Genomic DNA, 115,343 nt, shown 5'->3' on the forward strand with positions numbered 1-115,343 from the left:
TGGCCGCCGCCGACGGGCGCCCCTACATGAACCCGGTGGCGCAGACCCCGACCGTCACCTACCCGGACGGCGGCAAGCCGCGCCCGAACGTCTTCTCCTTCGCTCTGCAGAACGACGTCGAGTCGACGGTGCTCGGCCGCTACGTCGCCAAGCAGTTCAAGAAGCCGGGGCTGGTTCACGAGAGCACGGCCTACGGCGTGTCCGGCGCCGACATGATCGCCAAGGAGCTGAAGGCGGCGGGCGGTGCCGTCGTGGCGACGGAAACCTACAACCAGCGTGCCCAGGACGTGACGGCGCAGATCGCCCGCCTCCAGCGGGCCGGGGCCGACGTGGTGGTTTGCGTCGGGCTGGGCGCCGATCTGGCGGTGATCCGCCGCACCATGGCGCGGCTGAACTTCAACGTGCCGCTGGTCGCCTCCAACGGCGCCCTGTCGATCCCCTACCAGGAGGCCGCCGGCGATCTGGTGACCGGCACGCGCGGCTCCATGGTCTACGTCTTCGGCGAGGAGACGCTGAACCCGGCGGCCCAGGGCTTCGCCGACGCCTACAAGGCCAAGTACGGCACCGACCGCTGGTGGGGCAACGACCCGCAGCGCCCGCAGATCTTCATGTCGCTGTCGGTCAGCAACGCCTACGACGCCGCCGACGTGCTGTTCGAGGGCATCAAGCGCGCCAACTCCACCGATCCCAAGGCCATCGCGACGGCCATCGAGGGCATCCAGGGCCTGCGCGGGGTGAACGCGACCTATTCCTTCTCCGCCACCAAGCACCACGCCATCGCGCCGGAGGACGTGGCGATCTTCGAGTACGCGAAGACCGGCGACAAGATCGGGCTGACGATCGTCAAGAACTGATTGGGTTCCCCTCTCTCCTTCTTTCGTCTCCGGAGCGATCCCCCTCTCCCCTCTGGGGAGAGGGTCGGGGTGAGGGGGATGTCGGGGGACGGAAAGCGCAGGCGATGCGGGACCCCCTCACCCTAACCCTCTCCCCTCTGGGGAGAGGGGACTCAAAGGCGGGTGCTGCGACGGGGGAGAGGGAAGAAAAAGGACGACGCCATGCATTTCGTGCTGCAACTCATCTTCGCCGGCGTCTGCGTCGGTGCGGTCTACGCGCTCATCGCCATGGGGCTGTCGCTGACCTTCTGGACCACGCGCACGCTGAATTTCGGCCAGGGCTCGCTGCTGATGACCGCCTCGGTCGCGACGGTGGCGATGCTGGGGGCCGGGATGCCCGCGGCCCTCGCCGTGCCGCTGGGCATCCTGCTGGCCGGCGGGCTGATGGTGGTGGCGGAGCGGATCGCCATCCGCCCGCTGCTGAAATCCGGCGACAGCATGGGCTGGGTGGTGTCCACGCTGGGGCTCGGCATCTTCCTCCAGGGCTTCGTCTCCACCGTCTTCGGGTCGCAGGCCATCGCCTTCCCGTCGCTGGTCTTCGACAGCCTGGATTCGGTGGATATCGCCGGGGTCCAGGTGTCGTCGCAGTATCTCGCCGTGCTCGGCCTGTCGCTCTCCCTGATGGTGGCGATGGAGCTGTTCCTGCGCCGCTCCGCCTGGGGCCGCGCGGTGCGGGCGGTGTCGCACGACGCCGACGCGGCGGCGCTGGCCGGCATCCCGGTGCGCCGGGTGATCGTGCTGTCCTTCGTCGCCAGCGGCGTGCTGGCCGGCATCGCCGGGGTGATGGTGGCGCAGATCACCGGCACCGTCGATCCCAGCTTCGGCTTCAACCTGATGGTGCTGGGCTTCGTCGCCGCGGTCTTCGGCGGCATGGGCAACACCGCGGGCGCCCTGGTCGGCGGCATTGCGCTCGGCGTCATCGAGAAGCTGGTCGGCGGCTACGTCTCCACCGCCGCCGAACATGGCATGGCCTTTGCCATCCTGATGGTGATCCTCGCCATCCGCCCGCAGGGCCTGTTCGGCCGCAAGGAATTCACGAAGGTGTAAGGGCCAGCGATGCGGAATCTCCTCTCCTTCCTCACCCGGACCCCGGTGGTCGCGGCCCTGCTGGTGGCGCTGGGCGTCGCGGCGGAGTTCGTCAGCGGCGCCACCGTGCAGATCTGGTCCTTCCTCCTCGTCAACGTCCTGCTGGCCCAGAGCATCAACCTGCTGACCGGTGTCGCCGGCCAGATCTCGCTGGGCCACGCCGGCTTTCTCGGCATCGGCGCCTACGGCTCCGCCCTGCTGATGAAGAACTTCGGCCTTCCGCTGCCGCTGACCCTGCTGGCCGGGGCGGCGATGGGAGCGGTGAGCGGCTGGCTGCTGTCCTTCGCCGCCGGGCGGGTGCGCGAGTTCTACCTCGCCATGATGACGCTCGGCTTCGGCATGATCTTCTACGAGGTGGTGCGCGAGTGGACCTCGGTCACCGGCGGCATGATGGGGCTGAGCGGCGTGCCGTCGCCCGGCCTGCGGACGCTGACCCTGTTCGGCTGGTCCGTCGGCCCGACCGCCTATTTCCAGATCATGCTGGCTGTGGTGGCGGGCGTGGTGTGGCTGCTGCGGAACTTCGTCACCAGCCCCTTCGGCCGCGCCTTCTTCGCCATCCATGTCAGCGAGGTCGCTGCCGGCAGCATCGGCGTGCCGCGCGCACGCACCAAGCGCAACGCCTACATGCTCAGCGCCGCGCTGGCCGGGCTGGCGGGGGGCTTCTACGCCCATCTCGTCGGCTATCTCGGGCCGGAGACCTTCGGGCTGCACCGCTCGGTGGAGGTGCTGGTGATGGCGGTGGTCGGCGGGCTGGGCACGCTGGCCGGGCCGGTGCTGGGCGCCGTCGTCTTTACCTACCTGCCGGAGAAGCTCCAGATCTTCGCCGAGTACCAGTTCATGGTCTACGGCCTGATCCTGCTGCTGTCCTTCGTCCTGCTGCCGCGCGGGCTGGCTGGGCTGCTGCTGCCGCGCCCGCGCTTCGCCAAGGACGTGGCGCCGCTGCCGGCCGCGCCGCCGGCCGCGCCGAAACCATCGGGGAGCGGGCCGCTGCTGAGCGCGGAGGGGGTGTCCATCAGCTTCCTCGGGCTGCGGGCGCTCGACAACGCGTCGGTCGCCGTGGGGGCGGGGGAGATCCTCGGCCTCGTCGGGCCGAACGGGTCGGGCAAGAGCACGCTGGTCAACATCATCAGCGGCATCTACCGGCCGGGCGACGGGCGCGTGACCTTCGACGGCGCCGCCATCACCGGACTGCCCGACCACGCGGTGGCCCGGCGGGGCGCGCTGCGCACCTTCCAGGACCCGCGGCTGGTCCCCGCCTTCACGGTGCGCGAGAACGTGCTGCTCGGCGGGCACCGGCTCTACCGGCAGAACCCGCTGGCGGCGGCGCTGAACCTGCCGGGCGCCCTGCGCGAGGATGCAACGATGCTCGGCCGCGCCGACGCCATCATCGCCATGGCCGGCCTGTCGCATCTGGCCGACACGCCGGTGCGCGACCTGCCCTACGGCGACCAGCGGATGACCGAGCTGTCGCGCGTCATCCTCGCCGACCCGCGCCTCGTCATGCTCGACGAGCCGGCGGCGGGCCTGTCGGAGGTCGAACTGCAACGGCTGGGCGGGCTGGTCCGCCATCTGAAGGAACGGGGTGTCGGCGTGATCCTGATCGAGCACCACATGGATTTCCTCAACGAGCTGGTCGACCGCGTGGTCGTGCTGGACAGCGGGCGGGTCATCTACCAGGGCGGCATGGCCGGCATGTACCGCGACCCAGCGGTGGTCGCCGCCTATCTCGGCACCGAAACCCACCCGGGGGAGGCCGTCCATGCCTGAGCAGATCAATCCTGCGGGGGGCCTCGAAATCCACGGGCTGGAGGTCCGCTACGGACCGGTGGAGGCGGTGCGCGGCGTCACGCTACGGGCCGAGCCGGGGACCATCACCGCCATCCTGGGCGCTAACGGGGCCGGCAAATCCTCGCTGATGAAGGCGATTTCCGGCTTGGTCCCGGCGACGGCGGGGCGCATCACGCTGGACGGCGACGACATCACCGGGCTTCCTCCGCACGAGCGGGCGCGCCGCGGCCTGTCGCACGCGCTGGAGGGGCGCCGGCTGTTCCACCGCATGACGGTGGAGGAGAACCTGAAGGTCGCCTGGGACTTCCGCAACCGCGGCGGCAGCTTTCGGGCGGTGGCCGACCGCGTCTACGAGCAGTTCCCCATGCTGGCGCCGCGGCGGCAGACCCCGGCGGGCATGCTGTCGGGCGGCCAGCAGCAGATGGTCATCCTGTCGGCGGCGCTGATCCACGAGCCGCGCTACCTGCTGCTCGACGAGCCGTCGCTGGGGCTGGCCCCGGTGATCGTGCAGCAGATCTTCGGCTTCATCGAGTCCGTCTGCCGCGAGCGCGGCACCACCATCCTGCTGTGCGAGCAGGTGGCGGCCATCGCCTTGCGCGTCGCCCATTCCGGCTGCGTGCTGCGGCGCGGGCAGGTGGTGCGCGGCGGTCCGGCGGCGGAGCTGGCCGCCGACCCGGCGCTGTCGGCGGCGTATCTGGGCGGGTGAGGGTGCGGCAGCCGCGTGCCCCCACCCCGACCCTCCCCCGCTTTGCGGGAGAGGGTGCCTTCTGCGAAGCGGCGGCAGTCCCCTCCACCTCGTAGAGGGGGAGAGTTAGGGAGGGGGCCGTTGTGCCCCTCCCGGACCAATCGACAACGGGAGGAAACCACCATGCAATCGGGTGTCTACGAGTTCCTGGCGCAGGACCGCGTCATCTACGGCCGCCCGGCGGCGGAGGCGGTGGCGGAAACCGTCGCCAAGCTGGGAAAACAGCGCGCACTGATCGTGGCGAGCCGGACGCTAAGCCGAGCCACGGGCGTCGTCGCCGCCATCCGCGACGCGCTGGGTGCGCGTTGCGCCGGGGTCTTCGACTCCTGCGTCGAGCATGTGCCGCGCGCCTCCGTCCTGGCGCTGGTGGAGGAGGTGCGGCGGCTGGAGCCGGACCTGATCGTCACGGTCGGCGGCGGCACGCCCATGGACACGGTGAAGGTCGCCCTGGTCGCCTTGGCCGAGCGCATCACCGACACCGCCGGATTCGACGCCGTGCGCATCCGCGTCGCCGAGGACGGGACCCGCATCGTCCCGGCGGTGAAGGACCCGCCGCTGCGCCAGATCATCGTGCCGACCACCCTGTCGGGCGCCGAATTCTCCAACCTCGGCGGGGCCACCGACCCCGATCGCCGGGTCAAGGACCTCTACACCGGGCGGCACATCGGCGGGCAGGTGGTCATCCTCGACCCCGCCGTGACTGTCCACACGCCGGAGCGGCTGTGGCTGTCCACCGGCATCCGCGCCGTCGACCACGCGGTGGAGACGGTCTGTTCCCGCAAGCCCCAGGCCTTCACCGACGCGACCTGCCTGCACGGGCTGGCGATGCTGGCGCGCTCCCTCCCCGCAAACCGGGAGAGGCCGGACGATCTCGACGCCCGGCTGGACAGCCAGCTCGGCGTCTGGCTGGCCTCGACCGGGCTGGGCCGGGTGGAGTGGGGGGCCAGCCACGGCATCGGCCACCAGCTCGGCGCCGTCGCCAACGTGCCGCACGGCCATTGCTCCTGCGTCATGCTGCCCAGCGTGCTGCGCTGGAACCACCCGGTGAACGCCGACCGCCAACGGCTGGTGGCGCAGGCGCTGGGGCGGGAGGACGGCGACGCGGCGGCGGCGGTCGCCGATCTGGTGCGCGCCCTGGGGCAGCCCGACAGCCTGCGGGCGGTCGGCGTGACGCGCGACCATTTCGCCGCCATCGCCGCCGGGGCCATGCAGAACATGATGGTCCGCAGCAACCCGCGTCCGGTCACCGGTGAGGACGACGTCCGGGAGATCCTCGAACTGGCCTGGTGATCCGCAGGCGCCACCATCGTACGGCACGAACGGCCCCGCCCCTCCCGGCGGGGCCGTTTTGCGTTCGGGATGCGGAGGGGAGCAGCCGTGCAAAATGACTATGGGGGTATGCATTTCAAACAATGCAAAGGACCGATAATTCGTTTGACCAACAATATTTGCGCACTCATAATCTTTATAGAAAATAAAATTCTCAATAGAGAACGGAGAGCGCGCCATGCTCACCGACGACCAGGACCGGGAGTCCTTCACCCTTTCGACGACCTTCAACGCCGGCAAGCCGGTCGGCGCGGTGGTCAGCGCCTTCGCGATCCTGCGCCATCTGGCGGCGCAGGACGGGGCGGTGTCGAGCGCGCAGGTCGCCCGCGCGCTCGGCCTCAACCCGAGCACCTGCTTCAACATCCTGAAGACCCTGGCCGCGGAGCGGGTGGTCCAGTTCGAGGAGGTCGGCAAGGCCTACCGGCTGGGCGCCGGACTGCTGGAGCTGGCGGGCAGCGCGCTCGATCAGGTCGGCTACACCCGGCTGCTCCATCCGGAGCTGGAGCGGCTGGCCGCCGTGTGGCAGACGCCGATGACGGCGTGGCTGCGGGTCAGCGACCACCGCGTCATGCTGGTGGATCAGGCGGTGTCCAGCTCGGCCATCCAGATCCACATGCGGATCGGCCACCGGCTGCCGCTGCTGGTCGGCGCGCTCGGCCGCTGCATGGCGGCGCACGCTGGCCTGCCGGTGGAGGAGATGCGCCGCCAGTACGCCGCCGTCCGCCAGGACAACCCGCCGCCCTTCGAGCAATTCCTGGCCGAGGTGGAGGAGGCGCGGACTGCCGGCTACGCGGTGGACCGCGATGGCTTCACGCGCGGCGTGACGACGGTGTCCAGCCCGATCCTCGACGACGAGGGCCGGCCCTTTCTGGCCCTGTCCGCGGTCGGGCTGACCGCGCAGTTCTCCGACGAGCGGACCGCGGCGATGGCCGCCGACCTGCGCGACACCACGCGGCGCATCGGGCGGCTGCTCGCCGGGCCGGGCCGGGCGGCCGCCCCACTTTCCCCACGGGAGACCACGCGATGACCCCGGTGATCTCCGGAGCCGCCGACACCGCCATCGGACGGCTGGACGGCAGCGGCTGCATGGCGCTTCACGCCGAAGCGGCGTCCGCGGCGCTGGCCGACGCCGGCCTGCGGGCGGACGAGGTGGACGGCGTGCTCTGCGCCTATTCGCTGGCCGAGCCGCATCTGATGCTGTCGTCGGTCTTCAACGAGTATTTCGGCATCGCGCCGTCCTACAGCGCCGCCGTCCAAGCCGGCGGGGCGACCGCCTGCGCGCTGGTGATGCAGGCGGCGGCGCTGGTGCGGGCGGGCATCTGCCGCAACGTCCTGGCCGTCTGCGCCGACAACCGGCTGACCGGGCTGGGGCGCAGCGGCGCCGTCGCTGCATTGGCCGAGGTCGGGCATCCGCAGTTCGAACGCCCCTACGGCATGTCGATCCCCGCAGCCTACGCGCTGGTCGCCCGGCGCTGCATGTATGAACGCGGCGTCACGGCGGAGCATCTCGCCGCCATCTCCGTCACCCAGCGCGGCCACGCCCGCCGCCACCCCAAGGCCCAGGCGCGCGACCCGCTGACCATGGAGCAGGCGCTGTCCGCCCGCATGATCGCCGATCCGCTGCGGCTGTTCGATTGCTGCCTCGTCTCGGATGGTGGCGCCGCCCTGGTGATCAGCGCCGCCGACGCGGCGGCCGATCATACGGACCGCGCGGTGTCGATCCTCGGCTACGGCCAGATGAACACGCACGAACACGCCTTCGCCATGCCGTCGCTGACCGATTTCGGCTGCCGGCAATCGGCGGCGCAGGCCTTCGCCATGGCCGGGCTGACCCCGGCGGACATCGACGTGGCCGAGATCTACGACAGCTTCACCATCACCCTGCTGGCCGAGCTGGAATCCATCGGCTTCTTCGCGAAGGGGGAGGCCGGTCCGGCGATCCTCGACGGCGCGCTGGAGCTGGACGGGGTCCTGCCCTGCAACACCCACGGCGGGCTGCTGTCCTACGGCCATTCGGGGGCGGCGGGCGGCATGTTCCACATCGTCGAGGCGGTGCGGCAACTGCGCGGCGAGGCCGAGGCCCGGCAGGTGGCGGGGGCGGAAACCGCCTTCGTTCACGGCGACGGCGGCATCCTGTCGGCTCATTGCTCGCTGATCCTGGGGAGGGCCTGACGATGACTGCGACCGATCCATCCCCCATGAAGCCCGTTCCGCTGGTCACCGCCGACACCCGCGCCTTCTGGAACGCCTGCGCGGAGGGGGCGCTGACCTTTCAGCGCTGCGCCGCCTGCGGCCACGTCCAGTTTCCGCCGCGGCCCTTCTGCACCGAATGCCGGGCCGCAGGGCCGGGGACGGAGCGGTCCGCCGGGCTCGGCACCATCCACAGCTACACCATCGTCCACCGGGCGCCGACCGCGGCCTTCAAGGCGGACACGCCCTACGTCCTGGCGCTGGTCGATTTCGACGATGGCTTCCGCCTGATGGTCAATCTGCGCGGTTGCCCACCCTCGGACGCCCGCATCGGCCTGCGCGTCTGCGTCCTGTTCGAGCCGCTGGCCGGCGGCGGCGCGCTGCCGCAGGTCCGGCTTCTGGTGGAATGAACCCAACCCTTCGGGAGGGACCATCCATGCATCTGTTCGACACGCTCCGGGAGGGCGCCGCCTTCGGCGCCGAGGAGCTTCACCTGTCCGACGCGCTGATGGAGCGCTGGACCAGCCTCTACCCCGACGACCCGCCGGACGGGCGGATGCCCGCCGGGATGATCGCGGTGGCCACCATGCGGGCCTATTCCAGCCTCGTCGTGCCGCGCCCGCCAGGGAACATCCACGGCTCCCAGCGGTACGAGATGCTGCGCCGCCCGGCGGTCGGGGAGCGCTTGACCACCCGCATCGCCTGCGCCGGAAAGGAGCTGAAGCGCGACCGTCGCTGGGTCCATTTCGACACCGAGACGGTGGGGGAGGACGGCACCCCCTGCTTCCGCGGCCGCATGACCATCCTGTGGGCGGCCTGACCATGGCGGACGGGACGACCACCATCGACCGCCTGACCCCGGTCACCAAGCGGATCGATCGCGCGGCGATCCGGCTCTACGCCGAGCTGACCGACGATTTCAACCCGATCCACGTCGATCCCGACTTTGCGGCGACGACGCCGATGAAGGGCATCATCGCCCACGGCCTGCTGTCGGTGAACCTGCTCTGGCAGTCGGTCCGCCGCAGCCTGGGCGAAGCGGCGGTGTCCGGCGCGACGCTGGACATCCGCTTCCTGCGCCCGGTACGCGAGGACGACGTGGTGACCGCGGGCGGCCAGCGCCGCACCGACGGCGACGGCTACGACGTCTGGATCGACAACCAGCATGGGGAAACGGTGATCGCCGGACGCATCCTGCACCGGCCGGGGACGGTGGCGTCATGACCGGCACGCTTCTCGTCCGCGACGACGGCGATCTGCGGCGCATCACTCTGAACCGCCCTGCGAAGATCAACGCGCTCGACACCGCGACCCTGCGGGCGCTGGCCGAGGCCGTGGACGGCGCGCCCGCCGACGGCGCGGCCCTGGTGGCGATCGATGGCGCCGGACCGCGCGGCTTCTGCGCCGGCGGCGATGTCGCCGAGATGAGCCGCGGTGCCGAGGCCTTCGCCGCCCAGGAGGAGGCGCTGCGGGCGGCGATGCAGGCGCTGCATGGATCGGCGGTGCCGGTGATCAGCGTGGTCCACGGCCGGACGCTGGGCGCCGGCTGCATCGTGGCGTGCCTCAGCGACCTCGTGCTGGGCGCCGACGATGTGCAGTTCGGCTTTCCGGAGATGCGCTTCGGCCTCTACCCGGCCTTCGTCCACGCTGCCCTGACGGAACGGCTGCCGGCGGCGCTGGCCTTCCAGATCCTGGCGGGGGGTCGGATGATGGACGCGGCGCAGGCCTACGGCTTCGGCTTCCTGACGGAGATCCTGCCCGCAGACGGCTTCGCCGAGACGGCGGAGGCGCGCATCGCCTACTACCGCGACCGACTGGACGCCCTGGCTGCGGGCCGGCGCATCCTGCGGATGGAGGACCGCCCATCGATGGCGGAAAAGACCGCGCGGCTGGCCCCGCTGCTGGCCGAGAACCACGCGGCGCCGTCCGTCCGGCGGCTGCTGTCCGGGCTGTCTTTTGCCCGCTGATTTCTTTTGAAACGGCAACGAGTCCCGCCAACGGGACCGCGTCACCCCCGAACAACGGATTCCTGGGAGGGAACGATGTCGAAACGCACCCTGTTCGCCGCGCTCGTGCTGACCAGCGCGCTCACCGGCGGCGCCGCCCTGGCCGCCGATCCGGCGGTCTACAAGATCGGCGGCATCTTCGCGATGACCGGCGCCTCGCCCCACTACGGCAAGGTGATGAGCGCCGGGGCGCAGCTCGCGGTGGACGAGATCAACGCCCAGGGGGGCATCGACGGCATCAAGCTGCAGCTGGTCATCGAGGACCACAAGAGCGGCAGCGCCCAGGCGGCGGTCGCCGGCATGAACCGGCTGATCGACGTCGAGGGGGTGAAGGCGGTGCTCCCCTCCTTCTCCACGGTGACGCTGGCCACCATGCCCATCGGCGACCAGAAGAAGGTGATGATGATCAACGGCGGCGGGGTCAGCGCCCAGACGGTCGGCACCTCCCCCTACATGTTCAACATCCGCTCCATGGCGTCGGATCTGGCCGCCGGCATCGCCCACCGCGCGGCCGAGCAGGGGGCCAGGAAGCTCGCCCAGATCGCCATCAAGTCGGAGTTCGGCGACGCCACCATCGCCGCCACCACCAAGGCGTGGGAGGGCATGGGGCTGAAGATGGTCGCCGCCGAGCAGTTCCAGGCCGACGCCGCCAACATCGACACCCAGGTCGCCAAGCTGCGCGCCTCCCAGCCCGACGCCATCGCCAACTGGCCGACCACGCCGCAGGCCGGGCTGGCGGTGAAGCGCATGCGCGAGCTGGGCATGAAGCAGCCGGTCTACTGCATGGAATGGACCGCCGAGGACACCAAGGTCGCCGGCAAGCACGCCGAGGGGGTTGAGGTCGTCACCGACTACTTCGCCGCCACCGACGAGAATCCCTGGTCCAAGCGCTTCGCCGACGCCTACAAGGCGAAGTTCGGCGAGATGCCCGACTTCTACGCCGCCAACTACTACGAGGGCGTCTACGTCATCGCCGAGCTGATCCGGCGGGCGAAGGCCAAGGGCGGCGATTACTACAGCGGGGAGCGTCTGGTGCAGGCGCTGTGGGAGAATCCGACCTTCGACAGCGTCTACGGCAAGACTTCTGACCTTCCGCAAGAACGGTGTGGCGCAGAAACCGGTCGCGGTGTTCCGCCTGGAGAACGGCGAACAGAAATTCGTGAAGTTCACCACGGGCGAATGAACGCCGGTTCGAAGCATCCTCATTTTCAACCCTCTCCCCTCTGGGGAGAGGGTGGCCCGGAGGGCCGGTGAGGGGGTTGCGCTTTTGCCGGACGCTCCGACACGCGCAACCCCCTCACCCCAACCCTCTCCCCAGGGGGGAGAGGGAAAGAGACAGGAGCGCCATTCCATGGACTTGCTCATCCAACTGACCCTGAACGGTCTGTTCAACGGCGCGCATTTCGCCCTGCTGGCGATGGGCTTCGCGTTGATCTTCGGGACGACCGGCGTCGTGCATTTCGCCTACGGGCCGGTCTATGCGGTCGGCGCCTACGCCATCTGGGCGCTGGCGGCGCTGGCCGGGCTGCCCTTCTGGGCGGCGGTGCTGCTGGGGATCGCCTTCACCGCGGCGCTCGGCGTCGGCTGCTACCTGTTCATCTACCGCCCGTTCGAGATCAGCGGCAGCCCGCCCTTCGTCGTTCTGGTCGCCTCGCTCGGCCTGTTCATCGTCATGAAGAACCTGATCGGCATCGTCTTCGGCACCGGGGTCAAGACGGTCGACAGCGTCGCCTACGACGTGCATTTCGTCGGCGACGCCTTCTTCACCACCGTGCAGGTGGGGCAGGTGGCGGCGGCGCTGCTGGTCGGCTGCGGCATCGCGCTGTTCCTGCGGGCCAGCCGTTACGGCAAGGCCATCCGCGCTATGGCCGACAACCGCGAGATGGCCACCGTCATCGGCATCGACACCACGCGGCTGTCCATCCTGGTCTTCGCGCTGGGCTCGGCGGTGTCGGCGGTGGCCGGGGCGCTGGTCCTGCTGCGCGACGGGCTGAACCCCAACATGGGCTTCGGCGCGGTGTTCGTCGCCTTCGTCGCGGTGATCGTCGGCGGGGTGGGATCGCTGCGCGGGGCGGTCATCGCGGCCTTCCTGCTGGCCTTCGTGCAGAGCCTGGGCATGTGGCAGATCCCCACCGAGTGGCAGAACACCATCGTCTTCGTGGTGCTGTTCGGGTTCCTGCTCGCCCGCCCCTCCGGCATCGTCCGCCGGGCGTGAGGGGGGAGCACGGCCATGGAGTATCTCGCTCACATCCTCGTCATGGTCTGCCTGTACGGCATCCTGGCGACTTCCTTCAACCTGCTGATCGGCTTCGGCGGCATCTTCGCCCTGGCGCACGCCACCTTCTACGCCAGCGGCGCCTACGCCGCCGGCATCCTGGCGACGAAGCTCGGCATCGGCTTTCCTCTCACCCTGCTGGCCGGGGTGGTGGTCACCGCCGGCATCGGCCTGCTGGTCGCCTTTCCCGCCATGCGGGTGGGCAGCCACTATCTGGTCGTCATCACGCTGGCGCTGCAGGCCATCACCATCGACGTGCTGATGAACAGCAAGCCGCTGACCGGCGGGCCGGACGGCATCGCCGGCATTCCCCCGGTGTCGCTGTTCGGCACGGCGCTGACCAGCCCGGTGACCTTCCTGCCGCTGGCCGCGGTGATGGCGGCATTGTGCTGCGCCGTCGCCTGGAGGCTCGGCGCCTCGCCCTTCGGACGCTCGCTGCGCGCCATGCGGGAGAACGAGGCGGCGGCCCAGGCGGTCGGCAAGAACCTCGTCCGCATGAAGCTGGTGGTCTTCGCGATGTCGGCGGGGCTGGCCTCGGTCGCTGGGACGCTGGTCGCCCACTACATCGCCTTCGTCAATCCGGAATCCTTCACCATCGAGGAGACCATCCTCATCCTCGCCATGGTGATCCTGGGCGGCATGGGCAATTTGTGGGGCTCTCTGGCCGGGGCGGCGATCCTCGTGCTGCTGCCGGAGGGGCTGAAGTTCGTCCATGTGCCGGGCGACATCGCCGACATGGTGCGGCAGGTGATCTACGGCGTCGTGCTGATCGTCATCCTGCGGCTGCGCCCGGAAGGGCTGTTCCCCGAGACGGTGTTCCGCACCCCGACCGGGGCCGCGCGGTCCAGCGTTCCCGCCAATGGCCCGCTCGTGGGTGCGCTGGAGCGCGCAGGCGGCACGCCGGGGGAGGTGGTGGTCTCCGCGACCTCGCTGTCCAAGCATTTCGGCGGCATCCAGGCGGTGAAGGACCTGACCATCGACCTGAAGCGCGGCGAGATCGTCGGGCTGATCGGTCCCAACGGCGCCGGCAAGACGACCGCCTTCAACCTGCTGTCCGGTTTCCTGCGCCCGACCGGCGGCACCATCCTCTACCGGGGCCGCGACGTGACGACCCTGAAGCCGCACGAGGTGGTGGCCGCCGGGCTGGCCCGCTCCTTCCAGGACCTGAAGCTCTTCACCAAGCTGACGGTGGTGGAGAACATCCTGGTTTCGCTGCCCGCACAGCCGGGCGACCGCCCGCTGGACGTCTATTTCCGCCCCGGCCTGGTTCGCCGGGCCGACCGCGAGAACGTCGCCCGCGCGCTGGAGATCGCCTCGTTCGTCGGGCTGCTCGCCAAGGCCGACGAGACCGCCGCCAACCTCTCCTACGCCGAGGAGAAGCTGCTGGTCATCGCCCGGCTGCTGGCGACCGGGGCCGACGTGCTGCTGCTCGACGAGCCGCTGTCGGGCCTCGACACCGTGACGGTTGAGCGCATTTGCGGGGTGATCCGTGACCTCGCCCGCGCCAACAAGGCGGTCTGCATCATCGAGCACAATCTGGAGGTCATCCGTGGCGTCTGCGACGAGATCGTCTTCATCGACGAGGGCCGCGTGCTGACCAAGGGACCGCCGGACACGCTGATGCGCGACCGCGAACTGGCCGAGAGGTATTTCGGATGACCGAGATTCACACCATGCCGATCGCCGAACCCGTTCTGGAGGTGCGCGGCCTCAGCGCCGGCTACGGCAAGCGGGCGGTGGTTCACGAGGTGGACCTGACGGTGCGGGCCGGCGAAATCCGCGTGCTGCTGGGCCACAACGGGGCCGGCAAGACGACGCTGGTGCGCTCCGTCTTCGGGCTGCTGCGTCCGTCTGCCGGGACCGTGCGCTACCGGGGGGAGGACATCACCCGGCGGCGCTGCGCCGACAACGTGAAGGCGGGGATCGCGCTGGTTCCGCAGGGGCACGGCATCTTCCGCAGCCTGACCGTGCGCGAGAATCTGGAACTCGGCGCCTACACCGCGCAGGACCCGGCGGAAATCCGGGCGAACCGCGACGCGGTGATGGACCTGTTCCCGATCCTGCGCGAACGCGCCGGCCAGATCGCCGGCACCATGTCCGGCGGCCAGCAGCAGATGCTGGCGATGGGCATGGCGCTGATGCACCGGCCCGACGTGATGATCCTCGACGAACCGTCCATCGGCCTCGCCCCCAACCTCGTCCAGCGAGTCATGGAGGCCATCGCCGAGGTCAACCGGGCGCTGCGCATGGCCGTGCTGATGGTCGAGCAGAACGTCGTCCACGCCCTGCCCATCGCGCAGAGCGTCACCGTGCTGCGCACCGGCCGCAAGATTTACGAGGGCCCGCCCGAGCCGCTGGGCGACCGCCAATACCTGATGACCCTTTTCTGAAGAAATCCGCACAGAAGGATCGTGTTCATGGCCCGTCAGAAGATGCTGATCGTGGGTGCGCTGGGGACCGTCGGCCGCCCGATGCTGGAGCATTTCGAAGCCTCCCCGGAATGGGACGTCTGCGGCGTGTCGCGCCGCAGCCCGGATTTCGAGACCACCGCCGAATGGGCCGCCGTCGATCTGCGCGACCCTGACGACTGCCGCAAGCTGCGCGAGATCAAGGGCGTCACCAACATCTGCTACACCGCCGTCTACGAGAAGCCCGACGTGACGCGCGGCTGGTCGGAATGGGACCATGTCGAGACCAACCTCGCCATGCTGAAGAACGTGGTCGAGAATGTGGAGGCGGTGTCGCCCAACCTGCGCCATATCACGCTGCTGCAGGGCACCAAGGCGTACGGCGGCCATCTCGGCCCCTTCCGCCAGCCGGCGCGGGAGAGCGACCAACGCTACATGCGCCCCAACTTCTACTACGACCAGCAGGACTGGATCAGCGAACGCCAGCAGGGCAAGGAGTGGAGCTGGAGCGTGCTGCGCCCGCAGATCGTGTGCGGTCTCGCGGTGGGCAGCCCGTTGAACATCATCACCGCCATCGGCGTCTTTGCCGCGGTGTCGCGCGAATACGGCCTGCCGCTGCGCTTCCCCGGCGGGGCGTCGCGCATCGGCGAGGCGACCGACGCCCGGCTGATCGCCAAGGCCGCCGAATGGGCCGGCACCAGCCCGCAATGCGCCAACCAGGTCTTCAACATCGCCAACGGCGACGTCTATGTCTGGGAGAACGTCTTTCCCAAGGTGGCGGAGCTGTTCCGCATGGAACTGGAACCGGCGCAGCCCTTCTCGCTGGCCCGCATCATGCCGCAGAACGAGCCGATCTGGGACCGCGTCGTCGCGAAGCACGGCCTCAAGCCCTACAAATACACCGAGGTGGTTCCGTCCTGGCAGTTCGCCGACTTCCTGTTCGGCTACGGCCAGCGCCCCAACCCGCACCACATGAGCACGATCAAGGCGCGCAAGCTGGGCTTCCACGACTGCGTGGACAGCGAGGAGATGTTCGTCGATCTCCTCCAGGAACTCCAGAAGCGCCGCATCCTGCCGGAATGAATGAGGCCCACCGCATGACCATCACGCGCAGCATCCATGGCGTTCCGGTGCAGTGGGAAACCCTGCCGGCGCTGGTCGCCGCCCGCGCGGCGCAGCACGGGGACGCCCCGCGGCTGACCGTCGCCGGGCGGGCGATGAGCTACCGCGAGCTGGACGGGGAGTCCAGCCGCGTGGCCGCCAATCTGCACCGGCTGGGGGTGCGCCGAGGGGACCGGGTCGCCTGCTTCCTGCGCAACGCGCCGGAGCATCTGCTGACCTGGGTCGCCGCCGGCAAGCTGGGGGCGATCTGGGTGCCGCTGAACGCCGGTCTGGTGGGGGAGGATCTCGTCCACACCCTGACCAACGCCACGCCCGCCGTCCTGGTGGTCGACGGGGAGCTGGCGGAGCGGGTCGAGGCGGTCGCGGAGCGGTTGCCGCCGATGCGCGTCTATGCGGTGGAGGATGGCGATGGGGGAACCGGCGGTCGCTTCCGGCCCTTCGCCGACCTGCTGGAGCCGGGGCATCCGCTGCCGCAGGTGGAAGTGTCCGGCGGCGATCCGGCGGTCATCATCTACACCGGCGGCACCACCGGCCTGCCCAAGGGCGCGCTTCTGCCGCATTTCGCCTGGATCGCGGCGGGGATGCGCTATGTCGAGGCGTTCGAGACGCGGCCGGACGATGTGCATTACTCGATCCTGACGCTGTTCCACGTCGGCGGGCTGATGCTGGGCGTGATGGGGCCGATGGTCGCCGACATCCCCACGGTGATCGACCGCCGCTTCAGCGGCAGCAACTTCTGGGCGCGGGCGCGGGAAACCGGGGCGACCATCGTCGATCTCATCGGCACCATGATCACCGTGCTGACCGAACAGCCGGAGAGCCCGGCCGACCGCGGCCACCGCGTGCGCGTCTCGCTGGGGGTGACGGGGCAGATCCCGCCCGCCGTCTCCGACCGCTTCGTGGAGCGCTTCGGCATCGGCTTCGTCAACGTCTATTCGCTGACCGAGACCGGTGGCGTGCTGATCGTCAACAACCGGATGGACTCGCCCAAGCCGCGCGCCAACGGCCTGACCCACGGCTGGGCGGAGGTGACCATCCTGGACGAGGACGACCAGCCGATGCCGCCGGGCGTCACCGGCCAGATCGCCCTGCGCCCCCGCTACCCGCACATCTTCATGTCGGGCTATTTCAACGCGCCGGAGCGCACGCTGGAATGCCTGTCGAATTTGTGGCTGCACACCGGCGATCTCGGCCATCTGGACGCGGACGGCTATCTGCACTTCACGGGCCGTCAGGCCCATTGGCTGCGCCGCCGCGGCGAGAACGTCTCGGCCTATGAGGTGGAAAGCGTGCTCAGCCAGTGTCCGGGCGTGCGCGAGGTCGTGGTGGTCGGAACGCCGTCCGAAAAGGGGGAGGAGGAGGTGAAGGCCTTCGTCATCCGCGAACCGGGCAGCGGCGTGGAGCCGGCCGCCATCGCCGCGTGGTGCGAGGGCCGCATGGCCGCCTTCAAAATCCCGCGCTTCATCGCCTTCGTGGAGAGCTTCCCCCGCTCCGTGACGAAGCGCGAAGTGGAGCGTCACAAGCTGCGCGCGATGCCGAACGACGGAGTCTGGGACCGCGAAACGCTGTGATCCGGACCAAGCCGCCGGCCCGGTGGCCGCGCTCGCTGGCGATGACGAGCGCGCCAAGGTGGGAGGGCAGGCCGGCCGATGGACGCGGGTCCATGGACCGGCGCTGCGCTTCCATTTCGAACCCGACGCTGGCGACCGGGATCGCCATTGCCGCCGGGGTCTTCAACCGCAGGCTTGTGATGCCGGCGGATTGCGATCAGGGGGCGACGCCGACGCTGGTCGTCTCCATGCCCTTGATCAGGTCGGCAACCTCGCCGTAGGGGCGCTGGGCCAGATAGCCGAGGATGCCGTTGGCCAGCTCGACAGGAAGCGCGATGTGCGTTGCCGGACGGGATTCCGGAGCGGACGCGGCCGGAGCGGTGGTCGGGGCGGTGGTGGTGTCGGACATGATGGTCTTTCTTCTGATGGGTTGTGGTTGGTGGCAGAAGCGCTCGACGGGGGTCGCCCCCGTCGAGCGTCTGGACGAGGTGCCGTCCGGTGCGGCTGTGCATCGTGGCGACGGCCCTACGCTGTTTCCGTGCCCATGGAGCGGCGGCTGGACAGGCCGACGGTGCTGATCGCGGAGCCATGCACGTCGTTGACATGGCTCAAATCGGCGTCCTCGTTCTCCATGAGTAAGCGGTTACTTATTATGCGGTGAAGGCGTCGGCGCGGTCAAGCGAAAAGTGATCACCCAACGTTGCCGATGGTGCCGGCCAGCACCACGACGGGCCGCCCTGCGAGAGCGCATCATGCAAAGGTCGACGCCCGGCGGAACAAGGCGTCAATCCGGTCGTCATCAAGCCCGAGATGCGCCGCCGCCTTGGCGATGATCGCGTTGTCGCGGCGGACCTCGCTGGCATACTGCCAAGCGAGTTGCTCAGGCTTGCTCAGCGTCGCCACGAAGGCATCGGCGCCGTCGAGCAGGTCGGCTTCGAGCAGCGCCATGCGGGCTTGCAGCGGCGACACGGTCTCCGGAATCGGGCCGACCGGGACATAGGGTTCCGGGTTGGCCGACAGCGCGCCGGTGGCCGGGTCGACCAGCATGCCGATCTCGACCTCAACCGCCTCGTCCACTTCAATGTAGGCGGTGTCGGCGGGCGGCGCGAAGCCGACCATGAACTGGGTATAGCCGGTGACCACGTTGTTTTCGTCGTAATGGACGTACTTCATGACGGATGGTCCTCAGTTGGCGGGATAGAGCTTGTAGACGTTGCGAATCAACAATCCGGAGTAGCGCGCGTTGACGTAGCGCGCGTTGACGGTGTACCAGCGGGTCAGCGAGTTGTCGGAGAGGTTGGCGTTCAGGCCGTTGTCGACGTTGATGACCGTCCAGCGCCCGTTGTCGACGTCCACGACATAGATGCCCGGCCCCCAGGAATTCAGGTCGATCTCGCCTTGTGTCGCGCCGCTCCAGACGTGCCAATAGCCCATCGCCTTGGTGCCGTTGTCCATCTTGCGGGCCAGCACGTTCGACAGCCAGTCATTGCACCACTGCATCCAAAGATTGCCATCAGAGCCGATGGTCAGTCCGGTAAAGTTGGCGCCGCCGTCCGGATGCAGCGTCAGGGACGATTTGGTGCCGCCGCTGCCGTTGCGCAGTTCCAGGCGCAGTCGGTCGTCGGTGGCATAGTAGAGCAGCCCGCGGTCGTTTGCCCCGCCGCCCGTGCGCAGCCACAGGTGAGTGTTGCCCCAGCCTCCGTGGTCCACGAAGGCACTGGCGCCGGACGCTCGCAGAGTGTTGGCCGACATTTCGCCCGATACGCTGCCGTTGCCGGACACGCCGAGACCGCCCGCGGTCACGGTCAGGCCGTTCGCCGCGGAGATGCGGTTGTTGACGGTTAGGTCACCGGTGATGGTGCCACCGGTAAGCGGCAGTTTGGTGCCATCGCTGCTGGCGATGGTGATGCTCTGCGCCGACGAACCGTCGTAGACCATGCCGTTAATGGTCAGCGCGTTCGCCACCCGGTTCGCCGTGGTGGCGGTGGTGGCGGTCGCCGCGTTGCCGTTCAGCGTGCCGGTGATGGTCCCGTTGACGATCAAACCGCCGGTGGTGAAGCGGGCGATGCGGGCCTGCTTGCTGTCCTCCTGGGCGTCGTTGGTCTGATTGTTGAGATACACGTCGAGGTACTCGTTGCCCCAGGCCCCCGAAGAGAAGCCCGACCGCAGCGAGGCGACGAGGCGGGGCGCCTGATCGGCGCCGCTGGCGAAGGTGCCGCCGAAGCGCAGTTTGCCCTCCCGGCCGTTGCCGCCGGCGGTCGGCGCCAGGAACAGATGGGCACCCTGGTTGCCCGGCGTGGTGCTGACGGTCACCTGCCCATTCGCGAGAAGACCGGCGAAGCTCGGCGTGGCGGTGCTGCGGACGTCCTGCTGGTTTCCTTCGTGCCACACCAGCTTGCGCGTCGCGGCGTTGCCGACATAGACGTCGCCGCCGGGCTGCAGGTAGAGGTCGCCGCTCGGGGTCAGGGCCATGTTGTCGGAGTTCGGTCCCGGCCCGTCGTTGCTGGTGCCGATCCTCAGCAGGCCGTTCTCGCCGCTGCTACCGTCGATGGCATAGGTGTCGTCGTCGTTCGTCCAGGCGATCCACCCATAGTCCGCACCGCCGGTGTCCGTGCCGCCGAACAGTTCCTCACGCCCGAAGTAGATGGCATTGCCGGCGTTCACGCCGATGTTGCCGCCGAAATTGGTGTTCAATCTCACATCGAAACGGGCGGCCGCAATGTTGTAGCTCCACACACTACGGTTGTTGAGCCAGTCGTACAGCCCGACGCCCGCAGCGGCGCCGTAGAGCCCGGCGTTCACCCCGGTCTTGACGAATTTGACGTGCTGCTCGGCGGTTGCGTGGCTGAGCTGCACATGCCCGCTTGTGACATCCTGTCCGCCGGCCACGCCGAGCCCGTTTCCGACATACACCCCACCGGTGTCGAGGGCGATCCGGAGCGGGCGCAGGCTGTTCCATGTTCCGTTGGCATCGTTGTTGTTGGTCAGCAGCACGTAGTAGCTGTTGCCGTCGTTGCGGTGGATGATGCCGACCCCGGCAGCGCTGGCACCCTGTTTATGCCGAATGCCGTCGTTGGTCTGCGCGGCGAGCTGGCCGTTCATCGTCGCGCCGGCGAAGGTCGGCGCGCTGGTCGTCGACAGCGCCTGCTGGTTGCCATCGTGCCACACGCGCTGGCCGTCGATGGTCACGTTTCCGGAGCCGGGGACGATCACGCGGGTCGCGTTGCCGGAACCAATCGCCACGCCATAGCCGTCGCCCGCACCGCCGAACTGGACGAAAGCCTGGTCGGTCACGTCGACACGCCGCTGGATGCGCCAGCCCGCTGAAGCCCAGGCGGTGTTCGTGCCCTCGCCCCGAACGATCAGGGTGCGCAGATAATCGGTGTTTCCGGTTCCGGAAACGCTCACGCACTGATTGTGAAGAACGGAATTGCCCACCGCCGTTCCAAGCGGCGCGAGGTAGGTCTCGGTCTGCGTTTGGAACTGCGCCAGCGTCGGTTGATTGGCCGTGCGATGCACGTTCAGCCAGGAGACGGCGGAGCTGTAGGCGTCGTTGACCGTCTGGTGCCGGAGGATCTGATTGTCGGCGATCGTCCGCCACCGGCCGTTGTTCGCCGCGGCGTCCGACTCCCAGATGTTGTAGACGGGGGCCGCGCTCTTGATCTCCATGGATGTGGCAAAGAGAGCGCCCCCGGCGTCGCGCAGGGCAATCTTACCGGCGTCCGGAGTCGAGGACGTGTCGATGGTGCTCAGCACACCGTACCCGTTCAGCGACAGGCCCGCGCCCGCGGTGATCTGCAGCCCGCCGTTGCCGCTGGTCCCGTTGCCGCCGACGGCGATGAGCCGCACATCGTAGTCGGTCGCCGTCGCTCCGCTGTGAAAGTCGATGAGCGGCGTGCTGGCCGTGCCGTCGATGCGTCCAAGTTCGATGCTGGCGTTGCCCTTGCCGAGCAGATTCAGCGTCGCGGAGCCGGCGGCGGGATTGACGGTGATGGCGCCGGTGAAGGTTGCTCCAGTCAACTGCGCGCCGGTCGCCGTGGTCAGGACGGGGCTGCCGTTGAAGGTCAGGGCGCTGCCGGACAGGGCGATGTTGGAGACCGTCATCCCCGACCGCTGCACGTTCAGCCACGTCGTCCAAGCTGTGTTGCTGTCGTTTGCCAGCACGCCGAGGAAGCACCCGTTCTCGACGTCCAAAGTCCACGCTTTGGTGTCGGCGGCGGCATCGCTCTCCCGGAAGTTCACCGAGGGGTGTCCGTTGCTGACGTAGAGGTTTCCGCCGAAGGTTACGTTGCCGGTCACCTGGGCGTAGCGGCTGTCGCCCGCTGTGCGGTCGAGAATGTCGCTGGCGTTGATGGTGCCGATGCCGCGCTTGGACACGGCGTTCGCCGCCGTTTGCACCAGCACGCCGGCGTTGCCGTCGAGGCCCGCCAATGTGGTGAGCATGGCGTTGAGCGGCTGCGCGTCGGTGATGCCGTACCCGGACAGGCTGGTGGGCTTGCTGGCGTTGGTGATGTCGCCCCAGGTCGGGCTGGTGAATGTGAGCAAGCCGCCGCGCCGCGCCAGGAAGGTGTTGTCGGCGGTCGCGGCGATGTCGGCGACGTTGCCCGCGCTGTTGGCGGCCCGCCCGATCACCGAGGTCGCGGCGCCCTGGCGGAAGTGGCTGTCGCCGACCGCGTTGGGCTGGATCGAGGTAACGATAATCCCGGTGCCACTGCCGGTGATCGGCCCCGACAGGGAGATCGTCTGATCACCGGTGTTGGTGCCGCTGACCGTGGCGTCGCCGGGGATGGTCAGCGTGCGGTTTGCGTCGCCCGTGGTGATGGTCAGCGTGCGGTTGGCCGTCAGATTGGAGCCGAGGGCGATGGCGGCGCTGTGCGAGTTGTCGGTGTCCCACAGCCGGACACTGGAGAAGTAACCGGTCTGCTGGACGGCGGTGTTGAGCAGCGTGTCAGTCAGCCAGCCCGAGGCAATGGTCGGCTTGCCGGTGGTGATGTCGCTCCAGGCATGGGTGTGGCCGACCAGCGACAGCGTGCCCGAGGCGTTGGGCAGCGTATAGACGCGGGTGGTGCCAGTGCTGATGCTCGCGGCGTCGAAGCGCGCCTTGCGGGTGACGTCCGTGGTGTCCACGATGGCAAAGTTCGGCGCTCCGACCGTAAACGCCTTGTGGGTGATGTTGGAGTCATTGGCAAACCCGATGATCGGGTTGCCGCTCACCCCATCCGCGTTGAACACCGCGAGTTCCAAGGTGTTGACAGCGAGGCTGCGTGCCGCCATCCCGGCGGCAGTGCGTACGACCAGCCCATTTGCTGCCAAGTTGTTGAGGGAGCGCGTCTGCGCGTTGTAGACTGCTTCGAAGGGGATCGCCGTGGTGCCGAGCGTGCCGCCGTTGGCCGCCGTGCACTGGTAGACGAACCCAGCCTGCGTCGTGCCGCCGCGCACCAGGGCTATGCCGCTCAGCAGGTCGCTCCAAGTGTCGGCATCCGTCGAGCGGGTGAGCACCCACGGCACGCTTGCGGTGCCCACCGTCGTCACATCGTACCAGCCGTTCTGCGCGGCGATGGCCTGATCCTTGACGAGGACACGGTTCTCCGTTCCTCCGATGACGGCGACGCCATCGACGACCAATGCGCCGATGGTCTGGGCAAAGGTCAGGCTGGCCGTACCGCTCGCCGTCGCCGTCTTGGACAGCGTCACCGTGGTGCCGGACACCGCCGTTACCGTTGTCGCTGATTGGATGCCCGTACCGGTCACCGCCGCACCGACCGTGATCCTGGACGCGGCGTTCGCCACACCGGTCACACTGGCCGAACCGTTGGTCGTCGTACCGTTGGTGGTGTAGCTGGCCGTCGGGCCGGTCAGTGTGGTCGCGGTGGCGGTCACCGGGCCGAGATCGCCGGTCGTGGCATGGCGGACGGTGCGCTTGACCGGCAAGCTGTCCACCCAGCGTTTGGTCACCGCCTGGAAATCGGCGCTCGGGTCCTGGCCCAGAGTCACCACGCCGCTGAAGGTGGGATTTGCATAAGCGGCTTTGGTGGCCTCCAGGTCCACAAGGATATCCGCGATGGACGCCCCAATGGGCCCGTGCACCGGATCGACGTGTTCGATCTGATTGGAGGTGGTGCCGTGCGGGTTGCCGATGGTACCGAGATGGGCGTCGATCTGCGCGTGCGTGTTGGTCCCGGCGCCGCCGAGCGACTGGTGGGCGATGTTGGCCGGGACGAGCGACAGGAAGGTCTTGCCGGCCGTGTTGTCATCGCGCACGGCGAGGCCCGCATGCTCGGTGTCCACCGGCTTCGAGGTGGCCGAGAAGGTCAGGCGCTTGAGCGCTGCGTCGTAGTTGATGTTGATGTTCGAGCCCTGCACGAAATGCATCGTGTCGCCGGGCATCGAGGCCGTGAATTTCTGCTGGTTGCCGTCGCCGATGGCGGAGAAGCTGAAGCCGCCGACGATGGTACCGGCGGTGTCCGCATACTCCTTGGCCATCGCCGCCCAGTGCAGCGCCGAGTAGGCGCCAGACTGCACCGGGACGTTGAAGCCGTTCGACGCCCAGGCCGCCGCCAGCTCGCGCTGCGCCGACGCCTGATCGCGCATCTGCTGCGCGCTGTCGCGCGCCGACACGGCATCGACCTTGGCGTTGACGGCATCGGTCGCCGAGGTGCCGGCGGCGGCGGCGGCGGCGTTGGCGTTGGTGGCGCCGGCCGAAGCCGACTGCGCGCTGGCGTCGGCGGCCTGGGCGCTGGAGGCCGCGCTCGCCGCGCTCGCCGCGGCCTGGTCGCGCGCGCCCTCGGCGGCCGTGCGGGCGTTCGCCGCGGCGGTGGCGTTGGCCTGCACGCCCGACAGGTGGGTGGCGGCGGTGTTGGCGCTGCCTTGCGCGGCGTTGGCGCTGTTCGCGGCGGCGTTGGCGCTGGTGGAAGCGTCGCCGGCCTTGGTCGCGGCGGTGGTCGCCGAGGCCGCCGCCTGCGTTGCCGATGCCGCCGATGCCGAAGCGCTGCCCTGTCCCTGGGCGGCCGCGGTGGCGGCCGCGGTTTCCGACGCCTTGGCGGCGCCCGCGCTGGTCTGCGCGGCGGTGGCCGAACCGGCCGCGGCGGTGGCGGCGTTCGTGGCCGTGGCCGCGCTTGCCTGGGCGCCGGTCTTCGCCGTGTCGGCCGCCGTCGCCGACCCGGCCGCCGCCTGGGCGCTGGTCGCGGCGTTGGAGGCCGATCCGGCCGCCGCCGAGGCGGAGCCGGCGGCGTTGGTTTCGCTGGTCTTGGCGTTGGTCTCGCTGGCCTTGGCCGCCGTGGCGCTGGCCGCCGCCTCGCTCGCCTTGGTCGTCGCCGTCTGCGCGCTGGTCGCGGCTGCGGACGCCGACCCGGCGGCGCTGGTCGCGCTGCTCGCAGCCTGGGAGGCCGAGGTGGCGCTGGCCGTGGCGCGGGTCGTCGCCGTCTGGGCGCTCGCCGCGGCTCCGGTCTCGCTCGTCTTGGCGGCCGTTTCGCTGCCCTTCGCCGCGGTCTCGCTGGCCTTGGCGGCGGCGGACGCCCCCTCCGCCGCCGTCTTCGCCGCTTGCGCGCCGGCGTTCGCCGTTTCGGCCGCGGTCTTCGCAGCCAGGGCCGATGTCTCGGCCCGGGCCGCCGCCAGAGCCGACTGCGCCGCGGCCCCGGCGCTTGCCGATCCGGCCTGGGCGCTCGCCTGGGCAGCGGTTTCGCTGGCCTTTGCGCTGGTTTCGCTGGCCAGGGCCGCCGCCTGGCTGGCCTGTGCGGCGTTGCGCGCCGCCGCCGTGGCCACCGCCGCTTCGGACGCTTCGGTCGCCGCCAACTGGGCCGCCACGACATCGTCCTCGATCGCGTCGATCACCAGCTGGACATTGTCCATCAGGCCGCCGTCAATCATCTCCAGCAACGCCGATGGTGTCTCGACAAGGCGCACATTGCCCTGCGTGTCGGTCAGCGGATACTTGCCGTCGCCGTTCGGCCCGCCACGCGGGTCGCCGGCCATCCAGGCGACGAACTCGTCCTCGCGCAGCTGCCATTTGCGCACCAGGTCGGCCATGCGGTTGGCGACATCGGCGGCCATGGTGCCGGCGAAGTTGCGGATCACCATGTAGCCGGAACCGGCGCTGGCCGGGGCGGTCAGGCCGCTGGTCAGATTGGCCGAGACGATGACGGTGAGCGGTTGGCCCGGCGTCTTGGCGGTCAGGACGAGGGTGCCGCCCGTCGCCACGGCGGTCATCGGGCAGGTTGGCGAGGCGTTGATGCGGGCGGCCAGGCCGGCGCAGATCTCGGCCACGGTCGGCGAGGCGTCGCTGGTGAACTGGTAGACGAAGTCATTGATGGAGATCTCGTCGGTCTGCGCGGTGTTGGCGCTGACGACGCGTGGCGTGATCGTGTTGACCTGGGCAACCGGCGGGCGGCTCGTGCCGGTGTAGGGCGTGCGCAGAGTCAGCGCGGTGTTCGAGGCGACGGCCGCCACCTCGTAGAAGCGGTCGCCGTCGGGCGAGAAGACGTCGCCTGGAAACACCTGCGAGGCCCACAGCGTACCGAATCCGGTCACCGCCGTGGAGCCGTTGATCAGAGTGACGGAGCCGTCACGATACCAAGTTTGTGGCATTGCTGTCTTTCCGTCGCCGTTGGGCCAGCATGGGGTGTGGCCTCAGTACATCTAAGCGCTTACTGTATCATCGGGGCCGGCAAATTTCAATCCGGGAAGGGCAATTCGGCCTTGATGCGTGTGAAATCGATGGTCATGCGCTCCAGCTTTTCGGGGCGCCCGTTGGCCGCGTCGTGCTGGGCTTCGAGCTGGGCGTGCATCGGCCAAGCGGCGAGGTAGCGCCGTCGGCGCTCCTCGGCGATCTGCTCGGCGCTCAGGCGGATGGAGAGACGCATGTGACGACCTCCTGGAAGGGCAGATAGGGGAACGCGTCGATGACGACGGTCAGGCGGATCGGCAGCGGGCAGGACAGCGCCAGCTCGCCGCCGTCGACGGTGTGGGCGACGCCGTTGACCAGCACCGTGCAAGGGGACGGCAGGCCGCGCAGCGTTGCCGTGTCGGTGTCGTCGGCGAGGATCCGGGTTTTGTCGAACCCGAGCAGTGCTGGGCGCTCGCGGATCACCGGCTCATTGCCGGACAGGTCAACGTAATCGCGCTGCAAATCCGCCGACACCGGCAGGATGCCATGGTCCTCCGGGCGTTTCTGATGCATATAGTCGCTCACAGCGCAACCGCCGACACCAATGATGCTGCCGTCCGCCGCGTAGCGCGTGAACATAGCTCCAGTCAGCGGAGGGGTAAACGGAGCGGTTTCGTTTTCCACAAGCTTTACCCTTTATTTTCGGAGTTCAATAGCGACCATCCAGTGGGTGGAGTTGGAGGTGACGAGGCCAGCGTGATTACGTGATGAGAAGAACGACGTGCCCTTTCCCGGCCACATAACGCGCATTGAGGCGTAATTGAACACTCCATTCTGTCCACAGGCTATAAGAGCGACCGGCTTTCCAGAGGTAGTGATGCCGACCGTGCAGTCGTTATTACCGCTGGCCCATGCCATGTTGCCGGTGCTTAAGTCTTCAATTCTGTCACCGTTGACCGCCAGTTTATCGATGTTCGCCGTCTTGATAACGGCGTCGCCGATGACAGCCGATGAGATGCCGACCTTTGGGACGCCGTTTACTGTGGTGATGACGAAGGGCGCTTCCGCCCCGGTTTGGCCGGGCTTGACGACCAGGAAGTCATCGACACGGAAGATTAGGCTCGATCGCGTCCACGCACCGTCCGGACGCGCCAGCAGGTCCATGCCCGAGACGTAGCCGTTGGCGTCCACGGTGATCGAGTAGCGTCCCCGCAGGCCGTCGATGCTGCTCTGCTGGGTGCTGATCTTGGTGGTGTTGTCGTTGACCGTGGTTTGCAGCGTCGAGACGCTGCGGGCTACCGTGGACTCGGCGGTGACCCAGGTCTTGAGCGAGGTTTCCAGGCCGGCGATGTTGTTGTCGATCTGCGAGCGCTGCTGGGTGATCGTCTCGGTCAGTGCCTTGTCGAGATCGGCCCGCGCCCGGCTCTCGCTGGCGATGCCGGCCTCGGCGTCGCCGACCCGCGTGGCGAGCGCCTGGACGTCGGTGGCCGTCGCCGAGAGGCTGTCGCTGACCGCCTTGATCTCCCCGGCCACCGCCGCCTTGTTGCCGTCGAATTCCGAGGTCAGCGTGCGCAACTCGTTGGCGACGGCGGAACTCTCGTCGACCCAGGTGCGCATCTCGGTGTTCAGCGACGCGAGATCGGCGTCGAGCTGCGCCTTTTGCTGGGTGACGCGCTGGGCCAGCGCGCTGTCCTCCTTGACGCGCAGCGTCGTCTCGTCGGCCAGCGCGGCTGCAGTGTCTCCAACCCGGCCGAACAGCGTCGTGATGTCCTTGGCCTGCACCTCGTCGGTCTGCGCGAGCGTCTGCAGATCGCGCCCGATCGCCGCGACGTTGCCGTCGACGTCGCTGCGCAGCGTCCGGATGTCTTCGGCGAGCGCCTGTTCGGCGTCGGCGCGGGCGGTCTGCTCGGCGACGAAGCGCGTCCAGTTGCCGTCCACCTTGCCCTCCAGGACGGTGCGGTTGGCCGCCTCGGCGGAATCGGCGTCGGCGAGGGTGCGCCAACGCTCCTCGGCGAGCGCCCGGTTGTCGCCGACCGTTGCGGTCAGGTCGTGGATGCTTTCGGCCAGGGCGGTGTCGCCGTCGGTGCGGGCGCGGGATTCGGTCAGAACCGCCGCCGCGATGTCCTCGCCGGTCTTGACGGCGAGCAGGGTCACCTCCTCGGCGAGCGCGCCGAGGTCGTCGGCCTGGGCGGTAAGGCGGTCGGTGATGATGGCTCGGTTGTTCTCCCAGGCGGCGCCCATCTCGGTGACCGTCTCGGCGAGCGCCTGCCGGTCGGAGACCTCCTGGGTGATGCGCTGGTCGACGGCGGCGAAGCGGCGGCGGCTGTCGCCGCGCGTCTGCTGCAACGCCTCGAAGCGTTCGTAGCCGAGGCGCACCAACTCGGCCAGCGTCTCGGCCAGCGCACCGTCGAACCCCGACCGCGCCATCACCGCCTCGACGCGGGCGTCGAGGAAGGCGAAATCCTGACGCTGGATCAGGCGTTCGACATGGGTGTCGAGGAAGGAGAAGTCGATGTCCGGGACGTTGTGAACGATGTCGTCCTTGACGCGGTCCCACACCGCCTGCGCCATGTCCTCCACGCCGGCCGGGCGGGCTTCGCCGGCGGTGCCGAGGTTGGAGTTGAAGTCGCCGATGTTGCCGCCGAGATCGACCGCGCGCACCCAGTAGTAACGCACCGCGAGACCGGGGAGCCCAGCGCGGATGAAGTTGCTGCCCTTGACCTCGGCGATCTTTCCCGCGGTCGTCAGGTCGTTCGTCGCGCTTTCCCACACCTCGATGTGCGCGAGATCGGTGTCGGTCGGGTTGGACCAGCGCAGGGCGATCTGGCGGATGCCGCCGGACGCCGCCAGCCCGGTCGGCTGGCCGGGAGGCGTTCCCTTGCCGCGCACGATCAGGCCGATTTCGGTGCTGGCGCGGCGGTTGTCGTGGCCGAGCGTGGTGACGCGGATGGTGTAGCGGCCCTCGGCCGCCGGCTCGATGTCGAAGCCGCCGACGCGCGTCGTCGCCCATTCCTGCCACTGGCCGCCCGGCGTCATCACGTCGGCACGGTAGCCGGCGATCTCGGGCAGGTTGCTCGTCGTCCAGCTCACCGAGACGCGGGCCTGCGGCAGCCCGTTGACCCAGTAGACGCTTTCCACCGCCCGCAGGTTGGCCGGCGCTGGCAGCGGGGTGACGCCGCCCTGGTAGGCCGGTGCCGGCAGGTTGAGGCCCTGTTCGACCCGCGCGTACTTGGTCGGGTCGTGCAGGAGCGCCGTCACCTCGAAGACGTTGGGCTCCAACTCGCGGATGCTGCGGACACGGAAGCGGCGTGGGGTCAGGCTGGCGCTCGACAGCGACCACATCGCCCCGGCGTCGGGAGCCACCGGCAACGGGTCGACCAGCGTCAACGCGCTGTGCCCGCCGATCCCACCGGCCACCGCGCGGTCGAGGACGCGGCCGTCGGGGAGCGTCACGGACAGCGTGTAGGCGTGTCCGGCCTCAAGCGTCACCGGGGCGTCGAGCGTCACCCGGCCCACCGTCGCCGCGGCCACCCGCCCGCCCAGGCGCACCAGCGCGTAGGCCGGATCGGCGACCTGGATGATCTGTCCGGGTGTCACCTCCAGGTGGTCGAAGGAGCAGCGGTAGGTGACGGTCTCGGTCTCGTGCTGCTCGCTGTCGAGAATCCACAGGCCGAGGCGGCGGGCCTGGCTGCGGCTCGTGCAGCCGAACGCCGACACTTCGATCTCGCGGTGGCCGTGGCGCTCGATCAGCCGGGTGTTCTCGATGACCTCGATCGCGCCGCGGTACTCGTCGGCGGGGTCGTTCCACGCCACCTTGGCGACGGTGTGCCGGGCCTTCAGCGCCGTTCCCGCGTAGGAGAAGACGCCGTCGAGGACGTTGGCCGGCGCGACGATCACGCTGTCGTCGCCCGGCATGTCGGCGCTGGCGAAGACCTGGCCGGCCGCCCAATAGGCCATGCCGCGGAACGCCGAACAGATCGACTGGATGACCTTGTAGGCGTCCTCGCGGGTCTGGATGATGCCGTTGAAGGTGAAGCGCGGCTCCCAGCCGCCGGCGCCGTTGGGCACCGGTTGATCGCAGTATTGCGCGATCTGGTAGAGGCTCCATTTGTCGATCTGGCTGGCGTCGATCACCCGGCCCAGGCCGTAGCGCGTGTTGGTGATCAGGTCGTAGAGCACCCAGGCCGGGTTGTCGGTCCACGCCGTCTTGAAGCCGCCCTGCCAGATGCCGCCGTTGGCGTAGCTGTGGTTTTCCGGATCGTAGATGTCGGGCACGCTGACGCGCAGGCCCTTGACGTCGTAGGCACGCGCCGGGATCGACGAGCCGAACTGCTCGCTGTCGACGGTCAGCGCGATCAGCGCGCTGTCCGGGTAGCTGTATTTGCCGTCGACGATCTGCGTGTAGCTCGACCACCAGCTCTCATTCTGGACGGTGGCGCTGGTGCTGTCCGGGGTGAGGCGGCGCACCCGCACGTCCCACGGCGCGCCGCCTTCCGGAAGTTCGATGCGGTAGGCGCGCTCGTAGGCGGCGGTGGCCTTGCCCTCGATGGTGTCGGTGATGGTCTCGCGCCAGCCGCCGCCGTAGGGCCGCACGTCGATGGCGATCTGCACCTTCGAACCGTGCAGATCGCCGTCGTCGGCGTCCTGCTGGGTCATCATAGGGAAGCGCAGCGTGACGCGCAGCGCATCGGTGTCGGTGATGGTGCGGATCACCGGCGTGTCGGCCCGCACGCGGGTGGAGACGGCGACCTCGTTCTCGGCGGCGGCGAAGCCGGCGATGTGGTCCTGGCTCGGCAGACCGACCCGGCTCTCCCAGGTCACGCCCTTGAAATTCAACGTGCCGTCGGCGTTCTCGAGCGGCGTTCCGTCGAAGTAGACGCCCTTGGACCTGCCGACGGGCAGTTCCTCCAACTCGCCCTCGCCGATCAGGTCGACGACGCGCGCGGTCGAGCGCGACTGCAGGCTGTCGGCGTCCTCGCGGGCACCACCCGAACCGCCGCCGCCCTTCCCGCCGCCCGAGCCCGAGATGCCGCCATCGGCGACGGCGCCGTTGAAGCCGGAGCCTCCCCAGGGGTCGGTGTAGCCGCCGGCCTCGGTCTCGACGAGCGCGCCGACGAAGTTGTAGTCGTTGCCGACCCGGCGGGCCGCCTGGATCGTGAAGACGCCGCGGGTGAATTCGTCGTCGTCGGGGATGAAGCGCAAGCCGCCCGCCACCTGGGCGACGGTGAGCAGGCTGTCGGGGGCGACGGGCGTGTGGTTGGCCAGAAGCAGCGTGCCGCCCCGGACCGTGCCGACATGGAAGTGGCTGATGTCGGGATACGTCGTGGTGACGATCCACAGCGAGCCCGCCAGCACCACCGTGGTCATCTCCGACCCGTTGCCACCGGTGGGGCCGCCGGACATGATCTGTTCCGGGGCCATGCCGGCGGAGACGACAGTCGACCCGACGCGCAGGCGGCCGTAGATGAGCGGCACCGGGCCGCCCTGCTCGATGGAGTTGACCGGGCCGTTGAAGAGGAATGACTTGCGGTTCTCGACGCTCTCCAGGTCGCCCATTTTGGCCTGCGGGCTGAGCATCATCGAGACGCCGGACAGCGCCAGCGACAGGCCGAACATGGCGGCGGTGCCGTAGGCAGTCAGCGCGCCATTGGCCGCCACCAAGCCGGGTGCCGCCGCGCCTTGCGATGCGACGATCGCCACCGCCATGATGGCGACGCCGATCACCGCCTTGGCGCCGCCCTTGGATTTCTGGCTGGCCGCCGCTCCCTTCGGCACCGGGATGATGTGCAGGTCACCGCTGCCGAGCCGGAAGGTCAACTCCTGCTCGTTCAGCACCAGGCCGCTGCGCCTGTCGCCGCGCACCAGCTTGAACGCGCCGTCGCGCAAGGCCTTGAAGAAGCGGCCGGGGAAGTTGGCTTCGAGCGCGCGGGCGACTTCGGCCACCGAGTCCACGTCGAGCGTGAAGCCCTTGCCGAACTCCTTGCGCAGCGCGCCGTAGAGATGGACGCGGCGCATCATGGCGCGACACTCCCGTGACGCAGGACGTGCGTCACATAGCGCATCCACGGGCCGAGCGGCTCGCGGCGCGACAGGCGTTTTTGCAGATGGTGCAGGATCAGGCCGTTCGGCATGACGATGCCGGCGTGGTTGGGCACCTTGGAGCGGATGGCCATCAGAACCACGTCGTCGGGGCGCATCATGGCGCGGTCGACGGTGACGAAGCCGCGTTCCTGGAAGCCGTCGAGGTAGAGATTCTCGCCATGGTCCCACCATTCGTCGTCGCGCGCCTGATCGGTCACGGCGATGCCGAGGGTGTCGCGGTAGTAGTCGCGGCACAGCGCGTAGCAGTCGGTGACGCCGTGCACGAACGGCCGGCCGATCAGCGGCGGCACCGGCGCACCGGCGCCCCAGACGATCGGGGCGCCGGCGGCCTCGCCGTCGGTGGGGATGATCGCCCACGGCACGCCGGTCGCCAGTTGGCCGCGCATGTCGTCGCCCGACGGGTGCAGCGGTCCCATCGGGTGGGAATGGACCACCGCCTGAAGCCCGTCCGCGTGGGTCAGGTAATCGGCGTCGGCGATGTGGAAGTGGCGGGTCGGGTCGGGGTGCGTGTTGACGAGCGGCATGTATGCGTTGTCGACCACCATGCCGCAGCTTTCCTCGGGGAAGGCGGCGATGGCGTGGGCCTGCATGGCCGCGACGGCATCGGGCGTGAACATGGGATCAGATCCTCACTCGGGCGACGCCGGGGAAGGCGCGCGTGGGCAGCACCGCGGTCTCGCCGAAGCGCTTCTTGCAGTCGGAATCCTTGCGCCCGCAGTCATCCTCGGCGCTGTTGCCGGTGGGATCGCCGCTGGCCTTGAAACAGGCGGAGCCGGTGTAGGGGCAGGTGGCCTGGGAGTAGTCGAAGCCGGCGCCGGTCCAGCGCCGGTAGGTGTGCGTGCAGGCGTCGCGCAGCACCTGCCGGCCGGGGAGCATCTTGCCCTCCTGGTCCATCGCCGCCGACAGTTCCCACTCGATGTGCGTCTTGGTCAGCGCGACCTTGCGCTCGACGCGGTAGATGTCGAGTGGGAAATGGGCGCCGGGATCGGCGTCGGGCTCGCCGTCGAGAAAGCGCCGGAAGGTGCGGATGCGCGTCAGCGTGGCGCCGAGCAGGTCGTCGTAGGTGCCGACGAGCGCGCTCATCGCGCGGTTGGCGTTGGCGATGCGGACGCGCGGCGTCGGCAGCGTGCCCGCGCCGGTCCATTCGAAGCCGTCGGCCTCCAGATCGATCGGGGTGTACTCGACGCCGCCGTAGGTGATCGGCGCCGATTCCCGGGTCGACTGCGTGAAGCAGTAGACGTCGCCGCCGAGGACGCGGGCGTCGAGCTGGTAGAGCACGACGTAGGGGCTGGTCGCCGCCTTCTGCGCCTCGCTGGCGATCTTCGCCTGGGCGGCGCTGCGGGGTGTGGTCGCCGTGGTCATAGGTCGAAAACCTCGACGAAGGTGGCGGTGATCTGGTGATAGGAGAAGCGCACGCGCTTGCGCGCCCACTTCGTGCAGGTGAACTTGCGCGGCGCGCTCTCGCCGGGCGGCGTGTAGAGGAACGCCTCGGCGCCGAGGCGCGCCTTGAGGAAGGCGACGATGGCGTCGGCGTCGGCGGCCGGCAGGGCCTCCCAGGCGAAGGCGAAGGTGTCGCGGACATTGTTCAGGCCATCCGCGGCGCGCTGGCGGTAGCCGTCGCCGAAATCGGCGGCGAGCACCTTGACCTCCGGAGCGATTTCCGTGCCGGGGCTCGGCGGGATGGCCGGGGCGAAGATGGGGAACGCCATGTCAGTAGCCTCCCCGCAGCAGACCGCCGGGACGCATTTGCTGGCGCATCTCCTCGGTCATCAGGCCGCGCAGTTCCGCCTTCACCTGCCGGCCGATCTTGTCGGCCAGATCGGTGTTCTGTTCGCTCGTGCCGGCTCCACCGCTCACGTTCACGGTGACCTCCTGATGAATGGATGGTGACGTGTTTCCAGAAGTAAGCGCTGACGTTAAAAGGCCGTCAGCGTTGTCCATTTGCTCCGGGGTGAAGACGCCCTCGCCACGCTTGGCGATGATCGGCACCTCGCCGCGCAGCAAGCCGCCGGAGTGGAGCTTCGGCGCGCCGAAAAATAGGCCGCTCGGCACCAAGCGGGTCGGGCCAGTGCTATCGGCGATGCCGCCGTTATGTCGAACGATCGAATTCGATAGCTCGGTGACTGACATGGCGCCAAAGTCACTGGCCGAGTTCGGCATTGCCGAAACCATCGTCGTGCCACCGAAGATGTCCCCGCTGCCGGCTCCGAAGCCGAACACCTTTCCAATGCCGGTGATCGCCTTCATCAGCAGTTGCTGGGAAATCCACTTGGCAAAGAAGTCGATCATAAACGTGGTCATGCTTGCGAACATCGAGCGCGCGCCCTCGATGAGGGTCATCTGCCCACTCAGAACGCCGGTGATGACGCCGGAGAATTGCGTGGTGAAACTTTTTGCTCCTTCGGCGCGGAGGAGCTGCAGGCGTTGCTCGGCGTCCAGGCTGTAATCATAGTAGATCTTGCTCAATTCAAGATCGACGGCCGATTTCTGGAATTGGTATTTATCGTTGCGCCATTGATCGGTGTTCAACACACTGAACATCTGCTTGTTCTGAAGGGTCTGGCTTTGAAGATACGCGGGATCGTCCTTGCCCAACGGAGACGTGCCGTTCGCGGCGGACTGCCCAGCGGGGGCGGAGCCCGCGCCGGTCGGACCGCCCGCTCCACCCGGGTTGGCTTGGCCAAGCACGCCGCCCGATGCACCGGGGCCGGCGCTCCCGGGGGCGGGACCTGACGCGGAGCCTTTGGCATTCCCCGCGCCGGGGCCGAGGTCGAAGCCGAAAAGCTCGCCGACGGTGTCGATCGCCTTCATCACGAGCTTCTGGGAAGCCCACTTGGCGAAGAAATCAAGCATGTACTTGCCCATGCTCGCGAACATCGAGCGTACGCCCGTGACGATGCCCGTTTGTCCGCTCAGCACACCGGTGATCAAGCCAGAAAATTTCTCCGTGAAATTTTTGATCCCGTCGGCGCGGATGAGCTGCAGGCGCTGCTCGGCGCCCAGGCTGTATTCGTAGTAGAGCCGGGCCATCTCAAGATCGACGCTTGATTTTTGGAATTCGAACTTGTCATTGCGCCATTGATTGGTGTTCAGCACCCCAACCATCTGCTTGTTCTGAAGGGTCTGGCTTTTAAGATACGCGGGATCGTCCTGACCCAACGGAGACGACCCGTTCGCGGCGGGCTGCCCAGCGGTGGCGGAGCCCGCATTCCCTTGGCCACCGACCGCGCCCGGCTTGTCCTTGCCGGGCGACGCGAGAGCCGGGGCGCCGCCCGCCGCCGGGGCGCCGCCCGCCGCCGGGGCCGCGCCGAACGTGGTGGTGTTGGCCTTGCCGATCGGACCGGCCGCAGTCTTCATTATTTGCGGCGTGTTCTTGCCGACCACTTGACGGATGGCGCTGAAGACGCGTTGCTTGTCTCCGTTGCTGGCGCCCATGCGCTGGCCGGTCCCGATCGTGCCTTCGATCGCCCGGCGCACGTCCTCCACGGCGATGCTGGCCGAGCTGGCGGCCGAAGTGACCGCGGCGTACGACTTCGTCAGCGCGTCGAGACCCGACCCCGTGCGCAGCGCCGCTCCGCGCAGGTCGTCGACGGTCTTGCCGTAGTTTCCAGCGCGTGCCGCGCCGGCGTGAAGAGCCCTGTTCATCTCGTTGGCCGAGCCGGTGACGGCCGCCAACTTGCGCTTCAGGTCGGTCGTCTTCCCGCTGGCCTTGACCATCCGGTTGGCCATATCCCCGACGCTGGAGAAGCCCTGCGCCAGGCTGGACAGCAGCGCGTCCGTCCGGCTGGCGGCCTTCTGGAATTTTGTCATGGCCGCGGTCGCTGCCCTGAGGTCCCTGGTGAAAGACGCGGTGTCGAAATCGAGCCCGACGGTCAGAGTGTTGGCGTTCGAAGCCATGACGAATCCTTCCAGTAAGTACGCGCTTACTCAGTTCCGTGCGCACCGAAAAGGCGCCGGGCCTTCCTGATGTCCTCGTCGGACATCGTCACCTTCTCCACAATCTGCGGGCGGCCGAGGCGGCTGTGCAGACCTTTGACGATCCGCTTCACATGCTCGCCGCCCATCGCGACGCTATGCGCCGGCAGGATCTCCAGAACCTCTTCGGCGCGGACCCGGTCGATCATGTCGTTCAGCAGCCAGAAGGCCCGGATGGGCATCCGGCGCACGGCGGCGAAGCTCATGCCGTAGAAACGCATCACCCGAGCGAAGTAGAATCCAAAATCGAGTTGGACTACTTCGGCCCGGCCAGCGCGTTTCCCACCGCGCCCCCGTCCGCGTCCTCGCCAGCGTCGGTCAGCTTGGACAGGTCGGAGCCGCGGGCGAAGGCCAGCAGCGCCATCAGCTGCGTCATGTCGAGCTTGAGCAGATCGGCGTGGGTGGTGCCGTCGAGGAACTCCAGCAGCTTGCCGATCAGCAGCGTCAGCTTCTCCTTGCCCGTGGCGTTGGCGAGCCTGGCGTCGAAATCGTCGGCCTCGATGAATTGCTCCACGGTCATCGAGCGCAGCGTGCGCTCCCGGCCGTCGAGGACGACCAGACGGGTGACCTTGAGGGCGTCGAGGTTGAGAATGTCGGTCATGGGGAACGGCTTTCCTCGGAAGGAATGGATTGGGAAGGGCGCGGGTTGGACGCCCGGCAAAAAGCCGGGCGCCGGATCGTCAGGCCGCGGTCGGCTTGCCGAAGACCGCGATCTTGTTGTTGGCGGTGGTGTCCGGGTAACATTTGAAGGTCACCTCGTAGACCCGCTCCTCGCCGGTCGCGTAGCGGACGGCGAACTTCGGCACCGGCGCCGCCTTGAAGGCCAGGAAATCCTGAGTGGTGTCGGACGCCGGCAGGCCGGTCGGGTGCAGCTTCAGCTCGCCGGCGGCTTCGAGCAGGTCGGTGTTGACGCCCGAACGGATCTCGACGCCGACCTCCGAACCCGCCGCGCCGATGCCGACGGCCTGCGGCATGACCTTGAGCAGCTTGGTCAGGTTGGTTTCCAGCATCGGCACCGTGACGGTGACCGTGGTGCCGGTGATGACCTCCTTGATCGGCGTCTCGCCGGTCTGGTCGGCGGTCACCTCGTAGGTCGAGGTTTCGATCGCCACCTCGACGCCGCCCTTGGTGGCGCCCAGGTCGAGCGTCGCAAAGGTCACGTCGCAGACGCCGAGCGCGATATTTTCAGCAGCAATGGCCATACACATTCTCCTTCATCAAGTCGCGCCGCGTCGTGGCTGAGCGCAGCGTCTTACCGAAACTAAGTTAGCGCTTACTGCATGATTTTGCAAGTGGCTAATTCGGCGTCGGCGCAGGCCGGGCGGGCGGCGTCCTGATCGGGTGTGTCCTGGTTGGCTCCCCCGCGTCAGAGGGGCGGCGTCTCTTCCACGGGAGAAGGGGAGCTTTCCGCCGCGCCCTTGCCCTTGCGCGCCCGGCTGGGCATCTCGCCGAACTGGGTCTTGAAGTCGCGCGAGAAATGGGCGGCGTCGGCGAAGCCGCAGTCGAAGGCGATCTCGGTGATCGTCCGGCGCGTGTGCTCCAGCAGCCAGCGGCCGTAATCCAGCCGCAGCCGGCGTTGGAAGGCCGACGGCGAGATGCCCAGCGCCGCCTGGAAGGACCGTTCGAGCTGCCGGGCGCTGACCCCGACGTAGCGGGCGATGGCTTCGACGGAGGGCGGGGAGTCGAGCCGCTGTTCGATGAAATGCGTCGCCTGTCGGACGCGGGCGTCGGTCACGCCGTCGAGGTTCGCGTAAAAATGCGCCTGCGGCAGCGCGCCGGGGCGGATGTCCTGGAGCATCATGTGGCGGACGGCCTGCCGTGCCTTCTGCCCGCCGCAGTGCCGCCCGACGAGATAGAGGCCGAGGTCGATGGCCGCCGTCGATCCGGCGCAGGTGATCAGGTCGCCCTCGTCGATGAAGAGATGGTCCACCGAGGCGTTGGCAGCCGGGAAACGCTCGCGGAAGGTGTCCAGCACGTTCCAATGGACGCAGACGCGGCGCGTCCCGACGAGGCCTGCGCGCGCGATGGCGAAGGTGCCCGTGCAGATGCCGAGAAGCCGCACCCGCTGCGCCGCCACCGCGCGCAGATAGGCGGTGACCGGCCCCGGCACCTCGTTCCGGTAATCGTTGCCGCCGCACACCGCGACGTAATCGAAGGGCGCGGGGGTGAGCAGGTCGCTGTTGGGCGTCACCAGCACGCCGCAGCTCGACTGGCGCGGCTGCCCGCCGACGCTCATCACCGTCCAGCTCGCGTCGATCTGCCGGCTGCGCCCCCCGGGGTCGGCGGCGAGCCGGAGCGCGTCGATCAACCCGGAGAAGGCGGTCAGCGTGAACTGGTCGAGCAGCACGAAGCCGATGCGCAACCGGGGATCGGCGGGGGACGGGGCGTCGCGGTCGGGGGCGTCCGGCATGTCGGAAATATTCAAGGATTCGGCAGCATTCTTCTATCGGAAAATACGTCGGAACAATTAGCTTTCGAACGAACCACGGCTCTGACGCCCGCTGGACCGACACCACGAAGGAACCGGTCATGACCCATACGCGCGCCGCCACCCGCAACGCTTCCCGCCTCGCCGCCCTGACCGCCGTCCTGGCGGCCGGGGTGTCCCTGTACGCCCTGCCGGCCGCGGCCCAGGGCGAAATCCGCGTCGCCTGGTACGGCGGCAACTGGGGCGAGGCCTTCCGCACCTGCGTCGCGGAGCCCTTCACCAAGGCGACCGGCGTCCGCGTCGTGCCGGAGATCGGCACCTCGACCGTGACCTTCGCCAAGCTGCAGCAGCAGAAGGACGCGCCGACGCTCGACGTCGCCTACATGGACGGCGGCATCAGCGAGATGGCGCAGGCGGCGGGCGTGCTGGAGGCCATCGACCCGACGGGCGTGCCGAACCTGGCGAAGGCGTTGCCGGAGGCGATCTACAAGGCGGACGGGTCGATCTTCGCCGCCGGTTCCGGCTACTACTCACTGGGCCTGACCTACAACACCAAGGAGATCAAGACCCCGCCGACCTCGTGGAACGACCTGTGGAAGCCGGAGTTCGCGGACACGGTGACGATCCCGTCGCCGGCCAACTCCTCCGGCGTGCCCTTCGTCATGTTCCTGAACCGCATGTGGGGCAACCCGCCGGGCGACCTGTCCAAGACCTTCGAAAAGCTTAAGACGCTGAAGACCGCGCTCTACTTCGACAGCTCGGGGGCGGCGAGCAACGCCTACCAGAGCGGCGAGGCGATCATCGGCGCGCATTTCAACGTCGGCGCCTGGGATCTGGCCGACAAGGGCCTGCCCATCGGCTTCGTCGTTCCGAAGGAAGGCGTCTGGGCCACCGACGCCCGCCTGCATCTGGTCAAGAACGCCCCGCACAAGGCCGATGCCCAGCGCTTCATCGACACCGCGCTGACCCCGGAAGCGTCGGCCTGTCTGGCGGAGAAGCTCTATCTCGGCCCGGCGGTGCAGAACGTGTCGGTGTCGCCGGACGTCGAGCGCAAGCTGCCCTGGGGCGTCGGCGGGTCGGTCAAGAACCTCAAGCTCTTCAACTGGGCGGACATCAACCGGGACCGCGCGGCGATCACCGACGCCTGGAACCGCGAACTCGCCCGCCAGTGAACCGCAGCCAGCCGGGGAGCCCCTCCATGTCCGCGACGCCCAAGCCCGACGCCCTGCTCTCCATCCGCTCCATCGACAAGCATTTCGGCACATACCATGCGCTGAGGGACGTGTCGCTGGATGTGGCCCATGGCGAGTTCGTCGCCCTGCTGGGGCCGAGCGGCTGCGGCAAGACGACCCTGCTGCGCTGCATCGCCGGCTTCCTCTCCCCCGATTCCGGGACCATCCGGATCGGCGGGGAGGACGTGACGCGGCTGCCGCCGCACCGGCGCCCGCTGAACACGGTGTTCCAGCATTACGCCCTGTTCCCGCATCTGAGCATCCTCGACAACGTGGCCTACGGGCCGCGCCGTCACGGGGTGGCGCGGGGCGAGGCGCTGGAGCGCGCTCGCGAGGCGCTGGAACTGGTTGGGCTGGACTCCGCGGCGGGCCGCTACCCGCGGGAGCTGTCGGGCGGCCAGCAGCAGCGCGTCGCCCTGGCGCGGGCCTTTGTCAACCGCCCGAAGCTCCTCCTGCTCGACGAGCCGCTGAGCGCGCTCGACCTGAAGCTGCGCAAGCGGATGCAGATCGAGCTGAAGCACCTTCAGGAGAAGCTCGGTATCGCCTTCGTGTTCGTGACCCACGACCAGGAGGAGGCGATGAGCATGGCGAACCGCATCGTCGTCATGAACCGCGGGGTGATCGAGCAGGTGGGCGACGGGCGGGCCATCTACACCCGCCCGGCCAGCCGCTTCGTCGCCGACTTCATCGGCGAGGCCAACCTGCTGCCGGGAACGGCGGAGGGCGACGCCGGGGTGCGGCTATCGGTGGGATCGGCGCTGCTGCCTCATCTCGGCGCCGACACGCGGCAGCGCTACACCGCGGTGCTGCGGCCCGAGCATGTCGAGCTGCTGAAGCAGCCGGAGGCGCCGGGCCTGATCACCGACCAGGGCTTCGTCGAGGACGTCATCGACACCGGCGGGCAGACCGTGGTGACGGTGCGCGTCGGCGAGCATCTGCTGGCCAGCCGCCGGCTGGGCATGGCAGGGGAGGGGCTGAAACCGGGGGCGCCGGTCTTCGTCGGCTTCCATCCGGGGCATGTCCACATCGTCGCCGAGCCGGCCCCGCACCGGTCCGGACCATGAGCACGACCATGAGCGCCGCCATGAACCGAGCCTTGCCCCTGCTGGCGGCCCCGGTCGCCTTCTTCGTGGCCTTCTTCGCCGTCCCGATGATCGTGGTCGTGTCGTCCAGCCTGATGGCGGGCGGCGTGCCGTCCCTCGGCAACTACGCGCGGGTGCTGTTCGACCAGTATCACTGGGACGTGCTGGCGGCGACCTTCCGCATCGCCGGGCTGACCACGGTGGCCTGCGCGCTGCTCGGCTACCCGCTGGCCTATTATCTGGTGCGGGTGGTCAAGTCGCGGGCGTTGCGGCGGACCTGCGTCATTCTGCTGGTGCTGCCGCTGTTCACCAGCAACATCGTCCGCTCCTTCGGCTGGATGGTGCTGCTGGGACGCAACGGCCTCGTCAACGACGCGCTGGTCGGGGTGGGCATCCTGGACCGCCCGATGCGCTTCCTCGGCACCGAACTGGGCATCGTGATCGGGCTGGTCTACATCCTGCTGCCCTTCATCGTGCTGGCTGTCGGCAACGCGCTGGCCGCGGTGGACCCGGCGCTGGAGGATGCCTCCTCCGACCTCGGCGCCACGCCCTTTGACACCTTCCGGACGGTCACCTTTCCGCTCTGCCTGCCGGGGCTGATGTCGGGGATCATCATGGTCTTCACCCTGGCGGTCAGTGCCTACGTCACGCCGGCCCTGCTGAGCGGCGGCAAGATCACGGTCTTCCCCATGCTGATCTTCCAGCAGTACAGCACGGTCTTCGACGTGAACTACGGCGGCGCGCTCAGCATGACGCTGCTGGTCATGACGCTGGTCCTGGTCGGTCTGGCCGGCTGGATCGGCAACGCCGGGGCCAGCGCAACGGGGAGGAAAGCCCAATGATTGCCCGGCTTCTTCTGCGGGTGGTGTCCTGGTCGGTCATGGCCTACCTGATCCTGCCGCTCCTGGTCATCGTCGGCTCCTCCTTCACCGCCACCAGCTACCTCGCCTTCCCGCCGCAGGGGCTGACCCTCGACTGGTACGGGCGGATGCTCGGCGACACCTCCTATCTGGCGGCCTTCGGCACCAGCACCCTGCTGGCCCTGGTCGCCACGGCGGCGGCCCTGCTGCTCGGCGTTCCGGCGGCGCTGGCCATCGCCCGCTGCGAGTTTCCGGGCAAGAAGTTCCTGCTGTCGCTGCTGATGTCGCCGCTGGTCCTGCCGCACGTCGTGCTGGGCGCCGCCCTGCTGCAATATTGCGCGGCGCTGGGCCTGATGCGCAGCTTCACGGCGCTGCTGGTCGGGCACATCGTCATCATCATGCCCTTCGTCCTGCGCTCCGTCCTGCCGCAGCTGACGCCGGAGCAGCGGGCGCTGGAGGAGGCCTCCGCCGACCTGGGCGCCCGCCCGATGGAGACCTTCTTCCTCGTCACGCTGCCGCAGATCCGCAGTGGCTTGGCGAGCGGCGCGATCTTCGCCTTCATTTCCTCCTGGATCAACGTCGAGCTGAGCATCTTCAACACCACGGCGGAGATGACGACCATCCCGGTCAAGCTCTTCAACTACGTCCAGTACACGATCGACCCGGTCATCGCCGCGGTGTCCTCCATCACCATCGGCGTGGCGGCTCTGGCGATCATCATCCTCGACCTCACCGTCGGGCTGCACCTTCTGTCGGACCGGCGCTGACCGGTCCCGACACCCCCCGCTTCATCCCCCGATCCAACACTGAATCCGATCCACGAAAGGGTCCTTCCATGCGCATGCAAGACGCATTCGATGTCCTGTACACCCACACCGAGGGCGAGCCGCTCTGCATCATCCACAGCGGCATCCCCTATCCGGCCGGTTCCAGCATCCTGGAGAAGCGCCAGTTCCTGGAGACCCATTACGACTGGCTGCGCGAAGCCCTGATGCGCGAGCCGCGCGGCCACAAGGACATGTTCGGCGTCTTCCTGACCCCGCCGTCCGGCCCGGACTACGACGCCGGCCTGATCTACATCGACGGCACCCAGTATTCGCACATGTGCGGCCACGGCACGATCGCCGTCGCCATGGCGATGGTCGCCAACGGCCTCGTCCGCCGCGGCGAGAACGGCCGCACCATCATCCGCTTCGAGACCACCGCCGGCCTCGTCGTCGCCGAGGTGGCCCATGAGGGCGACCGGGTGCTGTGGACCAAGTTCGAGAACGTCCCGGCCTACGTCGCCGCGCAGGACGTCGAGTTCGAGCTGCCGGAGATCGGCCCGCTGAAGGCCGACATCGTGTGGGGCGGCAACTACTTCGGCATCATCGACCTGACCGGCACGTCGCTGCGCATCGGGCCGGAGAACGGCACCGCCCTGTCGCATTACGGCATCCTGGCGCGCGAGCAGCTCCGCCAGAAGGTGGCGATCCAGCACCCGGCCTCGGCGCACATCAACAACTTCAACTTCGTGACCTTCTGGCACGAGCCGACCATCGAGGGCGCCTTCTACAAGAACGTCCACGTCTTCAGCGCCGGCCAGCTCGACCGCTCGCCGGGCGGCACCGGCACCAGCGCGATGATGGCGATGTTCGAGGCGCGCGGGAAGATGGCGATCGGCGACACCATTCGTTCCGAGGGCCTGCTCGGCACCGGTACCTTCGAGGGCAGCCTGCTCGGCGAGACCCGCCTGAACGGCGTGCGCGCCGTGCGCCCGACCGTCAAGGGCACGGCCAGCATCCTCGGCACCGCCCGCTGGGTCATCGACCGCAACGATCCGGTCGGCGCCGGCTTCCTGGTCGCCTGACCGGCTCTTAGCAGCAGCGTCCTAGACTTCGTCCCGGCGTCCTCTCAGGGCGCCGGGACCTTTGTGCTGCGCCGATGGGCGATCCACCTGCCCGTATCGGCGCGCCGTCGTTGTATACAATGAAGCTCACTCGGGTTTTGGGACCGTGAAGACGGCCCGCCCGGCGCGTACATGCGCGCGCATCACCGACGACGCCCATTCCCCATCACCGGCGGTCAGGGCTTCGACGATCTCGCGGTGGTGGTTCATGCTGCGGGCGAGGTCGCGCCGGCTGTAGCGGGCGAAGGTCCGCAGAACCAGCGGCATCTCCACCACCTGCCGGATCATCTGGCCCAGGCGCCGATCCCCGGCGATGTCGATCAGCAGGCTGTGGAAGCGGTCGTTCAACGGCGTGATGCGCGAGAAATCCACCGCGTCGCCGTCCCCCACCACCGCCTCCATCGCGTCGCACAGCGCCCCCAGCTCCGTCAGATGCTGGGGCTCGGCGCGGCTGGCGGCGAGGCCGGCCACTTGGCTTTCCAGCGTCGCGCGCAGCCCGAAAATCTCGTCGAGGTCCTGGATCGTCCAGGCATTCACCTTGGCGCCCAGATTGGGGACGAGCTGCAGCAGCCCGTCGGCGGACAGCCGGCGCAGCGCCTCGCGCACCGGGGTGCGGCTGACTCCGGTCAGCTCGGCCAGTTCCTGTTCGCGCAGATGGGCACCCGGCGGCCAGCGGCTGGCCAGGATGCCTTCCCGGATGAAGCGATAGGCGCGGTCGGCGGCGCGGTTGGAGCCGCCGCTGAAGCCGTTGTCCCATTGGGGTGCCAGAGCCCCGGCGCTGTCCGACATGCTGACCTCCCTTGCCCTTCTGTCCGGCAATCCGATTTTTCGGGTTGCGTTGTATACAATGACGCACTATGTTCGTAGGCACAACAAATTAAACGCCCGGTTCCGGTGCGCTCTAGCGGAAGCCAACAGCGGAAGCGGCGACAAGGGAGGGATACAACCGGTGACGACACCCGCACAACGCCTGAAAACGGCGCTGGAGGCTCCCGGCCTTCACCTGATGCCCTGCTGCTTCGACGCGCTGTCGGCGCGGCTGATCGAGCAGGCCGGTTTCCGCGTCAGCCTGATGAGCGGCTTCGCCGTCTCGGCCACCCGGTTGGGGATGCCCGACACCGGGCTGATTTCCTTCGCCGAGATGCTCGACCAGCTCCGCAACGTCTGTCAGGCGGCCCCCGGCCTGCTGGTGATCGGCGACGGCGACACCGGCTACGGCAACGCCATGAACGTGCAGCGCACCGTGCGCGACTACGCCCGCGCCGGGGCCGCCGCCGTCCTGATCGAGGATCAGGTCAGCCCCAAGCGCTGTGGCCACACCAAGGGCAAGCAGGTCGTCGGGCGGGCCGAGGCGCGCATGAAGATCCGCGCCGCCGTCGACGCCGCGCGGTCGGGTTCCGACGACATCCTGATCCTGGCGCGGACCGACGCGCGCGCCACGCACGGCTTCGACGCGGCGCTGGAGCGCTGCCAGGATTTCGTGGAGGAGGGCGCCGACATCATCTTCATGGAGGCTCCGCACAACGAGACGGAAATGGCCGCCTTCTGCGCCGGGATCGACCGGCCGGCCATGGCGAACATGGTGCGCGGCGGCCAGACGCCGATTCTGCCGCCGCGCGAGTTGGAGGCGCTGGGCTTCAAGCTCGCCGCCTATCCGCTGACCCTGATGTCGGCGGCCATCGACGCCATGCGCACCGCCCTGGCCGCGGTGGCGGACGGGCGGGAGGGCCACGTGGCCCAGGCCGATTTCGAGGCGCTGAAGTCCCTTGTCGGCTTCCCCGACTATTACGAGCGGGAACAGGCCTACCGGGCCGCCGAATGACGGGCCGAATGACGGGAGGCAACGCCATGACCACGCCGCGTTCCATCATCGACAAGATCTGGGATCAGCACGTCGTCGCCGATCTGGGCGACGGGCGGGTGCTGCTCCACATCGACCGCCATATGCTGCACGAGGTCACCAGCCCGCAGGCCTACGCCGGGCTGGCCGCCGCCGGGCGCCGGTTGCGCCGCCCCGACCTGACCTTCGCGACGGCGGACCACATCGTCTCCACCGAGAACGGCCGCACCGACGACACGGTGCCCGGCGGGCCGGAGATGATCCGCGCCCTGCGCGCCAACGCCGAATCCACCGGCGTCGCTCTGTTCGACCTGGGCGACGTGCGCCAGGGCATCGTGCATGTGATCGCGCCGGAGCTGGGGATCGCCCTGCCGGGCGCCACCCTGGTCTGCGGCGACAGCCACACCAGCACGGTCGGCGCCCTGGGCGCCATGGCCTGGGGCATCGGCACGTCGGAGGTCGAGCATGTCATGGCGACGCAGACCGCCATCCTGCGCCGCCCGCCGACCATGCGCATCACCTTCAGCGGCACCCGCCCGGCGGGCGTGTCGGCCAAGGACATGGTGCTCAAGCTGATCGCCACCATCGGCACCGCCGGGGCGACCGGCTACGGCGTCGAATACGCCGGTCCGGCCATCCGCGCGCTTTCCATGGAAGAGCGGATGACCGTCTGCAACATGTCGGTGGAGCTGGGCGCGCGCTTCGGCCTGATCGCCCCGGACGAGGTGACCTTCGCCTATCTCCAGGGGCGGCCCTTCGCCCCGTCGGGCGACCTGTGGGAACAGGCGGTTGAGGCGTGGTGCGCCCTGGCGAGCGATCCCGGCGCCCGTTTCGACGCCGAGATCGAACTGGACGTCTCCAGCCTCACGCCGCAGGTGTCCTGGGGCACCAGCCCGCAGGACTGCATCGGCGTCGGCGAGACCATTCCCGATCCGGAGCGCGAGGCCGACCCCAAGCGCCGGCAGGCGATGCGCCGGGCGTTGGACTACATCGGTCTGGAGCCGGGAACGCCGATCCGCGACCTGCCGGTGGACATGGTCTTCATCGGCTCCTGCACCAACAGCCGCATCGAGGATCTGCGGGCCGCCGCCGCCGTTTTGAAGGGCCGTCGGGTCGCCGCCGGCTTGCGCGCGCTGGTCGTGCCGGGCTCGGGCCAGGTGCGCCGGCAGGCCGAGGCGGAGGGGCTGGACCGCGTGTTCACCGCCGCCGGCTTTGAATGGCGGGAGCCGGGCTGTTCCATGTGCGCCGGAATGAACGCCGACCGGGTGCCGCCGGGCAAGCGCTGCGTCGCCACCTCGAACCGCAACTTCGAAGGTCGCCAGGGGCCGGGGGCGCGCACCCATCTTGCCAGCCCGGCCACCGCGGCGGCGGCGGCCGTGGCCGGCCGCATCGTCGATGTCCGCAGCCTGGAGGGGAGCGCCTGACATGCCGGAACCGATCGACCGCATCACCGGGATCGCAGCACCGCTGCCGCGGGCCAACGTCGACACCGACGCGATCATCCCCAAGGCGCATCTGCTGACCATCCACCGCAGCGGGCTGGGCGCCGGCCTCTTCTCCGAATGGCGGTTCGACGACGACGGCCGGGAACGGCCGGACTTCGTCCTGAACCAGGCGCCCTGGCGGGAGGCCAAGATCCTGCTGGCCGGTGAGAATTTCGGCTGCGGCTCGTCGCGCGAGCACGCGGTGTGGAGCCTGATGGACTTCGGCATCCGCTGCGTGATCGCGCCGAGCTTCGCCAGCATCTTCCACGAGAATTGCCAGAAGAACGGTCTGGCCGCGGTGACTCTGGACGAGGCGGCGCTCGCCCATCTCGTCGCTTGTGCGCAGGCAACGCCGGCCGCCACCACGACGGTGGACATCGAGGCCAGCCGCGTCACCGCCCCGGATGGGCGGGAGTTTCCCTTCACGATGGAGGCGGCGCGGCGGCAGGCGCTTCTGGAGGGGCTCGACGAGATCGGGGCCAGCCTGCGCCACGACGCCGCCATGGCGGCGTTCGAGGCGCGCGACCGGGCGCAGCGCCCCTGGATTCACGCCCTGCCCACCGCCTGACGGGTCCGGATCAACGCGCATGGCCGGAAAGGCCAGCGGCAATTGGGAGGAACAGCGATGTCGTTCATGACCACGATGAAGCGCAAGGCGGCATTGGGGGCGGCGGCCATGGGAGTGGCGCTCGCCACCCTGGTCCCGGCGGTCCCGGCGCAGGCCGAGGAGATCACGGTCACCCACTGGGGCGTCCTGATGTACGGCGCGCCCTACGCCGTCGCCATGGAGAAGGGCTATTACAAGGACCAGGGGCTGGACATCACCGGCGTCCTGACCTCCAAGGGCGGCGGCACGACCATGCGCAACGTCATGGCGGCGCCGATGCCCTACGGCGAGGTCGCCCTGTCGGCGGCGGTGGCGGCGATCAACCAGGGTCTGGACGTGAAGATCATCCACACCGGCGTCCGCACGGCGGGCGAGATCCTGTGGGTGACCAAGCCGGACTCCCCGGTCAAGACCGCCAAGGACCTGGACGGCAAGAAGGTCGCCTTCACCAGCCCGAAGTCGGTCACCGACATGCTGCTGACCATGGTGAAGGACAAGCACGGCATCACCGTGGACGGCGTGTCGGCGGGCGGCATCGGCGGCGGTCTGACCATGCTGGAACAGGGCGCGGTGGCCGCCGCCCCGGTGATGGACCCGATCTGGGCGCGCGTGCAGAACAAGTACCGCATGGTCTTTGCGGTCGAAACCGAGCTGCCGACCATGGTGCAGACCGTGGGCGTCACCACCTCGGACTTCGCCGCGAAGAACGGCGACAAGCTGAGGAAGCTGATCGAGGCGCGGCGCAAGGGGGTGGACTTCGTCTACGCCAACCCTGAAGAGACCGCCAAGATCATGACCAAATACTACGACATCGACGAGGCGGTGGCGCTGCAGGCGCTGAAGAATCTGGCGACCATCAAATACTGGAGCGCCGGTGACTTCGAATATGACGGGATGAACAACCTGATCAAGGGGTTGCAGATCATCGGCGAGGTCAAGGGCGGGGTCGACTGGTCGAAGCACTCTGACGCCTCGTTTCTGAAATAACCGCTCCGAAGAACATCCGCCTGACGCATCACGATGACCGGGAGGAAGCCCCCGATGAAAGCCAACGTCGCCGCCAAGCGCGACCTGCACGAGGAGGCGGGGGCCAACCCCGCTCCGGCCGTCCACGCCGAACTGAAGGGGGTGAGCCGCATCTACGGCGTTCCCGGCCACGGCGGGGTGCACGCGCTGGGCCCCGTCGACCTGACCTTGCGGCAGGGGGAGTTCTTCTCCGTCGTCGGGCCGTCGGGTTGCGGCAAGTCCACGCTGCTCGACGTGCTGTCCGGCCTGTCCGTGCCGACCGAGGGGTCGGTGAGCTTCGAAGGCAAGCCGGTGGCCGGCAAGGTCCCGGACGGCGTCGGGGTGGTGTTCCAGGAGGACGCCACTTTCCCCTGGCTGACCGTGTGGGACAACATCGCCTTCGGCCTGCGCCGGGCGGGCGTCGATCCGGCGGAGATCGAACGGCGGGTCACCTACGCCGTCGGCTTCGTCGGGCTGAAGGACTTCGCCAAGGCCTATCCGGTGCAGCTGTCCGGCGGCATGCGCCAGCGCGTCTGCATCGCGCGCACGCTGGTGATGCGCCCGCGCCTGATCCTGCTGGACGAGCCGTTCGGCGCGCTCGACGCCCAGACCCGCCTGATCATGGGCGACGAACTGTTGAAGCTGTGGCGCGAGACCGGCGCCACGGTGATGCTGATCACCCACGCGCTGGACGAGGCGGCCATGCTGTCGGACCGCATCGGCGTCATGTCGTCCCGGCCCGGACGGATCATCGAGGAGATCGAGACCGGCTGGCCGCGCGAGCGCGATTCCCGCATCGCCAGCGAGGACGGCTTCGGCCAGATCACCGCCCGGCTGTGGCGCCTGCTGCGCGAGGAGAGCCTGAAGGCGGCCGGCCTCGCCGGGGGTGGATCGTGAGCTGGGCGGGCTGGCTCCGGCTGATCGTGGTGGGCGGCGCCGTCCTTCTGCTGGAGGTGCTGTGCCGGGCCGGCGTCATCGCCAAGACGGTCCTGCCGGCGCCCAGCGTCATGGCCGGCGATCTCTACCGCCTTCTCGCCTCGGGGGCGGCCAGCGCCGACATCGGCGAGACGCTGGGCAACGTCGCGATGGCGGTGATCGCCTCGATCCTGCTCGGCTTCGTCGCCGGCGTGGCGATCCACGCCATGCCGCGGGTGCGCCGGGCGCTCGACCCCTTCCTGGCGACCTACTACGCGGTGCCCTTCTTCGTCTTCTACCCGGTGCTCATCGTCATCTTCGGGCTGGGGGCGGCGCCCATCGTGGTGATCGGCACGCTGTTCGGCGTGGTGGCGATGCTGATCAACACGCTGAACGGACTCGATCGAATTCCGCGCGTCCTGCTGAAGACCGCGCGCGTCCACGGCATGGACCCGGTGCGCACGGCGCTGATGGTCAAGCTGCCCAGCGCGGCACCCTTCCTGTTCACCGGGGCGAAGCTGGCCATCGCCTACTGCTTCATCGGCGTCATCGCGGCGGAGTTCATCATGTCCTCCTCGGGCATCGGCTACAGCATCGCCTATGCCTTCAACAACTTCGACAATTCGCGGATGTACGCGCTGATGCTGTTCATCATCGTCCTGGTGACGGTGCTCAACGCTGTGCTCTTCACCTGGGAGCGCCGGATCATGCAGCGGCGGAGGCGCTGACGGCCATGCACAAAAAGACCGATACGCTTCTCGTCATCGTCGCGCTGGTGGCCCTGTGGCAGGTCCTGCACTGGATCGTCGGCAGCGTCGCCCTGACCTCGCCCGCCGACACGCTGGCCCGCGCGGTGGAGTTGCTGGGCTCCGCCACCTTCTGGCCGCACGTCGCGGAGACCGGTGTGGCGCTGCTCTATTCGCTGCTGCTGGCGGTGTTCGGCGGGCTGACCATCGGCATCGCTCTCGGCATCAACCGGCTGGCCGGGGAGGTGGCGGAGCCGATCCTGGTGTCGCTTTATTCGCTGCCCAAGATCACGCTCTACCCGGTGATCCTGCTGGCCTTCGGGCTGGGCCTGTCGGCCAAGGTGGCCTTCGGGACGATCCACGGCATCATCCCGGTGATCATCTTCACGATGAACGCGGTCCGCACCATCCCGCCGGTGATGCTGCGCAGCGCGCGGGTGATGCGCCTGTCGCCGCCCCAGCTCGTCTCCACCATCATCCTGCCCGCCGCCCTGCCGGAGCTCGTGTCCGGCCTGCGGGTGGGCTTTTCGTTGACCCTTCTGGGCGTGCTGATCGGCGAGATGTTCGCCTCGCAGCGCGGCCTCGGCTACCTCGTCATGAACGCCATCGGCGGGCACGACGTGCGCACCATGATGGCCGTGGTGCTGATCCTCGCCACCACCGCCGTGCTCATCAGCGCCGGCCTGCTGCACATCGACCGGCGCATGCACCGGCGGGCCTCGTAAAGACTTCCGGAGATTCCAACAACATGACCATTTCCCTCAAACAGCGCCTGTCGCAGCCGGGCCTGATCTCGGCCCCCGGCGTGTTCGACATGATCTCGGCCAAGGTGGCGGACGGCATGGGATTCGACGCGCTGTACATGACCGGCTACGGCACCGTCGCCAGCCATCTCGGCCTGCCGGACGCCGGGCTCGCCACCTTCAGCGACATGGTCGGCCGGGTGCGGGCCATCGCGCGCGGCACCGCGACGCCGCTGATCGCCGACGGCGACACCGGCTATGGCGGGCTGCTGAACGTCGATTTCACCATCCGCGGCTATGAGGAGGCCGGGGCCGCCGCCATCCAGCTCGAAGACCAGGAATTCCCGAAGAAGTGCGGCCACACGCCGGGCCGCCGGGTCATTGCCATGGCCGACATGGTGCGCAAGATCCGCGTCGCCTGCGAGGCGCGGTCGTCGAGCGACTTCCTGATCATCGCCCGCACCGACGCCCGCACGACGCTCGGCCTCGACGAGGCGCTGCGCCGCGCCGACGCCTACGCCGAGGCCGGCGCGGACATCATCTTCGTGGAAAGCCCGGAGAGCGAGGCGGAGATGGAGCGGATCTGCCGGACCATCGGCAAGCCGCTGATCGCCAACATGGTCGAGGGCGGCCGCACGCCGGTGATGACCGGGGCGCAGCTGGAGGAGCTCGGCTACCGCATCGCCATCTTCCCGGCGACCGGCTTCCTGGCGATGGCCGCGGCGCTGCGCAGCGCCTACGGCGAAATCCTCGCCAAGGGGTCGAGCGCCGAGTATCGGGGAGAGCTTTACCCCTTCCTCGACTTCACCCGCCTGATGGGCTTCGAGCGCGTCTGGGAGTTCGAGAAGCGCCACCCTGAGACGGAGTAACCGCTCGCCATCTCAGCTCGGCGGCGTTTTTCCGGGGGCACGGCAGGGGAACTCGACGGTGAATCGCGTCCCCTCGCCGGGCTGGCTGTCCAACTGGATGGTGCCGCCGAGCTGGCCGGTGATCAGGTTGAAGACGATGTGCAGGCCGAGCCCGGTCGAGCCGGTGCCCCGCCGCGTCGTGAAGAAGGGCTCGAACACCTTGCCGTGGTTCTCCGCCGGGATGCCGCAGCCGTCGTCCTGATAGACCAGCCGCACCCCGTCGTTCTCCAGCGTCTGCGCCGTGATGGCGATCCGGCCCTTCTCGCCCTCCCGGTAGGCGTGGTTGACCGAGTTGGTGATGAGATTCGTCACGATCTGCGCGATCACGCCGGGGTAGCTGTCCAGCTCGATGCCCTTGGGGCACTCCAGCCGCACCTCGTGGCCGGGGCGGTGCCAGGTCGGGCGCAGGCTGACCAGAACCTCCTCCAGATAGCCGCGCAGGTCGAACCGGCGGCGGTCGCTGCGCGTCTGGTCCGAGGCGACCTGCTTGAAGCTCTGCACAAGGTCCGCCGCGCGGGTGGCGTTGCTGATCATCAAGGTAGCGGCGTCGCGCGCGGCCTGCATGAAGTCCTGGAAGTCGGCCCGGCGCATCTTGCCGGTGTCGGACAGCGTTTCGAGCGCGCTGATCTTCTCGCCGAGATAGGAGGCGCTGGTCATCACGATGCCGATGGGTGTGTTGATCTCGTGCGCCACCCCGGCGACGAGCTGCCCCAGCGAGGCCATCTTCTCCGCCTGGACGAGCTGCTGCTGGGCGGCCTTGAGCTGGGCATGGGCGGCGTGGAGCTGCTCGTGGGCGTCGCGCAGCTCGCTTTCGCGGCTGCGGTCCACCGTCACATCCACATAGACCTGCACCATGCCGCCGTCCGGCATGGGATTGCTGCGGACCTGGATGACCCGGCCGTCGGCGAACTCGATCTCGCTGGGGCTGCTGACCAGGGGCGAGGGCACCAGCGCTGTCAGAAGCTGCCCGGACGCGTTCACCGCGGCGCTCAGCTCCCGATAAGGAACGCCGACCCGGCGCAGCGTGTCCGGCAGGCTGAAGAGCGCCATGGCGCGCTCGTTCCAGACGCGCAGCCGCTCCTCGGCGTCGAAGGCCGCCAGGCCGTCGTACATGCTGGCCAGCGTGGCGCGCAGCAGCTGCGATTGCTCGGCCACCTCGCGCGTCCGCTCGGCCACCTGGGCTTCCAGCGTGCGGTTCAGCCGCTCCAGCCCGTCGTAGAGGCGGGCGTTCTCGATGGAGATGGCGATCTGCACCGACAGGAGGTTGAGCAGCTCCAGCCGCTCCGGGCTGAAGATGTCGGCGGCGAGGTTGTTCTCCAGATAGAGGATGCCGACCATCTGGTTGCGGTTGCGCAAGGGCAGGCACAGCACGGAGCGCGGCTGCGCCATCCGCGTGTAGGGGTCGTACTGGAAATCGCCGTCGTTCGCGGCGTCGGCCAGAACCACCGGCTCCCCGGTCTGGATGACCGCATCGACGACGCCACGCACCAGGACCGGCGCCGCGTCGTCGAGCGGGCGGGATTGCAGGACCTCCGCGTCGGCGCCCTCGCTCGTGGCGTCGGCCTCGATCCGCCACGCGCCGTCGGTCGGCAGGAGCAGGCAGCCCCGCGTCGCCCCGGCGTTGGTGATGACCAGCTTCATCAGCGTCCACAGCAGGTCGCCCAGGCGGATGTCCTGCGCCAGCGCCTGCGAGGTGCGGATGACCGTCTCCACATCCACCATGTGGGAGCTGGATCCGGAGGAGGAGCGCCGCCGCGACGAGGCGGTGACCGGGCGTTGCGGCGGGAAGCCGTCGTCGGCGGGCCTCTGGTCCGCCGCTGTCTCGCCGAACAGCTCGGCCAGCCGGGCGTCCAGCGCCCGGACCTTCGCCAGCGCGTCCCAGCGCCGGTAGGCGTGGCGGGCCTGGAACAGCATCGCCTTCGCCGTGAAACGGTCGCCGCGCGCCAACGCGGCCTCGCCGGCCCGCTCGCAGGCGAAAGCCTCGTCGTGGGTGAAGCCCTGTTCGCGGGCGCTCTCCGCGGCGGTCTGGTAATGACGGTGCGCCTTGTCCAGCCGCCCGGTGGCGCGCAGCCGCTCGGCCACCACGAGCGCCAGCAGGTGACGGAAATTGGTCGGCGCGTGGCGGACCGCGCTGCGGAGCCGGCGCTCCAGCCCGAGCGCCGCGGCCCGCGCCCGCAGCCGCTCGGCGGGGCGGAGGCGGTCCCAGGCGGCGAAGTCGATCAGGGCGGCGACCACCCGCATGCGCAGGTTCATCACCATGCCCATGGAGGCGTCGGCGAAGGGACGGCGCTTCGCCATGCAGCGCCGCGCCTCGTCGATCCGGCCGAACAGCAGGTTCAGATAGGCCAGATGGCTGTGCATCGTGTCCAGGGCAAGGCGGTTGCCGCTGGCGGCCAGGGCCGGGACGTCGCTTGCTTCCGTGACGTGGGGGCCGGCGAAGACGGTGGGGTCTTCGGACTCGCCGAGCAGATTGGCGATGAGCTGCTGGTGGGGCCGCAACACGCCCGCCGCGGTCTGCTGGTTCAGACGCGCGATGGCGGCAGCGTGGCCCGCCGCGGTCTGCTGGAGCTGCCGCAGCGGATGACCGAGAAACAGCCCTTGCGCGACCGCGTTGTTCAGGCAATAGGCGGCGTACTCGATGTCGCCGGTCTCCAGGCCGATCCGGTGGGCGTCGAGAAGGCCGGCCAGTGATTTGGCCACCGGCTGGTGCCACACCTCAATGAACAGATGGACGACGAACAGCGTCTGGGCGCGGCCCTGGTTGGCGTTCAGCCGGTCGAGCACGCGCAGCGCCACCCGCCCGTACATGGCGCCCGCCGGGACGTCGCCGAGCATCGCGCAGTGCAGCAGCCCATAGGTGGCGTAGGTGATGCCGGAGGCCGGCAGGATTCCCTCGGTCGCCGACAGCCGGACCATGCGCAGCAGCAGCACCGTGTAGAGGTTGGTGTCGTGCAGATAGGCGCTGGCCAGCACGCGCGACACGATGCGCCCGATCGTCAGCAGGCGCGGGTCGGTGAGGGGCGGGCGGTTGACGAGATCCTCCTCGCCCTTGCCGCGCAGCGCCAGCTTGGTCGTGGCGAGTTCCTTGAGCACATGCCGGGTGTCCGCCCGCTCGGGGATCGGGCTGCCGAGCTGGCCCAGGGCGGTGCGGCAGGCACCGAGCGCCGCCGGCAGGTTCTGCCGCGACACGTGCATCTGGATTTGCGTCTCGTAGGCCAGGGCACGGTCGAGGACGGTGTGGGCGTTGGCCTCGATGGCCTCGGCCAGCGGCGTCGCCGCGGCGACGTCGCCGTTCACCGCCGCGATCTCCGCCGCTTCGGCGTGCAGGCTGAGCGCCAGCTCGTACAGGCGCGACCAACCGTCCGCGGGGAGCAGCCCGACGCCGGTGATGAGATAGTCGAAGGCCGGCCCCAGCGCCGCCGAGGCGCGCGCCGCCTGCCCGGCCAGAAGGTTGTAACGGGCCAGCCGCTCCTTCTGCTCCGGCGACAGCAGGGGCAGGGCGCGGTTCAGCTGGTTGGTGATCGCGAACAGCCGATCGGTCGTCCGATCGCCCGTCAGGCCCTGGCTTCGTTCCAGGACGAGGCCGACGGCGAGATGACAGGCCAGGGCGTCGGCGTCCGGCAGCATGCTGTAGGCCGCCTGCTGCACCCGGTCGTGGACGAAACGGTAGGTGGCGCGCGGCGACACGCTGTCCATGTCGGCGTAGCGGTAGGCGTCGCCCACCGGGACCACCAGCCCGCTGCGCAGGGCCGGCCACAGCGCCGCCGCCGCCGCCGCGGAGGTCCGCCGGCTCGCGTCGGCCAGGGTGGCGAGATCGAAGGCACTGCCGATGCAGGCGGCGGTCTGGATGACGGTCAGCGTCTCGGCGGGCAGCTCGCGGATGCGGCGGACCACGAAGGTGACGACGTCGTCGACCATCCGCTCCATCCGCTGGGACTCGATGGCCTCCAGGTTCCAGTTCCACACCCCGGCGAGGCCGTCATAGGCGATCAGCCCGCTCTGCTCCAGCGACTCCAGGAATTGCCCGAGGAAGAAGGGGTTGCCCAGCGTGTTGGCGATCAGCCGTTCGGCCAGGGGGCGCACGTCGTCGGGGGCCGCGTGCAGCGTGTCGGACAGCAGGGCCACCACCGCGTCGGCGTCGAGCCCGCCGAGAGAGACGTCGCGGACGGGAACGCCGCGCTCGCCGAAGGTCTGGATCGTGTGGCGCAGCGGGTGGGCGGCATCGACCTCGGTGTCGCGGCAGGTGCCGACCAGCAGGAAGTGGCCGAGGTCCGGATCGCCGGCCAGCCCCTCCAGAAGTTTCAGCGTGGCGAGGTCGGCCCATTGCAGGTCGTCCAGGAACAGCACCAGCGGGTGCCCCGCCCCGGCGAAGACGCGGACGAAATTGCGGAAGACGTAGATGAAGCGCTCGTGCGCCTCCACCGGACCCAGCTCCGGCAGCGGCGGCTGGGGACCGATCAGCCGCTCGACGTGGGGAATGACGTCGGTGATGATCCGCCCGTTGGGACCGAGCGCGGCGAGAAGGCGGGCGCGCCACAGCGCCAGCGACTCCGGGCCGGTGGCGAAGGTCTGCCGCACCAGGGTCTTGAAGGCCTCGATCACCGGCGCGTAGGGGATGTCGCGCTTCAGCGGCTCGAACTTGCCGGTGATGAAGAAGCCGTGGCGGGCGATCACCGGCTTGTGCAGTTCCCGGACCAGCGCCGATTTGCCCACACCCGAATAGCCGGAGATCAGCAGGGCCTCGAACCCGCCCGCGGCGGCCCGCCCGAAGGCGTCGAGAAGCACGCGGAACTGGCCGGTGCGGCCGTAGAGCTTCTGCGGGATGCGCAGCACCGGACGGACGTCCCGGCCGGCCAGCGCGAAGGGCTGGATGCGGCCGTGGCTGCGCCATTCGGTCAGGCAGCGTTCGAGGTCGGCGCGCAGGCCGAAGGTGCTCTGGTAGCGCTCCTCCGGGTTCTTCGCCATCAGCCGGGCCACGATGGCGGCCAGCGGCTCGGGCACCAGCGGGTTGAGCTTGTGCGCCGGAACGGGCGTCCGCGCGATGTGGCAATGCACCAGCTCCAGCGGATCGCCGGACGGGAAGGGGGGCTGGCCGGTCAGGACGTCGTGGAAGGTGGCGCCCAGCGCGTAGAAGTCGGCGCGGTAATCCACCGACCGGTTCATGCGGCCGGTCTGCTCCGGCGCCATGTAGGCGAGCGTACCCTCCATGGTGCCGACGTCCGGGTCGCCCGCCTCTTCCCGCGACAGCTCCGACGCGATGCCGAAGTCGATCAGGTTGAACTGGCCGGTCGCCGGATTCCAGATCAGGTTGCCGGGGCTGATGTCCTTGTGGACGACCCCGGCGTCGTGCACGGCGGCCAGAGCATCGACGGCCTGGAGCGCCATCCGCAGGAAGACCGCCACATCCTCCGTCCGGACGTCCGGGAGGCTGTCCAGGGCGGTGCCGCCGATGTCGCGGAACACCATCATCAGCCCGTTGCCATGGGGCACGCAGTCCAGCGCCTCCACGATCCCGGCGTGGCGCAGCCGGCGGGTGATCGCGAATTCGCGCAGGAACGCCGCCTTGTCCTCGCCGCCGATGTCCGCTCCGGACAGGAATTTGCAGATGACGGGCAGGCCGTCGTCGCGCCGGACGGCGCGCAGCACGGTGGAGCGCGCCCCCACATGCAGCGTCTCGACAACGCGGAAGCCCGGTAACGCCGGCACGGTTGCGGTGGGGATGGCCCCGATCACGACGCAGCATCCTTATGTCGCGTGGTTGCGCCGACAGTTATAGAAGGTCGCGCCACGGTGGAGCAAGCGCAGGGCGTAGCAGCCGGGGCTTTGCACGATTTTTGCTTGGCGATCGCACGGATCATAGACCTGTAGCATCGGCGAAACGGCGTAATAGTTCAATTGCGGTAAGACAATTTATGCTAATCTCCCCCGCAATTTCTGACGAGTGCCGCGGAATTCCGCGGCGCCGTCACGGAGATGCCGGATCTGCGGGGGGAGAGCATGGCGAAGACGAGGGTTGCAATTCTGGGTGGTGGCGTCGGCGCCCTCACCACGGCGCATTTCCTGTCCGACACGGACGAGAAGCGGGCGCGCTACGACGTCACCATCTATCAGATGGGCTGGCGGCTGGGCGGCAAGGGCGCCACCGGACGCGACCAGTGGAACCGTATTCAGGAGCATGGCCTGCATGTCTGGTTCGGCTTCTACAACAACGCCTTCAAGATGATCCAGGACGTCTTCGACGTCTGGAAGCGCTCGCCGGACAACACCTTCCAGTCCTGGCGGGACGTGCTGAAGCCGCAGCGCTTCACCCCCATCGGCATGGTGCTGGACGGCGGCAAGCCGGCCTACTGGCCGCTGACCTGGCCGGTGCTGGGCGGCGAACCGGGCTCGGCCAACGTCATGCCGACCCTGCCGCAGGCCATCGCGTCGCTGGTCGGCGTGGTGCGCGACGTGTTCGAGAACTGGGACGAGCTGAGCGGCCTGATCGTCGACGGCAAGCTGGTCCACATCGACGGCCGCACCGTCGCGCCGATGCCCGTCCTGCCGGCCGACCAGCAGGTCCTTCCGGCACCGCTGGCCACCCGCTTCGCCGACGCGATCCGCGGCTGGAAGGACCGGGAGGTCCGCCATCTGGCGCAGGCCGAGGCGCTGGTGAAGGGCGCCGCCGTGACCACCGCGAAGGACGCCGCCATCGCCGCCCACCGGCTGATCCGGGCGCTGGCGGACGGGGCGCAAAATGGGCCTGGGTCCAACCCTTCGGCGGCTCCGCCGGTCGAGCATTTCCACGACCTGATGAAGCTGCTGCGGCTGATCGAGGCCGCGGCGGCCACCCTGCCCAGCAACCATGTGGCCCGCGACCTGCTGGCCTTCGTGCTTCCCTTCACCGTCGGCATCATCGCCGATTTCGGGATCGAGAAGCGCACCGCCAACTCGCTGGACGAGCTTGAATTCACCGACTGGCTGATCCGCCACGGCGGCGACGCCGCGGCGCTGAAGCAGAGCTGCTCGCTGCGCACCTGCTACGACACCTTCATGCAGTACAAGGAGGGCGACTACCGTCAGCCCAACTGGGGCGCCGGAGTCGCGGCGCAGTCCTGCGTGCGCATGTTCGCCACCTGCCGCGAATCGGTGATGTGGAACATGGAAGCGGGCATGGGCGAGGTCATCATCGCGCCCATCTACCAGACCCTGCTGCAGAACGGCGTGAAGGTGAAGTTCTTCCGCCGCGTCGAGGACATCGGACTGTCCGACGACCGCGCGCTGGTCGAGACGGTGCGTCTCGCCCGGCAGGTCGATCTGGCCGACGGCGGGGACGACTACCAGCCGCTGATCACCGTGCCGCTGGAGGACAAGAAGTTCCTGCTGGCTTGGCCGCTGGAGCCGCTGTGGGACCAGATCAAGGACGCCGACAAGGTCCAGGCGGCGCTTGCCACCAACAACTCCTCGCTGGAATCGCACTGGTGCGCGTGGGAGCCGGTCGGGTCGGAGACGCTGCAGCGCGGCCGCGACTTCGACGTGGCCGTCCTCGGCATCTCCATGGGCGGCTTCAAGGCGATGAACGACCAGCCGACCCTGGCGGCGGAGCTGCAGGCGGCCTCGCCGGCCTTCAACGCGATGACCAGCAACATCGGCATCATCCCGACGCTGTCGATGCAGCTGTGGTGCGGCCCCGACCTCCAGGGGCTGGGCTGGGAGCCGGGCCAGCCGGCCGCCGTCGCCGGGCCGGAGCCCTGGTCGATCTGGGCGGAGATGGGGCAGACGCTGCCCTACGAGTTCCGCCCCGGCGGGACCGGTGCGCCCCAGTCTGAAACGCCAAAGTCGGTGCATTACATCTGCGGCGTCTGGCAGACCGGTCTGGTCGCCCGTCCGACCACCGACCTCGCGGTGCCGAAGGAGGCGCTGGACAATGTGACGAACAGCGCGGCGGAGTGGCTGGACGCCTATATGGGCAATTTCTGGCCCAAGGCGACGGTCTCCGGCCAGGGCGGCGTCGGCTTCAACTGGAACGTCCTCTACGATCCGTGGAACGGCACCGGGCGGGAGCGGCTGTCGCACCAGATCATCCGCGCCAACGTCGATCCCACCGAAACGCTGCCGGGCAGCGCCGCCGGCTCCACCAAGTTCCGGCTGCGCACCGACGCGAGCGGGTTCTACAACCTGTTCCTGGCCGGCTGCTGGGTCCGCACCGGCTTCAACACTTCCTGCATCGAGGCGACGGTGATGTCCGGCATGCAGGCGGCGCGGGCCATCTCCGGGACACCGCTGTTCATCTCCGGTGAGAACTTCCTGAACGGGGCCCCGTCGTGACCGCCCCCCGCTACGTCTCCTTCGCCGGGCACGGCGAGGTGTCAATCGCCGCACCCGGCGTCTTCACCGACAGCCTCGCCACCGCCTTTGTCGTGCGCAGCAACCCGAAGAACACCCAGGCGCTGGTCGACAAGCTGCTGAACGCGGCGCCCGCCGGGGCGGTGCGCTACACGGTGGCCGGGCCGGTGGCGCTGTGCACCTTCCTGTCGGTGGGGCGCTGCACCAGCCCGACCGAGCCGTTCGGCTGGATTCCCTATCGGGAGGCCTCGCTGTGGCTGCCGCTGATCGAGCATCGGCCCGGCCAGTGGCCGCGGCTGGTGCTATGGATGCCCTACGTCTTCCCGGACGCGACCATTCCGCTGGTCTGCGGGCGCGAGGGTTGGGGCTTCGCCAAGTCGCTCGGCCGCATCACGCTGCCGGAGGAGGGGGCCGAGGCCCCGCGCTTCGTCTGCGAGACGACGCTGTTCCGTACCCTGTCCTCCGACTGCGAGGGCGTGTTCGCTCCCCTGCTGACCGTGGAGGGCGGGCCGTGGACCCCCGGCTCGGCGTGGCGGAGCCTTGAGGATCTCGCCGCCGACCTTGGCGACGCGCTGAAGGCCCTGCTGCGCCCCGGCGGCCTGGTCGAGGGGGTGGAGGTCGCCGTCAAGGCGGTGGAATCTCTGCTGGCCGGCACGGTGCCGGTCATCAACCTGAAGCAGTTCCGCGACGCCCCGGACAGCGAGCTGGCCTGCTATCAGGCGCTGATTGACTGCCCGATGCACGTAGACCGCTTCCGCGGCGCCTGGCCGATGCGGGGCGACTGGACGCTGCGGGTGGCCGACTACGCCAGCCATCAGGTCATCTCGGACTTCGGCTTCGCGGCCGGGCCGGATGGCAGCGCCACCGTCCATGTGGATTTCGCCATGCAGATCCACATGGACTTCCGCGCCAACCCCGGCCGGGTGGTCTGGCAGGCGGAGTGAGGAAAGGGGCGCCGGCCTCAGGGCATGGCCGGCGCCGTTCTTGTCATGAAAGACCGTCAGAACGAGGCGCTGAGGCTCAGCGCCACGATGTCGGTGCCGTTGCAGAACTTCCCCGGATTGACGGCGGAGCCGTTGGGCGGCGTGCTGTTGCTTACGCATTCCTGGAAGCCGTGGGAATAGGCACCGTCCAGCCGCAGCGTTTCGGAGAAGGCGTAGCCGACGCCGACGCTGGCGTGCTTGGTGATGACCACCGGGATGACCGAGACGATGTCCTGCGCTGGGGCGATCTTGTCGGCCCAGCGGAAGCCGGCGCGCAGGGTCAGCGCGTCGGTCACTTGGTAGGCACCGCCGACGGCGAAGATGTTGATGTCGCGGTAGCGCTGCGGCAGCGTCTCCCACACCGTGCCGAGGCCCGGCACGTCGACACGGATGTTGTACTGGCGCAGCGCCTGCGCCCAGAAGGCGCGCCGGTAGTCGAAGGCGACGGTCAGGTCGGGCCGCAGCCGGTGGCTGACGCCGATGCCGAACTCGGCGGGGAGCTGGAAATTGCCCAGCGTGTATTTCGCGGGTTGGGTCAGCCGCGACCCGTCCGGCGCCAGCACGATCACCGAGCCGTCGCCGGTCAGGTTGTTGAGCGCCGTGCGGAACTGGTAGAAGGCGCCGATGGTGGTGTCGGCCTGCGGCTTCCAGGTCAGGCCGAGCCGGCCGCTGACGCCGTCGCCCTCCACGCCGGCACGGGCGATCGACGGGTCGAAGATGTCGAAATAGACGCCGCCGCCCATCCCGACCATGGCGCTGGCCGCGCCCAGCATCGGCCCCTGTCCGGTCAGCCGCCCGGTGGCGGCGAGCGCGCCGAGTTGGTCGGCCCCCTGAAGGACGCGGAAGCCGAGCCCTGCCCGCACATAGTCGATGGCGCCCGCCACCGTGACCTTCGGCGTCACGTCCCAGGCGGCGGCCAGCGGGACGCGCATGAACATCGCCTCGCTGCCGGTGCGCAGCCCGCTGTCGACGCCGGACGGCAGGCGGGCCATGAAGCTGCCCTCGCCGTACTCGGTGCCGAAACCGCCCTGGGCGTAGGCGCCAAGCCCGAGGGCGAGAGCCTCATGCCGCCAGACGAAGCCGCCCTGGGGGATGTAGTAGCCCTGGAAAGGGAAGGTGTCCTTCCCGTGCGCCACCTCGCCGGTTTGCGTCTGGGTGGCGCGCAGCCCGGTCGGGGCGGCAACCACCAGCCCGCCCTCCAGGTAGGAGGAGGAGCGCTGCGTCAGGGTCGCCGGGTTGAAGATCATGGCGGCGCCGCCGATGTCGGACGCCGCCCCGGTGCCGCCCATGCCCATGGACACGGCCCCGAATCCTTCGAAGGTGTAGACGTCGGTGGCATGGGACGGAAACGCGGCGGCCAGAGTGGCCGCCGCGGCAAACGCTGCGATTACGCGCATTGAATCAGGGTTCTCAATCGGACGGGGTGAGGTCGATGGTCTGACGGGCGATGGCCTCGGCGGCCTGCTTTCCGGACAGGACGGCGATCTCGGCGCTGCCCGCGCTGAACCAGGTCCGCGTCCAGTCACCCGCCAGGAAGGCGTTGACGAAGCCGCTGTCGCCCGGCTTCAGCCGGGTCTCCACCGTCGCCGGGAAGCACTGCACGTAGAGCTCCGACGGGTCGAGGTTGTAGCGGTAGTAGGAGGAATAGACCTGGCTCTGGTCGAACACGCCGTCCTTGACCGTGTTGGGCCACAGCACCCCGATGTTGGCGTTCAGCCACTCCGTGGCATCCCGGCGGACGTCCGCGGCCATCCGCTGCGGCAGGCCGCAGGCGTAGGGCGGGGCACCGGCCGGCCAGCGGGCGGTGCCGCAGAAATACTCCACGGCCTTGACGGTGCCGGGCGGCCAGGATTCGGCGGGGATGAGGTGGCTCATCTCGCCCCAGCTGTCGAGTTCCTCGACATAGCTGGTCATGGCGGTCGGGCCGGCCTTCCAGCCCATTTCCTCGATGCTCGGCGTCATCCAGAGCTGGACCGCCTGGGTCGGCACCGCCGGGGTGACCTCGACCATCTGCTTGAAGCGCAGATTGGCGTCCATCAACTCGGCCGCCGGGTCGGCCAGCGCGGCGGGCGGCATGGCCAGCACGACGAGATCGAAATCCTTGCCGACCTCCAGCACCGACTCCCCGGCGGTGCAGTGGCAGAACACCGATTCCAGGTTGATGCCGGCGTCGCGGATCTTGTCGCCGTCGACGATCTGGCTCCAGTCCGGCTCGGACGGCCAGCAGTAGAGCCATTTCCCGTCGTCGCCGTAGCCGACCTTGACAAACGGGTCATAGGCGCCGTTGACGAGATCGACCTGCCGGTTCAGGCGCACCCGCTCCACCCAGGCGCCGTTCTCGGAGGTTTCCAGCTTGGTCAGGCGGTGGAACAGCTTGATGTCCACCCCTCGCTGCTTCAGCACGAACCAGGCGGGGGTGAAGACGGTGTCGCCCATGCCGGCGTTCATCTTCCACAGCGGCGCGCCCTTGTAGGCGAAGCCCATCAGCAGAAGGATCTCCGCCGCGGCGCCGGCGGCGAAGCGCGCGTTCTCCGGCCCATCGGTCGCTTCGCCGTTCTTGTAGGAGAAGCACATGTCGTAGAGCAGGCGCACCGGGGCCGACCACGCGAAGGTGTCGGAGATGCCGTTCTTCTGCAGCCACTCGCGGAAGTCCTCGCCGTTGATGCGGTCGAAGCCGTCCTTGCCGTAGGGCAGCACATCGGCGAAGCAGCCGATGGCGAAGGCGAGGCCGAAATCGGCGAGGCAGGCGAACTCCCAGCCCTCGTCCGACAGCTTCAGCAACGGTTCCAGGACCGCCTGGAAGCCCTTCTGGACGAGCTTGAGCAGATCGACGATCAGCCCGTGATCAAGGGCGCCGCCGCCCGCCTCCTCGATGTGGGTCCGCGCCTTCTCAAGGGCGTCCAGCCCGAGCTTCGCGGTCAGATGGCCGGGCAGATGGTCGTGCTTGGCGACCAGATTTTGCAGAGCGCCGATCAGGAAGGCCGCGAAGCCGTTCGGGCCGAGCGATCGCGGATCGCCGGGCGTGCCGGAACGCTCGGGGAAATCGAGGTTCCAGGAATGCCAGCGGGTCTTGCCGAAGCGCGGGATGTCCTGCATCAGCGTCACCTGATACAGCGGGTGGAAGGCGTCCTGCCAGGTCTGGAAGGCGTAGTCGGCGGGCTCGTCCCACTCCGCGTAGGCGCCGCGCACCATCCGGAAGGCGTTGTCGTAGAAGCCCAGGAAAACGTGCAGCCCGTGCTCCTCGATGCGCTGGCCCTGCTTGGCGTTGCGGCCGCTGGCCCCCTTGCCGCCCAGCCGCCAGCCGTGGCTGACCAGCGTCACGTCGAACTTCTCGCGCAACGCCTCGGTCGCCGTGAGAGTCAGCGCGGCGGACACGCCCCCAAGCCCGCCGCCCAGCACCAGCACACGCGTCTTTCCCATCGCAGCCACCCCGAGCCCCCGGTTGTTTTGCCGGGGGATTGTGCTTGGCATCGCTGCTTGTCGCAATGGGATTAAGACGAATGCGAACATTCCGTCGCCGCACCGATGCGGATCGGTTACGGAACGCCGTCGCTTGGCAGGGCCGGCGAGGTGGCGGGTGCCGCGCTGTCGAGCAGTATACCCGACCGCCGCTGGGCGAACATGGCGGTGAGCAGGGCGGCCGCCTGGGCGGCGGCGGCGGTGGGGGCGAGGCCGCCGACTCGGACGTTGGAGATGCAGTTGCGCTCGCTGTCCACCCGGCCGGGTCGCGGTTCCCAGGTCAGATAGAGGCCCAATGAATCGGCGGCGCTCAGCCCCGGCCGCTCGCCGATCAGGACGACGCTCGCCCGCGCCTGGAGCAGCGCGCCGACCGGGTCGCCCAGCGCCACCCGCGCCTGCTCCGCCACCACCACCGGCCCGACCCGCAGCCCGGCCGCCTGGAGTTTCGGGATCAGGGAGTCCAGCACCGCGACGGCGTTGGCCTGCACGGCGGTGCCGCTCAGCCCGTCGCCGACCACCAGAACCACGTCGGGGGCGCGGACCGGCTCCGACAGGCGGCGCTGCGACTCCTCCGACAATTGCCGGCCGAGGTCCGGGCGCTTCAGGTAGGCGGCGCGGTCGGGCGCCGCGCTGGTCACCGGCACCGCCGGCCAGCCGCGCTCTGCCAGCGCCGCCAGCAGCGCCGCGGCGTCGAGCGGCGTGTGCACGGCGTCGCGCGCCTGGGCGTGGGCGGCCTGGAAGGCGAGGTGGGCGGCGGTGGGCAGGCCGCTCCCGGCGTGGCCCAGCGCGATCCGCGCGTCGGTGTGGCGGCGCAGATGCGCCCAGCGGTCGGGCTGGGCCGGGGCGGGCTGGGCCGGGGCGGGAAGGGGCACCGGTTCGGACTCGGTCATGGCTGTTCCTCCGGCAGGGGCAAGGCGGGCAGAAGACAGGACGCGGCGGGGTCGAAGCGCAGGCGCCCGGCGGAATCGGCGATGCCGGCGGCCTGCTGCCACGCTTCGAACTCCGGCGCCGGGCGGCGGCCCAGCACCTGACGCACATAGAGCGCGTCGTGGAAGGAGGTGCTCTGGTAATTCAGCATGATGTCGTCGGCCCCCGGCACCCCCATGATGAAGGTGCATCCGGCCACGCCGAGCAGGGTCAGCAGGGCGTCCATGTCGTCCTGGTCAGCCTCCGCGTGGTTGGTGTAGCAGACGTCGCAGCCCATCGGCAGGCCGAGCAGCTTGGCGCAGAAATGGTCCTCCAGCCCGGCCCGCGTGATCTGCTTCCCGTCGTAGAGGTATTCCGGCCCGATGAAGCCGACCACCGTGTTGACCAGAAGCGGCCGGTAGCGGCGGGCGACGGCGTAGCAGCGCGCCTCCACCGTCTGCTGGTCCACCCCCTCATGCGCGCCGGACGACAGCTCGCTACCCTGGCCGGTCTCGAAATACATCAGGTTGTCGCCGACCGTGCCGCGGTTCAGCGCCCGTCCGGCTTCCCACGCCTCGTCCAGCAGGGCCAGCGAGACGCCAAAGGCGCGGTTGGCGGCCTCCGTCCCGGCGATGGACTGGAAGACCAGATCGACCGGCGCCCCGCGCTCCATGGCCCGCAGCGCCGTGGTCACATGGGCCAGCACGCAGGACTGGATCGGCGCACCGGTGCGCAGGCGAAGTTCCTCCAGCATCTCCAGCAGGGAGGTCATCGCTTCCACGCTGTCGGTGGCCGGGTTGATGCCGATCACCGCGTCGCCGCTGCCGTACATCAGCCCGTCGAGGACGCTCGCGGCGATGCCGAGCGGGTCGTCCACCGGGTGGTTGGGCTGCAGGCGGGTGGAGAGGCGCCCCGGCAGGCCGATGGTGTTGCGGAAGCGCGTGACGACGCGGGTCTTGGCGGCGACGGCGATCAGGTCTTGCAGGCGCATGATCTTCGACACCGCCGCGACCATCTCCGGCGTCAGGCCGGGGGCGAGCGCCGTCAGGGCCGCCGCGTCCGCGGCCTCCGACAGCAGCCAGTCGCGGAATCCTCCGACGGTCAGGTGGGCGACCGGGGGGAAGGCGGCGCCGTCATGGCTGTCGACGATCAGCCGGGTCACCTCGTCCGTCTCGTAGGGGACGACCGCCTCGCTCAGGAAATGGCGCAGAGGCAGGTCGGCCAGGGCCATCTGCGCGGCCACCCGCTCCGCCGCGCTGGCGGCGATCAGCCCGGCCAGCGCGTCGCCCGAGCGCGGCGGCGAGGCGCGGGCGAGCAGCGTCTTCAGATCGGGAAACCCGTACCGCGTCCCGGCCAGAGTGTGGGCGAATGCCATGGCGTCCCCTCTCCTCCTCCTCGGTTCGTCCGCTCAACCCGCCGCCCGCGCGATGGCGGCGATGGTCTCGGCATGCAGGTCGGCGGTGGCGGCGGCGACCACGCGCCCGTCGGAGTCCATGGTTAGCGGCTTGCCCTCCCAATCCGTGATGACCCCGCCGGCCCCCTCGATCACCGGCTGCATGGCCAGGTAATCGTAGGGCTGGAGCCCGGCCTCGATCACCAGATCGATGTGGCCGGAGGCGACCAGCCCGTAGATGTAGCAGTCGCCGCCGAAACGCCGCGTCCGCGCCTGCCGGCTGACCGTCTCGAACACCCGCAGGCCCGCCGCGTCGAAGGCGTCGGGCGAGGTGGTGTAGACCGTGGCGTCGGCCAGCCGGCGGCAGTCGCGCGTGCGGCAGGGCCGCTCTGCTCCCGTTCCGTCGCTGTAGAGTGTGGGGGCGCCGGCGCGTCCCGTCCAGCGTTCGCCCAGCACCGGCATGTCGATCACCCCGACTGCCGGGACCCCGCGTTCCAGCACCGCCAGCAGCGTGCCGTAGACCGGCCAGCCGCTGATGAAGCTGCGCGTGCCGTCGATGGGGTCGATCACCCAGACGATCTCCGAATCGAGCCGGTCGCGGCCATGCTCCTCCCCGAAGATTCCGTGGTCCGGGAAGCGCTCGGCGATGCGGCGGCGCAAGGCGGCTTCCACCTCGCGGTCGGCGATGGTCACCGGGCTGTCGTCGGCTTTGGTGTCGATGGCGACCGGCGTGCGGAACCAGCGGCGGGACAGGCCGCGCGCCTCGTCCGCCAGGGCGGCGGCGAAACCGGCCAATTCGCCGGCCAGTTCCCCGGTCAACGCCGCACGGTCGATGGTCGCGTCCTTGGTGATGGGGCTCATGATTTGCCTTGTTTTTGTGCGGCTGCGCAAATGCACGCCAACTGTGCAATCATGGTAGACACAAACGCACAGAAGTGCAAACCTCCACTTAAATCCACGGCGGGCACGGGCTCGCCACCGGCCGGGGCGCCGGGAAAGGGCATGCGGAACAGAGGGGTTGGCGATGGTGGAGTTTGCTGGGAAGTCGCTGCTGGCTGGTGTGGTCCTGATGGGCGCGGCGGTGCTGCCGGCCGTCGCGCAGGCGGGAACGCTGACCGCCTACACGGCGCTGGAGGAGGACGAGATCGCCGACTATGTGGCGGCGGCGAAGAAGGACCTGCCGGACATTGATCTGAAGGTGCTGCGCCTGTCCACCGGCGACCTCGGTGCCCGCATGCTGGCCGAGGCGTCCAACCCGCAGCACGACGTCATCTGGGGCTGGGCCGTCACCAACATGCTCGACCCGCGGGTCATGGCGCTGGTCGAGCCCTACGCCGCCAAGGGCTCCGACGTTCTGCCGGCCGCCTACAAGGGGGCGGACGCGAGCTGGTTCGCCGCCACCGGCTACATGGCCGCCTTCTGCGTGAACACGGAGCTTCTGAAGGCCAAGAACCTGCCGGTCCCGACCTCCTGGAAGGATCTGACCAACCCGGTCTACAAGGGCGAGGTGGTGATGCCGAACCCGGTCTCCTCGGGCACCGGCTATCTCCAGATCGCCGCCATCCTGCAGAGCCAGGGCAACGAGAAGGGCTGGCAGTTCCTGAAGACGCTGGACGGCAACATCGCCCAGTACATCAAGTCCGGTTCCAAGCCCTGCAAGTCGGCCCGCTCGGGCGAGTTCGCCATCGGCGCCTCGCTGGCCTTCGCGGCCATCAAGTCGGTCGAGGAGGGCTTCCCGCTCAAGATGGTCATCCCGACCGACGGCGCCGGCTACGAGCTGGAGGCGTCGGCGCTGATGAAGACGTCGAAGAACAAGGAGGACGCCAAGCGCTTCCTCGACTGGACCCTGTCGCCGAAGGCCGCCGCGCTCTACACCAAGTACAAGGAGATCGTGACGATCCCGGGCGCTCCCGTTGCCAAGGCGGCGGAGGAGGCCGGCCTGCCGGCGGACGTCCAGAAGGTCCTCTACCCGATGGACTTCGCCAAGTCCGCGGCGGAGCGCGACGCCATCCTGAAGACCTGGCAGGGCAGCATCGGCCGCTGAGTCCTGTTCCCCTCTCCCGTCCCGGGAGAGGGTGCCCGCGAAAGCGGGCGGGTGAGGGTCGCGCGAGAATCAAGGCACGCAGTCTTGGCGGCACCCTCACCCTTCCCGCGCTTTCGCGCGGGCCCCTTCCTTCTCCCGAGGCGGGAGAGGGAGTCATCCCCCGCTCCAGATGGCCACGCCATGGATTTGCAGATCAAGAACCTCCTGAAGACCTTCGACGGCTTCGTCGCCCTCGACCGCATCAACCTGACCGTGGAGGAGCGGGAATTCGTCTGCCTGCTGGGGCCGAGCGGCTGCGGCAAGACCACGCTGCTGCGCATCGTCGCCGGGCTGATGCCCTACGACACGGGCGAGCTGCTGATGGGCGGGCGGGACCTCGGCGCCGTGCCGGCGCGCGACCGCGGCTTCGGCATCGTCTTCCAGTCCTATTCGCTCTTTCCCAACATGACGGTGGCCGAGAACATCGGCTACGGCCTGAAGATCCGCAAGGCGCCCGGCGACCGCATCGCGGCGCGGGTGAAGGAGCTTCTCGACCTCATCAAGCTGCCGCAACTCGCCGACCGCTACCCCTGGCAGCTCTCCGGCGGGCAGCAGCAGCGCGTGGCGCTGGCCCGCGCGCTGGCCGTCGATCCGTCGCTGATCCTGCTGGACGAGCCGCTGTCGGCGCTCGACGCCCGCGTGCGCGCCGACCTGCGGGCGGAGATCCGCGACGTGCAGCGCCGGCTTGGCATCCCCACCATCATGGTCACCCACGACCAGGAGGAAGCGCTGACCCTGGCCGACAAGGTCGTCTGCATGAATCACGGGCTGATCGAGCAGGTCGGCACGCCGCAGGACCTCTACCTGCGCCCGCGCACCCGCTTCGTCGCCGACTTCATGGGCAGCAGCAACCTGTTGCCGACCGGCTGGGTGCGCGACGCCATGCCCCACCTGCTGCCCGGCCGTCCGGACGGGGCGGAGAACGCCTACGAGGCTTGCGTCCGTCCGGAGCGGATCGCCGTCGCCCCGGCGGCGGACGGGGAGGGACGGGTGATCGACCTCACCTTCCTCGGCAACATCCGCCGGCTGCGCCTGTCCTGGCGGGGTCGGGAGCTGCTGGCCGAAACCCACCAGGACCCCGGCGTCGGGCCGGGGGCAGCGGTGGACGTGTCGGTGGCCGCTGAGGCCTGCGCCTGGGTGCGCGCATGACCATGCCCGCCCTGACCCTTCCCGGCAAGACGCCCAACGCCGCCCGGCCCCGCCGCCTGCACCGCCCGCTGGACGAGCGGCTGCTCTACGGCGCCTGCGTGCTGGTGCCGGTGGTGGCGCTGGTCCTGTTCTTCCTGCTGCCGCTGGGCACCATCGTCTGGCGCAGCGTCCTGGAGGAGGAGGGCGGCGTCGGCCTCGCCAACTATCTGGCCCTCTTCCAGACGCCGGGCATCCTGCGCGCGGTGGGCAACAGCCTGCTGGTCGGCGCCGCCACCACGGTGGTCTGCCTGCTGCTCGGCTTCATGGTCGCTTACGCCGTGCAGCGCACGCGCATTCCGGGGAAGCGCTTCGTCGCGGCGGCCCTGTCGCTGCCGCTGTTGGCGCCCTCGCTGGTGCTCGGCCTCGGCCTGATCTTCCTGCTGGGCCGCAACGGGCTGGTCAGCAACCTGATCGGCACGCGGCTGAATATCTACGGCTTTCCCGGCCTGCTGATCGCCAACGTGCTCTACGCGCTGCCCCAGGCGGTGCTGATCATCCAGGCGGCGCTGCGCCAGTCCGACGCCCGCTACTACGACGCGGCGGAGGTGATGGGGGCGAGCCGGCTCCAGCAGTTCTTCGGCATCACCCTGCCCAACGTGAAGTTCGGCCTGCTCAGCGCCGGCTTCGTGGTCTTCACCGTGACGATCACCGATTTCGGCAATGCGGTGACCATCGGCGGCGACTTCTCCGTCCTGGCGACCGAGATCTACAATCAGGTCACCGGCCAGATGAAGTTCGGCATCGGCGCCGCGGTGGGCATCCTGCTGCTGCTGCCCACGGGCATCGCCGTCTACATCGAGCGGGTGGCCGCCCAGCGCCAGTTCGGCACCGCCTCGGAAAGCGCCCTGCCGCCGGTCCCCGACTATGTGCCGGCGCGCGACATCCCGCTGTTCCTCGCCACCATGACGCTGGCGCTGTCCATCGTGGCGGTGGTGGCGACGGTGGTCTTCGCCAGCTTCGTCCGGCTGTGGCCCTACCGGCTGGACCTCACGCTCAAGCATTACTCGATCACGCTCAGCGGCGGCTACGACCCGCTGTGGACCTCGCTCGCCGTGTCGGCGGGGGCGGCGGCGATCGGCACGGCGCTGCTCTTCGCCCTGGTCCTGGGGCTGCGGCGGATGCCGCCGGGGGTGGCGAAGGCGGTCTATCTGCTGGCCGTCCTGCCGGTCGGCGTGCCCGGACTGGTGCTCGGCCTGTCCTACATCTTCGCCTTCAACCTTGCGGGAACGCCGCTGCACATGCTGTATGGCACGGTGCTTCTGCTGGCGCTGTGCAACTTCTACCACTACCACACGCAGGGTTTCCTCACGATGGTCACCGGAATGCGCGCCGTGCCGCCGGCGCTGGAGGAGGCGGCGAGCTGCCTCGGTGGTGGCGTCCTGCGGGTGCTCGGCGACGTGGTGGTGCCGGTGATGGTGCCGACGCTGCTGTCGGTCTTCTTCTTCCTGTTCATGCGCTCCATGGTCACGCTGTCGGCGATCATCTTCCTGGTCACCCCCTCGACCAACCTCGCCGCGGTGACGGTGATGCGGCTGGACGAGGCCGGCTTCGTGTCGCAGGCCGCGGCCTTCTCCACCTGCATCATGGCGGCGGTCGCGGCGGCGGCGCTGGCGATGCGCGGCGCCCTGTCGCTGGCGACCCGGCGCAAGGCGGCCTGAACGATGCTTCAGGAGGAACGCCACCAGCGCATCCGCGCCCTGCTGACGGCGCTGCACCGGGTGTCCACCGACCGCATCGCCGGGGACCTCGGCGTGTCGCGCGAGACGGTGCGGCGCGACATCGTGGAGCTGGAATCGCGCGGCGAGCTGCGCCGCGTCCATGGCGGCGTCGTCGCCGTCGGACCGGAGCCGGAGCCCCCGATCGCCGTGCGCAGCCAGGTCCGCCTGAAGGAGAAGCGGGCCATCGCCAAGGCGGCTGCGCGGCTGGTCTCGCCCGGCCAGACGCTGTTCCTCGACTTCGGCAGCACGGTGTCGGCCCTGGCGGAGGAGCTGGCGAGCCTGCCCGGCCTGACCATCGTCACCAACTCCTTCGACGTGGCGCAGACCGTCGCCAACCAGAACCGCAGCCGGGTGGTGCTGTTGGGCGGCCGGGTGGACGAGGGGCTGCCCGCCACCTTCGGCGAGGGCACGGTGGCGGAGATCCACCGCTACCGCGCCGACGTGGCGCTGCTGTCGCCGGTGGCGCTGCACCCCCGCTACGGCGCCACCAGCTTCGACCCGCGCGAGGCGGAGGTCGCCCGCGCCATGGTCGGCAACGCCGGCCGCACGGTGATCCTGGCCGACCACAGCAAGATCGGGCAGGCCAGCCGGGTCAGCTTCTGCCCGGTGGACGGCATCGACACGCTGGTCACCGACGCCCGCTCCCGCGACCTGCCGGAGCTGACGGCGCTGGCCGTGCCGGACATGGTGTTCGGATAGCCCGTCCGCGCAGCGTGGCCCGACCGCCACGGGCGGGGCGCAGAAAGCGCTTTACAAATCGAGGAAAATAATCCTTAGTGGGGACGTCAGCACTCGAACTGCGCCCGCCCGGCTTCGCCGTGGCGGGCGTTGTCGTTTCGGCCGCGCATTCCGTCACCGGTGCGGAACCCTCTGGTCCCGCCGGCCGCGAACGACACCCGTCCCGACCCTCCGCAGGAGCGACCATGACCACCACCCTCCGGGCGGCTCCGCCGCCTGTCGCCCTCGATCTGGCCCGCCATTTCGAGGGGTTGTCCCGAACCGCCTACCGCTGCCCCGCCGGTGTCTGGACCATCGGTTACGGCCACACCCGGGCGGTGACTCCCGGCGACGCCATCACGACCGAACAGGCCGAGCGCCTGCTCGCCGACGATCTGGCCGAGGCCGCCGCGGTGGTGGACGGCGCCGTGACCGTGCCCCTGACCGACGGGCAGCGGGCCGCGCTGATCGATTTCGTCTTCAACATCGGGCCGGGGCGGTCCAGGAAGGGCAAGGACCCGGGAAAGGACGGCTTCGTCCGCCTGCGCAGCGGAAAGCCCTCCACCCTGCTGCGCAAGCTGAACGCCGGCGACACCGACGGGGCCGCCGCCGCGTTCGGCGCGTGGGTCTATGGCGGCGGCCGGGTGCTGCCCGGTCTGGTGCGGCGCCGGAGGGCCGAGGAACTGCTGTTCCGCGGTGCGGACTGGCGGCGCGCCCTTGACGACGGACCGATGGCCCAGACGGTGGAACCGGCGACGCCGTCCGTGCCTGCCGGCGCCGTCCGCGCCGCCGCGGGGACGCTGGCGATCGGCGGGTCCCTCGGCGTGGTCGCCGAGGTGCTGGCGCCGGTGCTGCAGGTGACCCACCAGATGCAGGACCTCGCCGAGCAGGCGCAGGGCGTGGCGGCCCAGGCGCAGGGCGTGTCCGCAGGCATTCGCGGGCTTGCCGGACTGTTCGGGTGGGCGCCGTCGCCGGCGGTGGCCGTGCTGTTCACCGGTCTGGTGGTGACGCTGGCCCTGCTGTGGCGGGAACGCCGCTCCCGCGGCTGACCGCGACAACGGCGGCGGAGCGGATTTGGAGGGCGGCGCGGACCCGAAGCCGCGTGCGTTGGTGGTGGAGGATGTGCTGTACTCCATCCACCGATCGCGACCCTCCAGCACCGACCCGCCGCCATGCCCCTTCCCGTGAATTCCGGACGCTCTTCCGCCCTCCAAGCCGCCGCTCTCGCCGGTCATCATGCCGATGCGACCCGGCTTGAGCGCTCCGGCCGTCGCGACACCGCGGAGGCGGTGCTGCGCGGCATCCTGGCCGCCGACGGGAGCAACGAGGAGGCGTGGCTCCGGTTGGGTGGCCTCGCGCTCACGGAGGGGCGTCACAGCCGTGCGGCGCGCTGCTTCGCGCGCGTCATGCTGCTCGCCCCGGATCGGGCGCAGGCCATGCACAATCTGGCCGAGGCGCTGCGCCTGACCGGGCGGAAGGGGCGGGCGTCCATCGCCTTCACGCGGGCCTTGCGGTTGCGTCCGGACTATCCCAAGGCGCTGACGGCCTTCGCCATGATGATGCGGGATCAGGGCACGGGGCGCGAGGCGCGCCATCTGGCTGCCCGTGCCCTGATCGCCGACCCGTCCTTCGCGACGGGATGGCGCAATCTGGCGATGCTGTTCCAATCCCTGAACCAGCCGGAGGCGATGGTCCGGCTGCTGCGCCGGGCGGTGCTGTCCGATCCCGGCAACGCCGGCGTCCAGGCCGCCTACGGCGTCGCCCTGTGCGAGACCAGGGAAACCAGCCGCGCCCTGGAGGCGCTGCGCCGCGCCGTCGCGCTGGCTCCCGGCGAGGCCGAGGTTTTGGGCCAACTGGCCTCCGGACTGATGCATGCCGGCGATAGTGACGGAGCCCTGCTGGCGGCGTCGCGGTGCCGTCGCATCGACCCGATGGCGGCGGCGGCGGACGTCCAGGATTCCCTGACCTGGATGATGATGGGCGACTTCCGCCGCGGCGCCGCCGCGATCCGGCGCGCCCTGACCCTGGACCCGGGCAACCCGGGTGTCCTGATCAACGCCGCCCTTCTCCTGCACACCCGGAACGCGAACGACGAGAGCATCCGCTGGAGCAAGCGCGCCCTGCGCCTGGACCCCGCGAGCACGGTGGCCCGCTTCAACCTGTCGATGTCGCTGTTGCAGCGGGGCGACTTCTCCCGCGGCTGGGCGCTGTACGAGGCGCGCTGGTCGATGGGAGGGGCGGGTTATCCGAACCACGCTCCGGCGTGGGACGGCAGCCCCCTGAACGGCCGCAGCATCCTGCTGACCGCCGAGCAGGGGCACGGCGACACGTTGCATTTCGCCCGCTACGCCACCCTGCTGGCCGAACGCGGCGGGCGGGTCGTCCTGCATGTCCAGCCGCTGCTGAAACGGCTGCTCGCCAACACCCCCGGCGTCACCGCCGTGCACGGGATGGACGAGGAGCCGCCGGCCTGCGACCTGTGCGCGCCGCTGCTCAGCCTGCCCCGGCTGGTCGGCACCCGGCTGGAGAGCATTCCCGCCGCCATGCCCTACCTGCGCGCCAGCGAGGCCGACCGCCCGGCGTGGCGGAGCCGGCTGGCCGGCGAGCGGCGGCTGAAGGTCGGCCTCGTCTGGGCGGGCGAGCCGCGCAAGGGGGACTTCAAGGCCAACTCCGTCGACCGGCGGCGCAGCCTGACGCTGAGCGCCCTGGCGCCTCTGGCCGGCATTCCGGGCGTGGTTTTCTACAGTCTGCAGATCGGCGAGGCGGGCATCCAGGCGACGGTGCCGCCAGCGGGGATGGAGGTCGTCGACTGGACCGGCCACATCCGCGATTTCGCCGACACGGCGGCCTTCATCGACGAACTCGACCTCGTGGTGACGGTGGACACGTCGGTCTGCCATCTGGCCGGCGGTCTGGGCAAGCCGGTCTGGGTGCTGTCGCGGTTCGACGCCTGCTGGCGCTGGCTCGGCCACCGCGAGGACAGCCCCTGGTACCCGACGATGCGTCTGTTCTACCAGGACGAGCCGGGCGTCTGGGAGCCTCCCATCGCGCGGCTGGCCGCCGCGCTGGCGACGCTGGCCGGCGGTCGCACCGCCGGATCGAAGGCCCGGCCGGTTGCGGAGCGGGGCATCGACCCGCTGGGCGCGGGGCTGGCGGCGGCGCTCGCCGCCCATCGCTCCGGACGCCTGACCGAGGCCGCCGCCGGCTACCGCCGTGCGCTCACCGCCGACCCGGCGAAGGGCGACGCGCTGCATCTTCTCGGACTGGTCCGTCTGGCCGAGGGTGTTCAGGACGGGGCCGGGCGCTGGCTCGTCCGCGCCGTCGCCATCGAGCCGGGGCGGGCGGTCTTCCGCAATTCGCTGGGCGAGTGCCGCCGTTCCGCCGATCGGGTGGAGGCCGCCGGCCACGCCTACCGTCAGGCCACCGTGCTCGATCCCGGCTATGCCGAGCCGTGGGTCAACCTCGCCAAACTGTCGGTCGCCGCCGGCCGGCCGGGGAACGGACTGTGGCAGGCCCGGCGGGCGGTGCGGTTGTCGCCCGGCCTGTCCGACGCCTGGCGCGGCCTTGCCCATGCGGCGATGGAGCAGGGCGAGGCCGCGGTGGCCGAACGGGCCGTCCGCCGGGCGCTGGCGCTGACCCCCGCCGACGGGGAGGCGCTGGGCCACGCCACGCGTCTGGCCGGCCGACAGGGCGACCGGGAGCCGGCGGAGCGGCTGCTTGGGCATGTCCTGCGCCTCACCCCGGATTCGGCGGCGGTGTGGCGTGAGCGGGCCGACCTGCGCCTGAAGGGGGGCGGGCACGCCGCCGCCCTGCCGATGCTGCAGCGGGCGCTCGCCCTCGCCCCCGACGTTCCGGAGGCGCTCAACAACCTCGGCGGTGCGCTGCTCGGGCTGCGGCGGCAGGAGGAGGCGGGGCGCCATTACCGCCGGGCCATCCAGCTCCGCCCCGGCTACCCCGACCCCTGGAACAACGCCGGCAGCGCTTTCCAGGAGCGCGGCGACACCACCCAGGCGCTGGCCCATTACCGGCGCGCGGTGGCGCTGTCCCCAGACCATCCCGTGGCCTACGCGAACATGGGTGAAACGATCCGCTCCTCGGCGGGCGGGGCGACGGATTTCCGGACGGCGGAGGTGCAGTGCCGCCGCGCCCTGACTCTGGTGCCGGGTCACGGCGCCGCCCTCAACGCCCTGTCGGTGCTGTGCCTCGACCTGCGGCGCCTGGAGGAGGCGGAGGCCGGGTTCCGTGCGCTCATCGAGCGCGATCCGCGGAGCGCCCAGGCCCATTTCAACCTGTCGCTGGTCCTCCTGACCAGCGGGCGCCTGCGGGAAGGGTGGGAGCATTACGAGGAGCGCTGGCGGATCGGGGAGATTCCCGTTCCCAAGGCGCCCGGCCGGTTGTGGACCGGCGAGCCGCTGGAGGGCCGCAGCATCCTGCTGCACGCCGAGCAGGGCCATGGCGACACCCTTCAGTTCGTGCGCTATGCCCCGCTAGTGGCGGAGCGGGGCGGCCGGGTCCATCTGGCCGTCCATTCCGGCCTGCGGCGCCTGATGGAGCGCATTCCCGGACTGGAGGGCGTGTACGACCTGTATGGCGGCCTGCCGGCGACGGAACTGCATTGCCCGCTGCTCAGCCTGCCGCGGGCCTTCGGAACGGAGCTTGGCAGCGTTCCCGCGGCCGTCCCCTACCTGACCGCCGATGCCGCGGAGGTGGAGCGGTGGCGCGCGCGCCTGCCCGCGGACGGGCGGCTCAAGGTCGGGCTCGTGTGGTCCGGCGACCCGCGCCCGCACAGCCCCAAGGCCAACGCGGTGGACCGGCGGCGCAGCCTGACCCTGGCCGCTCTGGCCCCGCTGGCCGCCGCCGGGGATGTCCTGTTCGTCAGCCTGCAGAAGGGCAGCCCCGCCGTCCAGATCAAGGACCCGCCGCCCGGCATGGACCTGATCGACCCGATGGACGCGGTGACGGATTTCGCGGACACGGCGGCGCTGATGTGCTGCCTGGACCTGATCGTCACCGTGGACACGTCGGTGGCGCATCTGGCGGGCGGGCTGAGCCTGCCCGTCTGGGTGCTGTCGCGGCATTCCGGCTGCTGGCGGTGGCTCACCCGGCGGACGGACAGCCCCTGGTACCCGACGCTTCGGCTGTTCCACCAGCCCAGTCCCGGCGATTGGGAGCCGGCGGTCGCCCAACTGGCGGAGGCGCTGGCGGAGCGGGTGCGATCGCACGGGACCCATCCGGCGTGACCCGGGGGCGGTTGCTCCCCGCCCCCTTGCCGAAAGACCTTTGCCGAAAGACTTCAGGCTTCGGACAGCGTCCAGAGGGTGCTGGCGACGGTCGACCGCGCAGTGCTCCTGGTGGCTTCGTCGCGAGGAACGATGTCGCCCCGGTCGTTGATGAAATGCGTCGCGGTCTGGACGAGCTGCTCCGGCGAGACGCCGTTGGCGTGCAGCTCGTCCCACATCTTGAGGAATTCGGCCGCCGGCTTGCCGATGTAGCCGTCGGTGATGCGGTCGATCAGCTTTTGTTGATCGGCGGTGACGAAAGGTTGGTACCCGGCTTCGTTCACCGGCAGGGCGATCTGGATGGCCGGATAGGGGGCCTGGGGGCGGCTTCGCACCTCGGCGTCGCGCGCCGCCTGATAGTCGGCGCGCTCCTTGCGCAGGCGGGCGGTTTCCTCCGTGTCGGGCCGTGTCGGCGCCGCCGCGCCGGGCAGAGATGTCGGCCGGGGTGAGGGCGGGGCTTCCGCATCGGACAGCAGGCCGGCGAAGCCGCCGTCCGGCGCCGCGGTGCGCCCGGCGGCCTGTCCACGCTCCACAAGAGACGGGGAAGGCTGAGTGATGGGAAACGGTCCGTTTGCGCCGATCATGCGTGTCCTCCTGCCGGCAAAGGCTCCTGGCGTCGACGACTCCGGACCGGTTCACGCCGTCGTGTCGATGCCGTCATTGCGTTGTGTCGGGGCGTGGATGCCGACGTCCGGCTCGCGGCCTCGGCGCCCGACCCACAGGTTCAGGTTGTGTCAACACAAGCAATTCGCATGCCGCATCTGCGGATCGGGTGTCCCGGCAGGTTTTCCGGCGCACGGCATCGGCCGGGGTACGATTTTTCCGGGATTCCCGGCAAATCCTGCAGGGTTCTCAGCGGTTGCCTGCCGCCTGAAACTTCGGGCGAGGCGCTACCGCTTGGGAGCGCCCCGCACGCGCATGACGGCAAGATGGTCGGCTTCGGACGTTTCGCGGCGGGCCGTTCAAGGCCCGCTCTTTCGCCAACCCGCCCTCCATCCAGTCAGCGGAACCGCCCGCCGCCGTCCATGTCCACCACGGAGCCCGACAGGTAGGCGACGCGCGGCGAGCTGAGGAGCGTGACGAGGGAGGCGATCTCGGACGGTTCGGCGAGGCGCCCGAAGGGAAGATCGCCCAGGGCTTCGGTCCAGCGCTCCTCGTCGTCGAAGCGCGTCTTGGCGCGCTTGCGGTAGACCGCCGCGACCCGGTCGGTGCGCGTCGCCGAGGGGTTCACCCCGAAGACGCGGACGTTCCAGTCGGTGCTGCGGGCGCCCACCGCCTGGGTGAAGGCGATCAGGGCGGCGTTGCCCGCCGAGCCGCAGGCGTAGTCCCAGCGCGGCGTCATGCCCATCATGCCGATGACGTTGACGATGGTGCCTCCGCCGCGCTCCCGCATCGCCTCGACGAAGAGCTTCGTCATGTGGATGTATCCGAAGACCTTCAGCTGCCACGCCGCTTCCCATTCGGCCATGCCGAGGTCGAGGACGCTGCCGCCGGGGATCGCCCCGGCGTTGTTGACCAGCACGTCGATGTCGGGAAGCGCCGCGGCGAGCCGTTCACGGGACGCCCCGTCGGCGAGGTCGGCGGCCATCGTCTCGACCGCCACGCCGTGACGCGCGCGGATGCCCGCCGCCGCTGTCTCCAGCGCCGTCGCGTCGCGGGCGACCAGGACGGGCAGGGCGCCCTCGGCGGCGAAGGCCTCGGCGCAGGCGAGCCCGATCCCCTTGGAGCCCCCGGTGACGAGGACCCGTTTGCCGGACAGGTTCAAGTCCATCGCTCAGCCCTCCGCCTGTTCCGCTGCCGGCTCCGCCGCCGCGTACCAGTCGGCGATCTGCGGGCCGGTGGCGAAGGCGACGTGCGGCGAGGCCTGCAACAGGTCCAGCATGGCTTCCAGCTCGTGCAGCCGGTGCGGCACCGCGATCAGATGCGGGTGCAGGCCGATGGCCAGAACGCGCGGGTTCTCCGCGCATTCCCGCTCGAACAGCCGCAGGGTGTGGCCGAGCCGGCTCAGCATCTCCCCCGTCGCGTGCTTTTCGATGGCGTAGACGATGGAGTCGTTGATTTCCAGGTTGTAGGGCATGGCGAGCAGCGGGCCGTGCGCGGTGCGCATCCAACTCGGCAGGTCGTCCACCACCCAGTCGAACACATGGTCGATGCCCTGGCGGCGCAGCAGGTCGGGCGTCTGCACCGTCTCGCGCAGGCCGGGGCTCAGCCAGCCGCGCGGGCGCGTGCCGGTGAAGCGCTCGATGCGGTCCAGCGCCGCCTCGATCAACGCCTCCTCGCCGTCTCCGGCGTGGTTGATCGCCTTCTGGTGCATGCCGTGGCCGATGAACTCCCAGCCGGCGGCGAGCATGGCCTCGGCGGCCTGCGGGTAGGCGTCGATGACCCCGGCGTTGAGGCTGGTCGAGGCGGGCACGCCGCGGTCGCGGAACAGCTTCAGGATGCGCGGCAGGCCGCTGCGCATGCCGTAGTCGGCCCAGCTGAAGTTCGGCACGTCCGGCACCGTCTCCCGCCCGTGGGGCGGGGTGATGATGGTGCGCGGCATCGCCTCGTCGAAGCGCCAGTTCTCCACGTTGACGACCAGATGGGCGATGATCCGCCGCCCCTGGAAGTCGGGCAGCGCCGGCCGCGCGTCGGACAGGCGGTAGCTGATCCGGGGGTTGGTCATGCGTGTTCCTTCTGCGCTTCGCGCATCTCGGCCATGATGGCGGCCTTGTGCCGGATGAAGGCGGGGTCGGTGAGCTGATCGACGGAGCGGGGCCGCGGCAGGTCCACGGTGATCTCGCGGGTGATCCGCCCCGGCCGGGCCGACATGATGCAGATGCGGTCGGCGAGCAGGATCGCCTCGTCGATGTCGTGCGTGACGAACAGCACCGTGGTGCCGAGCGTCTGCCAGACGTCGAGCAGAAGCTGCTGCATGCTCATGCGCGTCTGGGCGTCGAGCGCGCCGAACGGCTCGTCCATCAGCAGCGCCTTGGGGTCCATGACCAGGGCGCGGGCGATGCCGACGCGCTGGCGCATGCCGCCGGAGAGCTGCGAGGGCAGGGCGCTGGCGAAGCGCTCCAGCCCGACGAGGCGGAGCAGCTCGCGGATCTTCGGCTCGTATTCGGCGCGCGGGCGCTTCTGGACGCTCGGCCCGAAGGCGATGTTCTGCTCCACCGTCAGCCAGGGCAGCAGGGCCGCCTCCTGGAAGACGACGGCGCGTTCCGGGCCGGGGCTGTCGACCGTGCCGCCGTTGAAGGACAGCGCGCCGGAGGTCATCTCCTCGAAACCGGCGATGAGGTTGAGCAGGGTGGATTTGCCGCAGCCCGAGGGGCCGAGCAGGGCGACGAACTCGCCCTCGCCGATGTCGAGGTTGACGCGGTCGAGCGCGATGACCGGCTGCTTGCCGGGGTAGGTCTTCACGACCTCGCGGAAACGAATGGTGCCCATGTGTGTCTCCGTCCTTTAAAGCGGATCGTGATCCGCTTTGGACCGCGACGGCGGTCCCGGCCGCCTGTGCGGCCGAAGCCCGCCGGCGAATGAGGCGATATCAGTGCGAGGCGAACCGGTGTTCGCCTCAGCGCGAGGCGGATTGGAGCCGGCGCCAGCGCAGGGCCCAGTGCTCGACGGTGACGATCAGGCGGTCGCTCAGCAGGCCCATGGCCCCGATCGACAGCATGTCGGCGATGACCACGTCCATGCGGCCTACGTAGTAGGCATCCCACAGCACGTAGCCGAGCCCCGACTTGACCGCGACCATCTCGGAAACGATGACCGCCGTCCAGGCGATGCCCAGACCGATGCGCAGCCCCGTGAAGATGGCCGGCAGCGCCGCCGGCAGGACCACGCGCCGCAGCACGTCGAACCGGCTGGCTCCCATCATCTCGGCCGCCCGGATCCAGTTGCGGTCGACGTCGCGGGCGCCGTGCGTGGCGTTCACCACGATCGGGTAGAAGCCGCCGAGAGCGATCAGGAAGATCGCGCCCATGTCCTGGATGCCGAACACGGCGATGGAGAAGGGCAGCCACGCGGTGATGGGGATGGGGCGCAGAAGCTGGATCGTCGGGTCCACCGTGCCGGACACGGCGCGGCTCCAGCCGATCATAACGCCCGCCGGGATGCCGATGGCCATGGCGAGCACGAAGCCCTGCGCGACGCGCATGGACGAGAACAGCACGTTGCTGAGCCAAGTGCCGCTGTAGGGGTTGAGGCCCATGCCCTGCGGGCCGAAGGCCCAGACGACCCAGGCGTCCCACACCCGGTCGGGCGTCGGCAGCACACCCCCGGCCAGCGAGCCGCCCGATCCGGCGAGCTGCCACGCCGCGATCACCAGGACGGGCAGCAGCGCCGCGCGCATCGCCGCCCCGGTGCGTCCCGCCGGGAACAGGCCCCGGCTCTTCACCTTGGGAGCCGCCGGCACGGGGGCCGCGTCCAGGGCTCTTGCGGGCGCGTCATTCATCACTCCAGTCCTCCGCCATTCTTGTCGGCCGCCACGCTGTCGGAAGGCCGCCCGCCGAAGCGGGCGGCGGCTTGCCGTGTCACTGAGCCTTCTCGACGAAGGAGGCGTCCCAGTACTTCTCGATGTCGCCCGACACGTCCTTCGGGATCACGCCCAGCTCGTTGAAGGCTTTGGCCTGACGCTTGATCTGGTCGACCGTGGTGACGGAGCCAAGCTCGATCACCTTGGACGCCTCGGCGGCGAGCTTGGTGTCGAGGCCGGTCAGCGACGCGTAGGCCTTGGTGAACTCGTCCGGGGAAGCGGCGAGCTTCTTCTGCGCCTGCAGATAGGCCCAGACGAACCGCTCCATGGCGGGACGCTTCTCGGCCATCGACTTGCGGTTGGCGGCCAGCATGCCGAGTTCCGCGCCGACCGACTTGGACTGGCTGTATTCGAGATTCTTGGCGAAGAAGCCGTAGCCTTCCATCACGGGGATGGATTCGAAGGGCTCCCAGGTGACGATGGCGTCGACCTCGCCGCGCTGCAGGGCCTGGTCGAAGTTGGCGCCGCCGCCCTGGATGTTCACGGCCTGGAAGCTGTTGTAGGGAATGTTCTTCTCGGTCAGGGTCGCGGCGAACTGGAACCACACCGCCGAACCGGGGGCGATGGCGACCTTCTTGCCCTTCAGGTCGTCCCAGCTGTCGAGTTTCACGCCCTTGCGGCCGATCACGTATTTCGGGGAGCTGCCGACGCCCATGACGCCGACCATGTCGGTGGCGCCCTGGGCCAGCGAGATCGCGAGGTCGGCGGGTCCGACGGTGGCCATGTCAAGGGAGCCGGCGAGGAGCGCGGTGCGCGCGTCGGCGTAGCGGGCGAACTCGACCGTCTTCAGCTCGACCCCGAGCTTCTTGAGGTCGTCGGTGATCATCACCACCGGGGCGAGATGGCCCACCTTCTGATAGCCCACCGTCAGCTCGACCGGCTTCGGCAGGGGAGCGGGTTCCGCCGCGCGCGCGGCGGTTGACAAGGCCAGACATCCGGCGATGACCGCGCCGATGGTGTTGAGACCCAGATGCTTCCAGTTCATGACTTGTCTCCCTGTTTATGGTTCGCCGCCCCGTGGGGCCGATCCTCCGCCTTACTTTCCCTTGAAATCGGGTTCTCTTTTTTGCGCGAAGGCGGCACGCCCCTCCGCGTAATCGGCGCTGGCGAAGCAGCGGGCGACGAGGGCGTCCACCGCTTCGGTGTCGGCCGGACCGTCGGTCCGCAGCGCTTCCAGCATGGCCCGTTTCGCCGCGCGCAGCGTCAAGGGCGCGTTTCCGGCGATCAGGCCGATATAGTCCTCCACCGCGCCGTCGAAGGCGGACGCGGGGCTCACGCGCTGGACGATGCCGAGGCTCGCCGCCTCGTCCGCCGTCACGATGCGCGCGCTGAACAGCAGGTCGGCGGCGGCGGCAGCGCCCATCCGCTGCACGACGAGGCGCACCAGCGGGAAGCCGTAGCCGAGCCCGAGCCGGGCGCCCGGCATGCGGAACCGCGCGCCGTCGTCGCTGAGCCGCAGGTCGCAGCACAGCGCCAGTTCCAGCCCGCCGCCGAAGCAGATGCCGCGGATGGCCGCGACCGTGGGCACCGGGGCGTTGAGGAGCGCCTCGGTCGCGGCCGATACCGCCTCCTCGTAGGCGGCGGCTTGGGCGGCGTCGGCGCGGACGGTGCCGAATTCGGAAATGTCGGCCCCGGCGGAGAAGGCGCGCTCCCCGGCGCCGCGAACCAGCAGGACGCGGACCGCGGGGTCGGCCACGGCGCGGCCGATGCGCTCGGGCAGGGAGCGCCACATTTCCAGCGTCATCGCGTTCAGCCGCCGGGGCTGGTCGAGCGTCAGGCGGGCGACCCCACCCGACACGTCGAGCCCCACCACGCCGCCAACCGCTCCCGGTTCCTGGCCGCTCATCAGACGATCCCCTGCGCCTTCAAGGCGGCGACGTCCGCCGCGGACAGGCCGATGGCGCCCAGCACCTCCGCCGTGTGCTCGCCCGCGTCGGGGGCGGGCCGCTCGATGCGGGCGGGCGTGCGCGACAGGCCGACCGGCTGGCCGACGAGGCGCATGGCGCCGCGGGCGGGATGCTCGCAGGGCACGGCGATGCCGAGATGCCCGACCTGCGGGTCGGCGAAGACCTCGTCCATGCGGTAGATCGGCCCCGCCGGAACCCCTTCCTCCTCCAGACGCGCCAGCCAGTCCGCCGTCTTGCGGGTGCGGAACACCTCCTCCAGCAGCGGCTTGAGCGTCGGGCGGTTGCGGAAGCGCTGCTCCTGCGTGGCGTACTCGGGGGCGTCGGCGAGGTCCTCGCGCTCGATGGCCCGGCAGAAGGACCGCCACTGGCCATCGCCGCCGACGCCGATGTTCAGGTGGCCGTCGGCCGTCGCCATCACGCCCATGGGGGTCGAGTAGGGGTGGTCGTTGCCCGCCGGCTGCGGGACCTCGCCCTCCACCAGATAGCGCGCCGCCTGGAAATCCATCAGGGCGATCTGGGATTCGAGAAGGGAGGTCTGGACCCACTGCCCCTCGCCGGAGCGGTCGCGTTCCGACAGGGCGACCAGGATGCCGATGGCCGCATACAGGCCGGAGGCGCTGTCGGCGACCGCGATGCCGGCCCGGACCGGACCTTGGCCGGGAAGGCCGGTCACGCTCATCAGGCCGCCCATGCCCTGGGCGATCTGGTCGAAGCCGGCGCGCTCGCGATAGGGGCCGGTCTGGCCGTAGCCGGAGATGGAGGCCAGGATGATCCGCGGATTCACCGCCCGCAGCGCGTCGTAGCCGATGCCGAGGCGGTCCTTCACGTCGGGACGGTAGTTCTCGACCACCACGTCGGCCGTGCGCACCAGCTCCAGGAACAGGTCCCGCCCCTGCGGGGTGCGGAGGTTGAGCGACAGCGACCGCTTGTTGCGGTGCAGGTTCAGCATGTCGTAGCCGTGGCGGGGGCCGCTCATCCCCTCGTTGCGGTCGACGCCCGGCGGCGCCTCGACCTTGATGACGTCGGCCCCGAAGTCGGCGAGCACGCGGCAGCAGGTCGGGCCGGCGCGCACGCGCGTGAGATCCAGGACTCGGATGTGCTCAAGAGCTTTTGCGGGTTCGGATCGGGTCATGAGCCACGCTGTGCAAGAGGGCTGGGAAAATCGGTGATGTCGCTGGGCCGCCGCCGGTGCCAGCCGGTCCGCGCCTGCAAGGCCGCGGCGAGCGCCAGCAGCGCACCGTCCGTTCCGGGGCGGCCGACGATCTGGAGCGCCACCGGCATCCCGCGGTCGTCGAAGCCGGCCGGCACGGCGACCGCCGGCAGGCCGAGCGCGTTGACGAAGCGGGTGTAGGCGCTGAGCTGGTAGAGTGTGGCCGCGCGGAAGTCCGGGGAAGCCGGATCGGCCACCGCGACCGGCGGCGTGCGGATCGGCATGACCGGCAGCAGGAGGGCGTCGGCTTCGCCGAACAGGCTGTCCAGGATGGGCGCGGTGGCGCCGGACAGCGCCGCCTTCGCCGCCACGAGGCGGTCCGGCGTGATGTCCAGGCCTTTGGCGAGCCGCCGGGCGAGGGTCGGGTCCCGCGCGGCGAGGGCAAGCCCGCCATGCTGGGCCGCCGCCTCGGCCTGGAGAATGAGGAAGAGCGGGTCGGACAGCGCCTCGATGGCGGGCAGGCCCTGCCGCTGTTCCAACGAGACGCCGCAGGCGGCGATGGCCTCAACGGCCTCGCGGCAGGCCGCCTGGATCGGCGCTTCGGACGCCTCGACCGCGTCGAACAGGAGGGCAAAGCGGGCCGGCGGTTCGGATGGGAACGCCATATCCGCCGCCAGCACGGGCGCCATGAGTTGGATGTCGCGCGCGCTGCGCCCCAGAAGCCCGATGGTGTCGAGGCTTGGGGCCAGCGTCATCGCCCCGGCGACCGGCACCGCGCCGTAGGTCGGCTTCCAGGCGGTGACTCCGCAGGCCTGCGCGGGAATGCGCAACGACCCGGCGGTGTCCGATCCCAGAGCGGCGAACACCGCGCCGGCCGCCACCGCCACCGCCGATCCGGAGGACGAGCCGCCGGGGACGATGTCGCGGTTCCAGGGGTTGAGCGCCTTGCCCACGCCGGAGGGCTCGTAGGCCAGCGCCGTCATGGTGGTGAAGCCGATCCGCCGCGCCCCGGCCCCATCGAGCCGTTCCAGCACCGCCGCCGCCCGCTCCGCTGCCGGGCCGGCGGTGTCTGCCGCCACGCCGGGAAGGCCGCAGCCGGGCGAGCGGCCCACGCTGTCGAACATGTCCTTGGCGGCGTAGGGCAGCCCGGCCAGCGGGCCGGCGGTGTCCGTTTCGGCGGTGCCGATCTCGACGAAGCAGCCGAAGCGAGCCTGAACCTCCGGCGCCCAGGCCGCGCAGGTCGCGGCGGCCTCCGCGCGGGCCGGTGTCGGGAGCCCGCTCCAATCCGTGAAACCGGGCCCGGCCCCGCAGGGGTCGTCAGGAACATCGGGGTTCTGGCTGGTCCAGGACATTCGGCCCACTCCCTCATCGCCGGACCTGATGATGAGGGTCTGCACAGTTGCCTAGAAGAACAATTGCGACACACCTGATTTCGAATTTCTCGAAATCACGGCTTCGGCACCGCCTGCTCCCGCAGGAAATCGAGAAGCCGTTGGCTGGGCGCGTCCAGCGCATCGGGTGAACGAACGCAAATCTCGAAGCTGCGTTCCGCCCACTCCTCGTCGAGGGCGACCAGTTCGACGCCGAGCGCGTTTGACAGCGGCAGCACGGCGCGCTTCGGCAGAACGCCGACGCCCAGCCCCAGGCTGATCATCTGGCACATCACCTCGAAGCTGCGGACCTGGACGCGCACCTTGATGAAGCGGCCCTCCGCCCGCGCCCGCTCGGCCAGCAGGCCGTGCACGGCGGTGCCGCCCTCCAGCGCCACATGCTCCTCGTCCAGAAGCTCGGCGAAGCGCAGGCTGGGCCGGTCAGCCAGACGATGCCCGCGCGGCAGCGCCACCCACAGCCGGTCCTTGGCGTAGGGGTAGCGGACCAGCCCCTCGGTCCCCCGGCCGCCGACGATGACCCCGATGTCGGCCTTCTTGCGGTACAGCGCGTCCAGCGTGTCGGCGCTGGGGCGTTCCTCCAGCTCCAGCTTGATGCCGGGATTCTCGGCGGCGAAGCGCGAGAGGTCGGCGGCGAGGCATTCCACCAGCGCCGAGGAGGAAGCGTAGACCCGCACATGGCCGCGCACGCCGGACCGGTATTCGGCGAGCATCGCCTCCAGCTGCGCCCCCAGATAGACCATGTCGTGGGCGTAGCGCAGCACGAGCAGCCCGGCCGGGGTCGGCTCGATGCCATGCGGGCGCCGTTTCAGCAGCGGCATCCCGGCGTCGTGCTCCAGCAGCCGGATGCGCCGGCTGGCGGCGGACACCGCGAGATTCAGGGCCTCGCTGGCGCGGCTCAGGCTTTTCAGCTCGCAGGCTTTCACGAACAGCCGAAGCGTCGCCAAGTCATGGTGAAGCACGGTCCACACACCCCATCCGCAATTCACCGGCCATCCGCAATCCGCCGGTCCCGACAGAGTGCCATTCCGGGTGCGGGCGAGCGAGTGCGATGACAAGGTGACGGGATTCGGCGTGCCCGGATCACAGCGACAGGGCCTGATATGGGTAAGCTGGCCTGGGCGTGATGTGAACGTACAGCCGCGCGGAACCCCGGTCAGCGCTCAGCCGGCACCATGATCGCCAACCGGATGGCGGTCCTAGGGCGTCCACATCGGCGGCTTCCAGCAGTCGGGTTTCCTCCCAACAGCTTCCTCAGACCATCACAACGCGAGGGGCTCGAACCAGACGGATCGTTTCGTTCGACATACGTGAAGGTCCGTCTGGATTAGTCCACTAAAGCGGATTGCAATCCGCTTTGGACCGCGACGGCGGTCCCGGTCGCATATGCGACCGGAGCCCGCCGGCGAATGAGGCGATAAGAGTCTAAAGCGAACGGAAGTTCGCTTTAGGGAGTGAGCCTGAGCGACCAGATCTGGTCGACGAGGTCGTGGCCGAACCGGTGGTTCGGCGTCTCCCCGGTCATCACGAAGCCGGCACGCCGATAAAGCCGGCAGGCGGCGGTCAGCGCGCTGACGGTCCAAAGCTCCAGCCGCTCGTAGCCCAACGCACGGGCGCGCGCGATGCAGGTGGTGACCAGCCGCTGCCCCACGCCCATGCCTCGCGCGTCGGGTTCGACGTAGAGCAGGCGGAGCTTGGCGACTCCGGGCTCCTCGCCACGCACGAGGAAGATCGAGCCCACCATGCGGCCGCTCACCTCCGCGATCCAAGCGTCGTCCTTCCGGGGGTCGAAGGCCTGGTGGAAGTCGGCAAGAATGCGGGCGGCCAGGGCCTCGTAATCGCCGTTCCATCCGTATTCCGAGCTGTAGAGGATCGCCTGGCGAGCGGCAACGAGGCCGAGATCGCCGGTCCGCAGGCCGCGAAGCCTTACCTCGGGTTCGGTGCCCTCGAAGGCGTCGCTGATGGAGACCGCCGCTGCCAAGAGACGGGAGCGCTGAAACGGGCTCAGGCTTTCGAGGAGCCTTCCGACCGCCATGCGCGTGCTGGCTTCCAGGGTCGCGAACGCACGTCCCCCTTCCTCAGTGAGGGAGAGAAGCTGGTGACGGCCATGGGCCGGGCTCTCGCGGACCGCAACGAGGCCGCGCTCCTGGAATCGCTTCACCGTCCTGCTGACCTGGGCCGGGTCGAGGCGCAGCGCGCGGGCGATGTCCGCAGCCATGGGGTCGGTCCGATTCGCCAACTCATACAGGATGCGCGCCTCGCTGAGGGTGAAGGGACTGCCGTCATAGGCGGCGTCGAGGAGCCCCAGCCGGCTCGTGTAGAGCCGATTGAAAGCGCGCAGCGTCGCGATGTCCTGATCGTGTTCGGTGGTCATGGGGCCTCCAATGTTGACTCAGTCAATATTGGAGAATATTGACTGAGTCAACATTGAGAAAGCGCTCATTCCGGTTCAGCGCGCCGGCACGAGGCGCGGCACCCAGCGGACGTAGGTGAGCATGGCCACCAACTCCACCAACGTCTGCGCCACCACCACCGCGGGCACCAGCGCTCCGCCGTCCGGCACGGCGAAGGCCAGCGGCAGGACGACCAGGGAGTTGCGCGTGCCGCCGCTGAAGACGACGGCCCGCGCCGCCTCGGTTTCCAGCCGGAACAGGCGCGCCACGGCCCGGCCGGCGTAGGGCATCGCCAACGCGAAGGCGATGTAGAGCGGCACGGCGAGGGCCACCGCCCGTGCCTGGGCGGCCACGTCGGCGGCGACTGACGCGACGACGAGGAACAGCACCACCGCCATGAGCGGCACCGGCAGCCACGCCAGGGCGTCCGCGGCGGCCTTTCCGGCACCGCCGCGCGTCGCCCAGGCCTGCGTCGCCCCGGCCAGCGCCAGCGGCACGGCGATCAGCCCGACGAAGGCGTCGATGAACGGACCCGGCTGCATCAGCGCCGCCGCCCCCTCCCCGGCGAACAGGCCGAGGTAGACGGGCAGAAGCAGCATCTGGACGAGCAGCAGCACCGGCGTCGCCGCCAGCACCAGCCGCGCGTCGCCGCGCCCGAGATGGGTGAAGACGACGACATAGTCGATGCAGGGCGCCAGCAGCACCAGCAGCACGCCGAGACGCACCGCCGCCTGCTCCGCGGGCAGGAGGGAGACCAGCCCGAAGACGACGCAGGGCACCACCGCGAAATTGACCAGAAGCAGGGCCGAGAGGAAGCGGGTGTTGGTGACACTGCGCCCCAGATCGCCCAGCGGGACCTGGAGAAAGGTCACGTAGATCAGCGCGGCGAGGGCCGGGTTGATGCCCGCTCCCCAGAGTTCGCCCGGCAGGACGACGGCGCTCAGCAGACCGGCGGCGACCGCGGCGAAATAGACGGGGACCTGATGGTTTTCCAGATCCGCGCGGGTGACGGCGGCCATGGCTCGGTTCCTGTTGGTGAAAGCGTGTTTGCCGGAAGTCCTGTTTGCTGGACGTCCGGGCTGGCCGGGTCACGGGCAGCAGCGGCCATCCTCGTGGTGGGGCGACAGCGCCTCGATGATGCGGCACTCAGCCATCCGGCCGCCGCGCCGGCACTGGTGGGCCAGCCGGTCCAGCTCCTCGCGCAGGCGCTCCAGATCGGCGATCTTCCGCTCCACTTCGTTGAGCTGCTCGACGACCAGCGCGTCAACCTCGCCGCAGGGGCGGTCTGGCTGGTCGGCGAGATCGAGCATCGCCCGGACCGTCTCCAGTGGGAAGCCGAGATCCCGCACCCGCCGGACGAAGGTCAGCCGCCGCACATGGTCATGGCCGTAGCTGCGGTAATTGCCCGCCGTGCGGGCGGGCGCCGGCAGGATGCCGATCTTCTCGTAGAAGCGGATGGTCTCCACCTTGGTGCCGGTCAGCTTGCCGAGCGCGCCGATGGACAGCTCCTGTTTCGCCATCACAAACCCTCTTGACCCTGTAGTAACTCCAGGGTCCATGGTAGCGCACGACAGGCAGCCGCGCACCCTCCAATGGCGCGGTCCGCCACACCGCCGGTCGGAGTGGATCATGCAGGACAAGACAATCGAGGCCGTCGCCCCGGGCACCGGGCAGGCCTTGCGCTACAAGGTGGCGGGCATGGATTGCCCGAGCTGCGTCGGCAAGATCGAAACCGCGTTGCGCCGCCTGCCGGGGACGTCCGGCGTCGGGCTCAACCACCATTCGCAGATTCTGCGGCTGTCGCTGGACGAGGCGGCGACGCCGCGCGCGACGGTCGAGGCGACCATCCGCGGGCTCGGCTTCGGGGTGGAGCCCGCCGATACGATCCACATTGCCGATGGCGACGGCGTGGTTACGGACGCCGCCAGCGGAACGGAGCCCCGCTGGTGGCAGACCGGCCGGGGCCGCATCACCATCCTGATCGCCCTGCTGGTCGGGGGCGGCTATCTGCTGTCGTTGCTGGCGCCGGCTGTGTCGGAGGTCGCTCTGATGCCCGCCGCCCTGTTCGGGCTGGCCGTTTTCGGGCGCCGCGCCGTCCGGCTCGCCCGCTCCGGTTCGCCCTTCAGCATCGAAATGCTGATGTCGGTGGCGACGCTGGGCGCGCTCGTCATCGGGGAGGCGGAGGAGGCCGCGGTGGTCGTCCTGCTCTTCGCCATCGGCGAGCTGCTGGAGGGCGTCGCCGCCGGCACCGCCCGTTCGGGCATCCGGGCACTGTCGGCTCTGGTCCCGCAAACGGCCCTGCTGATCGAGGGGGAGAGCGCCCGCGCGGTGCCGGTGGAGCGGCTGGAGGTCGGGCAACTCGTGCTCGTGCGGCCCGGCGACCGCGTGTCCGCCGACGGCGTGGTGGAGGAGGGCGAGTCCGACATCGACGAATCCCCGGTCACCGGCGAGTCCGTGCCGGTCGCCAAGACCGTGGGCTCCCCGGTCTTCGCCGGCGGCATCAACGCCACCGGGGTGCTGCGCGTTCGCGTGACCCGCAAGGCGTCGGACAACACCATCGCCCGCATCGTCCAGCTCGTCGAGGAGGCGCAGGCCGCCAAATCGCCGACCGCGCGCTGGATCGAGCGGTTCAGCGCCCGCTACACCCCCGCCGTCATCGCCGTGTCGGTCCTCACCGTCCTGGTGCCGCCGCTGGCCTTCGGCGGGGACTGGCACACCTGGATCTACCGCGGTCTGGCGCTGCTGCTGATCGGCTGCCCCTGCGCACTGGTCCTCTCCACCCCGGCGGCCATCGCCTCCGGGATCGCGGCGGGCGCCCGCCGTGGCCTGCTCATCAAGGGCGGCGCCGCGCTGGAGGCGATCGGCAAGGTGCGGACCATCGCCTTTGACAAGACCGGGACGCTGACCCTGGGGCAGCCGCGGGTCACCGACATCGTCCCGCTCGACGGAAACGAGCGCACGCTGCTCGGCCTTGCCGCCACCGTCGAGAATGGCTCGGCCCACCCGCTGGCCCGCGCCATTCTGGAGCGCGCGGCGGCCGACGGCGTGCCGCTGCGCCCGGCCCGCGACCGCAAGGCCGTTCCGGGACGCGCGGTGCAGGCTGTGGTCGGCGGGCGCCTGATCGAGGTCGGCTCCCCCCGCCACGCCGTGGAGCGGGGCGGTGCCGGGTCCTTGCCCGCCGACTTGCCCGCCGACACCGTCGCCGCCTTCGAGGAGGAGGGGAAGACGGTCGCGGTGGTCCTGGCGGACGGACGGCCCGTTGGGCTCCTGGCGCTGCGCGACGAGCCGCGGCCCGATGCCGCCCAGGGGATCGCCGCGTTGCGCGGGCTCGGCGTGCGCAGCGTCATGCTGACCGGCGACAACCGCCGCACCGGTCAGGCGGTCGCCCGGACGCTCGGCTTGGCTGTCGAGGCAGAACTGCTGCCGGAGGACAAGCTGCGTGCGATCGCCGGCCTGAAAGGGCAGGGGACGGTCGCGATGATCGGCGACGGCATCAACGACGGCCCGGCCCTGGCCGCCGCCGACGTCGGCATCGCCATGGGCGGCGGCACCGACGTCGCGCTGGAGACCGCCGACGCCGCCCTGCTGGGCAACCGCGTCGAGGGGGTGGCCGACCTCGTCACCCTGTCGCGGGCGACGCTCGCCAACATCCACCAGAACGTCGCCTTCGCGCTCGGCCTGAAGGCGGTCTTCCTGGTGACGACCCTGTTCGGCATCACCGATCTGTGGCTGGCTATCCTGGCGGACACCGGGGCCACCATCCTCGTCACGCTCAACGCGCTGCGCCTGCTCCGCCGCTCTGGTGTGAGCCCGGTGCCAGCGCCCTGAAGGAGAACAACATGGCGTTGTCATGGGGAGCCCCATCCGCTGGTTTGAGGTCCGCTGGTCTGAAACTGGCGGGCACCATCGGTGCGGTGGTCCTGATCCTCGACCAGCTCACCAAATGGGTCGCGCTGGAGCATCTTCTGGAGCCGCCCCGGCTGGTCGAGGTCACGCCCTTTCTGAATGTCGTGCTCGGCTTCAACACCGGGGTCAGTTTCGGCCTGCTGGAGAACGACAGCGTCTACGGCCCCTGGCTGCTGTCCGGAGCGGCGCTGCTCGTCGTCGCCATCCTCGTGGTCTGGGCGGCCCGCTCGGACAGCCGCGCCGAGGCGGCGAGCTTCGGCGCGATCGCAGGCGGGGCGATCGGCAACATCGTCGACCGTCTCCGCCAGGGCGCCGTCACCGACTTCATCGACCTTCACGCCTTCGGCTGGCACTGGCCGACCTTCAACGTCGCCGACATCGGCATCACCGGCGGTGTCGGGCTGCTGCTGCTCTCGGGGCTGTGGCCGCGCAAGGCATCGGGCGACGATGCCCCGGCCGGCCGGGATGGCGCGCCCCGCTGAGCCGGAGACTTACGGTTCCGCCGCTGCCACGGCGCGCTTCAGAACCTCGAAGACGCGCGGATCGCCCATCTGGGCGACGTTGAAGCGCAGAAAGCCGGCGGCCGACTGGCCGACGCTGAAGACGTTGCCGGGGGCAAGGACCACCTGCTCGTCCAGCGCCGCCCGCGCGACGGCCGCCGCATCCCGGCCGTCCGGCAGGCTGCACCACAGATAGAAGCCGCCGCGCGGCATCAGCCAGGGTTGCAGGCCGATGGCCGCCAGCCGGTCCGCCGTTTCGCGCCGCAGCCGCGCCAAGCGGAGGCGGAGGCCGTCGAGATGCTTGCGGTGGCCGCCGTCGCCGAGGGTGGCGAGGACGAGTTCGGCGGCGACCGGGCTCGGGCCACCGAAATTCGTCGCGACCTGGAGATCGACCAGCGCCTCCACCCACTCCGGCCGCGCCGCGAGGTAGCCGCAGCGGACCGAGGCGGACAGCGTCTTCGAGAAGCTGCCGATCCGGATGACCTGGGACAGCCCGTCCAGAACGGCGAGGCGCGGCGAGGGGTCCGGCTCGAAGCCGGCGAAGATGTCGTCCTCGACGATGGTGACGTCGTGGGCGGCGGCGGCCTTGAGCAGCCGGTGCGCCGTCTGCGGGGACATCGTGGCGCCGGTCGGGTTGTGCAGTGCCGAATTGGTGATGTAGAGGCGGGGGCGATGCTCGGCCAGCGCCGCGGCGAAGAGCGCGGTGTCCGGACCGTTCTGCGTGTAGGGCACGCCGACGATGCGGACCTGATGGGCGCGCAGCAGAGCCTGGAAGTTGAAATAGCAGGGGTCGTCAACCAGCACCGCGTCGCCGGGGCGCAGCAGGAAGCGGCAGATCAGGTCGATCGCTTGGGTTCCCGACCCGGTCAGAAGGATCTGTTCGGCTCCGGCGGCGATCCCCTCCTCGGCGAACTGCCGGGCCAGGAGCCGGCGCAGGGCGGGCGAGCCGCGCGTGCTGCCATAATCCGCCAGAACGGAATCGTCGGCGTGGGCGAGGCGGCGGAGGGCGCGGCGCAGGGCGGCGTTGGGCATCCAGTCCGCCGGCAGCCACCCACAGCCGGGCTTCAGCATGTCCGCGCCGGCGTCGAGCGACTGGCGCGACACCCAGAAGGGATCGATAGCCCGGTCGCGGCGCGGTTCGGCTTCGGCCAGGGCCAGCGGCGGCAGGGCGCCGGACACGTAGAAACCGGAGCCGGGGCGCGAGCGGATCACGCCGTCCGCGGCGAGCCGGTCGTAGGCCTCCACCACGGTGGACGGCGACACGCCCATGGCGGTGGCGAAGCGGCGGATCGAGGGCAGCCGGTCCCCCGGCGACAGCCGGCGGTCCGTCATCCTCTGGCGGATCGCGTCCATCACCTCGACCGTCCGTGTGCCCATTCGGTTGCCCATTCGGTTCGTCATCACGCCGCCTTCGGCAAGTGTATTGCACGCAGTACCAATACAGTTCGATGCGATTGTATGGGACTGTCGCTGTCTCCGCCAGTGCCCGCCGGGCTAGGCTCGCCCCGCAATGGCACGGGACCGGAAAGGATCATGGGATGCGGTGGGCGACGGCGGGCTGGGGCAGCGGGTTGCTGGGCGTGCTCATCTTCAGCGGATCGCTGCCGGCGACTCGCGTCGCGGTGGGCAGCTTCACGCCCCTGTTCCTGACCTCGGCGCGGGCGCTGATCGCCGCCCTGCTGGCGGCCGCTTTGTTGGCCCTGCTGCGGCAGGCCCGTCCGCGGCGCGGCGACCTCGCGCCGCTCGCGGTGGTGGCGCTCGGCGTGGTCGTCGGCTTCCCGCTGCTCACCGCGCTGGCGCTCCGGCACATCACCTCCGCGCACTCCATGGTGTTCATCGGCCTTTTGCCGCTGTCCACCGCCCTGTTCGGCGTGCTGCGCGGCCGGGAGCGGCCGAAGCCGGTCTTCTGGCTGTTCTCGGGCCTGGGCAGCCTCGCGGTGGTCGGCTTCGCCCTGGCGCAGGGCGGCGGCGCGTCGCTCACCGGGGCCGGCCTGATGGTGGCGGCCATCCTGCTCTGCGGGCTGGGCTACGCCGAGGGCGCGGTGCTGTCGCGCCGTCTCGGCGGCTGGCAGGTGATTTCCTGGGCGCTGGTGCTGACGATGCCGGTGATGGCCGGGCTGGCGCTCGCGACCATGCCGGACGCCTGGGCGGGCATCGAAACCCCGGCCTGGATTGGCCTTGCCTACGTCTCCGTCTTCAGCATGCTGATCGGCTTCGTCTTCTGGTACCGGGGGCTCGCGCTCGGCGGCATCGCCGGGGTCGGGCAATTGCAACTGCTCCAACCCTTCTTCGGGCTGTCGCTGGCGGGTCTTCTGCTGAACGAGCCGGTGGCCTGGAGCATGATCGCCGTGACCGGGCTGATCGTGCTGTGCGTCGCCGGAGCGAAGCGCTTCGCGTGAAAGGCGATCCTGGGACCATTGCTTTCGGGTTTTGAGTCTCGGCCTATGGCTATTGGGCTAACAAATCGTTTCTCGCCGCCGCCCCCCGTATCAGCTTAAAGTGGCGTCCCGCTGTGCGGCAATGGCCGCGCCCCTGTTGTAGAGGGGGTTTGGAACAAAGGACGGGACGCCTGCGTATGTCCAACGAGACCGACGTCTCCACCGCTCCCGATTTCCTCGCCAGCGGCGGCGAGATGGGCGCCCAGATGCGCGCGTTCGACTGGGCATCGACGGTGCTCGGTCCGCCCGAGGACTGGCCGCGCAGCCTGAAGACGGCGGTGCGGATCATGCTGACCTCCCGCCAGCCGATCTGGATCGGCTGGGGCAGGGACCTGATCTATCTCTACAACGACGCCTACAAATCGATCATCGGCGGCAAGCATCCCTGGGCGCTCGGGCGGCCGACCTCGGTCGTGTGGCGGGAGATCTGGGGCGACATCGGACCGATGCTGGCAACCGCCATGACGGGGGACGAGGGGACCTACGTCGAGGGGCAGCTCCTTGTCATGGAGCGCAACGGCTACCCGGAGGAGACCTACTACACCTTCTCCTACAGCCCGGTTCCCGACGACGACGGCAGCCCCGGCGGCATCATCTGCGCCAACTCCGACGACACGCAGCGGATCATCGGCGAACGGCAGCTCACCCTGCTGCGCGATCTGGCCGCCGGCACCGCCGACGCCCGGACCCTGCCGGAGGTGTGCGAGCGCAGCGCCCAGGCGCTCGCCACCAACCCGCGGGACATGCCCTTCGCGCTGCTCTATGTGGCCGAGCCCGATGGGGCCAGCGCCGCCCTCGCCGGGTCCTGCGGCATCGGGCGCGGCCATCCGGCGGCTCCGGAAACGCTGGCGGTGGACGGCACATCGGTGTGGCCCTTCACCCCGACGCTCCACGACCCGGTGCTGGTCGACGATCTTGCTGCGACGTTCGGCGCCGACCTTCCGCCCGGCGTCTGGCGGCGTCCGCCGGCCCAGGCCGCGGCGATTCCGGTTCCGGCCAGCGGCGAGGCGGGGCGGGCCGGCCTTCTCGTCGTCGGCCTGAATCCGTTCCGCCTGTTCGACGACGGCTACCGGCGCTTCCTGGGGCTGGTGGCGGGGCAGATCGCCGCGGCCATCACCAACGTCCAGACCTACGAGGCCGAGCGCCGGCGGGCCGAGATGCTGGCCGAGATCGACCGCGCCAAGACGGTGTTCTTCTCGAACGTCAGCCACGAGTTCCGCACGCCGCTGACCCTCATGCTGGGGCCGTTGGAGGAGGTGTTGCAGGCCGAGCCGGAGCGGATGGCGGACCATCGCGAGGACTTGGTGGTGGTCCACCGCAACGGGCAGCGCCTGCTCAAGCTCGTCAATGCGCTCCTGGATTTCTCGCGCATCGAGGCCGGGCGGACCCAGGCGCGCTACGAGCCGACCGACCTCGCGTTCTACACGGCCGAACTGGCGAGCGGCTTCCGCTCGGCCTGCGAGCGGGCCGGGCTGCGCCTCGTCGTCGACTGCCCGCCGCTCCCCGGTCCGGTCCATGTCGACCGCGGCATGTGGGAGACGGTCGTCCTCAACCTGCTGTCGAACGCCTTCAAATTCACCTTCCAGGGCGCGATCGCGGTGTCGCTGAGGCCGGTCGGCGAGGGCGCCGAACTCCGGGTGAGCGATTCCGGCACGGGCATCCTCGAATCCGAACTGCCGCGCCTGTTCGAGCGCTTCCACCGGGTCGAAGGCGCGCGGGGCCGCAGCCATGAGGGCACCGGCATCGGCCTCGCCCTGGTCCAGGAACTCGTCAAACTGCACGGCGGCACGATCCGGGTCGAGAGCGAGATGGACCACGGTTCGGTCTTCATCGTCACCGTGCCGTTCGGCACCGCCCACCTTCCGCAGGAGCGCGTCCTGGCGGAGCCGACCGGCGCCCCAGCTGGCGCGCGTACTCAAACCTATGTGGAGGAGGCACTGCGCTGGCTGCCCGGCTCGGCCGCCGCCGAAGGCGGAGCGCCGGTCCCCTTCATCGGCGCCGCGGAGACGGTGGTGGCGCCGGAGACGGGTGGGTGTCCGCGCCTCCTGCTGGCCGACGACAACGCCGACATGCGTGACTATGTGAGCCGCCTTCTCAATGGCCGCTACGCGGTCGAGGCGGTGCCCGACGGTCAGGCGGCCCTGGCGGCGATGCGCGCGAACCGACCGGACCTCGTTCTGACCGACATCATGATGCCCGTGCTGGACGGCTTCGGCCTGCTGCGCGCGATCCGCGAGGATGCCGACCTGCGCGACCTGCCGGTCATCCTGCTGTCGGCCCGGGCGGGCGAGGAGGCGAGCGTCGAGGGCCTGTCGGCCGGCGCCGACGATTATCTGGTCAAGCCGTTCTCGGCGCGCGAGCTGATCGCCCGCGTCGACACCGCCCTGGCCATGGTGCGCCTGCGCCGCGAGGTGGACAACGCGCTGCGCGAGAGCGAGGCGCGCTTCCGCAATCTCGCCGACCACGCCCCGGTGATGGTCTGGGTCACCGAACTCGACGGCTCCTGCACCTATCTCAACAAGTCCTGGTACGAGTTCACCGGACAGACTCCCGAGACGGGGTTGGGCTTCGGCTGGCTGGAAGCGACTCATCCCGACGACCGTCAGGCCGCCGAGGACATGTTCCTGGCCGCCAACGCGAAGAAGGAAGCGTTCCGGTTGGAGTACCGGCTGCGACGGGTCGATGGGGCCTATCGCTGGGCGATCGACGCCGCCGCCCCGCGCTTCGACGCGGAGGGCGGATTCCTCGGCTACATCGGTTCGGTGATCGACATCACCGAGCGCAAGGAGGTCGAGGACGCGCAAAGACGCCTCAACGACCTGCTGGAGCAGCGCATCGCCTCGGCGATCACCGAGCGGGAGCAGGTCGAGGCGCAGCTTCGCCAAGCCCAGAAGATGGATGCGGTCGGCAAGCTGACCGGCGGGGTGGCGCACGACTTCAACAACCTTCTCCAGGTGATCTCCGGCAACCTCCAACTCCTGGCGAAGGACATCGCGGGGAACGACCGGGCCGAGCAGCGGCTTCAGAACGCGCTGAGCGGCGTCAGCCGGGGATCGAAGCTGGTTTCCCAGCTCCTCGCCTTCGGCCGCCGCCAGCCCCTCGCCCCCCGCGTGGTCAATCTGGGCCGGCTCGTCCGCGGGCTCGACGAGATGCTGCGCCGCGTGCTCGGCGAGGGGGTCGAGATCGAGACCATGATCACCGGCGGCCTGTGGACCACCTTCGCCGACGAGAGCCAGGTCGAGAACGCGCTGCTCAATCTGGCGATCAACGCCCGCGACGCCATGAACGGCCACGGCCGGCTGACCATCGAGGCCGGCAACGCCTTCCTGGACGATCCCTACGCCGCCCGGCACGCCGAGGTGGAACCCGGCCAGTACGTCATGCTGGCGGTGACGGACACCGGCTGCGGCATCCCGCCGGACGTGTTGGATCACGTCTTTGAACCGTTCTTCACGACCAAGCCCGAAGGGCAGGGCACCGGCCTTGGCCTCAGCATGGTCTACGGCTTCGTCAAGCAGTCGGGCGGGCACGTCAAGATCTACAGCGAACCCGGCCAGGGGACCACGGTCCGCGTGTATCTTCCGCGCGCGCATCAGGCGGAAGACGTCGTGACGGTGATCGACAATGGGCCGGAGGCGGGCGGGTCGGAAACCGTGCTGGTGGTCGAGGACGATGACGACGTGCGGGCGACCGTGGTCGAGATGATGGCCGATCTGGGCTATCGCGTGCTCAAGGCGCGGGACGCGCAGAGCGCGCTGGCCATTGTGGAAAGCGGGGTGCCGATCGACCTGCTGTTCACCGACGTCGTCATGCCGGGGCCGCTGCGCAGCCCGGATCTGGCGCGCCGCGCGAAGGAGCGTCTGCCGGGGATCGCGGTCCTGTTCACCTCGGGCTACACCGAGAACGCGATCGTGCATGGCGGGCGGCTCGATCTCGGCGTTGAACTGCTGAGCAAGCCCTACACCCGCGAGGCGCTGTCCCGTAAGGTCCGGCATGTCCTGCGCAACCAGATGCAGCGATCCATGGGGCAGTCCGGAAAAAGGGAAGCGACCGCGAATCCATCCGCCGAACCCGCGACGGCGACGGCGGACGGCCGTCAGGGCCTGCGCGTGCTTGTGGTGGAGGACGATGCGCTGATCCGCCTCGTCACGGTGGAGATGCTGACCGGGCTCGGCCATTCGGTCGTCGAAGCGGGCAACGCCGAGGAAGCCCTGTCGATTGCCGAGACCCAGCCCGTCGACGCGCTGCTGACCGACATCAGCCTGCCGGGACAATCGGGAGAGCAGCTGGCCGCCGCGCTGCGCAAACGTCACCCGGCCCTGCCGGTGGTGTTCGCGTCGGGGGCCGACCGGGCGCCCGCCGGCGGCGTCCACCTGCCGAAGCCCTACGACGACGCCGCCTTGGCCGAGGCGTTGGACAAGGCGGTGAAGCCGCCCTGCTGAGCGCCCTTTCCGTCGCCGGCGACTACAGCCGGGCCGCCCTCCGTCCCGCCACTGCGGACTTGACGGAGGGCTTGATGATGGGCGCGGTGGCCTTCGCTCACGGCGTCAGGAACAGCGCCGAGGTCCAGATCCGCGACTGGTCGCGCTGGCGTGCGGTCAGGAACAGCGGATGTTCGCGGCCCGGGGCGAGGGCGAGGTCGGCGAGCGGGATGCGCCCGGCGAGGTCGCGGGGCAGGGGCGCCTCGGTGACCCGTTCCACCGTCACCTCCAACTCGGTGCCGGGCAGCACGCGGGTGACCCGCCCGGCGTCCGCATCGGCCAGCAGCGCGTTACCGTCGATGTCCAGAACCGCTTCCGGGGCGTGCGGGTTGGGCGGCGGGGTCAGCGGGTTGCCGACCTTCACGTAGGTGCCGATGGCGAGCCGCACCTGGATGTGCGCCCCGGCCAGCCGCGACAGCGCCAGCTCCACCCCGTCGCTGTCGCCGTGGGTGACGGTGCGGATGGCGACGGTGGTGGCGTCGCGGCGCCAGCAGCCCTGTTCCGGATGGTCGAAGCCGAAGGGTTCGACCCGCTGCACGGCGGCGCCGGTGACGGTGATCCCGCCGTCCCAATAGGCGCCGCGGTAGCGGTCCTTGATGCGGGCGCCGCCCAGCCGCAGGCGGATCTTCGTTTCCGACAGGCCCAGCTCGCGGTGCAGGTCGCGCTCCCAGACCAGCCGGTCGCCGTCGAACAGGCGCAGGCTTTCCCAACCCCGGTCACCGAGCAGGCGGTAATCCAGCGCGTCGCCCGCGGCGGCCTGAACCACCTCGCCCATCCAGCGGTCGCCCAGCCGCAGGCTGGCGAAGCTGCGTTCCCCGGTGGTCGCGAAGGTCCGCCGCGCCCGCAGCGCCCGACCCACTGACGCGCGGTCCAGCCGGTCGGCGAAGACGCCGGTCAGCCCGCCGCGCGCCCCGAACACCGCGGTCGCCGGCGCCCCGCCGCCGCAGCGCCCCTGATGCTCGTCGCTGCTCGCCGAGGCGCCGAGCCGGTAGCCGCGGGCCAGCGCCTCGGCATAGACCCAGTGGAACTGGCCCCAGGCGGACCCGATCTCGATCAGCCGCTCCAACTCCGGGTGGTGCCAATCGAGGTTGCAGCGCCGACCGCCGACATGGGGGATCAGCAGATGGCCTTCCGGGTCGTCCCGGTACGCGGCGTAGAGGTCGTCGAGCGGCCAGGCGCCGGGGCGCAGCGCGCCGCGGGTCGACTCGTTCCATTCGAAGGAACGCACCGGCTGCCCCCGCCCGTCCGCCGGGAAGCGCGGCGGACCGTCGCGCAGGAAGATCACGTTGTGGTCGCCGCCCGCCGCGGAGTTGCCGCACCACTCCGTGCCGGGGTAGCAGACGAAGCGGTCCGGCTCGTTGTAGTGGTCGATCAGGCCGACCGCCTCGGTCCAGGCGCGCTCCGTCACGTTGAAGTCGTTGGCGGTGTAGCCCAGCACGTCCAGCCCGGCCACGTCGCGCCCGTAGGACAGGTTGTAGGCGGTGTCGTTGGTGCCCACCGTGTCGTTGGAATGGACGTGCAGGTCGGCGTAGACGGCGCGCGGCGCCCCGTTCTCGGCGGTGACGAAGGCTTCGGCGGGGGCGAGGCCCGGCGCCGTCGCGGCGATCCGCCATTCCCCGGCGCCGAGGTCGAGAGCCTCGCGCCGGACCAGCCAGCCGTTCGCCTGGGGATCGGGGACCAACGCGACCGTCCGTGCGCTTTCGCCCTCCGGCCCGGTGCCATTCGGCCCGGTGACGGTGAGGGTGGCGTCCAGCGTGGCGTCAAGGCAGCAGTTGCCCCAGGCGTCGTCGGCGCGCAGCAGCAGCGACGCCGGGCCGGGAGCGATCAGCCGCGGCGCGACCAGCCGTAGGGCGGCGGGAACGCCCGGCACGATGTCGATCACGCAGTCGCCCGGCACCTCCGCGTATTTCTGGCTGCCCAGCGGGTCGATGAAGACGCGGAAGCGGAAGCCCTGCTCGACGAAGGTCTGCACCCGCGTGCCCGGCCCGCCCTGGCGCCGGTCGCCCAGCCGGATCACGATGCGGTCGCCGGGATTCAGGTAGCCGTCGATCACGTCGATGACGATGGCCTTCTGGTAGGGCCGCTCGTGCCCCTTCTGGTCGAAGCGCACCTTCAGCGCCTGCACGGTCGCCGGGCTCTGCCCCGGCACCAGCGGCCCGGCCTCGTACTCGGCGGAGACGAAGTTGGCCGCCGTGGGGTCGCTGGTCTGGAACAGCGCCCAGTCCGAATAGAACTTCATCGCCAGCTTGATCCCCGCCCCGTCGGCAAGGCCCGACCCACCGACCTCGTAGGCCAGGGTCACCTCGGTCCATTCACCGGCCACCAACCGCCGGTGGGAGCAGGCGGTGGCGCCGAGGAAGGGACGGGCCTTGTTCCGCTCGTAAAGGCCGGCGGGGGCAATGTGGCCGGCGGGGACGGGATCGCTCATGGGACGGGACCTCGGGCATGGGGGCGGCGTGCCGCAACGGCTAATACATTGCATAACAAGTTGAATGATACAATATAAGACATGTGGGGCGTCCCACCGGATGGCGCCGTGTTCGGGGAGGATCGGCGCGCTTGAGCCGGCCGGACTGCGGTGGCATCAAGGCGCGGACACGATCGCCACGGGCGGGGAGGGAACGGTGGCCCCGATGCGGGACAATTTGGTGCGGGACAGTTTGGTGCGCGACAACGCGACGGCCCTCTACCGGCAGATCGCCGACCGCCTGCGCGAGGAGATCGCCGCGGGCCGGTTCGAGCCGTCGGGCCGCCTGCCGAGCGAGAGCGAGATCGGCATCCGCTTCGCGGTCAGCCGGGTGACGGTCCGCCTCGCGCTCGACCGGCTTGAAGCGGAAGGGTTGATCGAGAGGCGCAAGGGCAAGGGCACCTTCACGGCGGGCAAGCGCGTCCGCCACCCGCTGGACCGGCTGCGCAGCTTTCACGAATCCCTGCGGCTCCAGGGGCTGAACGCCAGCATGCGCCATTTGTCGGCGGGCATGACCGTCACACCGCCGGACCTGACGGGGGTGTTCGGCCCGCGCTGTCTGGAGGTGCGCCGCCTGCATCTGGTGGATGGGGAGCCGGTGGCGCTGGGGCGCAGCCTGCTGTCTCCGGACCTGGAGGGCGTCGACTGGGCGGCGGCGGGGGAGAGGCCGGTCTACGCCATCCTCAGGGAGGTCACCGGGCAGCCGGTGGTCGGCGCCGATGTCGAGGTCAAGGCCGAGGCCGCCGGTGCGGCGGTCGCCGAACCGCTTGGCGGGACGGCGGGGATGCCAGTCCTGGTGATGATCCGGCGGTCGTTCTTCGCCGACGGCACTTGCGCCGACCACGCCGTCTTCCACGTCCGTCCGGAGCGTTACAGCTTCGTGCTGTCCCACCGCTGGGAGGGGTAAAGCCGCGAACCGCTCAGCGCAGCGTCTCGGCGCAACCGTCGAGGCCCAGCCCGCGGCACAGCGCCTGGGCCAGCAGGCGTCCGTCGGGATTGTCCGGCCCGAGCGTGCCGGGCGGACGCCCCAGAAGCGGGTAGAGCATCATGCCGCCCTGCGGGTCCTGCGCGACGTTCCGGGCGAGCTGTTCCGCCAGCGGCACCGTGTAGGTCGGCCCGCCGAGCTGGCTCGGCGGCACCTGGACGCCGAGGGCGAGCGGCCCCTTCCAGACCTGCCGGTAAGCCTGCCAGGCCTGCCAGGGATCGAAGGTCGGGCCGCCCTCATAGGCCATGATGGAGACGAGGTCAATCGCCGCCGCCTGCGGGGAGCGCAGCAGGTTGAGAATCGACCCGGTGTGGGGGCCGCGCGGCTGGGCGTCCCGGAACGCGCCCTCGCCATAGGCCCCGATGCTCCAGCCCGGCACGGTCAGCAGCAGGGGACGCGGGAAGGCGGCGCGGAAACGCGCGACCAAATCCAGCCACATCGCGTCGGACAGGCAGCGCACCCGGCCCCGGACCGAACAGCCGGGGGACACCGGTTCGAAATCCAGATCGATCCCGTCGACGCCCAGGTCCTGGACCAGCCGCACCAGCGCGTCGAGGTTCAGCGCGTCCCAATTGGCGTAGTTGGCCCCGCCGACGGCGAGCAGCACGCGGGTGCCCGGCTGGCGCTGCTTCAACAGCGCGATGGCGTCCCTCAGCACCGTGCCGGGAAAGCCGTACTGCAAGCCGGTTTCCTTGAGGTCGAGGCGGCCGGGATAAGCGGCGTCCGGCCGGACGAAGGACAGGGCGACCAGATTCATGTAGCCGGGAAGCGTCGCCAGAGTCGTGGCGGCCGGGCCGGTGGCCGGGCGCTCGTACCAGCTGTCGTGATAGACGAGCAGGGGACGCGCCGGCAGACCTTGCGCGCCCGTGCCCGCTTTCGCATCCGTCATGCCACCCGCCAGCAGCCCGGCGGCGAGGGCCAGGGCGCCTAGAACACGTCGCGCCCGAACAGGCCGGTGGTCACGGTGCTGATGATGATCTTTGCATCGAGCCATAGCGACCAGTTCTCGATATAGTGGATGTCCATGTCAACCCCGACGCGCGCCTTCTCGACGGTGTGGATGCCGCCGCGCATGCCGTTGATCTGGGCCCAGCCGGTGATCCCCGGCTTGACGCGGCTGCGCGCCGCGTATTCGCGCGCCACCTCGGCGTAGCGCTGGTTGCCGACCCGCATGTTCGGGACATGGGCGCGTGGGCCGACCACCGACATGTCGCCGGTCAGCACGTTGAAGAGCTGGGGCAGCTCGTCGATGCTGGTCCGGCGGAGAAAGCGGCCGACGCGGGTGATGCGCGGGTTGTCGCGGCTGGTGCCGACGGCGCCGTCGTCGCTGTCGTCCACCTTCATGGTGCGGAACTTCAGCATCGTGAAGGGGCGGTTGTTGAAGCCAACGCGGGTCTGCCGGAAGATGATCGGCCCCGGCGAATCCAGGCGGACCGCGATGGCCGCGGCCAGCATGAAGGGTGAGGCGACGAGCAGACCCAGGCCGGCGACGGCGACGTCCTCGATCCGCTTCACGACGATCTGCATGCCGCGCAGCGGCTGCCGCATCACCAGCAGGGCCGGGATGTCGCCGATGTGCCGCAGGTTGGCGAGCCGCAGCCGGATGCTCTCCTCGTCCAGCGGAATCAGGATGTCGAGGGAGATCATCTGAAGCTGCATGCGCAGGCTGTGGATGCGCATCGCCGCCCGCCAGGGCAGGGCGATGACGACCATGTCGACACGGTTGTCCGGCAGGAAGCGCTTGAAGTCCGTCAGGTCGCCGGACACCGGGAGGCCGGCCAGGGACGCCGGCCGGCGGTCGCTGTCGCGGTCGTCGAACAGGCCGAGAATGCTGTAGTTCGCCCGGTGCTCCGGCAGGGACAGGTGGGCGATCATCCGCTCCGCGACGTCGGTCGCGCCCAGGATGACGACCCGGCGGCGCAGCACCCCACGCTCCTCCAGAAGCCGCACGCCCCGCGCCGCCACGGCTCGTCCCGCCCCCAGAGCGGCGAGCGCCGTCCCGCCCCACAAGGCGAGCATGTCCGATGGGCCGACCTCCGGAAGGAAAGCCCAGATGAGCAGGGACAGGACGGTTCCGGCCGGCAGCAGGCCGCCGACCACGTCCAGCAGCGACTTGCCCCAGTGCCGGTAATTCTCGACCCGGTAGGCGCCGATGGTGGTCATGGCGCGCAGATAGACGCCGAGCGTAATGGCCGTGAAGATGACGGCCTGGATGAGCAGGCGGCCATCGTCGAAGGACTCGCCGTCTGTCCGGGCGGTCCAGACGGCCCAGGCGGCAAGGCCGGCGAGCGCCAGAAGGAACCCGTCCGTCCCCTTCACCAGCCGGTTGACCAACCCGTGGGTCCAGTGCAGCCAGCCATCCCGCGCCCCGGCGAAGTCACCGGGAGGCGGCGCGACGTCCGGCGGTGCGGCATCCGGTGCGACGTCTGGCGGGGTGGCCGGCGGCGACGACGCGGCAGGGTCCGGAACGGCGCTTCGCTCTTCAGCCGGAGAACGGACCTGCACGTCGTCGCGCATGGCGGTTTCTTACCCCTGCACGAAGCGGCGGATGATCGGCTTCAACGCCTGCCCCAGCGGATGGGAGCGAAGCCGGCGGGTCAGGCCGGTCTGCCGGATGAATTGCATCGGCGTCCGTGGCGTGCGGAACACGGTGACGGGCTGGCCGAACAGCTCGGTGTCGCGCACGAAATGGCGCGAAGCCATCGCGCCGACCAGCATGGCGCGGTAGCGCTCCGCCCAGTCCGGGCGGGCCAGAAGCAGCTTGTTGTCGCCGATGGCGAAAGGGGCGAGGGCTCCCGGCCGATCGGCCATGAAGCGGCACATGCCCTCGGACACGGCGGGGAATTCCGGGTTGAAGTAGTCGTCGAGGACGATCACCCCGCCGTCGCCCAAACTGTCGTCGGCGATGCCCAGGTCGTGGCGCGTGATGTCGGCGGTGTGGCCGCCGTCGATGCTGAACAGGCGGACCGCGGGACCCAGCCGGCCGGCGAGGCCGGTCCAGGCGAGAGTCGTCGAGTTGCCCTTGACCACTTCGACCGACGCCGGTTCGATCCCGAAGCGGACGAGGTTGGCGCGGAAGGCCGTCTCGTCGCCTTGTCCCGACTGGTCGACGTTGAATTGCTGGTCGTCGAACAGATCGATGGCGAAGGCCCGCTCACCCGCTTGGCGCACCAGCGCCAGCAGGATGAACAGCCGTCCGTGATGGACGCCGATCTCGCCGACGCTCCCCGCCACGCCCTCGGCGCTCTGCCAGACGCCGACCGTGGCGATCAGGCTGGCGTCCAGGCGCGACAGCCAGCCGTCCACACGGCGATGGCCGCCATGCACATAGCGGTGCAGCGCCGACGAAAATGCTATTGGGGGTTGAGGTGACATGATGACCTCTTACTACCACACTGTTCAAAATGGCTTAAGCAAGTATTGGCGACGCCGATACGATAAATTTCGACAAAGAGTCACAACCGAATTTTGCAATTCTGTCGCATTTTGAAGATTTCCGGAGGGGTGTAGCCTGGTGATCCTGCTGCGCTCGCCTTGCGATTCATTGGTCATGCTCATGATTGGTGGTTCCCGCCATGCATGGCGATCACGTTGCAGACATCGGCGGAGCAAGGCCGGGGACGCGGCGGCGGTCATGGTCTTCCCATGCCGAAGACCGGGCGTTTCGGTGGGTGAAGGGGGCGCTGGGCGCCGGCCTGCCGGCGGGCGTTGCGCCAGTAGAGGGCGAGCGCCATCACGCTGGCGACCTCGCCGGGCGTGAAGACGACGGAGTAGATGGTCGAGGTGGCCAGGGCGAACAGGACGTAATCGCCCAGCGCCTGGGTCATGGGATCGTCGCCGGTGGCGGCCTTGCGGGCGCTGCGCAGCGCCGCGACGTAGAAGGCCGCGATCAGCACCGCGCCGATGACGCCGTATTCGAAGACGATGCCGATCCAGCCGATGTCGGCGAGGTAGAATTGATTGTTGCCCAGGATGTCCGCCAGGGTCACGTTGCTGAAGCGGGTGACGGCGCCCACCCCCAGCAGCCAGCGCAACGGAGTCACCTCCAGGTAGTCGAGCGCCAGGACGATGGAGTTCTGGCGGATCGACAGGGAGGCGCCGAGCATCTGCTCGGCCCGGTTGGCAAGGTCCGCGCTGTAGACGGCCGCCAGGACGACCGTTGCCAGCAGGGCCATGCCGACCGCCAGGATCCGCCACCAGCCGCGCGCCGAGGTGATCATGGCGAAGCCGACCACCAGGACGACGCTGCCCAGAGCCGTGCGCTGCTTGTAGATCAGGACCATCAGCAGCAGCCCGATCAGCAGCAGCGGGATGGTCCACCATTCCCGGTACGCGCAGAACCGCCGGGACAGGTAGAAGAGGAAGAGCACGCCGAAGAACATCGGCATGAAGATGCGCGGGCCGCGCTCGACGTCGTACATCAGCAGCTTGCTCTTCAGCGGGTCGGTGGCGTAGGCCTCCGGCGGGATGACCAGCCACAGAGCGAGCATGATGACGAAGGTGCCGGCGCCGAGCGCGATCAGCGCGCCGCGCACCTGCGGCAGCGTCGGGCGCAGCATCGTCAGAAGGGCGGCGAGGGAGAAGTAATAGGCGAAGGGCCAGACCTTGACCGTGGTCGCCATGGCATCGGTCAGCCCGTTGCCGAGCTGGACCATGGACACCGCCGGGGTGATCGCCACGAGGTAGGCGAGCAGGGCGATGCACAGCGACTTGAACGGCAGCTCGATCTGCGCCAGCGCGTAGACGGCGAGCGGGATGGTCAGGACCGGCCAGCTTTTCGACAGGGCATAGAGCGGCGGGACATCGACCAGATAATGGAAGCTCTGCCCGAAGAGGGGCAGCACCGCCAGCAGGATCATCACCGTCAGGGAGCCGGGCAGGGCACGGCGGGGCGCCGCCACCCGGACGGGCGACAGGATGCGGCCGCGCTGCCGGGCTCCCAGCTCGACGATCATGGGCGCGCCGCCGGCTTCGGGCGCGCTTGACCCCGCTGCTCCGACCACCAGGCCGACAGCGCGATGCCGAGCAGCGGCAGGGATTCCACGAAGACCCGCCGGGCGTGGCCGCGCGGGTTCTGGCCCAGCCGGTACAGCCATTCCAGGGCGAAGCGGCGGAACAGCGGCGGCGCGCGTTCGACCAGTCCCGTCACGAACAGCAGCGAGCTGCCGACGCACAGCCCGACGCCGGTGGCCTGTCCGGTGTTCCGGATGGCCAGCGCCAGGCATTCCGACTGCGGTGCGCCGACCGCCAGGAAGACGAAGCGGGCCGGGTGGTCCAGCACGAAGCGGACGCAGCGCTCGACCTCCCGCGGGTCGGCGGCGAAGCCCATCGGCGGGTCGTGCCGGGTCAGCCGGGTCAGGCCGAAGCGGTCGCGCAGGCGGCGCTCCAGCTCGTCGTTGCCACCGATCACCGTGAGGGAATCGTCCGGCGTGATGACGCGCGCGAACAGGTGGGCGGTCAGGTCGCTGCCGCTGGCGCTGGGCAACGGCTTGCGGAACAGCCGCCGGGACAGGTGCCGCATGATCTGGCTGTCGCACAGCCGCAGCCACGCGCCGTCGTAGGCGGCGCGGAATTGGGCGTCGCCGCCGCGGTGAAGCCGCACCACATGCTGCGCGTTTGGCGTCACGACGTAGGCGAAGGGGGCCGCCGGTGCCCGCGCGGCGATGGCCTGGGCGGCACCGGCCACGTCGAGGCGGGTGATGGCGACCCCGAAGACGGTGTCCGTGGGATGCTCCCGCCCCGGTTCGGTCTGGGGCGTCATCATGGGAAGGTCGTGATCGCGCCGGTTTGGCGGCTGATCGTGTAGTTGAACGTGCGCTCGAACGGGACGACGCGGTTGATGAACTGCTCGACCCACAGGCCGGTTTCGGCGATGGAGCTGCGCGGCACGAACAGGATGTCGCCGGCGACCAGCGGCACGTCGCCGGCCGCTGTCCCGGTTTCGATGAACCGGCGGGTGTCGATGGTGCGCAGCATCGGCTTGTTCTCGGAGTTGCGGCGGATCAGCACCACCTCCTCGTACCGCGCCTCGCGGTCGAAACCGCCGGCCAGCATGATCACCTCCATCACGCCGATGCGGCCGTTCAGCAGGTAGGTGCCGGGGCGGGCGACGGCGCCACCGATGTAGGCGCGGTTCGACGGAGTCTCCTTCAGCCCGATGCTGACCTGCGGGGCGCGCATCCAACGCCGCGCGCGCGTCTCGACCACGGTGGCCAGCTCGCCCGGCGTCAGCCCTGCGGCGTCGACCTGCCCGGCCATGCGCAGCCCGGCGGAGCCGTCGGGACCGATCATCACCTCCTCGTCCATGTCGGGCGCGAGCATGAACTTGACCTGGAAGCGGTCGCCCGGACCCAGCCGGTAGGGCGGGGTGGAGTCCTCCCAGCGGGCGAAGCCCTCGGGCATCGTCTCCTTTGGAGTCAACGACTGGCCGGTGCACGCGCCGAGCGCCAGCAACGCCGCCAACAGGAAGCCCCGCATCGCGGCCATCCGCATCACAGCCATCGGTAGATCACCTGTGGAATGTGGAAGTGACGGCCGGTCAGCACCAAGCCGACGATGTCGCCGCCGGACGCGAGGATGGAGTCGCGCATCCGGGCGGCGACCGGCGCGCGGGTGTGCTCGGCGCGGGCGACCAGGATGTTCGCATCCACCATCGGCGACAGCCGGCGGGCAAGATGGCTGTTCCCGATCGGCGGCGACAGGATCAAAATGATGTCAAAGCGTTGATTCAGCCGTTCCAGCATCTGGCGCGACTGGGCGATGGGGGTGCGCAGGCTGCCCAGCGCCGATCCCGTCGCCTGCCGCGACACCCAGAGCAACGGCACGGCGGAGGGCAGCGCTTCGAGATCGCCGGTGCCCTGCGGCTCGATGGTCGGCAGCCGCTCGCCGGCTCCGCTGTCCGCTTCCCCGGCCGCCTCGCCGTCGGCACCTGCGTTGATCGCCGTCAGCTGGCCGGTGCCGTCGCCGCAGAGGTCGATGACCAGCGTCCGCAGGCCCCGCCCCTTGGCGAATTCCAGCGCCAGCCCGCGCGCCACGATGGCGTCGCCGTCGCCGTCGTTGGCGGTCACGAACTGGATCAGCGCCATCGGCTGGTCGTCCAGGCCATGGTCGCGCAATTGGGCGGCCAGATGGATCAGCTCCTGCTGGGCGCCGGGGGACACCAGCTCGCCGTCGGTGTCGGAGAAGCTGGCGATGGCCGGGACGCCCAGGTCGCGCTCGATCTCGTGCGGCAGGATGTAGACCTGGCGCAGCCATGTCGCCAGCACGCCGGCCGCCCCGCCCAGCAGGATGCCGCCGACCAGACCGGCGATGATGAAGCTCGGCGCCATGCTCGTCCCGGTCGCCGGGGCCACCGCGGGCTGCACGACGCGCACGTTGGAGAAGCGCACCTTGGCGGCCTCCTCCTCGGCGCGGGCGGCCTCGGTGCGCTGGGCGTAGTCGCGGTAGATGTCCTCCATCACGCCGCGCGTGCGCTCCAGGTCGCGCAGCTCGCTTTCCGCCTTGCGCAGGCGCCCGACCTTCTCCACCGCCACCGTGTGCTGGCGGTTCAGCTCGTCGAGCTGCCGGGCCACCGCGTCCTGCTCGATCTCCAGCGTCAGCAGATGGTTGTTCAGGAAGGGGATGGACGGGTTGCGGACCTCGCGCGTGGTGTTGTAGACCGGCTTGTCGCCGCCCTTCATCGACTGCCGGACCGTCCGGATCTTCCGCTCCAGCTCCTGGAGGGGCGGGTAGTCGGGCAGGAACTGCGAGGCCATCCGGTCGCGCTCCAGCTCCAGGCGGAGCAGCACGTTGCGGTCGTCGTCGTTCTGGGTCTGGTTGCTCTGCTCCCGGAAATCGAACACCCGCTCCGGCAGGGCGGCGAGCCGTTTCTTGGCCGCCGTGACCTCCGCCTGAAGGGCCGCCTGGCGCTCCTGGGTCTGCCGGCGGCGCTGCACGATGCTGTCCACCTGGTTGGCGGCCAGCAGGCTTTCCTGCCCGAGATCGACGATGTCGTATTCCGACTTCAGCGCCTGGATCTGCCCCTCGATGCTCTTCAGCTGGTCGGAATGGCGGGCCAGTTCGGAGGCGAGGAAGGGGGAGCGCGGAACGTCGAAGATCGCGCGGCGGCGCTTCAGGTAGGCGTCGGCCAGGGCGTTGACGGTGTCCGCGGCGAGATCCGGGTCCTCGTGGCTGAAGCTGAGGCGCACGATGTTGGAGGAGGATTGCTGCTCCACCTGAAGGCGGCGCTTGAACTTGTCGATGGCTTTTTCGAGCTGGTCCTGCGGGCTGTCGGCGGGCAGGAGGCCGAAGAGGCGCGGGCGGGCGATTTCCGGGAACAGCGTGACCGGATCCAGCGCGCTCAGCGTGTCCTCGATCACCCGGCGGCTTTCCAGGATGCGGATCTCGCTGTCCACCGACTTCAGCCCGTCGATCGACAGGATGGAGGGCAGGGTCCCGGCCACGTCGCTGATCCCCGCATGCGCGCGGTCGATCATCATCATGACCAGACTTTCCGCGGCGTAGCGCGTGCGCGCATAGGTGGCGGCGGTCAGTCCGGCAATGATCGAAAGAAGAGCGACGATCAGGATGATACGCTTGTGATAAAAAGCGAGTATCAGGAGGTCGCGCGGCGTAAATGCCGACACACCGCTGGAGAACAGGACCCCATGCGATTGCTGACCCGACGAACCATCCGGCTGGTCAGCCGATTGACTCTGCCTGCGATTTTCCAGATGTTGGGACAGCATCTTTTACGGGTACCGTAGCGTGTGGATCGAACACTTTACTGGTAGGGTTTACCACGTCCGGTGTAGACCTGTCATGGGGTGGTTGGGGTTTTGAAGCATTTTGTCTCAATTTTTAGCTATTTGCTTTTTGCCGAATCCCCTCACTTTTGGTTGGGTGCCAGGATGCCGGCCCCAGCCCCACCGAGCCACGCGCCATGAACCACAGACTGTCCTCCCTGAAAGCCGCGATCGAACTCCGTCACCCGCGGATGTTCCGCCGGCTGACCTGGCTTCGCGACCGGCTCGCGCCCTATTACGCCGAGCCGGAGCTGCGCCTGCTTCCCGCCTTGTGCGCGCCGGGAGAGGCCGCCTACGACATCGGCGCCAACAGCGGCATCTACACCTTCTGGCTTTGCCGCACCGCGGCCAGCGTGACGGCCTTCGAGCCGAACCCGAAGCTTGCGGCGTTGCTGGAGAGCAAGTTCGCGCCGCTGATCGCGTCCGGCCGGCTGCGGGTGGAGGGGTGCGCGCTGAGCGATGGCGACGGGTCGATCGTGCTGCACGTTCCACGCTCGTCCGCCCTGGCCTCGGTCGAGGCGGGGGCGGTGGGCGCCCATGGCGAGGAGGTGGAGGCGGTCACCGTCCCGCGCCGGACGCTGGACCGCTATGACGACCGTCCGGTCGGCTTCCTGAAGATCGATGTGGAAGGGCACGAGTCCGCGGTGGTCGGCGGCGGCCTCCGCCTGATCGGGCGCGACCGTCCCAACCTGCTGATCGAGGCGGAGGAGCGCCACAATCCCGGAGCCCTGGCGGCGCTGCAGGCGCGGCTGGCCCCGCTGGGCTATCGCGGCTACTTCGTCCTGGCGGGACGCCTGTGCACGCTGGACGGCTTCGATCCGGATCGCCACCAGTCCCGCTCGGCCCTCAACGCGGCGGGCACCCATCGCGTCAAGGGGCGGATCTACATCAACAACTTCATCTTCGTCGCGCGCGACGGCGTGGCCGACCGGCTGCGCGCCGCGCTCGGCCAATCAAGCGGGAGCTGACCGCGCCAGCGGTGGCATCAGCGGCGGCATCAGCGGCGGCAATCGACCTCGGGCCAGGGCCGCTTCTGGTAGAAGGGGCGCAAGGTCAGGATCTTCGCCACCTTCCAGATGCGGCTCTGCCGCTCGGGGCACAGATCGTTCACCGCCGAGGTCGGGTTGCCGCGCCACCAATCGGGAAGGTGGACCTCGACCTCGTAGGTGTTCAGGTGCAGCTCGGGTTCGCGGATCCACCAGCCATAGGGCAGACGGTCGAAATGGGTGCGGATTTCCTGGCGGATGTCGATGGCGCGCCATTCCTCCGCGTCCTGCGCTTCGGCCGGGCGGCCATGCCCGAGCAGCGCCGCGGCAAGGCACAAAGCCAGCACGGCATGGTCTTTCCGGTGCCCGTGCCCTTTCGTCACCATGGTCATCAACCGATTGTTCTCCCTGCGCGGCCCAACACGGCGGGTCGCCACGCGTCTCCGGATCTCTTCCGCTTCCGCAACAACCCTTTATCCCATAGAGCGTGATGCGTCTCCAGACATGGCATGCCTTCGGGCGTTACGGCGTCGGCCTTGGGCTGCGCGGGGTGGAGGTCGTCGGCAAGCTCGGCCTCTATATCATAGCGGCGCGCGCGCTGGGCGCCCATGATGCCGGCCTGTTCTTCCTGTGCCTGACCTGGATCGGCCTGGCATCGACCATGGCGCGGCTGGGGCTCGAACGGGCGATCACGCGGCACATCGCCGCCGAACTGGCCATCGGCCAGGGGCGGGCGGCCGGCCGTGACCTGCGGACCGGGTTGATCGGCACGGGACTCGCCGCAACCCTGGCCGCGGTGGTGGCCTTCGCTCTGGCCGGGCCGGCGTCGCACCTGCTGTTCGGGGCGCCGGACCTCGAAACGCCGCTGCGCCTGTCGGCCCTGGCCCTGCTGCCGCAGACCCTGACAATCACCATCGGATCGGCTCTGGCGGGGCTGAAGCGGGGCATCGCCGCGCAGTTCGTGCAGAACGCGCTGTGGCCGGTGCTGATGCTCGCCGCCCTTCTGGCGGGGGTGTCCAGCCTCGATTCCCTGATCCTGGCCCTGGCCGGGGCGTTGACGTTCACCGCCGCGATCGGGATGGCCCTTCTCGCGCGGGACCGCCGCCGCTTCACCGACCATTCCGTGGCCGCCGATGCCGGGTCTTCGAACGGGCCGGCGGAGGTTCTGCCGTCGCTGTGGCACACCGCCTTTCCCCTGTTCGTCGTCGAGCTGGTGCAGGTGTCGCTGGCGTCGCTGCCGGTGCTCGCGCTGGGCGTCTTCGTGGACGCGGCCTCGGTCGGCGCGTTCAGCGTGGCGAACCGCATCTCCATGCTGGTCTGGGTCGTCGTCATCAGCATCGGCACCTTTGCCGCGCCCAACTACGCCGAACTGCATCGCCGCGGCGAGACGTCCCGTCTGCTGGCCATGAACCGCGGCATCATGCTGGCCGTCGCGGGGCTGAGCCTGCCCATGGTGTCGGTCATGATGATTGTGCCGGAGCTGTTGCTCGATCTGGTCGGGCAGGGGTTCGGCAGCGCGGCGACGGCGCTGCGCATCCTGGCCGCGGGCCAGATGATCCACTGCCTTCTGGCCTGCCAGG

Annotated in this window: 89 protein-coding genes (2 of these 89 cut by a window edge); 45 read left to right on the forward strand and 44 right to left on the reverse strand. The window is 69.6% G+C overall.

The genetic code is table 11. The features are described from left to right. From ACWPN7_RS27730 to ACWPN7_RS27810, 17 genes are all read left to right on the forward strand, one after another. A protein-coding gene (locus ACWPN7_RS27730) for an ABC transporter substrate-binding protein (protein ID WP_459196313.1) crosses the window boundary here: on the forward strand, positions 1–854 show its 3' portion. It extends 358 nt beyond the left edge of the window; the window shows 854 of its 1,212 coding nt (coding positions 359–1,212); its start codon lies beyond the left edge, outside the window; the stop codon is at positions 852–854. Positions 855–1,055: 201 nt separating this feature from the next. Continuing rightward, entirely contained in the window at positions 1,056–1,940 is an 885-nt protein-coding gene (locus ACWPN7_RS27735) for a branched-chain amino acid ABC transporter permease (protein ID WP_459196314.1), read from the forward strand. A gap of 9 nt (positions 1,941–1,949) precedes the next feature. Next, positions 1,950–3,746, forward strand: a complete 1,797-nt coding sequence (locus ACWPN7_RS27740; RefSeq protein ID WP_103039309.1) for a branched-chain amino acid ABC transporter ATP-binding protein/permease — start codon at positions 1,950–1,952, stop codon at positions 3,744–3,746. Then, the gene (locus ACWPN7_RS27745) at positions 3,739–4,473 is read left to right on the forward strand and encodes an ABC transporter ATP-binding protein (protein ID WP_103039308.1); all 735 of its coding nucleotides are present in this window, start codon (positions 3,739–3,741) and stop codon (positions 4,471–4,473) included. The genes ACWPN7_RS27740 and ACWPN7_RS27745 overlap by 8 nt, the downstream gene beginning before the upstream one ends. A 162-nt stretch (positions 4,474–4,635) precedes the next feature. Next, positions 4,636–5,802 (forward strand): iron-containing alcohol dehydrogenase, encoded by a 1,167-nt coding sequence (locus ACWPN7_RS27750; protein WP_459196315.1) that lies wholly within the window; start codon positions 4,636–4,638, stop codon positions 5,800–5,802. Between the two features lie 217 nt (positions 5,803–6,019). Further along, entirely contained in the window at positions 6,020–6,868 is an 849-nt protein-coding gene (locus tag ACWPN7_RS27755; protein WP_040137599.1) for an IclR family transcriptional regulator, read from the forward strand. Next, complete coding sequence (locus ACWPN7_RS27760) at positions 6,865–8,013, forward strand: thiolase family protein (protein WP_040137598.1); 1,149 nt, start codon at positions 6,865–6,867, stop codon at positions 8,011–8,013. The genes ACWPN7_RS27755 and ACWPN7_RS27760 overlap by 4 nt, the downstream gene beginning before the upstream one ends. Positions 8,014–8,015: 2 nt before the next feature. Beyond that, a complete protein-coding gene (locus ACWPN7_RS27765; protein WP_459196316.1) occupies positions 8,016–8,441 on the forward strand; it encodes a Zn-ribbon domain-containing OB-fold protein in 426 nt (141 codons plus the stop codon). A gap of 26 nt (positions 8,442–8,467) precedes the next feature. Continuing rightward, a complete protein-coding gene (locus ACWPN7_RS27770) occupies positions 8,468–8,851 on the forward strand; it encodes a MaoC family dehydratase (RefSeq protein WP_014198889.1) in 384 nt (127 codons plus the stop codon). A gap of 2 nt (positions 8,852–8,853) precedes the next feature. Further along, entirely contained in the window at positions 8,854–9,255 is a 402-nt protein-coding gene (locus ACWPN7_RS27775; protein WP_103039419.1) for a MaoC family dehydratase, read from the forward strand. Beyond that, a complete protein-coding gene (locus ACWPN7_RS27780; protein ID WP_014198891.1) occupies positions 9,252–9,998 on the forward strand; it encodes an enoyl-CoA hydratase/isomerase family protein in 747 nt (248 codons plus the stop codon). The genes ACWPN7_RS27775 and ACWPN7_RS27780 overlap by 4 nt, the downstream gene beginning before the upstream one ends. A gap of 75 nt (positions 9,999–10,073) precedes the next feature. Beyond that, entirely contained in the window at positions 10,074–11,291 is a 1,218-nt protein-coding gene (locus tag ACWPN7_RS27785) for an ABC transporter substrate-binding protein (RefSeq protein ID WP_492273523.1), read from the forward strand. A gap of 97 nt (positions 11,292–11,388) precedes the next feature. Continuing rightward, positions 11,389–12,252, forward strand: coding sequence for a branched-chain amino acid ABC transporter permease (locus tag ACWPN7_RS27790; RefSeq protein ID WP_094305832.1), 864 nt, complete (start codon positions 11,389–11,391; stop codon positions 12,250–12,252). A 15-nt stretch (positions 12,253–12,267) separates the two neighbouring features. Next, positions 12,268–13,971, forward strand: coding sequence for a branched-chain amino acid ABC transporter ATP-binding protein/permease (locus ACWPN7_RS27795; protein WP_103039303.1), 1,704 nt, complete (start codon positions 12,268–12,270; stop codon positions 13,969–13,971). Next, positions 13,968–14,702, forward strand: coding sequence for an ABC transporter ATP-binding protein (locus ACWPN7_RS27800; protein ID WP_051658670.1), 735 nt, complete (start codon positions 13,968–13,970; stop codon positions 14,700–14,702). Before ACWPN7_RS27795 ends, ACWPN7_RS27800 begins: the two co-directional genes overlap by 4 nt. Before the next feature lie 27 nt (positions 14,703–14,729). After that, a complete protein-coding gene (locus ACWPN7_RS27805; RefSeq protein ID WP_349619425.1) occupies positions 14,730–15,803 on the forward strand; it encodes an SDR family oxidoreductase in 1,074 nt (357 codons plus the stop codon). 14 nt (positions 15,804–15,817) lie between these two features. Beyond that, positions 15,818–17,413 carry an AMP-binding protein gene (locus ACWPN7_RS27810; protein ID WP_456521903.1) on the forward strand — a complete coding sequence of 532 codons (1,596 nt, stop codon included), beginning with the start codon at positions 15,818–15,820 and terminating at the stop codon, positions 17,411–17,413. 196 nt (positions 17,414–17,609) lie between these two features. Here ACWPN7_RS27810 and ACWPN7_RS27815 read toward each other — a convergent pair whose 3' ends face one another. The 14 genes from ACWPN7_RS27815 to ACWPN7_RS27880 form a co-directional block, all read right to left on the reverse strand. After that, positions 17,610–17,801 (reverse strand): hypothetical protein, encoded by a 192-nt coding sequence (locus ACWPN7_RS27815; protein ID WP_040137590.1) that lies wholly within the window; start codon positions 17,799–17,801, stop codon positions 17,610–17,612. Positions 17,802–18,142: 341 nt separating this feature from the next. After that, on the reverse strand, positions 18,143–18,565 hold the full coding sequence (locus ACWPN7_RS27820) for a hypothetical protein (protein WP_456529303.1): 423 nt from the start codon (positions 18,563–18,565) through the stop codon (positions 18,143–18,145). A gap of 12 nt (positions 18,566–18,577) precedes the next feature. After that, a complete protein-coding gene (locus tag ACWPN7_RS27825; RefSeq protein WP_492273524.1) occupies positions 18,578–25,975 on the reverse strand; it encodes a beta strand repeat-containing protein in 7,398 nt (2,465 codons plus the stop codon). Between the two features lie 86 nt (positions 25,976–26,061). Continuing rightward, positions 26,062–26,250, reverse strand: a complete 189-nt coding sequence (locus ACWPN7_RS27830) for a hypothetical protein (protein ID WP_040137587.1) — start codon at positions 26,248–26,250, stop codon at positions 26,062–26,064. Next, the gene (locus ACWPN7_RS27835) at positions 26,229–26,567 is read right to left on the reverse strand and encodes a hypothetical protein (protein WP_200776698.1); all 339 of its coding nucleotides are present in this window, start codon (positions 26,565–26,567) and stop codon (positions 26,229–26,231) included. The genes ACWPN7_RS27830 and ACWPN7_RS27835 overlap by 22 nt, the downstream gene beginning before the upstream one ends. A 123-nt stretch (positions 26,568–26,690) precedes the next feature. Beyond that, positions 26,691–32,012: a TipJ family phage tail tip protein gene (gene gpJ, locus ACWPN7_RS27840; RefSeq protein WP_492273525.1), complete on the reverse strand. Its 5,322-nt coding sequence runs from the start codon at positions 32,010–32,012 to the stop codon at positions 26,691–26,693. Further along, entirely contained in the window at positions 32,009–32,713 is a 705-nt protein-coding gene (locus ACWPN7_RS27845; protein WP_459196320.1) for a Mov34/MPN/PAD-1 family protein, read from the reverse strand. Before ACWPN7_RS27845 ends, gpJ begins: the two co-directional genes overlap by 4 nt. 4 nt (positions 32,714–32,717) lie before the next feature. Then, complete coding sequence (locus ACWPN7_RS27850) at positions 32,718–33,458, reverse strand: phage minor tail protein L (RefSeq protein WP_051658668.1); 741 nt, start codon at positions 33,456–33,458, stop codon at positions 32,718–32,720. Next, complete coding sequence (locus ACWPN7_RS27855) at positions 33,455–33,805, reverse strand: phage tail protein (protein ID WP_040137584.1); 351 nt, start codon at positions 33,803–33,805, stop codon at positions 33,455–33,457. Before ACWPN7_RS27855 ends, ACWPN7_RS27850 begins: the two co-directional genes overlap by 4 nt. A gap of 1 nt (position 33,806) precedes the next feature. Next, complete coding sequence (locus tag ACWPN7_RS27860; protein ID WP_459196321.1) at positions 33,807–35,993, reverse strand: hypothetical protein; 2,187 nt, start codon at positions 35,991–35,993, stop codon at positions 33,807–33,809. A 26-nt stretch (positions 35,994–36,019) separates the two neighbouring features. After that, on the reverse strand, positions 36,020–36,277 hold the full coding sequence (locus ACWPN7_RS27865; protein WP_459196322.1) for a hypothetical protein: 258 nt from the start codon (positions 36,275–36,277) through the stop codon (positions 36,020–36,022). Between the two features lie 50 nt (positions 36,278–36,327). Beyond that, a complete protein-coding gene (locus ACWPN7_RS27870; RefSeq protein WP_040137581.1) occupies positions 36,328–36,672 on the reverse strand; it encodes a hypothetical protein in 345 nt (114 codons plus the stop codon). Positions 36,673–36,751: 79 nt separating this feature from the next. Further along, a complete protein-coding gene (locus tag ACWPN7_RS27875) occupies positions 36,752–37,273 on the reverse strand; it encodes a hypothetical protein (RefSeq protein ID WP_040137580.1) in 522 nt (173 codons plus the stop codon). 164 nt (positions 37,274–37,437) lie between these two features. After that, a complete protein-coding gene (locus ACWPN7_RS27880; RefSeq protein ID WP_459196323.1) occupies positions 37,438–38,481 on the reverse strand; it encodes a GlxA family transcriptional regulator in 1,044 nt (347 codons plus the stop codon). Positions 38,482–38,600: 119 nt separating this feature from the next. Here ACWPN7_RS27880 and ACWPN7_RS27885 point away from each other — a divergent pair, with 119 nt between their 5' ends. From ACWPN7_RS27885 to ACWPN7_RS27905, 5 genes are all read left to right on the forward strand, one after another. Beyond that, on the forward strand, positions 38,601–39,671 hold the full coding sequence (locus tag ACWPN7_RS27885; protein WP_459196324.1) for an ABC transporter substrate-binding protein: 1,071 nt from the start codon (positions 38,601–38,603) through the stop codon (positions 39,669–39,671). Between the two features lie 26 nt (positions 39,672–39,697). Beyond that, positions 39,698–40,795: an ABC transporter ATP-binding protein gene (locus ACWPN7_RS27890; RefSeq protein WP_456521911.1), complete on the forward strand. Its 1,098-nt coding sequence runs from the start codon at positions 39,698–39,700 to the stop codon at positions 40,793–40,795. Next, positions 40,792–41,655, forward strand: a complete 864-nt coding sequence (locus ACWPN7_RS27895; protein ID WP_040137577.1) for an ABC transporter permease — start codon at positions 40,792–40,794, stop codon at positions 41,653–41,655. The genes ACWPN7_RS27890 and ACWPN7_RS27895 overlap by 4 nt, the downstream gene beginning before the upstream one ends. Continuing rightward, positions 41,652–42,440, forward strand: a complete 789-nt coding sequence (locus ACWPN7_RS27900; RefSeq protein WP_035681830.1) for an ABC transporter permease — start codon at positions 41,652–41,654, stop codon at positions 42,438–42,440. The genes ACWPN7_RS27895 and ACWPN7_RS27900 overlap by 4 nt, the downstream gene beginning before the upstream one ends. 68 nt (positions 42,441–42,508) lie before the next feature. After that, positions 42,509–43,522 carry a proline racemase family protein gene (locus ACWPN7_RS27905; protein WP_014199184.1) on the forward strand — a complete coding sequence of 338 codons (1,014 nt, stop codon included), beginning with the start codon at positions 42,509–42,511 and terminating at the stop codon, positions 43,520–43,522. Between the two features lie 126 nt (positions 43,523–43,648). Here the strand turns inward: ACWPN7_RS27905 and ACWPN7_RS27910 are convergent, their stop codons facing one another. Further along, on the reverse strand, positions 43,649–44,350 hold the full coding sequence (locus ACWPN7_RS27910) for a GntR family transcriptional regulator (RefSeq protein ID WP_456524583.1): 702 nt from the start codon (positions 44,348–44,350) through the stop codon (positions 43,649–43,651). Positions 44,351–44,510: 160 nt separating this feature from the next. Here ACWPN7_RS27910 and ACWPN7_RS27915 point away from each other — a divergent pair, with 160 nt between their 5' ends. Genes ACWPN7_RS27915 through ACWPN7_RS27950 form a run of 8 tightly spaced genes read left to right on the forward strand, consistent with a single transcriptional unit; the run spans position 44,511 to position 51,770 of the window. Continuing rightward, positions 44,511–45,383: an isocitrate lyase/PEP mutase family protein gene (locus ACWPN7_RS27915; RefSeq protein WP_407824922.1), complete on the forward strand. Its 873-nt coding sequence runs from the start codon at positions 44,511–44,513 to the stop codon at positions 45,381–45,383. A 26-nt stretch (positions 45,384–45,409) separates the two neighbouring features. Next, positions 45,410–46,825 (forward strand): 3-isopropylmalate dehydratase large subunit, encoded by a 1,416-nt coding sequence (leuC, locus tag ACWPN7_RS27920; RefSeq protein ID WP_349619408.1) that lies wholly within the window; start codon positions 45,410–45,412, stop codon positions 46,823–46,825. Between the two features lies 1 nt (position 46,826). Further along, on the forward strand, positions 46,827–47,453 hold the full coding sequence (leuD, locus tag ACWPN7_RS27925; protein ID WP_349619407.1) for a 3-isopropylmalate dehydratase small subunit: 627 nt from the start codon (positions 46,827–46,829) through the stop codon (positions 47,451–47,453). 57 nt (positions 47,454–47,510) lie between these two features. Further along, positions 47,511–48,479 (forward strand): ABC transporter substrate-binding protein, encoded by a 969-nt coding sequence (locus tag ACWPN7_RS27930; protein ID WP_459196325.1) that lies wholly within the window; start codon positions 47,511–47,513, stop codon positions 48,477–48,479. A gap of 54 nt (positions 48,480–48,533) precedes the next feature. Further along, positions 48,534–49,394 carry an ABC transporter ATP-binding protein gene (locus tag ACWPN7_RS27935; protein WP_014199178.1) on the forward strand — a complete coding sequence of 287 codons (861 nt, stop codon included), beginning with the start codon at positions 48,534–48,536 and terminating at the stop codon, positions 49,392–49,394. Further along, positions 49,391–50,140, forward strand: coding sequence for an ABC transporter permease (locus ACWPN7_RS27940; RefSeq protein ID WP_349619405.1), 750 nt, complete (start codon positions 49,391–49,393; stop codon positions 50,138–50,140). Before ACWPN7_RS27935 ends, ACWPN7_RS27940 begins: the two co-directional genes overlap by 4 nt. Positions 50,141–50,145: 5 nt before the next feature. Beyond that, the gene (locus tag ACWPN7_RS27945) at positions 50,146–50,883 is read left to right on the forward strand and encodes an ABC transporter permease (RefSeq protein WP_051658663.1); all 738 of its coding nucleotides are present in this window, start codon (positions 50,146–50,148) and stop codon (positions 50,881–50,883) included. Between the two features lie 23 nt (positions 50,884–50,906). After that, the gene (locus ACWPN7_RS27950) at positions 50,907–51,770 is read left to right on the forward strand and encodes an isocitrate lyase/PEP mutase family protein (RefSeq protein WP_459196326.1); all 864 of its coding nucleotides are present in this window, start codon (positions 50,907–50,909) and stop codon (positions 51,768–51,770) included. A 12-nt stretch (positions 51,771–51,782) separates the two neighbouring features. Here the strand turns inward: ACWPN7_RS27950 and ACWPN7_RS27955 are convergent, their stop codons facing one another. Further along, complete coding sequence (locus ACWPN7_RS27955) at positions 51,783–57,542, reverse strand: trifunctional serine/threonine-protein kinase/ATP-binding protein/sensor histidine kinase (protein ID WP_459196327.1); 5,760 nt, start codon at positions 57,540–57,542, stop codon at positions 51,783–51,785. 264 nt (positions 57,543–57,806) lie between these two features. On the opposite strand from ACWPN7_RS27955, the gene ACWPN7_RS27960 reads away from it, so the two are divergent. Together ACWPN7_RS27960 and ACWPN7_RS27965 are read left to right on the forward strand one after the other, a co-directional pair. Beyond that, the gene (locus tag ACWPN7_RS27960) at positions 57,807–60,116 is read left to right on the forward strand and encodes an NAD(P)-binding protein (RefSeq protein ID WP_492273526.1); all 2,310 of its coding nucleotides are present in this window, start codon (positions 57,807–57,809) and stop codon (positions 60,114–60,116) included. After that, on the forward strand, positions 60,113–61,078 hold the full coding sequence (locus ACWPN7_RS27965; RefSeq protein WP_459196329.1) for an acetoacetate decarboxylase family protein: 966 nt from the start codon (positions 60,113–60,115) through the stop codon (positions 61,076–61,078). The genes ACWPN7_RS27960 and ACWPN7_RS27965 overlap by 4 nt, the downstream gene beginning before the upstream one ends. 56 nt (positions 61,079–61,134) lie before the next feature. On the opposite strand, the gene ACWPN7_RS27970 is transcribed toward ACWPN7_RS27965, so the two are convergent. From ACWPN7_RS27970 to hisN, 5 genes are all read right to left on the reverse strand, one after another. Continuing rightward, entirely contained in the window at positions 61,135–62,514 is a 1,380-nt protein-coding gene (locus ACWPN7_RS27970; protein WP_459196330.1) for an OmpP1/FadL family transporter, read from the reverse strand. A 13-nt stretch (positions 62,515–62,527) separates the two neighbouring features. Further along, positions 62,528–64,537 (reverse strand): FAD-dependent oxidoreductase, encoded by a 2,010-nt coding sequence (locus ACWPN7_RS27975; protein ID WP_247894890.1) that lies wholly within the window; start codon positions 64,535–64,537, stop codon positions 62,528–62,530. Between the two features lie 116 nt (positions 64,538–64,653). Further along, positions 64,654–65,466 (reverse strand): ethanolamine ammonia-lyase subunit EutC, encoded by an 813-nt coding sequence (gene eutC / locus ACWPN7_RS27980; protein ID WP_451996772.1) that lies wholly within the window; start codon positions 65,464–65,466, stop codon positions 64,654–64,656. Further along, positions 65,463–66,857 carry an ethanolamine ammonia-lyase subunit EutB gene (locus ACWPN7_RS27985; protein ID WP_451996774.1) on the reverse strand — a complete coding sequence of 465 codons (1,395 nt, stop codon included), beginning with the start codon at positions 66,855–66,857 and terminating at the stop codon, positions 65,463–65,465. Before ACWPN7_RS27985 ends, eutC begins: the two co-directional genes overlap by 4 nt. 33 nt (positions 66,858–66,890) lie before the next feature. Next, complete coding sequence (gene hisN / locus ACWPN7_RS27990) at positions 66,891–67,736, reverse strand: histidinol-phosphatase (protein WP_451996776.1); 846 nt, start codon at positions 67,734–67,736, stop codon at positions 66,891–66,893. Positions 67,737–67,899: 163 nt separating this feature from the next. Here hisN and ACWPN7_RS27995 point away from each other — a divergent pair, with 163 nt between their 5' ends. The 6 genes from ACWPN7_RS27995 to ACWPN7_RS28020 all read left to right on the forward strand — a co-directional run bounded on the left by ACWPN7_RS27995 (position 67,900) and on the right by ACWPN7_RS28020 (position 77,821). Next, positions 67,900–68,919 carry an ABC transporter substrate-binding protein gene (locus ACWPN7_RS27995; protein ID WP_198129197.1) on the forward strand — a complete coding sequence of 340 codons (1,020 nt, stop codon included), beginning with the start codon at positions 67,900–67,902 and terminating at the stop codon, positions 68,917–68,919. Positions 68,920–69,099: 180 nt separating this feature from the next. Continuing rightward, positions 69,100–70,107, forward strand: a complete 1,008-nt coding sequence (locus ACWPN7_RS28000; protein WP_040137564.1) for an ABC transporter ATP-binding protein — start codon at positions 69,100–69,102, stop codon at positions 70,105–70,107. After that, complete coding sequence (locus tag ACWPN7_RS28005; RefSeq protein WP_349619393.1) at positions 70,104–71,804, forward strand: ABC transporter permease subunit; 1,701 nt, start codon at positions 70,104–70,106, stop codon at positions 71,802–71,804. The genes ACWPN7_RS28000 and ACWPN7_RS28005 overlap by 4 nt, the downstream gene beginning before the upstream one ends. Before the next feature lie 3 nt (positions 71,805–71,807). After that, positions 71,808–72,563, forward strand: coding sequence for a DeoR/GlpR family DNA-binding transcription regulator (locus tag ACWPN7_RS28010; protein ID WP_200776803.1), 756 nt, complete (start codon positions 71,808–71,810; stop codon positions 72,561–72,563). A gap of 224 nt (positions 72,564–72,787) precedes the next feature. Further along, positions 72,788–73,630 carry a lysozyme gene (locus ACWPN7_RS28015; RefSeq protein ID WP_103041270.1) on the forward strand — a complete coding sequence of 281 codons (843 nt, stop codon included), beginning with the start codon at positions 72,788–72,790 and terminating at the stop codon, positions 73,628–73,630. 123 nt (positions 73,631–73,753) lie between these two features. Then, a complete protein-coding gene (locus ACWPN7_RS28020) occupies positions 73,754–77,821 on the forward strand; it encodes a tetratricopeptide repeat protein (protein ID WP_459196331.1) in 4,068 nt (1,355 codons plus the stop codon). A 53-nt stretch (positions 77,822–77,874) separates the two neighbouring features. On the opposite strand, the gene ACWPN7_RS28025 is transcribed toward ACWPN7_RS28020, so the two are convergent. The 13 genes from ACWPN7_RS28025 to ACWPN7_RS28085 all read right to left on the reverse strand — a co-directional run bounded on the left by ACWPN7_RS28025 (position 77,875) and on the right by ACWPN7_RS28085 (position 90,737). Further along, a complete protein-coding gene (locus ACWPN7_RS28025; RefSeq protein WP_456510729.1) occupies positions 77,875–78,444 on the reverse strand; it encodes a hypothetical protein in 570 nt (189 codons plus the stop codon). 416 nt (positions 78,445–78,860) lie between these two features. Continuing rightward, the gene (locus ACWPN7_RS28030; protein ID WP_459196332.1) at positions 78,861–79,631 is read right to left on the reverse strand and encodes a short-chain dehydrogenase/reductase; all 771 of its coding nucleotides are present in this window, start codon (positions 79,629–79,631) and stop codon (positions 78,861–78,863) included. A gap of 3 nt (positions 79,632–79,634) precedes the next feature. Further along, entirely contained in the window at positions 79,635–80,525 is an 891-nt protein-coding gene (locus ACWPN7_RS28035) for a polysaccharide deacetylase family protein (RefSeq protein WP_459196333.1), read from the reverse strand. Beyond that, positions 80,522–81,289 carry an ABC transporter ATP-binding protein gene (locus tag ACWPN7_RS28040; protein WP_014199147.1) on the reverse strand — a complete coding sequence of 256 codons (768 nt, stop codon included), beginning with the start codon at positions 81,287–81,289 and terminating at the stop codon, positions 80,522–80,524. The genes ACWPN7_RS28035 and ACWPN7_RS28040 overlap by 4 nt, the downstream gene beginning before the upstream one ends. A 127-nt stretch (positions 81,290–81,416) precedes the next feature. After that, on the reverse strand, positions 81,417–82,298 hold the full coding sequence (locus ACWPN7_RS28045) for an ABC transporter permease (protein ID WP_035681614.1): 882 nt from the start codon (positions 82,296–82,298) through the stop codon (positions 81,417–81,419). A gap of 79 nt (positions 82,299–82,377) precedes the next feature. Beyond that, positions 82,378–83,364 (reverse strand): ABC transporter substrate-binding protein, encoded by a 987-nt coding sequence (locus tag ACWPN7_RS28050; protein ID WP_103041276.1) that lies wholly within the window; start codon positions 83,362–83,364, stop codon positions 82,378–82,380. A gap of 51 nt (positions 83,365–83,415) precedes the next feature. Next, positions 83,416–84,225: an enoyl-CoA hydratase gene (locus tag ACWPN7_RS28055; protein WP_103041277.1), complete on the reverse strand. Its 810-nt coding sequence runs from the start codon at positions 84,223–84,225 to the stop codon at positions 83,416–83,418. After that, positions 84,225–85,418 carry a CaiB/BaiF CoA transferase family protein gene (locus tag ACWPN7_RS28060; protein WP_200776170.1) on the reverse strand — a complete coding sequence of 398 codons (1,194 nt, stop codon included), beginning with the start codon at positions 85,416–85,418 and terminating at the stop codon, positions 84,225–84,227. Before ACWPN7_RS28060 ends, ACWPN7_RS28055 begins: the two co-directional genes overlap by 1 nt. Further along, the gene (locus ACWPN7_RS28065) at positions 85,415–86,788 is read right to left on the reverse strand and encodes an amidase family protein (RefSeq protein ID WP_492273527.1); all 1,374 of its coding nucleotides are present in this window, start codon (positions 86,786–86,788) and stop codon (positions 85,415–85,417) included. The genes ACWPN7_RS28060 and ACWPN7_RS28065 overlap by 4 nt, the downstream gene beginning before the upstream one ends. Positions 86,789–86,883: 95 nt before the next feature. Beyond that, positions 86,884–87,786 carry a LysR family transcriptional regulator gene (locus ACWPN7_RS28070; RefSeq protein ID WP_035681627.1) on the reverse strand — a complete coding sequence of 301 codons (903 nt, stop codon included), beginning with the start codon at positions 87,784–87,786 and terminating at the stop codon, positions 86,884–86,886. A 485-nt stretch (positions 87,787–88,271) separates the two neighbouring features. Next, positions 88,272–89,198: a bifunctional helix-turn-helix transcriptional regulator/GNAT family N-acetyltransferase gene (locus ACWPN7_RS28075; RefSeq protein WP_459196335.1), complete on the reverse strand. Its 927-nt coding sequence runs from the start codon at positions 89,196–89,198 to the stop codon at positions 88,272–88,274. 75 nt (positions 89,199–89,273) lie between these two features. Continuing rightward, positions 89,274–90,236 carry an arsenic resistance protein gene (locus ACWPN7_RS28080; RefSeq protein ID WP_459196336.1) on the reverse strand — a complete coding sequence of 321 codons (963 nt, stop codon included), beginning with the start codon at positions 90,234–90,236 and terminating at the stop codon, positions 89,274–89,276. A 69-nt stretch (positions 90,237–90,305) separates the two neighbouring features. Next, positions 90,306–90,737, reverse strand: coding sequence for a MerR family transcriptional regulator (locus tag ACWPN7_RS28085; protein WP_040137551.1), 432 nt, complete (start codon positions 90,735–90,737; stop codon positions 90,306–90,308). A 109-nt stretch (positions 90,738–90,846) separates the two neighbouring features. Between ACWPN7_RS28085 and ACWPN7_RS28090 the strand changes: the two genes are divergently transcribed. Then, the gene (locus ACWPN7_RS28090) at positions 90,847–93,045 is read left to right on the forward strand and encodes a heavy metal translocating P-type ATPase (protein ID WP_459196337.1); all 2,199 of its coding nucleotides are present in this window, start codon (positions 90,847–90,849) and stop codon (positions 93,043–93,045) included. A gap of 44 nt (positions 93,046–93,089) precedes the next feature. Further along, complete coding sequence (lspA, locus tag ACWPN7_RS28095; RefSeq protein ID WP_247874685.1) at positions 93,090–93,605, forward strand: signal peptidase II; 516 nt, start codon at positions 93,090–93,092, stop codon at positions 93,603–93,605. A gap of 9 nt (positions 93,606–93,614) precedes the next feature. Here lspA and ACWPN7_RS28100 read toward each other — a convergent pair whose 3' ends face one another. Further along, on the reverse strand, positions 93,615–95,024 hold the full coding sequence (locus ACWPN7_RS28100; protein ID WP_459196338.1) for an aminotransferase-like domain-containing protein: 1,410 nt from the start codon (positions 95,022–95,024) through the stop codon (positions 93,615–93,617). Between the two features lie 137 nt (positions 95,025–95,161). On the opposite strand from ACWPN7_RS28100, the gene ACWPN7_RS28105 reads away from it, so the two are divergent. Then, positions 95,162–96,022, forward strand: coding sequence for a DMT family transporter (locus ACWPN7_RS28105; protein WP_451996801.1), 861 nt, complete (start codon positions 95,162–95,164; stop codon positions 96,020–96,022). A gap of 176 nt (positions 96,023–96,198) precedes the next feature. Then, positions 96,199–100,503 carry a response regulator gene (locus tag ACWPN7_RS28110; RefSeq protein ID WP_459196339.1) on the forward strand — a complete coding sequence of 1,435 codons (4,305 nt, stop codon included), beginning with the start codon at positions 96,199–96,201 and terminating at the stop codon, positions 100,501–100,503. A gap of 97 nt (positions 100,504–100,600) precedes the next feature. On the opposite strand, the gene ACWPN7_RS28115 is transcribed toward ACWPN7_RS28110, so the two are convergent. Next, positions 100,601–102,970: a PHP domain-containing protein gene (locus ACWPN7_RS28115; protein WP_459196340.1), complete on the reverse strand. Its 2,370-nt coding sequence runs from the start codon at positions 102,968–102,970 to the stop codon at positions 100,601–100,603. Positions 102,971–103,175: 205 nt separating this feature from the next. Here ACWPN7_RS28115 and ACWPN7_RS28120 point away from each other — a divergent pair, with 205 nt between their 5' ends. Next, on the forward strand, positions 103,176–103,916 hold the full coding sequence (locus ACWPN7_RS28120; protein ID WP_200476147.1) for a GntR family transcriptional regulator: 741 nt from the start codon (positions 103,176–103,178) through the stop codon (positions 103,914–103,916). 13 nt (positions 103,917–103,929) lie between these two features. Here the strand turns inward: ACWPN7_RS28120 and ACWPN7_RS28125 are convergent, their stop codons facing one another. From ACWPN7_RS28125 to ACWPN7_RS28155, 7 genes are all read right to left on the reverse strand, one after another. Beyond that, the gene (locus tag ACWPN7_RS28125; protein WP_200476148.1) at positions 103,930–104,883 is read right to left on the reverse strand and encodes a glycosyl hydrolase family 18 protein; all 954 of its coding nucleotides are present in this window, start codon (positions 104,881–104,883) and stop codon (positions 103,930–103,932) included. 38 nt (positions 104,884–104,921) lie between these two features. Then, positions 104,922–106,511 carry an exopolysaccharide biosynthesis polyprenyl glycosylphosphotransferase gene (locus ACWPN7_RS28130; protein ID WP_407825715.1) on the reverse strand — a complete coding sequence of 530 codons (1,590 nt, stop codon included), beginning with the start codon at positions 106,509–106,511 and terminating at the stop codon, positions 104,922–104,924. Between the two features lie 9 nt (positions 106,512–106,520). Further along, positions 106,521–107,369, reverse strand: a complete 849-nt coding sequence (locus tag ACWPN7_RS28135; protein ID WP_456529336.1) for a class I SAM-dependent methyltransferase — start codon at positions 107,367–107,369, stop codon at positions 106,521–106,523. A gap of 257 nt (positions 107,370–107,626) precedes the next feature. Beyond that, complete coding sequence (locus tag ACWPN7_RS28140) at positions 107,627–108,949, reverse strand: hypothetical protein (RefSeq protein WP_451996812.1); 1,323 nt, start codon at positions 108,947–108,949, stop codon at positions 107,627–107,629. After that, positions 108,946–109,758 (reverse strand): WecB/TagA/CpsF family glycosyltransferase, encoded by an 813-nt coding sequence (locus tag ACWPN7_RS28145; protein ID WP_456521928.1) that lies wholly within the window; start codon positions 109,756–109,758, stop codon positions 108,946–108,948. Before ACWPN7_RS28145 ends, ACWPN7_RS28140 begins: the two co-directional genes overlap by 4 nt. Beyond that, positions 109,755–110,495 carry a polysaccharide biosynthesis/export family protein gene (locus ACWPN7_RS28150; RefSeq protein WP_459196341.1) on the reverse strand — a complete coding sequence of 247 codons (741 nt, stop codon included), beginning with the start codon at positions 110,493–110,495 and terminating at the stop codon, positions 109,755–109,757. The genes ACWPN7_RS28145 and ACWPN7_RS28150 overlap by 4 nt, the downstream gene beginning before the upstream one ends. Then, positions 110,486–112,474, reverse strand: a complete 1,989-nt coding sequence (locus ACWPN7_RS28155) for a GumC family protein (protein WP_200476152.1) — start codon at positions 112,472–112,474, stop codon at positions 110,486–110,488. The genes ACWPN7_RS28150 and ACWPN7_RS28155 overlap by 10 nt, the downstream gene beginning before the upstream one ends. A gap of 440 nt (positions 112,475–112,914) precedes the next feature. On the opposite strand from ACWPN7_RS28155, the gene ACWPN7_RS28160 reads away from it, so the two are divergent. Further along, positions 112,915–113,745, forward strand: coding sequence for an FkbM family methyltransferase (locus ACWPN7_RS28160; protein WP_103041283.1), 831 nt, complete (start codon positions 112,915–112,917; stop codon positions 113,743–113,745). 29 nt (positions 113,746–113,774) lie between these two features. Here the strand turns inward: ACWPN7_RS28160 and ACWPN7_RS28165 are convergent, their stop codons facing one another. Further along, positions 113,775–114,155 (reverse strand): hypothetical protein, encoded by a 381-nt coding sequence (locus tag ACWPN7_RS28165; RefSeq protein WP_247891599.1) that lies wholly within the window; start codon positions 114,153–114,155, stop codon positions 113,775–113,777. A 98-nt stretch (positions 114,156–114,253) separates the two neighbouring features. On the opposite strand from ACWPN7_RS28165, the gene ACWPN7_RS28170 reads away from it, so the two are divergent. Then, positions 114,254–115,343, forward strand: partial view of an oligosaccharide flippase family protein gene (locus ACWPN7_RS28170; protein WP_200476154.1) — the 5' portion only. The gene runs 227 nt beyond the window's last position; the window shows 1,090 of its 1,317 coding nt (coding positions 1–1,090); it begins with the start codon at positions 114,254–114,256; its stop codon lies off the right edge, out of view.

The organism is Azospirillum sp. UENF 312511 (assembly GCF_058780635.1).

Coding starts and splice junctions, on each gene's coding strand:
- ACWPN7_RS27735 (WP_459196314.1), top strand. CDS start 1,056: ATGCATTTCGTGCTGCAACTCATCTTCGCCGGCGTCTGCGTCGGTGCG.
- ACWPN7_RS27740 (WP_103039309.1), top strand. CDS start 1,950: ATGCGGAATCTCCTCTCCTTCCTCACCCGGACCCCGGTGGTCGCGGCC.
- ACWPN7_RS27745 (WP_103039308.1), top strand. CDS start 3,739: ATGCCTGAGCAGATCAATCCTGCGGGGGGCCTCGAAATCCACGGGCTG.
- ACWPN7_RS27750 (WP_459196315.1), top strand. CDS start 4,636: ATGCAATCGGGTGTCTACGAGTTCCTGGCGCAGGACCGCGTCATCTAC.
- ACWPN7_RS27755 (WP_040137599.1), top strand. CDS start 6,020: ATGCTCACCGACGACCAGGACCGGGAGTCCTTCACCCTTTCGACGACC.
- ACWPN7_RS27760 (WP_040137598.1), top strand. CDS start 6,865: ATGACCCCGGTGATCTCCGGAGCCGCCGACACCGCCATCGGACGGCTG.
- ACWPN7_RS27765 (WP_459196316.1), top strand. CDS start 8,016: ATGACTGCGACCGATCCATCCCCCATGAAGCCCGTTCCGCTGGTCACC.
- ACWPN7_RS27770 (WP_014198889.1), top strand. CDS start 8,468: ATGCATCTGTTCGACACGCTCCGGGAGGGCGCCGCCTTCGGCGCCGAG.
- ACWPN7_RS27775 (WP_103039419.1), top strand. CDS start 8,854: ATGGCGGACGGGACGACCACCATCGACCGCCTGACCCCGGTCACCAAG.
- ACWPN7_RS27780 (WP_014198891.1), top strand. CDS start 9,252: ATGACCGGCACGCTTCTCGTCCGCGACGACGGCGATCTGCGGCGCATC.
- ACWPN7_RS27785 (WP_492273523.1), top strand. CDS start 10,074: ATGTCGAAACGCACCCTGTTCGCCGCGCTCGTGCTGACCAGCGCGCTC.
- ACWPN7_RS27790 (WP_094305832.1), top strand. CDS start 11,389: ATGGACTTGCTCATCCAACTGACCCTGAACGGTCTGTTCAACGGCGCG.
- ACWPN7_RS27795 (WP_103039303.1), top strand. CDS start 12,268: ATGGAGTATCTCGCTCACATCCTCGTCATGGTCTGCCTGTACGGCATC.
- ACWPN7_RS27800 (WP_051658670.1), top strand. CDS start 13,968: ATGACCGAGATTCACACCATGCCGATCGCCGAACCCGTTCTGGAGGTG.
- ACWPN7_RS27805 (WP_349619425.1), top strand. CDS start 14,730: ATGGCCCGTCAGAAGATGCTGATCGTGGGTGCGCTGGGGACCGTCGGC.
- ACWPN7_RS27810 (WP_456521903.1), top strand. CDS start 15,818: ATGACCATCACGCGCAGCATCCATGGCGTTCCGGTGCAGTGGGAAACC.
- ACWPN7_RS27815 (WP_040137590.1), bottom strand. CDS start 17,801: ATGTCCGACACCACCACCGCCCCGACCACCGCTCCGGCCGCGTCCGCT.
- ACWPN7_RS27820 (WP_456529303.1), bottom strand. CDS start 18,565: ATGAAGTACGTCCATTACGACGAAAACAACGTGGTCACCGGCTATACC.
- ACWPN7_RS27825 (WP_492273524.1), bottom strand. CDS start 25,975: ATGCCACAAACTTGGTATCGTGACGGCTCCGTCACTCTGATCAACGGC.
- ACWPN7_RS27830 (WP_040137587.1), bottom strand. CDS start 26,250: ATGCGTCTCTCCATCCGCCTGAGCGCCGAGCAGATCGCCGAGGAGCGC.
- ACWPN7_RS27835 (WP_200776698.1), bottom strand. CDS start 26,567: ATGCATCAGAAACGCCCGGAGGACCATGGCATCCTGCCGGTGTCGGCG.
- gpJ (WP_492273525.1), bottom strand. CDS start 32,012: ATGATGCGCCGCGTCCATCTCTACGGCGCGCTGCGCAAGGAGTTCGGC.
- ACWPN7_RS27845 (WP_459196320.1), bottom strand. CDS start 32,713: ATGTTCACGCCCGATGCCGTCGCGGCCATGCAGGCCCACGCCATCGCC.
- ACWPN7_RS27850 (WP_051658668.1), bottom strand. CDS start 33,458: ATGACCACGGCGACCACACCCCGCAGCGCCGCCCAGGCGAAGATCGCC.
- ACWPN7_RS27855 (WP_040137584.1), bottom strand. CDS start 33,805: ATGGCGTTCCCCATCTTCGCCCCGGCCATCCCGCCGAGCCCCGGCACG.
- ACWPN7_RS27860 (WP_459196321.1), bottom strand. CDS start 35,993: ATGGCTTCGAACGCCAACACTCTGACCGTCGGGCTCGATTTCGACACC.
- ACWPN7_RS27865 (WP_459196322.1), bottom strand. CDS start 36,277: ATGAGCTTCGCCGCCGTGCGCCGGATGCCCATCCGGGCCTTCTGGCTG.
- ACWPN7_RS27870 (WP_040137581.1), bottom strand. CDS start 36,672: ATGACCGACATTCTCAACCTCGACGCCCTCAAGGTCACCCGTCTGGTC.
- ACWPN7_RS27875 (WP_040137580.1), bottom strand. CDS start 37,273: ATGGCCATTGCTGCTGAAAATATCGCGCTCGGCGTCTGCGACGTGACC.
- ACWPN7_RS27880 (WP_459196323.1), bottom strand. CDS start 38,481: ATGCCGGACGCCCCCGACCGCGACGCCCCGTCCCCCGCCGATCCCCGG.
- ACWPN7_RS27885 (WP_459196324.1), top strand. CDS start 38,601: ATGACCCATACGCGCGCCGCCACCCGCAACGCTTCCCGCCTCGCCGCC.
- ACWPN7_RS27890 (WP_456521911.1), top strand. CDS start 39,698: ATGTCCGCGACGCCCAAGCCCGACGCCCTGCTCTCCATCCGCTCCATC.
- ACWPN7_RS27895 (WP_040137577.1), top strand. CDS start 40,792: ATGAGCACGACCATGAGCGCCGCCATGAACCGAGCCTTGCCCCTGCTG.
- ACWPN7_RS27900 (WP_035681830.1), top strand. CDS start 41,652: ATGATTGCCCGGCTTCTTCTGCGGGTGGTGTCCTGGTCGGTCATGGCC.
- ACWPN7_RS27905 (WP_014199184.1), top strand. CDS start 42,509: ATGCGCATGCAAGACGCATTCGATGTCCTGTACACCCACACCGAGGGC.
- ACWPN7_RS27910 (WP_456524583.1), bottom strand. CDS start 44,350: ATGTCGGACAGCGCCGGGGCTCTGGCACCCCAATGGGACAACGGCTTC.
- leuC (WP_349619408.1), top strand. CDS start 45,410: ATGACCACGCCGCGTTCCATCATCGACAAGATCTGGGATCAGCACGTC.
- leuD (WP_349619407.1), top strand. CDS start 46,827: ATGCCGGAACCGATCGACCGCATCACCGGGATCGCAGCACCGCTGCCG.
- ACWPN7_RS27930 (WP_459196325.1), top strand. CDS start 47,511: ATGTCGTTCATGACCACGATGAAGCGCAAGGCGGCATTGGGGGCGGCG.
- ACWPN7_RS27935 (WP_014199178.1), top strand. CDS start 48,534: ATGAAAGCCAACGTCGCCGCCAAGCGCGACCTGCACGAGGAGGCGGGG.
- ACWPN7_RS27945 (WP_051658663.1), top strand. CDS start 50,146: ATGCACAAAAAGACCGATACGCTTCTCGTCATCGTCGCGCTGGTGGCC.
- ACWPN7_RS27950 (WP_459196326.1), top strand. CDS start 50,907: ATGACCATTTCCCTCAAACAGCGCCTGTCGCAGCCGGGCCTGATCTCG.
- ACWPN7_RS27960 (WP_492273526.1), top strand. CDS start 57,807: ATGGCGAAGACGAGGGTTGCAATTCTGGGTGGTGGCGTCGGCGCCCTC.
- ACWPN7_RS27970 (WP_459196330.1), bottom strand. CDS start 62,514: ATGCGCGTAATCGCAGCGTTTGCCGCGGCGGCCACTCTGGCCGCCGCG.
- ACWPN7_RS27975 (WP_247894890.1), bottom strand. CDS start 64,537: ATGGGAAAGACGCGTGTGCTGGTGCTGGGCGGCGGGCTTGGGGGCGTG.
- eutC (WP_451996772.1), bottom strand. CDS start 65,466: ATGACCGAGTCCGAACCGGTGCCCCTTCCCGCCCCGGCCCAGCCCGCC.
- ACWPN7_RS27985 (WP_451996774.1), bottom strand. CDS start 66,857: ATGGCATTCGCCCACACTCTGGCCGGGACGCGGTACGGGTTTCCCGAT.
- hisN (WP_451996776.1), bottom strand. CDS start 67,736: ATGAGCCCCATCACCAAGGACGCGACCATCGACCGTGCGGCGTTGACC.
- ACWPN7_RS27995 (WP_198129197.1), top strand. CDS start 67,900: ATGGTGGAGTTTGCTGGGAAGTCGCTGCTGGCTGGTGTGGTCCTGATG.
- ACWPN7_RS28000 (WP_040137564.1), top strand. CDS start 69,100: ATGGATTTGCAGATCAAGAACCTCCTGAAGACCTTCGACGGCTTCGTC.
- ACWPN7_RS28005 (WP_349619393.1), top strand. CDS start 70,104: ATGACCATGCCCGCCCTGACCCTTCCCGGCAAGACGCCCAACGCCGCC.
- ACWPN7_RS28010 (WP_200776803.1), top strand. CDS start 71,808: ATGCTTCAGGAGGAACGCCACCAGCGCATCCGCGCCCTGCTGACGGCG.
- ACWPN7_RS28015 (WP_103041270.1), top strand. CDS start 72,788: ATGACCACCACCCTCCGGGCGGCTCCGCCGCCTGTCGCCCTCGATCTG.
- ACWPN7_RS28020 (WP_459196331.1), top strand. CDS start 73,754: ATGCCCCTTCCCGTGAATTCCGGACGCTCTTCCGCCCTCCAAGCCGCC.
- ACWPN7_RS28025 (WP_456510729.1), bottom strand. CDS start 78,444: ATGATCGGCGCAAACGGACCGTTTCCCATCACTCAGCCTTCCCCGTCT.
- ACWPN7_RS28030 (WP_459196332.1), bottom strand. CDS start 79,631: ATGGACTTGAACCTGTCCGGCAAACGGGTCCTCGTCACCGGGGGCTCC.
- ACWPN7_RS28035 (WP_459196333.1), bottom strand. CDS start 80,525: ATGACCAACCCCCGGATCAGCTACCGCCTGTCCGACGCGCGGCCGGCG.
- ACWPN7_RS28040 (WP_014199147.1), bottom strand. CDS start 81,289: ATGGGCACCATTCGTTTCCGCGAGGTCGTGAAGACCTACCCCGGCAAG.
- ACWPN7_RS28045 (WP_035681614.1), bottom strand. CDS start 82,298: ATGAATGACGCGCCCGCAAGAGCCCTGGACGCGGCCCCCGTGCCGGCG.
- ACWPN7_RS28050 (WP_103041276.1), bottom strand. CDS start 83,364: ATGAACTGGAAGCATCTGGGTCTCAACACCATCGGCGCGGTCATCGCC.
- ACWPN7_RS28055 (WP_103041277.1), bottom strand. CDS start 84,225: ATGAGCGGCCAGGAACCGGGAGCGGTTGGCGGCGTGGTGGGGCTCGAC.
- ACWPN7_RS28060 (WP_200776170.1), bottom strand. CDS start 85,418: ATGACCCGATCCGAACCCGCAAAAGCTCTTGAGCACATCCGAGTCCTG.
- ACWPN7_RS28065 (WP_492273527.1), bottom strand. CDS start 86,788: ATGTCCTGGACCAGCCAGAACCCCGATGTTCCTGACGACCCCTGCGGG.
- ACWPN7_RS28075 (WP_459196335.1), bottom strand. CDS start 89,198: ATGACCACCGAACACGATCAGGACATCGCGACGCTGCGCGCTTTCAAT.
- ACWPN7_RS28080 (WP_459196336.1), bottom strand. CDS start 90,236: ATGGCCGCCGTCACCCGCGCGGATCTGGAAAACCATCAGGTCCCCGTC.
- ACWPN7_RS28085 (WP_040137551.1), bottom strand. CDS start 90,737: ATGGCGAAACAGGAGCTGTCCATCGGCGCGCTCGGCAAGCTGACCGGC.
- ACWPN7_RS28090 (WP_459196337.1), top strand. CDS start 90,847: ATGCAGGACAAGACAATCGAGGCCGTCGCCCCGGGCACCGGGCAGGCC.
- ACWPN7_RS28100 (WP_459196338.1), bottom strand. CDS start 95,024: ATGACGAACCGAATGGGCAACCGAATGGGCACACGGACGGTCGAGGTG.
- ACWPN7_RS28105 (WP_451996801.1), top strand. CDS start 95,162: ATGCGGTGGGCGACGGCGGGCTGGGGCAGCGGGTTGCTGGGCGTGCTC.
- ACWPN7_RS28110 (WP_459196339.1), top strand. CDS start 96,199: ATGTCCAACGAGACCGACGTCTCCACCGCTCCCGATTTCCTCGCCAGC.
- ACWPN7_RS28115 (WP_459196340.1), bottom strand. CDS start 102,970: ATGAGCGATCCCGTCCCCGCCGGCCACATTGCCCCCGCCGGCCTTTAC.
- ACWPN7_RS28120 (WP_200476147.1), top strand. CDS start 103,176: ATGCGGGACAATTTGGTGCGGGACAGTTTGGTGCGCGACAACGCGACG.
- ACWPN7_RS28125 (WP_200476148.1), bottom strand. CDS start 104,883: ATGACGGATGCGAAAGCGGGCACGGGCGCGCAAGGTCTGCCGGCGCGT.
- ACWPN7_RS28130 (WP_407825715.1), bottom strand. CDS start 106,511: ATGCGCGACGACGTGCAGGTCCGTTCTCCGGCTGAAGAGCGAAGCGCC.
- ACWPN7_RS28135 (WP_456529336.1), bottom strand. CDS start 107,369: ATGTCACCTCAACCCCCAATAGCATTTTCGTCGGCGCTGCACCGCTAT.
- ACWPN7_RS28140 (WP_451996812.1), bottom strand. CDS start 108,949: ATGATCGTCGAGCTGGGAGCCCGGCAGCGCGGCCGCATCCTGTCGCCC.
- ACWPN7_RS28145 (WP_456521928.1), bottom strand. CDS start 109,758: ATGATGACGCCCCAGACCGAACCGGGGCGGGAGCATCCCACGGACACC.
- ACWPN7_RS28150 (WP_459196341.1), bottom strand. CDS start 110,495: ATGGCTGTGATGCGGATGGCCGCGATGCGGGGCTTCCTGTTGGCGGCG.
- ACWPN7_RS28155 (WP_200476152.1), bottom strand. CDS start 112,474: ATGATGATGATCGACCGCGCGCATGCGGGGATCAGCGACGTGGCCGGG.
- ACWPN7_RS28160 (WP_103041283.1), top strand. CDS start 112,915: ATGAACCACAGACTGTCCTCCCTGAAAGCCGCGATCGAACTCCGTCAC.
- ACWPN7_RS28165 (WP_247891599.1), bottom strand. CDS start 114,155: ATGACCATGGTGACGAAAGGGCACGGGCACCGGAAAGACCATGCCGTG.